The sequence below is a fragment of the Streptomyces sp. NPDC047002 genome (assembly GCF_040704505.1).
In the GTDB taxonomy this organism is placed as follows: domain Bacteria; phylum Actinomycetota; class Actinomycetes; order Streptomycetales; family Streptomycetaceae; genus Streptomyces.
Genome location: NZ_JBEYWC010000005.1, coordinates 1 through 115,343, shown reverse-complemented (window position 1 = coordinate 115,343; position 115,343 = coordinate 1). Strand labels below are relative to the sequence as shown.

The window sequence follows — 115,343 nt, the reverse complement described above, 5'->3', positions numbered from 1 at the left end:
GTCAAGGAGCTCTCCGAGTCCGACCCGCAGGACGTCGACACCTCCGTCGAGTCCGTCGGCGTCCACTCGCGCGACGAGATCGGCCAGGTGGCCGCGGCCTTCGACCACGTGCACCGCGAGGCGGTACGGCTCGCCGCCGAGCAGGCCCTCCTGCGGGGCAACGTCAACGCGATGTTCACCAACCTCTCGCGCCGCAGCCAGGGCCTCATCCAGCGCCAGCTCTCGCTCATCTCCGAGCTGGAGTCCCGCGAGGCCGACCCCGACCAGCTGTCCTCGCTGTTCAAGCTCGACCACCTCGCGACCCGTATGCGCCGCAACGGCGAGAACCTGCTGGTCCTCGCGGGCGAGGAGCCGGGCCGCCGGTGGACCCGCCCGGTGCCGCTCGTCGACGTGCTGCGCGCCGCCGCTTCCGAGGTGGAGCAGTACGAGCGCATCGAGCTGGCCGCCGTGCCCGCGACGGAGGTCGCGGGGCGCGTCGTCAACGACCTCGTCCACCTGCTCGCCGAGCTGCTGGAGAACGCCACGTCGTTCTCCTCCCCGCAGACCAAGGTCCGCGTCACCGGCCACGCGCTGCCGGACGGGCGCGTGCTGGTGGAGATCCACGACACCGGCATCGGCCTGTCCCCCGAGGACCTGGCGGCGATCAACGAGCGGCTGGCAGCGCCGCCGACCGTGGACGTCTCGGTCTCCCGCCGCATGGGCCTGTTCGTGGTCGGCCGCCTCTCGCTGCGGCACGGCATCCGCATCCAGCTGCGGCCCTCGGACTCCGGCGGCACGACGGCCCTCGTCATGCTGCCCGTCGACGTCGCGCACGGCGGCAAGAAGGCGCCGGGCAAGCCGGGCGGCCCGGGCGGCCAGGCGCCCGCCGCCCCGGCCGCCCGGCTGACCAGCGGCCCCGGCTCCGCGCCCGCCGGCGGCGGCGGCAAGCCCGGCCTCGGCGCGGGCCCCGGCGGCGGCCTCGCGGGCCTCAACACCGGCGGCAACCGGCTCCCCGCGGGAGCGGGCGCAGGCGCAGGCAGCTCACCGCCCCGCGCCGCGCTGCCTGCGCGGGACGCGAACCGGCAGGCCAGGCCCGACGGTGCGGCGCAGGGCGGCGGCCAGGGCCGCGGCGCCGACTCCCCCAGCCTCTTCGCCCAGAACGCGTTCGGCGCGGGCCCCGGGCCCGACGCCGCAGGCGGCCAGGAGCGGCCGGGCAGGGGCGGCGACCAGGGTCCCGCCACCGCGCAGATGCCCGCCGTCGGCGGCGGCGCGCCCCGCCCCGAGCCCGCCGGGTTCGACCGCGGCGCAGAGCGCGGGGGCGCGGGCGACCAGGGCCGCGGACTGCCCGTGCGCGACGACGTGTTCGGCGGCGCGCCCAGGGGCCCGCAGGCGGGCCCCGACGGGCGGGGAGCGGCACGCGGCGGCTTCAGCGGCCAGGCCCAGAACGCCTTCGCCCCGCAGGGCAACCGGCAGGGCCCCGGCGGCGAGCGCAGGCTGCCGCCGCCGGGCGCGCCGCGCGCCGAACTGCCCGGCGGCTCGCGCGACGGCAGCCGCCAGCCCGAGCGGATACCGCTCAACCCCTCCGTCGAGGCGCCGCGCGGCCACGAGGAGCCCGGGGCCGACCGGTTCGCCGGGCCGCGGTCCGCACAGGGGCCGCGCCGCGACGAGCGGCAGGACCCGGCGGCCACGGCCGAGTTCGCCAGGCCCGAGCTCGACGTGCGGCGGCCGGGCGCCGAGGTGCCGCGGCAGGGGCCGCAGGACCCGGCGGCCACCGGCCAGTTCGCCAGGCCCGAGCTGAACGGCCCGCGCCCCGAGTACGACAGCCGCGGCGGGTACGCCGCGCAGCAGGGCCCCGGCGACCGCACACCCGCGGCAGGCGGCTACCAGGGCGCCGGGTACTCCTCGTACGACACCGGGCAGCACCCGGTGCAGGGCCAGGGGGGCGGCGGCTACGGCCGGGGGCCCGCGCAGGGCCCCGGGTACGACACGGGGCAGCGCCCGGTGCAGAACAACTCCCCGTACGACACCGGCGGCCACCCCGTGCAGGGCCGTGGCGGCAACGCCCCGTACGGCGCGGGCAACGGCCAGGCCCAGGACACCGGGCAGTACCCGGTGTACGACCCCTCGGCGCAGTCGGGCTACGACGCGACGGGGCAGCTGCCCGCGTACGGCGGCGGCCAGGACCAGGGCCCCGGGCGGCAGTACGCCCCGCAGCAGGGCTACCCGCAGCAGCAGAACCGGCAGGGCGGCGTGCCGCCGCAGGACCGGCGCCCGCAGCAGGAGGCGCTGCCCCCGGCCACCGGGCCGGGCGACGGCAGGACCCCGCTGTACGACACGCTGGAGACGAACTGGTTCAGCGGCGGCGGCCAGGGCGCACGCGGCACCGCGGGGCAGCAGGCGGCGGGCGGCCAGGACTACTCGCAGCAGCCGGACGCGGGACGTCCCGCGATGCCGCGCCGCGACCCGGGCTCCGGCCTGCGCGGCGGCCAGGCACCCGCGGACGACCCGCTGTTCGGCCCGATCCCGACGTCGGGCGGCCAGGGCTCGCCCGCGCCCTCGCCCACCGGGCCCGCGCCGAACTCGGCGTGGCGCGCCTCGCCCAACGACGAACTGGTGCGACAGGCCGAGCGGGTGCGCAAGCCCGCGGCCGGCGGCATCACCACTTCGGGCCTGCCCCGCCGGGTCCCGCGCGCCAACCTGGTGCCGGGCACCGCGCAGGAGCAGGGCACACAGACCGGCCCGCAGGTGTCACGCGCACCGGCGGACGTCCGGGGCCGGCTGACCAACCTCCGCCGGGGAATCCAGCAGGGCCGCAGCGCCGGCGCCGGCGGCACCAACGGCGGCGGGTTCAACTTCGGCCCCTCTCACCAGCAGGAGCGTCCGTGAGTCCGATGAGTCAGGCTGCGCAGAACCTGAACTGGTTGATCACCAACTTCGTGGACAACACCCCCGGGGTGTCCCACACGGTCGTGGTCTCCGCCGACGGATTGCTGCTCGCCATGTCGGAAGGGTTCCCACGGGACCGGGCCGACCAACTGGCCGCCGTGGCGTCCGGTCTCACCTCGCTCACCGCGGGAGCGTCCCGGATCTTCGAGGGGGGCCCGGTCAACCAGACCGTGGTGGAGATGGAGCGCGGCTTCCTCTTCCTCATGTCCGTCTCCGACGGCTCCTCGCTCGCGGTGCTCGCGCACCCCGAGTGCGACATCGGCCTCGTGGGGTACGAGATGGCGCTCCTCGTCGACCGCGCGGGCACGGTCCTCACCCCGGACCTGCGGGCCGAGCTCCAAGGGAGCCTGCTGCACTGAGTCCCGCCCCGGAACCGCCCCAGCTCACCAACCGTCAGGCCGCCGAGCCCGCCCCCCACCGGCCACACAGACGGCACGCAGACATCTTGCTGTCACGCCCGGAGGATTCATGACCCCGCCCACCGCCTCTCACGATCCGTACGGCGCCTCGGTGGACGCCAGTTACGGACCTGAGGGTGACCAGCCGCTGGTTCGTCCGTACGCGATGACCGGCGGCCGCACCAGGCCCCGGTACCAACTCGCCATCGAGGCGCTGGTCAGCACGACGGCGGACCCCGCCCACCTCGCGACGCTGCTCCCCGAGCACCAGCGGATCTGCCACCTGTGCCGCGAGGTCAAGTCCGTGGCCGAGGTGTCGGCGCTGCTGACCATGCCGCTCGGCGTGGCGCGCATCCTCGTCGCCGACCTGGCGGAGGCGGGCATGGTCGCCATCCACCAGCCGGGCAACGGCGAAGCGGGCGGCGCCCCCGACGTGACACTGCTCGAAAGGGTGCTCAGTGGACTTCGCAAGCTCTAGCGGCGGCCCCTCCTCGGCGAGATCGACCACCAGCGCGAAGATCGTGGTGGCGGGCGGATTCGGCGTGGGCAAGACCACGTTCGTCGGCGCCGTCTCGGAGATCAACCCGCTGCGTACCGAAGCCGTCATGACCAGCGCCTCCGCAGGCATCGACGACCTCACCCACACCGGAGACAAGACCACCACCACCGTGGCCATGGACTTCGGACGCATCACCCTCGACCAGGACCTCATCCTCTACCTCTTCGGCACCCCAGGACAGGACCGCTTCTGGTTCATGTGGGACGACCTCGTACGCGGCGCCATCGGCGCCATCGTCCTCGTCGACACCCGCCGCCTCGCCGACTGCTTCCCCGCAGTCGACTACTTCGAAAACTCAGGACTCCCCTTCGTCATCGCCCTCAACGGCTTCGACGGACACCAGCCCTACACCCCAGAAGAAGTACGCGAAGCACTCCAGATCGGCCCCGACACCCCCATCATCACCACCGACGCCCGCCACCGCGCAGACGCCAAAAGCGGACTCATCACCCTCGTCGAACACGCCCTCATGGCACGGCTCAAATAGCGCTTCTCCTACGGCGTTCGCGGCAGGCGGAGCGCGCGGTGGGCTGTGTCGTCGGACACGGCCCACCGACGGTGTTCATAACGTTTCGACAGAGAATTCACCCTGGTCGGACACGCGTTGCGGTCGACCGGTCTCCCTGCGCTCACCACCCTCCCGCCTTTTGGCGGAACTCGTCCCTTACGCCCGCTTTATCGGGGGCTTGGATCACTCGGAATGGCTGATTCTCGCTGTTTGGAACACAGCCGTGACACATGCTGGAATTCGACGGCTCCCGAGTGGTTGCGTTACGGCCCCGAAACGAGACACGGCACAGCGCAGGTGCCGCCGCCGAGAGGTTGTTGGTCCAGTGAGGCGAAGCAGGACGAGCTCCGCTAAGGAGGCACGGGACGCCGCCCCGTCGCCGCGCGCGGCGGTGCAGGAGAGCTCCGCCCCCGCGGCCCCGCACGGCAGCCGCAGCCGTCTCGCCCCGCGCAACTGGCGGGTGCCCACCCGCCTCAACGCCATCCTCCTGCTGCCCGTCCTCGTCGGCCTCGTGATGGGCGGCTTCCAGGTCAAGGGGTCCGTGGACACCTGGCACGAGGCGCAGGACGCCGAGCGCACGGCGAAGGTCGTACGGGCCGCGTCCGACTACGGCCAGGCCCTGCTGAACGAGCGCGACCTGACCGCGCAGCCGCTGCTCACGGGCGACCGCGACGACCCGGTGATCGCGCGCACCAGGAACGCCACCGACCAGGCGCGGAAGAAGTTCGACGCGGCGGTGCGGCAGATGCCGCACGACGCGCGCCTCCAGCGGCGCCTGAGCCTGTTCAGGGCCGTGGAGCCGAAGCTCGCCCCGCTGCGCGAGGCGGCCTACACCAGCGGGATCGAGACACCCGACAAGACGGACGGCCACGGCGGCCCGGTGGCGACGCAGGAGGGCTACGTCCAGGTCCAGCACGCCCTGATGGAGTTCTCCAACGAACTGGGCCTCGGCACCGGCAACATCACCAGCTACGGCCGCACCCTGTACGCGATCCAGCTGGCCAAGGCCGCCGAGTCGCTCCAGCGCTCCATCGGCACCGAGCTGCTGGTGCGGCCCAATCCGAAGCCCGACATCCACGCCGGGCAGCTGGTGGCCCTCAACTCGTACGCCTACCTCGAAGGCATCTCCATCGAGGAGTACGAGTCGGGCGGCACGGCGGCCGACACGGCCCGCCTCACCGACGTGATGAAGAAGGCCGCGGCGCAGGCCACGGCGAAGGGCTCGGCGCCCGCAGACGTGACTCCCCCGGCCGGCGCGGGCAGCTCGGTGCTCGACGGCATGGTCGCGGCGATCGGCTCGGGGCAGAGCCCGAAGAAGCTGACGTCCGAGGGCATCACGCCACAGACCTGGTCGGCGGCGGCCACCGCCAAGTTCGACGGCTACACCACGATCGAGCGCGGCCTCGTCGACAAGGCCGTGACCGACGCGGGGGACATCGCCTCGCACGCCCGCAGGACCGCGATCGTCAACGGCGCGGGCGTCCTGCTGGCCCTGCTGCTCGCCTTCCTGCTGGCCGGCCTGATGGCGCGGCAGATGAGCCGCGCGATGCGCACCCTGCGCACCGCCGCGTTCGGCGTGGCGGAGCAGCGGCTGCCGATGATGGTCGACCAGCTCTCGCGCACCGAGCCGACCGCGCACCCCGACCTGCTCGCCACCCGGGTCCCGCCGATACCGATCGACTCGCGCGACGAGATAGGCGAGGTCGCCCGCGCCTTCGACCAGGTGCACAGGGAGGCCGTGCGGCTCGCGGCCGAGCAGGCCATGCTGCGGGGGAACGTCAACGCCATCTTCACCAATCTCTCCCGGCGCAACCAGTCGCTGATCGAGGGGCAGCTCACCCTCATCACCGAGCTGGAGAACCACGAGAGCGAGCCGGAGCAGCTGGAGAACCTCTTCAGGCTGGACCACCTCGCGACCCGGATGCGCCGCAACGGCGAGAACCTGCTGGTCCTGGCGGGCGAGGAGCCGGGACACCGGTGGAACCAGCCGGTGCCGCTCGTCGACGTGCTGCGCGCGGCCGCCTCCGAGGTCGAGTCGTACGAGCGGATCGAGCTCGCGGGCGTGCCGGAGACGGAGATCCACGGCCAGGCCGTCACCGACCTGGTGCACCTGCTGGCGGAGCTGCTGGAGAACGCGACGACGTTCTCCTCGCCGCAGACCAGGGTGCGAGTCACGGCGACCCGGCTGCCGGACACCCGGCTGATGGTCGAGATCCACGACAAGGGCATCGGCCTGACCGCCGAGGACTTCGCCGACATCAACCACAAGCTCGCCAACCCGCCGACCGTGGACGTCGCGGTCTCCCGGCGCATGGGACTTTTCGTGGTCGGCCGCCTGGCCGCGCGGCACGGCATACGGGTCCAGCTCAGGCCGTCGGGCGAGCAGGCGGGCACCACCTCGCTGGTGATGCTGCCCGACGCCATCACCCACGGCGGCGGGGGCGAGGCGCCCGCGGCCGAGGAGGGCTTCACCGTCTCAGGGATCATCCCCGAGCAGCCGGCCGCGCTCGCCCAGGGCCCGGCCGACGGCGGCGTCCCGATGCTCACGGCCGCCGAACTGGGCTTCGACGACTCGCGCTACGAGACGGGCGCCGCCACGGAGGCCCGCACCCTCGACCCGGTCAACCGCACGCTCATGCGCGACCAGCGGCGCGCCGCACTCGAACCCAGGCAGGAGAGCGCGGGCGCGCTCGCGCCGGGCGCCGGGGACGGCGGCGGCAACGGCCCGCAGACACCCGGCGCCCCGTTCCAGGAGGGCGCGGGCGCCTTCCAGGACCAGGGGCTCGGGGCGTACGGGCAGCAGCAGGGCTACCAGGACGCCTATCAGCAGCAGGGCTACGGACAGCAGCCCGTGCAGGACCCGTACGGCGACGGCAGGCCCTACCCGGGGGCGGACCGCCGGGACTACCCCGGACCCCAGCAGTTCCAGCAATCCCAGCAGTTCCAGCAGTTCCAGCAGGGCGCTGCGTACGGCGACTACACGCAGGGGGGCTACCCGCAGGAGGCCGGTGGTACCGCGGCCGGCAGCTACCCGGCGCCCTCGGCCTGTCCGACGCCCGACGCCTATCAGGCGCCCGAGGCCTTCGAGCCGACCGGGCAGGGCCTGCCGTACCCGGCGGCGGCCGCCGGGGACGGCCCCCGCGCCGACGCCGATCCGGAAGCGGGTTACGGGAGTCGGGAAGACGTCGGCCCCGGTCTCGACGGTGGCTTCGGCACCGCGCCCCAGCAGGGCGTGTGGGCGGAGGGCACCGGCTACCAACAGCCGCAGTGGGACCGGCCGGAAGCAGAATCGGAATCCGGGAACGACGCTGACGGGAGCGGGTCGCAGCCGATAGGCTTCGAGCGGTCGGGCCCAGGCCCCTCGCCGAGCACCAGCCACACGCTGACCGAGGCGGGCCTGCCGCGCCGCGGCAGCGCCGCGGCGCGGCAGAACCGGGCGATCCCCGCAGCAGGCCAGGAGACCGGCGGTGCAGGACAGCTCCCGCGGGCGACCTCCGATGGGCACAATGGGAGCGGCGGGGCGGACGGCCGGGCGGAGCCGCCTTCGGCCAACGACGAGCGCTTCCGCAGGGCGGGCAAGCTGCGCGAGCCGAAGGCCGGCGGGGTCACCGCCTCGGGGCTGCCGAGGCGGGTGCCGAAGGCCAATCTGGTCGAGGGCTCGGCCGAGCAGACCCCGAAGGAGGGCCCGCAGGTCTCCCGGGCGCCCGAGGACGTCCGCGGCAGGCTGAGCAACCTGCGCAGCGGCGTCCAGCGGGGCCGCAGCGCGGGAGCGGACACGAACAGACCGGGCCACGGCCCGGGCAGTACCTACAACCAGGAGCGTTAGTGTGAGCCCGATGAGCCAGGCGGCGCAGAATCTCAACTGGTTGATCACCAATTTCGTGGACAACACCCCCGGGGTGTCCCACACCGTGGTGGTCTCCGCCGACGGACTCCTGCTGGCCATGTCCGAGGGCTTCCCGCGGGACCGCGCGGACCAGCTGGCCGCCGTGGCGTCCGGTCTTACCTCGCTCACCGCGGGGGCGTCCCGGATCTTCGAGGGGGGTGCCGTCAACCAGACCGTCGTGGAGATGGAGCGCGGCTTCCTCTTCATCATGTCCATCTCCGACGGCTCCTCGCTCGCCGTGCTCGCCCACCCCGAGGCCGACATCGGCCTGGTCGGGTACGAGATGGCGCTCCTCGTCGACCGTGCAGGCACAGTACTTACACCGGACCTTCGCGCCGAACTCCAAGGAAGTCTTCTCAACTGACAGACAGTGCGCTTGACGCCGCCTCACCATTAAGGTGCGGTGGCGCGGCTCCGCAGCGATGCGGGGCCGGCAGCCGGCAGTCGGAGGAGGAAAAGTGGCGACACCCCCAGACGGGTACCCCTATGACGGGACCCGGCGGTACCCCGGTGGCCCAGGTCCGCGGCACTCAGGACCCGGCGCCGCGGCGGCGGGTGGCTCCCCCGACGGCATGCCGTACCGGGGAGTGCACCCGAGCGGTGCGCAGCCCGGCACCTCGCAGCACGGCGGGCCGCGGCAGGGCGGCGCGTACCCGGGGGTGCACCCGAGCGGCGCGCAGCCCGGCGGCACGTACCAGGGTGGCGGCTACCCCGGCGGCCCCTACCCGCAGGGCCCCTCCTACCCGGGCCCGGTGCGCCAGGGCGGCCAGCTGGGCCATCCGGGTGGTTCCCAGGACGCCTCGGGCGGCCCCTTCCAGGGCGGCCGCGCCGAGCAGGGCCCGTACGGGCCCCCGCGGATCCAGCCGGTCGCCCCGCGGCGCGCGCCCGAGCCCACCAGGGAGCCCACGGGCCCGCACAACCCCCTGGTGCGTCCGTACGCGATGACCGGTGGCCGCACCAGGCCCCGGTACCAGCTCGCGATGGAGGCACTGGTCAGTACCACGGCAGAACCGTCGTCGCTGCACGGGCAGTTGCCCGAGCACCAGCGGATCTGCCGGCTCTGCTTCGAGGTCAAGTCGGTCGCCGAGATCTCGGCGCTGCTCTCGATTCCCCTCGGCGTCACCCGGATCCTCGTCGCCGACCTGGCGGAGGCCGGACTCGTCGCCATCCATCAGCCCGGCGGTGACGAGTCCGCCGGCGGCCAACCAGATGTGACACTGCTCGAAAGGGTGCTCAGTGGACTTCGCAAGCTCTAGCGGCGCAGCGACCGCCCGCTCAACCACCAGCGCGAAGATCGTGGTGGCGGGCGGATTCGGCGTGGGCAAGACCACGTTCGTCGGCGCCGTCTCGGAGATCAACCCGCTGCGTACCGAAGCCGTCATGACCAGCGCCTCCGCAGGCATCGACGACCTCACCCACACCGGAGACAAGACCACCACCACCGTGGCCATGGACTTCGGACGCATCACCCTCGACCAGGACCTCATCCTCTACCTCTTCGGCACCCCAGGACAGGACCGCTTCTGGTTCATGTGGGACGACCTCGTACGCGGCGCCATCGGCGCCATCGTCCTCGTCGACACCCGCCGCCTCGCCGACTGCTTCCCCGCAGTCGACTACTTCGAAAACTCAGGACTCCCCTTCGTCATCGCCCTCAACGGCTTCGACGGACACCAGCCCTACACCCCAGAAGAAGTACGCGAAGCACTCCAGATCGGCCCCGACACCCCCATCATCACCACCGACGCCCGCCACCGCGCAGACGCCAAAAGCGGACTCATCACCCTCGTCGAACACGCCCTCATGGCACGGCTGCGCTGACAGCGGCGCCTTCGACGAGGCGAGCAACGCGAAAGGGCCCCGCACTCCGAGGAGTTCGGGGCCCTTCGCGCGGGCGGAGCCTGCGCGGCACCGCGCCGCCTCGTGCTCAGCCCTGCCAGCTGTGCGGGGCGCGGAAGCCGGGCGTGCGCTCCAGGCGGCGCCAGCCGGCGACGGAGCGGCCCCGCACGACGGGCGCGGCGGCGCCGGTGGCCGAGGCGCGGGCGAGCAGGACAGCCGTGATGGCGGCCAGTTCCTCTGCGTCGGCCCGGCCCTTCTCCACGCGGAGCAGGGAGGCGGCCGAGACAGCGGGGGCGGCTGTGGTGGTTTCGCTCATGGGTGGGTCTCTCCGTGGGTCGGTCGCCGGCGTCACTGCGGGGGGTTGCCGTGCTTGCGGCTCGGCAGGTCCGCGTGCTTGGTGCGCAGCATCGCGAGGGCGCTCACCAGGACCTCGCGGGTCTCCGCAGGGTCGATGACGTCGTCCACGAGGCCGCGCTCGGCCGCGTAGTAGGGGTGCATCAGCTCGGCCTTGTACTCCTTGACCATGCGGGAGCGCATGGCGTCGGGGTCCTCGGCGTCGGCGATCTGGCGGCGGAAGATGACGTTGGCCGCGCCCTCCGCGCCCATGACGGCGATCTCGTTGGTGGGCCAGGCGTAGGTCAGGTCTGCGCCGATGGACTGGGAGTCCATGACGATGTACGCGCCGCCGTACGCCTTGCGCAGGATCACGGAGATCCGCGGGACGGTGGCGTTGCAGTACGCGTACAGCAGCTTGGCGCCGTGCCGGATGATGCCGCCGTGCTCCTGGTCGACGCCGGGCAGGAAGCCGGGGACGTCGAGCAGGGTGATGATCGGGATGTTGAAGGCGTCGCACATCTGGACGAAGCGCGCGGCCTTCTCGGACGCCTCGATGTCCAGCACCCCGGCAAGGGACTGCGGCTGGTTGGCGACGATGCCGACGACCTGTCCGTCCATCCGGGTGAGCGCGCAGATGATGTTGGTCGCCCAGCGCTCGTGGACTTCGAGGAAGTCGCCGTCGTCGACGAGCTCCTCGATGACCTTGCGCATGTCGTACGGGCGGTTGCCGTCGACGGGCACCAGGTCGAGCAGCGACTCCGCGCGGCGGTCGGCCGGGTCGCCGGTCTCCGCCGCCGGGGGGTTCTCGCGGTTGTTCTGCGGCAGCAGCGACAGGAGGTAGCGCACCTCCGCGATGCACGTCTCCTCGTCGTCGTACGCGAAGTGGCAGACGCCGGAGGTCTCCGCGTGGACATCGGCGCCGCCGAGGCCGTTCTGGGTGATGTTCTCGCCGGTGACGGCCTTGACGACGTCGGGGCCCGTGATGAACATCTGCGAGGTGTCGCGGACCATGAAGACGAAGTCGGTGAGCGCGGGGCTGTAGGCGGCGCCGCCAGCGCACGGGCCGAGCATCACGCTGATCTGCGGGATGACGCCGGAGGCGCGGGTGTTGCGCTGGAAGATGCCGCCGTATCCGGCGAGGGCGGAGACGCCCTCCTGAATACGGGCGCCCGCGCCGTCGTTCAGGGACACCAGGGGCGCGCCCGCGCTGATGGCCATGTCCATGATCTTGTGGATCTTGGTGGCGTGGGCCTCGCCGAGCGCGCCGCCGAAGATGCGGAAGTCGTGCGCGTAGACGAAGACCGTGCGGCCCTCGACCGTGCCCCATCCGGTGACGACGCCGTCGGTGTACGGCTTCTTCTCCTCAAGGCCGAACCCGGTGGCCCGGTGCCTGCGCAGCTGCTCGACCTCCCGGAACGATCCCTCGTCGAGCAGCAGCGCGATGCGCTCGTGCGCCGTCAGCTTGCCCTTGGCGTGCTGCGCCTCGGTGGCCCGGTCGCTGGGGCCTCGGCGGGCGCGCTCGCGCAGCGCCCGCAGTTCCGCGACGCGCCCCCTGGCATCGACGGGCTCGCCAGGGATCTCCTCCACTACGGTCATGTACCAACCCTACGAACGGCGCCGCCCGAGCGCGCCGTGGGTTCCTCACAGTCTCGCCCGCCGTTTCCTGGTGGAGCCGGACAGAAGTGCGGCAGAGGCGTGGCGACCGGACAGCGACGCGCCCGCTCCGGTTGTGCACTCTCCATAGTCCCGGCCCCGGAGGCACCCCATTGCGCCATATGGTTGAACCTTGAACGAGATACGTCTACAGTGGGCCGTACGGACAGTTCCTTGAATGTTAAAAGGAAACGCCCGCTCCCACCACTGAAGGAGACAGTCATGGCACTCTTCGGCCGCAAGTCCTCCCCCGCCTCCGACGTCCAGGCCCCGGCCGCCACCGCGGTCGACCCGGAGCTCGCCGCGCTCAGCGGCACGTACGTGCTGGACCCCGCGCACACCGAGATCGGCTTCAGCGTCCGGCACGCCATGGTCACCAACGTGCGCGGCCACTTCGGCGAGCACGAGGGCACCCTCGTCATCGACGGCGCCGACCCGGCGAACTCCACCGCCCTCATCGAGGTCTCGATGGCCTCCGTCGACACCGGCGCGCCCGACCGCGACGGCCACCTGCGCACGGGCGACTTCTTCGACGTGGAGAACTTCCCCACGATGACGTTCCGCTCGACGCACGCGGAGGAGCGCGGCGGCGACGCGTACCGGATCACGGGCGACCTCACCATCAAGGGCGTGAGCAGGCCGCTCGCCATCGACCTGGAGTTCAACGGCTCCGCGACCGACCCGTTCGGCAACCAGCGCATCGGGTTCGAGGGCACCGCCGAGCTGCTGCGCTCCGACTGGGGCCTGACCTACAACGCCGCGCTGGAGACCGGCGGCGTGCTCGTCGGCGACAAGGTCAAGCTCGTCTTCGACATCTCCGCCATCCGCCAGGCCCCGGCCGCCTGAGCCCCGCGGTGGCCGAGAGGCGCGCGGGGCCGCCGCGGCCCCGCGCGCACAGCCGCACGGCCAGGTGCCGTCTCGGAAGCCACCGCCCCAAAGGACGCCGCCGGGTCAGAAGCCGCCGCCGAACCCGCCGTCGCCGCCACCGCCGAATCCCCCGCCGTCCCCGAAGCCGCCGCCCCCGAAGTCCCCCGGGTCGAAGTCGGCGCCCGTGACGTCGCCGCCGATGTCCCCTCCGTAGTCGCCGTAGCCGCCGTCCGCCGCGTAGGCGGGCCCGGTCAGCGCGGAGCCGAGCAGCGTGCCGAAGAGGAGCCCCGGCAGCAGGCCGCCGCCGAAGTAGCCGCCCGCCCAGGGGCCGTAGACGGGACCGGCCTCCCAGTAGGGGCGCCTGCCGTACACCGTGTCGACGGTGCGGCCCGCGGGCTGCTCGCCGTCGTCGATGCGCGCACCGTCGGCCGCGCAGACCGGCACCGAGCGTGGCACCCCGCCGGGCGGCGTCCACTCCTCGTCCCGTACGGACGGGCCGTGGCGCGGGTCGAAGAAGCACGGCGGCCGCCGCTTTGGCAGCGGCTCGCCGCCGCGGCGGGCCGCGAGCGAGGCGAGCGCGAACCTGCCGTCCTCCAGCGCCGAGGTCACCTTCCGCACGTCGTCGGGGTGGCGCGCGGCCGCCATGTCCGCCTTCGCGGCCTCGTACGCGTCGAGCCCGCGGGCGTAGTCCGCTCGCATCGCGTCGTCTGCGCCCGGCTCCGCGGGGTGGAAGTCGAGCCGGTCGAGCTCCTCGCCGAACGCCGTGATGTCCTCGTCCACCACGACGCGCAGCCGTTCGAGCGCCTCCCGCTCCTGGGAGATCCGCCGGGCGCGGGTGCGGCGCGAGACCGTGTAGACGCCGGCCGCGCCCGCGACGACCACGGCGCCGAGCACCACGAGCGCGGTGGCGGAGCCGGGCCCGCCGCCCGAGTCTCCGTGCCAGGAGGCGGGCGCGCTGCCGCGCAGCTGCGGCAGCGCCTGGTCGACGAAGGCGTCGAGCTGGGTGGCGGCGGAGGCGGGGCCGCCCGCCTTGGCCGCCGAGGTCAGGTTGGAGACCGCCTGGCGGGACAGGACGGAGGAGTCGGCGCCCGCGTTGAAGCCGGAGCCGAGGCGGATCGCGTACAGGCCGCTGATGCCGGTGTCGGTGCGCACGGTCCGCAGGACGCTGTCCTGCGGGAAGTCGGCGGAGTTGGGCAGTACGGCGACGAACAGCGGCTTGTCCGCCTTCTTGATCTTGTCGGCGAGGGCGGTGGCCTGCTTCCCCGAGAGCTGGTCCGAGGCCCGCGGGTCGACGTAGACGGGGCCGCCCTTGAAGGCGGCGGCCACGGTCCCCGGGCCAGTGGCGGCCTCCGCGGCAGGGGCGGCGACGAAGGCGGCCGCCGATCCGGCGAGCAGCACTCCGGCGATGGTGGTCGTACGCCCATGACGCATACCACCACTTTAACCCTTTTGTACCCATTCACGGCCTGCACGGGCGGCGGCCCCGCGGCCCCTGGCGGCCCTGCCGCGCCCCCGGCGGCTCAGGGCGCGGAGCGGCGCACCACGAGCTCGGTCGGCAGGACGACGGGGACGTCGGGCGCGGGGGCGCCCGCGAGGTGGTCGAGGAGCATCCGGGCCGCGGTCTCCCCGAGCAGCCGCGCGGGCTGGCGGACCGTGGTGAGCGGGGGCTCGGTGTGCCGGGCCATCGGCAGGTCGTCGAAGCCGATCACGGCGACGTCGTCCGGCACGGAGCGGCCCGCGGCGCGCAGGGCCCGCAGCGCGCCCGCCGCCGTGAGGTCGTTGTGGGCGAAGACCGCGTCGAACGCGGCGCCCTCCGCGAGGGCGCGCAGGACCGCCCTGCTGCCGGACTCCTCGCCGAAGTCGCCCGGCGCGACGCGGTGTTCCGGCAGAATCTCGGCGAAGCCGCGCAACCGGTCCCGTACGCAGGGGAAGTGGCCCGGCCCGGTGACGACGAGGGGGCGGGTGCGGCCCGCGGCCCGCAGGTGGCGCGCGGCGGAGGCCGCGCCCTCGTGGTTGGTCGTCACCACCGAGGGGAAGTCCGGGTGGCGGCCCCTGTCGTCGATGAGGACGACGGGCAGCCCTCCGCGGTGCAGAGCGGCGACGGTGTCGAGGGTGTTCTCCGGCTCGACCACCAGGAGCCCGTCGAAGGCACGGGCCGAGACCTGCTCCGTGAAGCGCCGGGTGGACTCGGCGCCGCGGTTGCAGGTGTAGAGGAGCAGCCCGTACCCGCGCGCCTCGACGGTGTCCACCACCCCCTGGAGGACCTCGGCGATCCAGGACCAGGTGAGCGAGGGGACCAGCATGCCGAGCGTGCGGCTCGTCCCCCTGGCCAGCCCGACGGCACCCGAGCTCGGCACGTAGCCGAGGCGGCCGATGACGGCACGCACGCGGGCGGCCGTCGCTTTGTCGACTTCACTTCTGGTATTGATGACGCGTGAGACGGTCGTCTTGCTCACGCCGGCCTCGCGTGCGACGTCCGCCATCGTCACCCGCACGCTGACCTCCCGCTTCCCGCGCCGCAGACGAGAGCTGCCGGTACCGCAACCGGTTCCGGAACCGGTACCGGCGCCGGCCCCGAAGTCAACCGCCGACCGGGCGCGCCGTCAACACTTCACGCGGAGATTGGTCCGCACCTTTGTTACACAGGGGCTGGGCCGCAGGTCAGAACGGCAGCCGGGGACACGGGCGTTCACGAGCTGAACGCGGAACCTCTTGACGGGAGTGCGGGGGCGCAGTTCACTCACGCCGCACCCTCCATCGGTCCCCCACCTCAGTGTCGAGAAGGGCAGCCCCACATGCAGAGAACGTCAGGCCCAGGCCGGCGTCTTGCGAGCGTCGCGCTCGCCGGCGCGCTGGCCACCGCGGGCCTCACCGGTCTCGCCGCCGCTCCGGCCCAGGCCGCGAACGAGCAGGTGAACATCACCCTCACCAGCACCGACGACTCCGGCGGCCGGCACGTCACCCGCGGCCTCCAGCAGCAGACCCCGGTCTCCTTCCAGTCGGGGACGGGCGGCAGCGGCACCAACATCACGGTCGACGAGAACACCAAGTACCAGAAGTTCACCGGCGCGGGCGCCTCCTTCACGGACACCGCCGCGTGGCTGATGAACTCCAGCGGCGCGCTCTCCCAGGCGACCCGCACCGACGTGATGAACAAGCTGTTCTCGCCCACGAGCGGCATCGGCGTCAGCTTCCTGCGCAACCCGATGGGCGCCTCCGACCTGGCCCGCAACAGCTACACGTACGACGACGGCGCGGCCGACCCGAGCCTGTCGCGGTTCTCGCTCGCGCACGACCAGGCCGACGTGATCCCGTTGACCAAGCAGGCCAAGCAGCTCGACCCGGCGCTGACCGTGATGGCCTCGCCGTGGACGGCCCCGCCGTGGATGAAGGACAACAACAGCTACAACCAGGGCTGGCTCCAGTCGCAGTACTACAGCGCCTACGCCCAGTACTTCGTGAAGTACATCCAGGGCTACCAGGCCGCCGGGATACCCGTCGACTACGTCTCCGAGCAGAACGAGCCGACGGTCGGCGCCGACTACCCGGGCATGAACTGGAACGGCTCGGGCCTCGCGTACTTCGCCAAGAACAACCTGCTGCCCGCGCTCCAGAACGCCGGACTCAAGACCAAGGTCCTTGCGCTCGACTGGAACCCCGACTCGTACCAGTCGTTCGCCGCGCCCAGTGTGGACGACGCCGCGATCCGCAACCACCCGAACTTCGGCGGCATCGCCTACCACGGCTACACGGGCCACATCGACGTGCAGACGACGGTGCACAACCAGTACCCGGACGTGCCCGCGTTCGACACCGAGCACTCCGGCGGCACCTGGATCGGCAACCAGCAGGACGAGGACATGAACAACCTCGTCGACTACTTCCGCAACTGGGGCCAGAGCTGGGTGAAGTGGTCGCTCGCCGTGGACCAGAACATGGGTCCGCACAACGGCGGCTGCGGCACCTGCACCGGCCTCGTCACCGTCCACAACGACGGCAGCGGCCAGGTCGACTACACCGTCGAGTACTACACGATGGGCCAGCTCACGAAGTTCGTGAAGCCGGGCGCCACCAGGATCGACTCGACCGCGTCCGGCTCACTGCCGAACGTGGCCTTCCAGAACCCCGACGGGTCCAAGGCGCTCGTCGCTTACAACGGCTCGGGCTCGGCCCAGCAGGTCCGCGTCAACTGGGGCGGGGAGAACTTCTCCTACTCCGTCCCCGCGCACACGTCCGCCACCTTCACGTGGTCGGGCACCCAGGCAGGTGGTCCGTCCGCGAAGACGGGCACCTTTCGCGGCCTCGCGGGAAAGTGCCTGGACGTCGCGGGAGCGAACAGCGCCAACGGGACGGCCGTAGACCTCTACGGCTGCAACGGCACCGCGGCCCAGCAGTGGTCGGTGGGCTCCGACGGCACGGTCAAGGCGCTCGGCAAGTGCCTCGACGTCAGCGCGGCGTCCACCGCGAACGGGGCCAGGGTGCAGCTCTACGACTGCAACGGCACCGGGGCCCAGCAGTGGCGGGTCGAGGCGGCGGGCGACGTGGTCAACACCGCGGCGAACAAGTGCCTCGACGTGACCAACCAGGCGTCGGCCGACTCCACTCCGGTGCAGCTGTGGTCGTGCACGGGCGCGGCCAACCAGAAGTGGACCTTCCAGTAGGACCGGGCGGGTGACCCCCGCGACGAAGGCCGCGGGCCGGGGCGTGCGCGCCCCGGCCCGCGCGGCCGCTCAGTCCGCGGCAGGCTCGACCCCGGCCCGCAGCAGCCCGTAGGTGTAGGCGTCGGCCAGTGCGTACCAGGACGCCGCGATCACGTTCTCGCCGACGCCGACGGTGGACCACTCGGCGCCGCCGTCCGAGGTGGTGATCAGCACGCGCGTGATGGACTCGGTGCCCTGCCTGCCCTCCAGGATGCGGACCTTGTAGTCGGCGAGCCGGAACTCCGCGAGCTGCGGGTAGATCCGTTCGAGGCCGAGGCGCAGGGCGAGGTCGAGGGCGTTGACGGGTCCGTTGCCCTCGGCGGTGGCGACGATCCGCTCGCCCTTGGCCCACAGCTTGACGGTGGCCTCGTTGGCGTGGCTGCCGTCGGGGCGGTCCTCGATGATCGCCCGCCAGGACTCCGTGCGGAAGTACGCCACCGGGCGCCCGCCGACCTCGGCGCGCAGCATCAGCTCGAAGGAGGCGTCGGCCGCCTCGTACGTGTAGCCCTTCAGCTCGCGCTCCTTGACCCGGGCGACCACCCGGCCGACCAGGTCGCGGTCGCCGCTGAGGTCGAAGCCCAGCTCCTTGCCCTTGAGCTCGACGGAGGCGCGGCCCGCCATGTCGGAGACGAGCATCCGCATGGTGTTGCCGACGACCTCGGGGTCGATGTGCTGGTAGAGGTCGGGGTCGACCTTGATCGCCGAGGCGTGCAGGCCGCCCTTGTGCGCGAAGGCCGAGACGCCGACGTACGGCTGGTGGGTGGAGGGGGCGAGGTTGACGACCTCGGCGATGGCGTGCGAGATCCGGGTCATCTCGGCGAGCGCGCCGTCCGGCAGGACCCGCCGGCCGTACTTGAGCTCAAGGGCGGCGACCACGGGGAAGAGGTTGCAGTTGCCGACCCGCTCGCCGTAGCCGTTGGCCGTGCACTGCACGTGGGTGGCGCCCGCGTCGACGGCGGCGAAGGTGTTGGCGACGGCGCACCCGGAGTCGTCCTGCGCGTGGATGCCGAGCCTGGCGCCGGTCGCGGCGAGCACCTCGGCCACCGCCGTGTGCACCTGCCCGGGCAGCATCCCGCCGTTGGTGTCGCACAGCACGACCACGTCGGCGCCCGCCTGTGCCGCGGTGCGGACCACGGAGAGCGCGTAGTCCGGGTTGGCGCGGTAGCCGTCGAAGAAGTGCTCGCAGTCCACGAACACGCGCCGGCCCTGTCCGCGCAGGTACGACACGGTGTCCCTGACCATCTCCAGGTTCTCCTCCAGAGTGGTGCGCAGCGCCAGCTCCACATGCCGGTCGTGTGCCTTGGCGACCAGCGTCACCACCGGGGCCCCGGAGTCGACGAGCCCCTTGACCTGCGGGTCCTCCGCGGCCGTGCCGCCCGCTTTGCGGGTCGAGCCGAAGGCGACGAGCTGGGCGTGCCGGAAGTCGATCTCCTCGCGGGCCCGCTGGAAGAACTCCGTGTCCCGCGGGTTGGCGCCCGGCCACCCGCCCTCGATGAACCCCACCCCGAACTCGTCCAGGTAGCGGGCGACAGCCAGCTTGTCCGCCACGGTGAGGTTGATGCCCTCGCGCTGCGCACCGTCGCGCAGCGTCGTGTCGAAGACGTGGAAACTGTCGTCGGGTGCGGTGGCGTGCGTGGTCATGCGGGTTGCTCCTGACTCAGTGGCGCGGAAGCCGCCGGAAAACGAAAAGACCCCTCGCGGATGCGAGAGGTCTGCGCGCGGGTCGTGGCACGGGTGCCGCCGCGTACGTCGGGGTACGGGACGGTCAGCGTGGACCGGCGCGCCTGCTGCCGATAATCATGGCGAACGAGAGCACGGTCCGATTCTGGCACGGCTCAGCGCCGCTGGACCGGGTGTCTCACGATGCGGGCGCCCGCAGGGTCTGGCCGAGGAATTCCCGCACGTGGGCGAGGGCGTCGGCGCGGCCGGTGCCGGGCAGCCCGACCACCACGTGGATGCTCAGGCCGTCGAGCATGGCGCGCAGCCTGGTGGCGTACCTGTCGGGGTCCACCGGGCGGAACTCGCCCCGCGAGACCCCCTCGGCGAGCAGCGCCACCAGGTCGCGGTGCCAGGCGCCCTCGATGGCGGCCTGCCGGTCGCGGGCGTCGTCCGGCGCGTTCTGGGAGCTGTTCCACACCTCGAGCCAGAGCGTCCAGTGCGGGTCGCGGTGGCCGTCGGGCAGGTAGAGGGCGACATAGCCGTCGAGCCGCTCGGCCGCGCTCTGCCGGCGCGAGAGCAGGGCGCTGCGCTCGGCGCCGAGCCGGCCCTCGCTCCACTCCAGGGTGCGCAGCAGCAGCTCGTCCTTGGTGCGGAAGTAGTAGAGCAGGTGGCCGCTGCTCATGCCGACCTCGCGGCCGAGCCCCGCCATGGTCAGCGCGTCGAGGCCGTGCTCGGCGATGGTGTCCATGGCGGCCGCGAGCACGTCCTCGCGCGGCGGGGCGGTGTGGCGGCGGCGCGGCGACACGGTCATCCGTACGTTGTACCCGATGCTCGGCGGCCCGCCCTGCTCAGGGCAGCGGTTGCTGCTGGGTGACGCAGTGGATGCCGCCGCCGGCCGCGAAGACCGTGCGGGCGTCGACCTGGACGACCTCGCGGCCGGGGAAGAGACGGCGGAAGACGGCGGCGGCCTCGGCGTCGCGCGGGTCGTCGAAGGCGCACAGCACCACTCCCCCGTTGCACAGGTAGTGGTTGATATACGAGTGGTCGACCCAGGCGCCGTCCTCGGTGAGCCGGGTCGGGGCGGGCACCTCGACCACGTCGAGCCTGCGGCCGCGCGCGTCGGTCGCGGCGCGCAGCAGCTCCACGATCCGCGCGCACGGCTCGTGGTCGGGGTGGGCGGGGTCGGGCTGGGTGTGCGCGACGACGACGCCGGGCGCGGCGAAGGCGGCGACGATGTCGACATGGCCGCGGGTGCCGTAGCGGCCGTAGTCCGCGGTCAGGCCGCGCGGCAGCCAGACGGCCTTGGTGGTGCCGAGCCTGGCGTGCACCTCCGCCTCGACGCGCTCCCTGGTCCAGCCGGGGTTGCGCTCGGCCCCGAGCTGCACGGTCTCGGTGAGCAGGACGGTGCCCTCGCCGTCGACGTGCACGCCGCCGCCCTCGTTGACCAGGGGCGAGGGGTGGACGGGGACGCCGGCGAGGTCGGCGACATGGGCGGCGATCTTCGCGTCGTGCTCCCAGCGCGCCCACTCCTGGGCGCCCCAGCCGTTGAACGTCCAGTCGACGGCGGCGAGCCGCCGCCCGTCGCTGACGAAGGTGGGGCCGATGTCGCGCATCCACGCGTCGTCGAGCTCCCGCTCGACCACGTCGATGTCCTGGCCGAGCAGCGCACGGGCCCGGGCCGCGGCGCCGGGGCGCGCGACGACGGTGACCGGCTCGAACCGGCGTACGGCGCGGGCCACTTCGGCCCAGGCGTCCTCGGCGGCCGCGAGCCGCTGCGGGGTGTCGAAGGTGGGGTTGGGGCCGGGCCAGGCCATCCAGGTGCGCTCGTGCGGGGCCCATTCGGGCGGCATGCGGAACACGGCTGTCCTCACAGAAGGCGGTGGTGGCGGGGAGCGGCCGCTCCCGCGGATGTCAGAGGAATCCGATGGGTCGGAGGGGCATGAGGAGTCGGAGGGGCCTGGGCCATCAGGGGAACCCGACGCATCGGAGGGACGTGAGGAATCACAGGAAGTAGAGGCGGTTGAGGGGCACGGACTCGACGGGCTCCGCGCGCACCGGGTCGCCGTCGAGGGTGACGCGGCCCGTCGACGCGTCGACCCGCACGTCGCCGGTGCGGGTGTTGCGCACCAGGTCGGCCGGGCCGATGCCGCGGGTGCCGCGCACGGCGACGCGACGGCGGCGCGTCGGCATCAGGTCGGTGCCGAGCGCGGCGGCCGCGCCGGAGACGAACGCGACGGACAGATCCGCGGGGGCGGCCCCGTGCGCGCCGAACTGCGGTCCGAGCACGAGCGGCTGGCAGTCGTCGGTGGCCGCGCCCGGGTCGCCGGTGACGCCGTACGCGGGGAAGCCCGACTTCAGTACGAGCTGCGGCTTGGCGCCGAAGGAGCCCGGCTGCCACAGCACGATGTCGGCGAGCTTGCCCGCTTCGAGCGAGCCGACCTCGTGAGCGAGGCCGTGCGCGATGGCCGGGTTGACGGTGAGCTTGGCGATGTAGCGCAGGACGCGGGCGTTGTCGTCGCCTTCCCCGTCGCCCTCCGCCGGTCCTCGGGCGGCCTTCATGGCGGCGGCCATCGCGAAGGTGCGCCGCACGGTCTCGCCTGCGCGGCCCATGCCCTGGGCGTCCGAGGAGGTGATGCCGATGGCGCCGGCGTCGTGCAGCACGTCCTCGGCGCCCATGGTGCCCGCCCTGATCCGGTCGCGGGCGAGCGCGGCGTCGCCCGGCAGGTCGGGCTTGAGGCCGTGGACGGAGACGATCATGCCGTAGTGCTCGGCGACCGCGTCGCGGCCGAACGGCAGGGTGGGGTTGGTGGAGGAGCCGATGACGTTCGGGACGCCCGCCATGCGCAGCACGTTGGGCACGTGGCCGCCGCCGCAGCCCTCGATGTGGAAGGCGTGAATGGTCCTGCCCTCCAGCACGGCGAGGGTGTCCTCTACGGTCAGGCACTCGTTCAGCCCGTCGCTGTGCAGGGCGACCTGGACGTCGTGCTCCTCGGCGACGCGCAGCGCGGTGTCGAGGGCGCGGGTGTGGGCGCCCATGTCCTCGTGGACCTTGAAGCCCGAGGCGCCGCCCTCGGCGAGCGCCTCCACGAGGGGCGACGGTTGTGAGGACGAACCGCGGGCCAGGAAGCCGATGTTGACGGGCCAGGCGTCGAAGGCGGCGAAGGCGTGGCGCAGCGCCCAGGGCGAGTTGACGCCGACGCCCCAGACCGGGCCGAACTCCTGGCCGACGACGGTGGTGACGCCGGAGGCGAGAGACGCCTCCATGACGCGCGGCGAGAGCAGGTGGACATGGGTGTCGACGGCGCCCGCGGTGGCGATCAGGCCCTCGCCCGGGACGATGGTGGTGCCGGTGCCGACGACCACGTCCACGCCGTCGAGGGTGTCGGGGTTGCCCGCCCTGCCGAGGGCCGCGATCCGGCCTTCTCGTATGCCGATGGACGTCTTCCTGATCCCGGCGACCGCGTCGATCACCAGCACGTTGCTGATGACGACGTCGCAGGTGTCGCGGACTGCCGCGGCCTTGAGGTGCAGGCCGTCGCGCGCGGTCTTGCCGAAGCCCGCGAGGAACTCGTCGCCTGGGCGCTGGGAGTCGGACTCCACGCGGACGACGAGCCCGCTGTCGCCGAGCCGTATCCGGTCGCCCGCGCGGGGGCCGTGCACCGCCGCGTACTCGTCGGGGTCCATGGGGCTCATCCGGCGTCCTCTCCCGTGGTGCCAGGGCTTTCCGCGCTGCCGCCGCGCCGCGGCGCGGGCCCGGGGGCGTGCGCGCCGAGGTAGCCGCAGGCCGCAGCTCTGCGCAGGGCCTCGTCCCGAGCACCCGGGGCGTCGAGCGGGCCGTCGACGAGGCCCGCGAAGCCGATCGCGATCCGGTCGCCGCCGATCGGCAGCAGGCCGACCTGCCCGGTGGCGCCCGGCGCGAAGCGCACGGAGGAGCCGGCGGGGACGGCGAGGCGCATCCCGTAGGCGGCCGAGCGGTCGAAGTCGAGGCGGGGGTTGGCCTCGAAGAAGTGGAAGTGGGAGGTGACGCTGACCGGGACGGCGGCCGTGTTGCGCACGGCCAGGGTGCGCGCGGGTGCGGGCTCGGGGTGCGGCGGCGCGGGCAGCAGCGCGCCCGGAGCGATGCGCGCCGGGTCGCCGTCGCCGCCGATCGGGTCGTGGACGACGGCGAGCCGCGAGCCGTCGTCGAAGACGGCCTCCACATGGATCTCGGTGACGAGTTCGGCGACGCCCGGCAGCACGTCGGCGGGGCCGAGCACGGCGCGGCCCGCCGCGACCGCCTCGGCGAGCCTGAGCCCGTCGCGAGCGGCCTCGCAGACGGTGTCGGCGATCAGCGCGGTGGCCTCGGGGACGTTGAGCCGCAGGCCGCGCGCCCTGCGGGCCCTGGCGAGGCAGGCGGCGTCGAACAGCAGCAGCCGGTCGCGCTCCGTCGGGGTGAGTCGCATCGAGCCACACCTCCCTTTCGAACAACACTCTAACCAGAGAAATCCATGAACGTCATGTGTCGGAAACATTGACGGGTGAGCCTGACTGAGTCAGATTGAGCACCACTCAAACATGGCGGCTCGCAGGGTCGCGGTGTCCCCCGCCCCCACGCCGCCGAACGCCCGCACCGCCCCACATCGCCGCACACGCAGTGCCAGGGAGAGCGCCCATGCCGACGGAACAGCGCGGAGTCGACACCATCCCGGACGGGGAACGCACCAGCGGGCCCCGCGACCTGATGAGCATCCTGCTGGGGTCCAACCTCTGCCTCGGGGTGGTCATCTTCGGCTGGCTCCCGGTCTCCTACGGCCTCGGCATGGCGGGGGCCGTCTCCTCGATCGTGGCCGGGACCGTCGCCGGGGTCGTGGTCACCGCGCCGCTCGCGCTGGTCTCGCTGCGCACCGGCACCAACCTGTCCACGTCGAGCGGCGCGGCCTTCGGGGTGCGCGGGCGCCTCGTGGGCTCGGTGGTCGGGCTGCTGCTCTCGCTCGGCTACACGGCGCTGACGCTGTGGATCGGCGGGGACGTGACGATCTCCACGCTCGCCCGGCTGACCGGGCTGCCGACGGGCGGCGCCGTGCACACCGCGGTGTACGCGGTGCTCGCCGCCCTCACCGTCGTCGGCGCGGTCTACGGCTACCAGCTGCTGCTGCGGATGAGCAAGGCGCTCGCCGTCGTCATGACGGCCCTGCTGGTCGCGGGCCTGTTCGCCTACGCGCCGCACCTGACGACGCAGGCGCCCCCGCACACCCCGTACCTGCTCGGCTCGTTCTGGCCGACCTGGCTGCTGTCCGCGGTGACGGCGGGGCTGAGCGGCCCGGTCGCCTTCATCACCCTGCTCGGCGACTACACCCGCTATGTCTCGCCGCGCCGCCACGGCAGGCGCGCGGTGTACGCGGCGACCTGCGCGGGCCTGTTCGCAGGGCTGCTGGTGCCGCAGCTGTTCGGCACGTACACGGCGTACGCGGCGCGCGCCGCGCTCGACTACGCGGGGCCGCTGGTCGCCGCCTCGCCCGGCTGGTACCTGGTGCCGCTGCTCGTGGTGGCGCTCGCGGGGTCCGTGGGCAACTCCGGCCTGATGCTCTACTCGATGGGCCTCGACCTCGACGCGATCCTGCCGCGCGCCACCCGGGTGCGGGCCACCCTGGTGGTCGCCGTCGTCGCCACCGTCTTCGTCTTCGTGGGCCACTTCGCGTGGGACGCGCAGAACGCGATGACCACCTTCGTGCTGCTGCTCACCGCGGTCGGCATGCCGTGGGCGGTGATCACCCTGATCGCCCACCGCAGGACGGGCGGGGTGTACGACGCCGACGCGCTCCAGGTCTTCAACCGGCGCAGCCGGGGCGGCATCTACTGGTACCGGGCCGGCTGGCACCCGCGCGCCACGCTCGCCTGGGCGGTCGGCGCCGCGGTCGGCCTGTGCGGGGTCTCGACGCCGTACGAGGGGCCGCTGCTGCGCCTGACCGGCGGCATCGACTGCTCGTTCGTGCTCTCGGGGCTCGCGGGCGGCGCGGTCTACCTGGTCCTGACGCGCACGGCGCCCGTCCCCGCGGCCGCCCTCGCCGGCGAGTCGGCCTGAGGACAACGGCCTCCCCCCGCCGCCCGCCGTGCGCGGCGGGCGGCGGCCTGGCGGGCGCTCAGGACGTCTGGTTCTCCCGGTGCTCCCGGCTGAAGAACTCGATGATGTCCTGGAGCGAGGAGTTGTTCGCCGCCTCCGCGGCCGCCCCCGCCTCGGCGCTGCGGGGAAAGAGCGCCTCCTCGTACGCGGCGAGCGCGGCCTCGGTCTCGCCGGGGTGCGCGGCGAGGGCGAGGGCGAGCTCGGCGCCGTCCTGGAGCGCGAGGTTGGCGCCCTCGCCGTCCGGGGGCGCGAGGTGGGCGGCGTCGCCGACGAGGGTGACCCCCGGGGTGCGCTGCCAGGAGTGCCCGGTGGGCAGCCCGTGGAGGGGGCGGAGCACGGGCGGGGTGTCGGCGTCCGTGATGAGCGCCGTCAGCTCGGGCGCCCAGCCGTCGAACTCCGCGGCGATCCGCGCGGCGGCCGCCGCCCCGTCGGTGAAGTCGACGGCGTCGAACCAGGCGAGCGGCCTGGCGAGCGCGACGTAGGCGTGCAGGGTCTCGCCGCTCTCGCGGTGCGCGCCCATCCACCGCTCGTTCGTGTCGAACGCGAACATCGAACCGCCGCCGACCGCCTTGGCGGTGGCGGGGTGCCGGCTCTCCGCGTCGAAGAGGTACGTCTCGACGAAGGAGGTGCCCGAGTAGGCGGGCACCGCGCCGGAGACCAGCGGCCGGACCTTCGACCAGGCGCCGTCGGCGCCCACCAGCAGCTCGGCGGTCGTGGTGGTGCCGTCGGCGAAGGCCACCTCGTGGCGCCCCTCGCCGAGGGACCGTACGCCGCTGACCTTGCGGCCCCAGCGGACGGTGCCCTCGGGCAGCGAGTCGAGCAGGATGCGCCGCAGGTCGCCGCGCTGGATCTCGGGGCGGCCGCCGGTGCCGTCGTCGGCCTTGTCGAACAGGACCGTGCCGTCGGGGGACAGCGCCCTGATGGCCTGGCGGCCTTCGAGGACCGCACCGCGGAACGCGTCGAGGAGTCCCGCCGCTTCCAGAGCCGGCTGGCCGTTGTCGTCGTGGATGTCGAGCATCCCGCCCTGGGCGCGGGAGGCCGGCGAGGGCTCACCCTCGTAGACGGTGGCGGGGATGCCGTGGAGGTGCAGGACGCGGGCGAGGACGAGGCCGCCGAGCCCGGCGCCGACGATCGTGACATGGGTCCGCATGGGGTTCCTTGCCTGTCGGGGTCCCGCGGGGCGGTCGCCCCGCGGTTCTGCCGCCAGGTTCGCCGCCCCCGTCGACAGGGTGCCGACATACTCCCGACAGCCCGCCGACACCCCGACAGCCCGCCGACACCGTGCGCGGCGCGGCGGCGGTGGCCCGGACACCGGCGCGGGGCCGGCCGGGGCGCCCCCGGCCGGCCCCGCGGGGTGGTTCAGGCGATGCGGTGGAGCCAGCCGTGGGTGTCCTCGGCCGCACCGGTCTGGATGTCGAGGAGCGTCCTGCGCAGCCGCATGGTGACCTCGCCGGGCGCGGGGACCGTCCAGTCCCCGCCCTTGGACTTGACCTGGCCGACGGGGGTGATGACGGCGGCCGTGCCGCAGCCGAAGACCTCGGTCAGCGAGCCGTCGGCCGAGGCCCTGCGCCAGTCCTCGACGGAGATCCGCTCCTCCACGACCTCGTAGCCGAGGTCGGCGGCGATGGTGAGGAGGGAGTCGCGGACGATGCCCGCGAGGAGGGAGCCGGAGAAGGCGGGCGTGGCGACCTTGTCGCCGTAGACGAAGAACAGGTTGTTGGTGCCCATCTCCTCGATCCACCGGCGCTCGACGCCGTCGAGCCAGACCACCTGGTCGCAGCCGTGGGCGGTGGCCTCGGCCTGCGCCAGCAGCGAGGATGCGTAGTTGCCGCCCGCCTTGGCCTCGCCGGTGCCGCCGGGGGCCGCGCGGACGTAGTCGTCGGAGATCCACACCGAGACCGGCTTCACACCGCCGCTGAAGTAGGCGCCCGCGGGCGAGGCGATGACGATGAACAGGAACTCGTTGGCCGGGTGCACGCCGACGCCGACCTCGGTGGCGAACATGAAGGGCCGCAGGTAGAGGCTCTCCTCGCCGCTGGCGGGGACCCAGTCGGCGTCCTGCTTGACCAGCGCGTCGCACGCGGCGACGAACAGCTCGTCGGGCAGCTCGGGCATGGCCATGCGGCGGGCGGAGCGCCGGAAGCGGCGGGCGTTGGCCTCGGGCCTGAAGGAGGCGACCGAGCCGTCGGCCTGCCGGTACGCCTTGAGCCCCTCGAAGATCGTCTGCGCGTAGTGCAGCGTCATGTTGGCGGGGTCGAGGGAGAGCGGGGCGTACGGCACCAGCTGGGCGTCGTGCCAGCCGCGGCCCTCGGTCCAGCTGATCGTCACCATGTGGTCGGTGAAGTGGCGGCCGAAGCCGGGGTCGGCCAGGATGCGCTCGCGGTCGGCCGCGGGAACCAGGTTCGACGAGGGCTTGAGCTCGATCGTGGGCGTGGTCATCAGTAATCGTCCTTCACCGGTTGTGTGTGGCGGACCGCGGCACACCCCCTGGCCGTCCCGGACTGCCCCGAACTACGAGGACGTCCGAGTATCCCCGGAAACAGCGGTCGCAGCACGATTATCACGCGCGCGGGCCGCGCCGGAGGGCGGGCGGAGGGTGAGTACGGCCACTGGGGGTGGTGCGCCCGGTGGCGGCATGCGGCAGCCGCCGGGCGCGGTGTGCACCCGGCGGCTGTGGTGTTTCCGTCGGGTCAGCCCGCTACGCGTACCGCGAGCGCGTCGCCGATCTCGTCGGTGGTGCGTGGGGTCCCGTCGCGCTCGGTGAGGTCGGCGGCCACGGCCTCCTCGACGGCGGTGGCCTCGGCGTCGAAGCCGAGGTGGCGCAGGAGCAGGACGACCGAGAGCACGGTCGCCGTGGGGTCGGCCTTGCCCTGGCCCGCGATGTCCGGCGCGGAGCCGTGGACCGGCTCGAACATGGACGGGAAGGTGCCGTCCGGGTTGATGTTCGCCGAGGCGGCGATGCCGATGCCGCCGGAGACCGCGGCGGCGAGGTCGGTCAGGATGTCGCCGAAGAGGTTGTCGGTGACGATCACGTCGAACCGCTCCGGCTGGGTGACCAGGAAGATCGTGGCGGCGTCGACGTGCAGGTAGTCCGTGGTGACCTCGGGGTACTCGCGGCCCACGCGGTCGAAGATGTTCTTCCACAGGTGTCCCGCGTAGACGAGGACGTTGTTCTTGTGGACGAGCGTCAGCTTCTTGCGGGGGCGGGCGTTCGCCCGCTCGTAGGCGTCGCGCACGACGCGCTCCACGCCGTACGCGGTGTTGAGGCTGACCTCGGTGGCCACCTCGGCGGGGGTGCCGGTGCGCAGCGAGCCGCCGTTTCCGGTGTACGGGCCCTCGGTGCCCTCGCGCACGACGACGAAGTCGATCGCCGGGTTCCCGGCGAGCGGCGACGCGGTGTTCGGGAAGAGGCGCGAGGGGCGCAGGTTCACGTAGTGGTCGAAGGCGAAGCGCAGCTTGAGCAGCAGCCCGCGCTCCAGTACGCCCGAGGGGACGGACGGGTCGCCGATCGCGCCGAGCAGGATGGCGTCGTGGGCCTTGAGGGCTTCGAGCTCCTCGTCGGGGAGGGTCTCCCCGGTGCGGTGCCAGCGGCCCGCACCGAGGTCGTAGTGCTTGGTCTCCAGCTTGACGTCCTGCGGCAGGACGGCTTCCAGGACCTTGAGGCCCTGGGCCACGACTTCCTTGCCGATGCCGTCACCGGGGATCACTGCGAGATCGATGCTGCGAGACATGGCGGCAGCCTAGCGCGCGTCCCAGGGAATGACATCGGGCGTCCACATGGCGGACGCGGGGCCCGTCTCCCGCGGGGGGCTCAGTGGCCGGTGGAGCCGCCGTTGTCCCTGCGGTCGAGGGCGCGCTGGAGGGCGGCCGCCGCGTTCCTGCGGTCGGACTCGCTCGTGCGGGGGGTGTGGCGGGTCCGGGTGCGGCGGACGATCGTCTCTGCCATGGGGATCGACTCCTTCTGCCAGCTGGAGCCGCGCGGCGGCGGGGCGCGCGCGGCGCACGGAGGGGTGACCGGAACCAGGGGCGGGGGACCCGCCCCGCAGGGGTGGCCTGCCTCGGGGGCTGTCCGCGTCCGCCGCCGCTCGATGGAGCGTCACGTCCGGCGTTCTCCACGCTAAGGGAGGCCGTGCGCGCTGTCTGCCTCATTACTCGGACTTCCTACTATCTGAGACGGACGGCGCCCGCACGGCACCCTCCAGGGGGACGGGCGCCCCGCGCGGCGGCCGTTTCCGCGGGGCCCGCGGGGGCAGCCGGAGGTGCGGGAGGGGTGGCCATGAGCGCATGGACGGCGGGGCTCAGACGGTGCGGGCGGCTCGGGCGGGCAGGCGGGCGGCTCGGCGGGGACGGGGCGCGGCGGGCGGCGGACAGCCCGGCCATGGAGGTGGCGGCCCGCTGGGGCTTCACCGCATGCGGGGTCATCTACGTGCTGATCGGCCTGCTCGCGCTGCGGATCGCGGGCGACGGCGGGCACGGCGGGCAGCAGGCGGACCGGGGCGGCGCGCTCGCGGAGCTCGCCGGCACCCCGGTCGGCGCCGTGCTGCTGTGGGCGGTGGGCGTCGGACTGGCCGGAATGGCGCTGTGGCGGCTGTCGGAGGCGATGGTCGGCGCGGCCACGGTGGACGGGCGCACGGTGCGGCTGCGGCTGCTCTCGGCCCTGCGCTGCGTGTTCTACGGCTTCGCCGCGTACTCCGTGCTGGCCTTCGCGCTCGGCGACCGCGGCAGCGGGAGCGGCGCGAGCGACGCGCAGTCCCGCGATGTGACGGCGCGGGTGCTCGGGGTGCCGGGCGGGCGCTGGATCGTGGGGGTGCTGGCCGCCGCCGTGGTGGTGACCGGCGTGTGGATGGGGGTGCTCGCGGTGCTGCGGCGCTTCCGCAGGCAGCTGCGGCCTGAGCGGATGTCCCGCGCGGCCCGTGTCTTCGTCGACGTGACCGGGGTGGCGGGCGGTGCGGCGCGCGGGCTGACCGTGGCGGCGGCCGGCGCGTTCGCGCTGGAGGCGGCCGCCGTCTACGACCCGGACCGCGCCAAGGGCTTCGACGACACGCTGCGCTCCTTCGCCGCCGCGCCCGCCGGGGTGTGGCTGCTCGGCCTCGTCGCCCTCGGGCTCGCCCTGTTCGGCCTGCACTGCTTCGGCATGGCGCGCTGGCACCGGGTGTCCTGACCCCGCTCCCCCGCCGCCGCGGACACGGCCCGGGGCCGCCCCGCCTCCCCTTCCGGGTGCGGGGCGGCCCCGGGCCGCTGTGCGGGTCAGCCCATGTGCGGGTAGCGGTAGTCGGTCGGCGGGACCAGCGCCTCCTTGATGGCGCGGGTCTGCGTCCAGCGCATCAGGTTCTGCGGGGCGCCCGCCTTGTCGTTGGTGCCCGAGGCCCGCGCGCCGCCGAACGGCTGCTGGCCGACGACCGCGCCGGTCGACTTGTCGTTGATGTAGAAGTTGCCCGCGGCGTAGCGCAGCTTCTCCATCGCGGCGGCGGTCGCCGCCCGGTCGCGGGAGATGAACGAGCCGGTGAGCGCGTAGTCCGCGACGGACTCCATCTGGTCGAGCACGGCGTCGTAGTCGGCGTCGTCGTAGACGTGCACGGCGAGGATCGGCCCGAAGTACTCGGTGGTGAAGACCTCGTTCTCCGGGTCGGTGCACTCGATCACGGTGGGCCGCACGAAGTAGCCGACCGAGTCGTCGTACGTGCCGCCGGCGACGATCGTGCAGGCCGGGTCGGCGGCGGCGCGGTCGATGGCGGCCTTGTTCTTGGCGAAGGCGCGCTCGTCGATCACGGCGCCGACGAAGTTCGACAGGTCGGTGACGTCGCCCATGGCGATGGCGTCGACCTCGGCCGCGAACTCCTCCTTGAAGCCGTCGTTCCAGAGGGAGGCGGGGAGGTAGGCGCGGGAGGTGGCCGAGCACTTCTGGCCCTGGTACTCGAAGGCGCCGCGGGTCAGCGCGGTCTTCAGCACGGCGCGGTCGGCGCTCGGGTGCGCGACGACGAAGTCCTTGCCGCCGGTCTCGCCGACGATGCGCGGGTAGGTGCGGTACTTCTCGATGTTCTCGCCGACCGTCCGCCACAGGTGCTGGAAGGTCTTCGTCGAGCCGGTGAAGTGGATGCCCGCCAGGTCGCGGTGGGTCAGGGCCACGTCGGAGACGGCGATGCCGTCGCCCGTCACCAGGTTGATGACGCCCTTCGGCAGGCCCGCCTCCTCAAGCAGCTCCATCAGGAGGACCGCGGCGAGCGTCTGCGTCGGCGACGGCTTCCACACCACGACGTTGCCCATCAGGGCAGGCGCGGTGGGCAGGTTGCCCGCGATCGCCGAGAAGTTGAACGGCGTGATCGCGTAGACGAAGCCCTCCAGCGGGCGGTGGTCGAGGCGGTTCCAGACGCCGGGCGAGTTGGCGGGCGGCTGCTCGGCGAGCAGGTCGCGGGCGTAGCTGACGTTGAAGCGCCAGAAGTCGATCAGTTCGCAGGGCGCGTCGATCTCGGCCTGCTGGGCGGTCTTGCCCTGGCCGAGCATGGTCGCGGCGGCGATCGTCTCGCGCCACGGGCCCGACAGCAGCTCGGCGGCGCGCAGGATGATCGCGGCGCGGTCGTCGAAGGACAGGGCGCGCCAGCCGGGCGCGGCGGCGAGCGCCGCGTCCACGGCGTCCTGCGCGTCCTCGCGGGTGGCGGCTGCGAAGGTGCCGAGCACGGCCTTGTGGCGGTGCGGCTGGACGACGTCGAAGCGCTCGCCTCCGCCCATCCGCCGGGTGCCGCCGATGGTCATGGGCAGGTCACGCGGGTGCCCGGCCAGCTCCTTGAGCTTCTCTTCGAGCCGCGCGCGCTCGGGGGAGCCGGGCGCGTAGCCGTGCACCGGCTCGTTCACCGGGGCGGGGACCTTGGTCACGGCGTCCATGTCAGCCGTCACTCCAATCGGATCGGGGGTGTCGTCCGTGGGCGGGGGTGCGGCGGTCAGCCGCGGCCGGCCAGCGAGCGGAGGAAGAACGCGAGGTTGGCGGGGCGCTCCGCGAGGCGCCGCATGAAGTAGCCGTACCAGTCGGTGCCGTAGGCCACGTACACGCGCATGCGGTGGCCCTCGGCGGCCAGCCGGTGCTGCTCGGCCGAGCGGATGCCGTAGAGCATCTGGAACTCGTAGTCGGTGAGCTTGCGGCCCGCGCGCTGCGCCAGCTCCTGCGCGATGGCGATGAGCCGCGGGTCGTGCGAGCCGACCATCGGGTACCCGTCGCCCTCCATGAGGATGCGCAGGCAGCGCACGTACGCCTTGTCGACCTCGGCCTTGTCCTGGTGGGCGACGGAGGCGGGCTCCCTGTAGGCGCCCTTCACCAGGCGCACCCGGCTGCCCGCGGCGGCGAGCGCCCGGCAGTCGTCCTCGGTGCGGAAGAGGTACGACTGGACGACGGCGCCCGTGCGGGGGAAGCGCTCGCGCAGCGCCGCGTGGATGGCGAGCGTCGAGTCGGCGGTGGTGTGGTCCTCGGCGTCCAGGGTGACCGTGGTGCCGATGGCCGCGGCCGCCTCGACGATGGTGGTGGCGTTCGCGAGCGCGATGTCGTGGCCGCCTGCGAGCGCCTGGCCCATGCAGGAGAGCTTCACGGACATCTCGGCGCGCTCGCCCAGCTGGAGCGGGCCGAGCACCTCGATCAGCCGCAGGTAGGCGTCGCGCGAGCGGGTCGCCTCCGCCGGGTCGGTGACGTCCTCGCCGAGCACGTCGAGGGTGACGTCGAGGCCCTGGCCCGCCATCTCCTCGACGGCCGGCGCGGTCGCCTCGACCGTCTCGCCCGCGATGAAGCGCTTGACGACGGGCTTGGTGAGGGGGGCGGCCGAGAGGGTGCGGCGCAGGGCGTCGCTCCGCGACGCGGCGAGGATCACGGGACCCAGCACGGGGCACCTCCATGAGAGATCGAGCGGGCCGTGGGACTCTCCGGCCACTTCGCACGCTATGGAGCGGTCCGATCCTCTGCCATCGACAGCTGTCACGCATCCGTGGCCCCGATCTCAGACAGTTGTCCGAACCGGTGCGAGAATGGCCGGTATGAGGGGCGTGCGGGCGTGAAGGGCGGCTACCAGGAGCTGGTGGACGAGATCTCCGCGCTGGCCGGCGTGCCCGCCACCCTGGAGAACCGCGACTTCGGCCTGATCGCCTTCGGCGCCCACGACAGCGAGGACGACCTGGCGATGGACCCGGTCAGGACCCGCTCGATCCTCACCAGGAAGTCGTCCCCCACGGTGCGCGCCTGGTTCGAGGCGTTCGGCATCACCCGGGCCGCGGGTCCCGTCCGCATCCCCGCCTCGCCGGACGCGGGCGTCTTCCGCGGCCGGATCTGCCTGCCGGTGCGCCACCGCGGGATGGTGCTCGGCTACGTGTGGCTGCTCGACGACTCGGCAGCGGGCCCGGCCCCCGCCCGGCTGGACGCGGCCATGGAGGTGACGGCGCGGATCGGCGACCTGCTCGCCGAGGACGTCAAGGCCGACGCGGACCTGGCGCGCGAGCTGCGCGCGGTGCTCACCGCGGCGCACGGCTGGGAGCGCGACATGGCGCTGGCCGCGCTGCGCACGGCCGTAGGACCGAGCGCGGACGGCCTGCACGTGGTGGCGGGCGTCGTGCCGTGGGGCGGCGAGGAGCCGCCGGTGCGCGCGGTGCCTGGCACCGCGGCCCTGTGCACGCTGGCCGCACCCGAGCCTGACGGCCGCCCCGCGGGGGTGCCTGCGCCCGAGGCGGAGCCGGTGCGCGCGGTGTCCGCGCTCGCCCTGCTCGTACGGCTCAGGTCGGCGGACGGGCTGCCCGCGGTGCGCACGGCGCTCGACCGGCTGCGCGCGGCGGCGCCCCCGGCGGGCGGCGCCGGGCCGACGGCGGGCGTGGCGGCGCCGCGGCGCGGCCTCGCCGAGCTGCCCGAGGCGTGGCACGAGGCGGTCGGTGCCGCGCGGGCCGCCGTGGCGCGGCCGGGGCTCGGGCCGGTCGCCGAGTGGACGGGCATCGGCGCCTACCGGCTGCTGACGCGGCTGCCGCAGGCCCCCGACCCGGCCGTCGCGCCGCTGCTCGGCCCTGCCCACAGGGACCTGGCCCGCACGGCGGAGTCGTTCCTCGACCACGCGGGCCGGGCGGGCCGCACGGCCGCCGCGCTCGGCATCCACCGGCAGACCCTGTACTACCGGCTCTCCCGGATCGAGCACCTCACCGGGCTCGACCTCGCGGACGGCGAGGACCGGCTGCTGCTGCACATGGCGCTGAAGTCGGCGCGGCTGCGGCCCGGCCCGGGCGGCGCGGCGTGACCGGCGGCCCGGGCCGCCCCGGAGCGGCCGCGGTGGTCCGCCTGGTCACCCATGCCGAGCGGGACGCCGCGGGCACCGGCGCGCGGCGGCTCTCGGTGTCGGCGCGGCTGGTGGCCGTGCTCGCCGACGGCCGCAGCGTGGCGCTGCTGGACGACCGCGGCTGGAGTGCGTCGGGTCCGGTGGGCACCGGGGCGCGGCCTGGGGCCGACGAGGTCGAGCGGGACGCCCGTACGGTGGTCGGGCCGGACGAGCCGTTCTGCGGCAGGACGCGCGCGCGGAGGGCGGCCGGCCACTGGGCCTTTCTCGGCGGGTCCCGGCGCGCGACGGCGTGGCGGTGGACGCCGCGGGGCCGGCGCGGCCGCCGCACGACGTGGTGCTGGGCGAGCGCCTGCGGGCGCGGGTCGGCTGAGACCGGCGCGGCGGGCCGCGCGGCAGGCGTCATACTCGGTCTGCGGCGCGGCGGCCACGGTGGCCGTGCGCAGGGGCTGCGGGGAGGGTGCGGTGGCGGCGGCAGGGGCGCGGCGTCGGAGGGTGACGATCCACGACGTCGCCCGGTCGGCGGGGGTGTCCCGGCAGACGGTGTCGCGGGCGCTCAACGACAAGGGCGAGATCCAGGGGGCGACCAAGCAGCGGGTCCTGGACGCGGCGCGTGAACTCGGCTACCAGCCGAGCCGGTTCGCGCGCGGACTGGTGCGGCAGGACACGGTGACGATCGGGCTCGTCATCCCCGACCTGCTCAACCCGTTCTTCACCGAGGTCGCCGCGGCGGCCCTGGAGGCGGCCGGCCTGCGGGGCTGGCACGTGGTGGTCCACGACACCTCGGACGACCCGGACAAGGAGCGCGCCACCCTGCGGGTGATCGGCTCCCAGGTCGACGCGGTGATCGGGTACTTCAGCAGCTCCGAGGAGGAGATCGACCGGGGCACGCGCGGGGTGCCGGTGGTGCTGGTGGGGCGGGAGCACAGGTCGCCCAGGTTCTCCTCGATCCGCATCGACGGCGCGGACGGCATCGGCGCGGCCGTGGGCCACCTGGTGGCGCGCGGCCACCGGCGTATCGGCATGCTCGACCACGCGGGGCGCCCCGAACCCTCCGACCGGCGCGCCTGGTTCGCCGCCGCGGCGGCCGCGCACGGGGTGGCGGCCGACGCGGTGGCGGGCGCGCGCCAGTCCGTGGAGGGCGGCGAGGCCGCGCTGCCCCGGCTGCTCGCGGCGCACCCGGACGTCACGGCGGTCCTGACCTTCAACGACGTGATCGCGGTGGGCGCTCTGCGGGCGGCCCGCCGCCTCGGCATGCGGGTGCCGGGCGACCTCGCGGTGGTCGGCTTCGACGGGCTGCGCCTCGGCGACCTGGTCGAACCCGCCCTGACCACGGTCGCGCTCGACATCGGCAGGCTCGGCGCCCTCGCCGTCGACGAGGCGGCCCGTCTCCTCTCGGCCCCCGAGCACCCGGTCCCCGGGGCCGCCCTGGAGGTCCACGGCACGCTCCTGCCCCGCGCCTCGGCCTGACCCTCCGGCCCCGCGCCCGTACGCCGCACCTCCGGGGTGCCGGACCCCGAACGGGCCCGCGCCGCGGCGTGGTTGTCGCCGCCGGACGCGCGGCGCGGGCCCGGGGGCCGGGGTTGTCCGTTCCCTTGACACCGCCGATACCCGCACGCACACTTCCGGACATTCCCGTGAACGTTCACGTGAGCGCTCATGAGGCTTCCGGAGGGCTCCGATGACGCTGACTCGACGCAGGCTGCTGACCGGCGCTGCGGCACTCGGCCCCCTCGCACAGACGCTGCAGGTGGCGCTCGCGCAGCTCAACGGCGCCTACGTGACGGACTACAGCGTCGTCATGGCGGGCACGCTGGTCGCGATCGTGCCGCTGGTCGTCGTCTTCCTCATCGGCGCCCGGCACTTCGTCGGCAACATCGCCGCCGGCGCGCTCAAGGGCTGAAAGGAAGCCATGCTCCCCTCCGTACCGTCCCGGCACGCCCCGTACCTGGAGGACCCGGCCCCCGGCAGCGGCGCGTTGCCGCCGCGCGCCGCCTTCGCCTCGGACGCGCCCCGGCTCAGCCTGGACGGGACGTGGCGCTTCCGCCTCTCCCCCTCGCCCGCTGCGGCGCCGGACGGCGTGGAGCGCGACGGCTTCGACGTGTCGCAAGCCGCGGGCTGGTCGGACCTGCCGGTCCCCGCGCACTGGCAGCTGCACGGCCACGGCGCGCCCGCCTACACCAACATCGACTACCCGTTCCCCGTCGACCCGCCGCGGGTGCCGTCGAAGAACCCGACGGGCGACTACCGGCTGGAGTTCGACCTGCCGCACGGGTGGCCTGAAGGCCCTGCCGTGCTGCGCTTCGACGGCGTCGACTCGTGCGGCCTCGTCCGGCTGAACGGCACGGAGCTCGGCGTGACGAAGGGCAGCAGGCTCCCCTCGGAGTTCGCGGTCGGCCCGCTGCTGCGGGCGCGCGGCAACGTGCTCGCCGTGCGGGTGCACCAGTGGTCGGCCGCCTCCTACCTGGAGGACCAGGACATGTGGTGGCTGTCTGGGATCTTCCGCTCCGTCGCCCTCCTCGCGCCCCGCCGACGGCGTGCGGGACGTCGAGGTGCGGGCCGGGTACGACCACACGACGGGCGCCGGCACGCTGTGCGTGCGCGCCGAGGGCGGGCGCGTCCTGGTCGACGTGCCGGAGCTCGGCGTCAGCGGCCTGCCCGCGGGCGAGGCCCTCGAACTGCCGGGCGTCGAGCCGTGGAGCGCGGAGCGCCCGAGGCTGTACGAGGGGACGGCGTACACCGGCGCCGAGCGGGTGCCGCTGCGGATCGGCTTCCGGACGGTGGCGATCGAGGACGGGGTGCTCAAGGCCAACGGGCGCCGGATCGTGTTCCGGGGCGTGAACCGGCACGAGTTCCACCCCGCGCACGGGCGCGCGCTGCCGTACGCGAGTGCCGTCGCCGACGTGGAGCTGATGAAGCGCCACAACGTCAACGCCGTGCGCACCAGCCACTACCCGCCCGACCCGGCCTTCCTCGACCTGTGCGACCGCTACGGCCTGTGGGTGGTCGACGAGTGCGACCTGGAGACCCACGGCTTCGAGCGGCTGGACTGGGCGGGCAACCCCGGCGGCGACGCGCGGTGGGCCGACGCCGTGCTCGACCGGATGCGCCGCACCGTCGAGCGGGACAAGAACCACCCCTCGGTGGTGCTGTGGTCGCTCGGCAACGAGGCGCACACCGGCCCCAACCTGGCGGCCGCCGCCGACTGGACGCACCGGCGCGACCCGTCGCGACCCGTGCACTACGAGGGCGACCGCGCGTGCGCGTACGTCGACGTCCACAGCAGGATGTACGCCTCACACGAGGAGGTCGACCGCATCGGGCGCGGCGACCCGGCCGAGCTCGACCACCCGCGCCAGCGCGAACTGCCCTTCATTCTCTGCGAGTTCGCGCACGCCATGGGCAACGGCGCGGGCGGGCTGCTGGAGTACCGGGAGCTGTTCGAGCGCCACCCGCGCTGCCAGGGCGGCTTCCTGTGGGAGTGGATCGACCACGGCATCGCCCGCAGGGACACCGCGGGACGCCCGTACTTCGCCTACGGCGGCGACTTCGGCGAGGACATCCACGACGGCAACTTCGTGATCGACGGCGCCGTCTTCCCCGACCGCACCCCCTCCCCCGCGCTGAGAGAGTTCGCGAAGGTCTTCGAGCCGGTGCGGATCGGCGCCGCCGCCGACGGGACGCTCACGGTGGCCAATCTGTACGACACGGTCGCGCTGGACCATCTCGCCTTCACCTGGACGCTGGAGGAGGAGGGCGTGCCGGTCGCCTCGGGCCCCCTCGACGTGGGGCACGTACCGCCGGGCGGCACCGCGCGGGTGGCGCGGCCCGCGCTGCCGCCCCTCGCCGGCGAGAGCTGGCTGACGGTACGCGCCGCGCTCGCGGCGGACGCGCCCTGGGCGCCCGCGGGCCACGAGGTGGCCTGGGGGCAGGTGCGCGTGCGCCCGCGCGCGGCCCGGGCGCCGCTGCCGCCTGCCGCGGCGCCCGTGGCCCGCGCCGGGGGGCTGATCGCGCTCGGACCCGGGCGCTTCGACGCGGCGACCGGGCTGCTCGTGGAGTTGGGCGGCCACCCCGTCGAGGGGCCGCTGCTCGACCTGTGGCGCGCGCCCACGGACAACGACAGGGGCTCGCAGGACCCGGAGGCGGCGCGGTGGCGCGGTGCCGGTCTGCACCGGCTGCACCACAGACTGGACGCGGTCGAGCAGGCCGCGGGGGCCGAGGGGCCCGCGCTGCTGGTGCGCACGCGGGTGGCGCCCCCGGCGCGCGGCTTCGGCATGCGCGCCCTGTACCGGTGGAGCGCACACGCCGGGGCGCTGCGGCTGCGGGTGGACCTGGCGCCCGAGGGCACCTGGCCGTGCACCGTGCCGAGGCTCGGCCTGCGGATGGCGCTGCCCGGCGCGTTCGACACGGCCGAGTGGTTCGGCGGCGGCCCCGGCGAGGCGTACGCGGACAGCAGGCAGGCGGCGCGCACCGGCCGCCACGCCGCGGGCGTCGACGCGCTCCAGACCCCGTACGTGCGGCCGCAGGAGAACGGCAACCGGGTGGACGCCCGGTGGCTCACGCTGACCGCGCGGGACGGCACGGGGGTGCGGATCGAGGGCGACCCGGTCTTCGACTTCACCGCGCGCCGCTGGCGCACCGAGGACCTGGAGGCGGCGGCCCACACCACGGACCTGGCGCCAGGGCCCCTGATCCACCTCAACCTGGACCTGGCGCAGCACGGCCTCGGCTCCGCGGCCTGCGGCCCCGGCGTGCTTCCCGCGCACCGCCTGTACGCGCGCCCCGCAGCCCTCACCCTGACGTTCGCACCGCTCTGCGCGTGACGGGCGGGCCGGGACCGCACAGGCGGGACTTCTGGGCCGGCGGGGGCGTGGCCTAACCTCCCGACCATGGACAATGACGCAGCAGAGGTGTGGATCCCGTACAGGGCGGACGAGATCGCGGGGCTGCCCGGCGGCCTCACCTACCGGTTCTGGGACGGCGGCGAGGAGTACCCCGGCGACCCGGCGCGGTGCGCCTTCTACACGGTGCCCTATCTGAAGGGGCCCGAGGTCGCGCGGCGGCCGCTGGCCGCGATGAGCTCGCTCCGGGTCGTGCAGACGCTCTCCGCGGGCGTCGACCACGTGCTGCCGGGGCTCGCCGCGGTGCCCCGCGGGGTGGCGCTGTGCAACGCCAAGGGGGTGCACGAGGCGAGCACCGCCGAGCTCGCGCTGACGCTGACCCTCGCCTCGCTGCGGAACATACCGGGATTCGTGCGGGCGCAGGAGCGCGAGGAGTGGCTCTCCGGGTTCTTCCCCGCGCTCGCCGACCGGTCGGTGCTCATCGTCGGCTACGGGTCGATCGGCTCCGCCATCGAGGACCGGCTCGCGGCGTTCGAGTGCGCGCGGGTCGCGCGCGTCGCGCGCTCCGCGCGCACCACCGCGCGCGGGCCCATTCATACGCTTTCCGATCTGCCGGATCTGCTCCCCGACGCCGATGTGGTGATCCTCTCCACGCCGTTGACGGACGCGACCCGGGGGCTCGTCGGCACCGACTTCCTCGCGCGCATGAAGGACGGCGCGCTGCTCGTCAACGTCGCGCGCGGCGCAGTCGTCGACACGAAGGCCCTGCTCGCCGAGGTGACGGCGGGCCGGCTCACCGCGGCGCTCGACGTCACGGACCCGGAGCCGCTGCCCGCGGGACACCCCCTCTGGCACGCGCCGGGCGTCCTCGTGAGCCCCCATGTCGGAGGCTCCACCTCCGCGTTCGAACCCCGGGCCAAAAGGCTCCTCTCGGCACAACTGACCCGGCTCGCCGGGGGTGAAGCACTCCATAACGTGGTAATGACCACAGAGTGAGCCCGTCACGGAGCGCCCCTCCGTGACCACGCTGCGCAGCCGCCCCGGACGCGGTGCCACGTCACCCGAGACCGTCACGGAGAGTAGAGATACTATGTCGCTGAGTGACGGCTCTGGTGTATCGTCCCGATCTGGGGGCTGCGTCGCGTGTGGGGCGGCGTCGGGAGCGACCAGAATCCGAGGGGGGCGACGGGCGATGCACGGCCGATGGACCGACAGGACCGACCAACCGAAAGCGACATGTCCCGGAGCGGGCCGATGAGCGCCGAGGGAGCCCTCGTCGGCCGCCGCCGGGCCGGCGGCAGCGGCGGGCTGCTCGCGCAGCTCGCGCTCGCGCTGGTCTGCGCCGGCTATGCGGCGGGCGCTGCGACGGGCTGGGGCTCGCAGGAAGTCTCGGTCTTCATGGGCGACTTCGGGCTCAGTCTGGCCGCGCTGATCGCGGCGGTCTCCTGCTTCGTGTACGCGCGCGGCAAGGGCCGCAGCTTCCGTTCCGCCTGGCTGCTGTTCTCGCTGTCGTCGTTCATGGCGGCGGGCGGCAACGCCATATGGGGGTGGTACGAGGTGGTGCTGCGCGAGCCCGTGCCCGCGCCCTCCCTCGCCGACCTGTTCTTCCTCTGCTTCGCGCCCCCGGCCATCGTCGGCCTCCTCGTCCTCGCCAAGCGCCCCGCGACCAAGGCCGGCTGGGTCTGCCTCGGCCTCGACGCCTGGCTGATCGGCGGCTCGCTGCTGACGCTCTCCTGGAGCCTGGCGCTCGCCCACACGGCGCGGGTCGACGGCCCGAGCGTCCCGCAGGCCGCCCTCGCGCTGGCCTACCCGCTGCTGGACATCGTGCTGGTGAGCATGGTGCTCGCGCTGCATTTCCGGCACACGGCGAGTCGTACCGCGGTCAACACCGCGATCAGCGCACTCGCGTTGACGGTCCTGTGCGACGGCCTGTTCACCTCGCCGCTGCTGCGCGCCGAGTACCGCTCGGGCCAGTTGCTCGACGCGGGCTGGTTCGCGGGATCCCTGCTTCTCGCGTACGCGCCCTGGGGCGTGCGGCACCTGCCGGAGGTCAGGCAGCGCCCCGCGGCGCGCCGGCGCAGCGGCGTCGCGGGCGTGCTCGCCGCCCTCACGCCGTATCTGTCGGCGGCGGTCTGCACGCTCGGCATCCTGTACACGGCCGTGGAGGGCCACCAGGTCGACCGGGTGGTGATCCTCACCGGCTGCACGGTGGTGCTCGCGCTCGTGGTGCGGCAGGGCATCATGCTCGTCGACCATGTGGCGCTCACCCAGGAACTGGCCCAGAAGGAGAACCACTTCCGCTCCCTGGTCCAGGGGTCGAGCGACGTCATCATGATCGCCGCGCCGTCCGGCGTGCTGCGGTACGTGAGCCCCGCGGCCTCCGGCGTGTACGGCCGCGGCGCCGAGGAGCTCGAAGGCGTGGAGCTCGCCTCCCTGATCCACCCCGCCGACCTCGGCAAGGTCGTCCACGAGGTGCGCCGCTTCCTCGCCTCCCCGCCCGCGCGGGAGCCCAGCGCCCGCGTCGAGTACCGCTTCAGGTCGGGCACCGGCGGCTGGCTCAACGTGGAGTCGACGGTCAACCGCCACGAGGACGGGCTGATCTTCAACAGCCGCGATGTCACCGAACGCGTGCGCCTGCAGGCCCAGTTGCAGCACAACGCGGAGCACGACCCGCTGACGGACCTGCCCAACAGAGCGCTGTTCACCCGCCGGGTGGGCCAGGCGCTCGCCGGGCGGCGCGCCGGGGACGCGGGCACGGCGGTCCTCTTCATCGACCTCGACGGCTTCAAGGGCGTCAACGACCGCCTCGGCCACCAGGTCGGCGACGAGCTGCTGATCCACGCGGCCCGGCGCCTCCAGGCCTCGGTGCGCGCGGGCGACACGGCGGCGCGCCTCGGCGGCGACGAGTTCGCCGCCCTCGTGCTGACCGGCGAGGGCGGGGGCGCGGACGGCGCATCGCGGGCCGACCGGGAGCGCACGGTCGGGGAGATCGCGGACCGGCTGCGGCTGACCCTGTCGGAGCCGTACCGCATCGAGGGGCACGACGTGCGGGTGGCCGCCTCGATCGGGATCGCCTTCGCCGAGCCCGGCGCGGACCCGGCCGACCTGATGCGCAACGCCGACCTCGCCATGTACCGCGCGAAGGCCGCGGGCAAGAACCGTGTCGAGCTGTACGCGCCCCAGCTGCGCTCCGACGCGGTGCGCAGCGCGGAGCTGACCGGCCGGGTGCGCACCGCGCTGCACGAGGGCCAGTTCGCCCTGCTGCACCAGCCCGTGGTGGACCTCGCGACGGGCCGCATCTGCGGGGTGACCGCGCAGCCGCGCTGGCGGGCGCCGCAGGGCCTGCTGTTCACGCCGGCCGAGTTCCTGCGCATCGCCGACGACCACGACCACGGCAGGGCCGCCGAGTTCGGGCATCGGCTGCTCGACGACGCGGTGCGGCGGGCCGCCGAGCGCCTCAGGGCGACGGGGCACGAAGCACCCGTCGTCGTACGGCTACCCGCGCGGCGCCTGCTGGACCGGCCGCCGCGGCTCGACTCGGTCGAGGCGCTGCTGACCCGGCACGGCCTGCCCTCCGGGTCGCTGACGATCGAGCTGGCGGACGCCGACCACGGCGTGGACCCCGAGGAGCTCGAGCGGCGGCTGCGGGCGCTGCGCCGCCTCGGCGTGCGGATCGCGCTCGACGGCTTCGGCAGCGGCTTCTCCGCCATCCACGCCTTACGCAGCCTGCCGCTCGACGCGCTCAAGCTCGACCGGGGCCTGGTCGAGGGCATCGCGGAGTCGCCGCGGCTCCACCGCATCACCGCGGGGCTGCTGCGGATCGCCGGCGACCTCGGCATGCAGTCCGTCGCGGACGGCGTGGACCGGCCCGACCAGATACTGGCGCTGCGGGCCCTCGGCTGCACGCACGGCCAGGGCGCCGCGTTCTCCGGGCCGCTGGACGAGCACCGGCTGCGCCGGGCCCTCGGCCGCGGCGCGTATCCGCTGCCCTCCTCCGAGGAGGCGGACGGCGCGGTCCTGGTGCCTGGCGGTGCCGGACGGCCGGTCGCGCGGGCCGCGGGAAGCGGGCCGCACGGCGCGGGCGGCGCCCAGGGCGGCCAGGGGCTGCCGGCGTCCGCGGGAGAGCCGGTGCAGGGCCGCAGGAGCGCCGGCGGCCCGCCCGCGGTCCTCGGGCCCGCGGGCGCGGTCGCGCTGCCGTCGGGCGTCGGCGGCGCCCCCGCGGGGCCCGGCCCCTCCGGGGTGCCGGGGGCCGTCGGGGTGTGCGGGCCAAGTGCCCCCGAGGGGGCGGTCCGTGGACTGTTCGGCGCGTCGCTCTCGGCGCTCGGCGCGGGGCCGCTCCGCGGTGACCGCCCCGGCTTCCCGTCCGCCCGCTCGAATGGTGAGACGTCCGTCCCACCCACTTGACAGGCAGGGCGCGCCGGGAGGATGGTCAGAGCCATGCGCACCCGAATTCTCGTACTTGGACAGCGCGTCGGCTGAAGCAGAGCCCGTACACCGGCTCCGCGGACCCTCACCGACGCGCTCCCCTCGCTTGCCCTACGGCACGGGGGGTTTTTTGTTGCACCGGCACCCTCAACGACCCTCGCGAAGTCCCGCGAAACCCCAGCCCTGAGAAGAGAAGCCGATGACCGAGCAGGCCACCGGGGCCCACCATCCGCAGCCGCGGCCCCGCAGCGGCGCAGCGCCGTCCGCCCCCGTCGAACACGTCACGGGCGCCCAGTCCCTGATCCGCTCGCTTGAGGAGGTGGGGGCCGACACGGTGTTCGGCATCCCCGGTGGTGCGATCCTCCCGGCGTACGACCCGATGATGGACTCGACTCGCGTGCGCCACGTGCTCGTCCGCCACGAGCAGGGCGCGGGCCACGCCGCGGTGGGCTACGCGCAGGCCACGGGCAAGGTCGGGGTGTGCATGGCGACGTCGGGGCCCGGTGCGACCAACCTGGTCACGCCGATCGCCGACGCACACATGGACTCGGTGCCGATCGTCGCCATCACCGGCCAGGTCGCCTCGAAGGCGATCGGCACGGACGCCTTCCAGGAGGCGGACATCGTCGGCATCACGATGCCGGTCACCAAGCACAACTTCCTGGTGAAGGACGCGAAGGACATCCCGCGCACCATCGCGGAGGCCTTCCACATCGCGGGCACCGGCCGTCCAGGACCTGTCCTCGTGGACATCGCCAAGGACGCGCTCCAGTCGCAGACGGCCTTCTCCTGGCCGCCGGTGCTCGACCTGCCGGGCTACCGCCCGGTGACCAAGCCGCACGCGAAGCAGATCAGGGAGGCGGCGAAGCTGATCGTCCGGGCGAAGCGCCCGGTGCTGTACGTGGGCGGCGGCGTCGTCAAGTCCGGGGCCACGGCGGAGCTGAGGGTGCTCGCCGAGCTGACGAAGGCGCCCGTCACCACGACGCTGATGGCGCTGGGCGCCTTCCCCGACAGCCACCCGCAGCACGTGGGCATGCCGGGCATGCACGGGGCCGTCACGGCGGTGACCGCGCTGCAGAAGGCCGACCTGATCGTGGCGCTGGGGGCCAGGTTCGACGACCGGGTCACCGGCAAGCTGGACAGCTTCGCGCCGCACGCGAAGATCGTGCACGCCGACATCGACCCGGCGGAGATCGGCAAGAACCGCGAGGCCGACGTGCCGATCGTGGGGGACGCCCGCGAGGTGCTCGCCGACCTGGTGCAGGCGGTGCAGGCGGAGCACGCGGCGGGCACGCTGGGCGAGGCGGCGAGCACCGGCTACCAGGCATGGTGGAAGGACCTGGACCGCTGGCAGCAGACGTACCCGCTCGGCTACGACCAGCCGGAGGACGGCTCGCTCTCCCCGCAGCAGGTCATCCAGCGCATCGGGCAGCTGGCCCCCGAGGGCACGGTGTACGCGGCGGGCGTCGGCCAGCACCAGATGTGGGCGGCGCACTTCATCGACTACGAGAAGCCCGCGACCTGGCTGAACTCGGGCGGCGCCGGGACGATGGGGTACGCGGTGCCGGCCGCGATGGGCGCGAAGGCCGGGCGGCCGGACCGCACGGTCTGGGCGATCGACGGCGACGGCTGCTTCCAGATGACCAACCAGGAGCTCACCACCTGCGCGCTCAACAACATCCCGATCAAGGTCGCCATCATCAACAACGGCGTCCTCGGGATGGTGCACCAGTGGCAGAACCTCTTCTACAACCAGCGCTACTCGCACACCACCCTGCGCGACGACAGCGACGGCGCGAGCCGGCCGAGCAGCGGCACGCGCGTGCCGGACTTCGTGAAGCTGTCCGAGGCCATGGGGTGCGTGGGGATCCGCTGCGAGTCGCCCGACGAGCTGGACGCGGTGATCGCGAAGGCCAACGCCATCAACGACCGCCCCGTGGTGGTCGACTTCATCGTCCACGAGGACGCGATGGTGTGGCCGATGGTCGCCGCCGGGACGTCGAACGACGAGATCATGGCCGCCCTCGGCGTCCGCCCCGACTTCGGTGACGTGTCCGACGACTGAACCGACCGACCCGACAGCCGCGACCGAGAGACCCAGAGAGACTCCCATGTCCACGAAGCACACGCTCTCCGTCCTGGTCGAGAACACGCCCGGCATCCTCGCGAGGATCGCCGCGCTGTTCTCCCGCCGGGGCTTCAACATCGACTCGCTCGCGGTCGGTGTCACCGAACACCCCGACATCTCCCGCATCACGATCGTGGTGAATGTCGAGGACCTGCCCCTGGAGCAGGTGACGAAGCAGCTCAACAAGCTGGTGAACGTCCTGAAGATCGTCGAACTCGAGCCGGGCGCTGCGATCCAGCGCGAGCTCGTGCTGGTGAAGGTCCGCGCCGACAACGAGACCCGCAGCCAGATCGTCGAGATCGTCCAGCTGTTCCGCGCCAAGACCGTGGACGTCTCCCCCGAGGCCGTCACCATCGAGGCGACCGGCTCCAGCGAGAAGCTGGGCGCCATGCTCAAGATGCTGGAGCAGTACGGGATCAAGGAGCTCGTGCAGTCCGGCACGATCGCCATAGGGCGCGGCGCGCGGTCCATCACGGACCGCAGCCTGCGCGCCCTCGAGCGCAGCGCCTGAGCCCCCTGGCTCTCGCGCGCTCACCCCTGCCGGACCGCATCGCGAGACCGGCAGTCCGCCTCCGGCGCCCCCGCCGTACGGTGGGACGCACCACCAGCACCACTGTCAACAAGGAGAAGAATCCGTGGCCGAGCTGTTCTACGACGACGACGCCGACCTGTCCATCATCCAGAACCGCAAGGTCGCGGTCATCGGCTACGGCAGCCAGGGCCACGCCCACGCGCTGTCGCTGCGCGACTCCGGTGTGGATGTCCGGGTCGGCCTGCACGAGGGCTCCAAGTCCAGGGCGAAGGCCGAGGAGCAGGGGCTGCGCGTGGTCACGCCCGCCGAGGCCGCGGCCGAGGCCGACGTCATCATGATCCTGGTGCCCGACCCGATCCAGGCGCAGGTCTACGAGGAGTCCGTCAAGGACAACCTCAAGGACGGCGACGCCCTGTTCTTCGGCCACGGCCTGAACATCCGCTACGACTTCATCAAGCCGCCGGCCAACGTCGACGTGTGCATGGTCGCGCCGAAGGGCCCCGGCCACCTGGTCCGCCGCCAGTACGAGGAGGGCCGCGGCGTCCCGTGCATCGTGGCGGTCGAGCAGGACCCCACGGGCAAGGGCCTCGAACTGGCGCTGGCCTACGCGAAGGGCATCGGCGGCACCCGCGCGGGCGTCATCAAGACGACCTTCACCGAGGAGACGGAGACCGACCTCTTCGGCGAGCAGGCCGTGCTGTGCGGCGGCACCTCGGCGCTGGTGAAGGCGGGCTTCGAGACGCTGGTCGAGGCCGGCTACCAGCCGGAGATCGCGTACTTCGAGTGCCTGCACGAGCTGAAGCTGATCGTGGACCTCATGTACGAGGGCGGCCTGGAGAAGATGCGCTGGTCGGTCTCCGAGACCGCCGAGTGGGGCGACTACGTCTCGGGCCCGCGGATCATCAACGACCAGACCAAGGCCGAGATGAAGAAGATCCTGGGCGAGATCCAGGACGGCTCGTTCGCCAAGACCTGGATGGACGAGTACCACGGCGGTCTGAAGAAGTACAACGCGTACAAGAAGGCCGACGCCGACAGCCTCCTCGCGACCACGGGCGCCGAGCTGCGCAAGCTGATGAGCTGGGTCGACGACTCCGAGGGCTGAGCCGGAGCAGGGGCCCCGCGGCGCGCAGCGCTGCGGGGCCCCGCAGCCGCGCCCGGCGGCCGGGCGCGGCCCCCGGTACGTGAAACATGTGAAGCATGCACGTATGAGTGATCCTGCCGCTCGGGTGGGACCAGCCGCCGGCAACGGCACTAGACTCTGCACCACACGCGTCGGGCCCACAGCGTCGTGCGTCTTTCACGCGGACGAGGGTGTGTCGTCATGATCCGGCAAGGTCATGCTGAGCCTGCACACCCCCATGACACCTCCACCGCATGCGGCCGCTGGGACGGCCGTCCGCAATGGGACTTGTGAGGACACACGTGAGCGATAAACCTGTCGTACTCATCGCTGAAGAGTTGTCACCCGCCACCGTCGACGCACTCGGTCCGGACTTCGAGATCCGGCACTGCAACGGCGCCGACCGCGCGGAGCTGCTGCCCGCGATCGCCGACGTCGACGCGATCCTGATCCGCTCGGCCACCAAGGTCGACGCGGAGGCCGTGGCCGCCGCGAACAGGCTGAAGGTCGTCGCCAGGGCCGGCGTCGGTCTGGACAACGTGGACGTGCCCGCCGCCACCAAGGCCGGCGTCATGGTCGTCAACGCGCCGACGTCGAACATCGTGACCGCAGCCGAGCTCGCCTGCGGCCTGCTGATCTCCAGCGCGCGCAACATCCCGCAGGCCAACGGCGCGCTGAAGAACGGCGAGTGGAAGCGCTCCAAGTACACGGGTGTCGAGCTGAGCGAGAAGGTGCTCGGCGTGGTCGGCCTCGGCCGCATCGGTGTGCTCGTGGCGCAGCGGATGGCCGCGTTCGGCATGAAGATCGTGGCGTACGACCCGTATGTGCAGGCCGCGCGGGCCGCGCAGATGGGCGTGAAGCTGGTGACGCTCGACGAGCTGCTCGAAGCGGCCGACTTCATCACGGTGCACCTGCCGAAGACCCCGGAGACGCTGGGCCTGATCGGCGACGAGGCGCTGCACAAGGTGAAGCCGACGGTGCGGATCGTCAACGCCGCGCGCGGCGGGATCGTGGACGAGGAGGCGCTGGCGTCCGCCCTCAAGGAGGGCAGGGTCGCGGGCGCGGGCCTCGACGTGTACACGAAGGAGCCCTGCACGGACTCGCCGCTGTTCGAGTTCGACCAGGTCGTGGCGACGCCGCACCTGGGCGCCTCGACGGACGAGGCGCAGGAGAAGGCGGGCATCTCGGTCGCCAAGTCGGTGCGCCTCGCGCTCGCGGGCGAGCTGGTGCCCGACGCGGTCAACGTGCAGGGCGGTGTGATCGCCGAGGACGTGCGCCCGGGGCTGCCGCTCGCGGAGAAGCTGGGCCGGATCTTCACCGCGCTCGCCGGCGAGGTCGCGGTGCGCCTCGATGTCGAGGTGTGCGGCGAGATCACCCAGCACGATGTGAAGGTGCTCGAACTCTCCGCGCTCAAGGGCGTGTTCGAGGATGTCGTGGCGGAGACGGTGAGCTATGTCAACGCGCCGCTGTTCGCGCAGGAGCGCGGCGTCGAGGTGCGTCTCACCACGTCGAGCGAGTCGCCCAACCACCGCAATGTGGTGACGGTGCGCGGCACCCTGTCGGGCGGCGAGGAGGTCTCGGTCTCCGGCACGCTGGCCGGTCCGAAGCACCTGCTGAAGGTCGTCGCGATCGGCGAGTACGACGTGGACGTGGCGCTCGCCGACCACATGGTGGTGCTGCGCTACGAGGACCGCCCCGGTGTGGTCGGCACGGTCGGCCGGATCCTCGGCGAGGCGGGGCTGAACATCGCGGGCATGCAGGTGTCGCGGGCGGAGGAGGGCGGCGAGGCGCTGGTCGTCCTCACCGTGGACGACACCGTGCCGCAGCCGGTGCTCACGGAGATCTCGGCGGAGATCGGCGCCACGTCGGCGCGCTCGGTGAACCTGGAGGACTGACCTCCCGGCCCCTTGCGGGCGGGAGGGAGCACGACGCGTGTGCGAAGCGAGGGGCCCGGCCGTGTGCCGGGCCCCTCGGCGTTCCCCGGCCGCCTGCGGGCCCGCGCCGCTCCCCTGTGCCCCCGCCGGTGTACGCCGCGGGCCGGGGGTGATCATGGTAGGGGTCGACTGGGAGCCTCCCGCGCGCGGGGAGGTGAGAGGGGTTCTCGCAGGTGGAGCGCAGGAGGATCGGCGCCGGTGTGCTCGGGGTGGGCGCGGTAGGGCTCGGCTGCGCGCCGATGAGCTGGGCGTACAGCCGCTCGCAGCGGCGGGGCGAGGTGTCGGAGCGCACGGTGCACGCGGCGCTCGACGCGGGCGTGGAGCTGCTGGACACCGCCGACATGTACGGGCCGTTCACCAACGAGCTGCTGCTCGGCCGGGTGCTCGCGACGCGGCGGGCCGACGCGTTCGTGTCGACCAAGTGCGGGCTGCTCGTCGGGGACCAGCACCTGGTGACCGACGGGCGTCCCGAGTATGTGCGACGGGCCTGCGACGCGTCGCTGCGGCGGCTGCGCACGGACGTCATCGACCTGTACCAGCTGCACCGCGCCGACCCGGAGATACCGGTCGAGGAGACCTGGGGCGCGCTGGCCGAGCTGGTCACGGCGGGCAAGGTGCGGGCGCTCGGGATGTGCGCTGTGGGGCTGCGCGACGGTCCGGGGCGCGCCGGGCGCGTGCGGGAGGCGCCGTACGCGGCGGCGGTGCGGCAGCTGGCGCGGATGCAGCAGGTGTTCCCGGTCTCCGCGGTGCAGGCGGAGCTCTCGGTGTGGGCGCCCGAGGCGCTCGAACTGCTGCTGCCGTGGTGCGCGGAGCGCGGTGTGGGGTTTCTGGCGGCGATGCCGCTCGGCCGGGGCTTTCTGACGGGGACGCTCACGCCGGGGCAGGGCTTCGAGGAGGACGACGTACGGGCGCGGCACCCGCGTTTCACCGCCGAGATGATGGCGGCGAACCAGCCGTTGGTCGCGGGGCTGCGGCGGGTCGCCGAGCGACACGGGGCGACCCCGGCGCAGGCGGCGCTCGCCTGGGTGCTCGGGCGCGGCAGGCAGGTGGTGGCCGTGCCGGGCACGAAGCGCCCGGACTGGGCGGTGGAGAACGCGGCGGCGGCGCGGCTGCGCCTCACGCCGCGTGACCTGGCGGACATCGCGGCGCTGCCGCCGGCCAGGTCGTCCTGGGACTGACCGGGGCGGGCGTGGTGAGGGGGCGCGGCCGGAATCCGGTGCGCGCCGGGTGCGCGGGGGCGGGGTCGTGGGCGACAGTGGTGGAGGGTGTGCGACACCTCGGGTCGCCGCCGTACGCCGTCGAAGGGATGGGCCGAGCCGTGCGACGTACCGCAGTGCAGTCGGCGGCGGCAGCCGCCGCGCTCCTCCTGGCCGCGGGGTGCACCGGGTCGGCGGCGGACTCCGGTGCAGGCGCGTCCTCGCCGTCGGCCGCCGCGTCCGCGCCCCCGGCGTCGCCGGGCTCCGCGTCGCCGGGTTCCGCCTCGCCCGCTGTGCCGGCCGAGCGGGGTTCCGTACGGGTGGTCCGCACGCTCGCCGAGAACCTCAAGTCGCCGTGGGGCCTGGCCGCGCTGCCCGGCGGCGGTGGCCTGCTGGTGTCGTCCCGCGACGAGGCGGTGATCACCAGGGTGGACGCGCGCAGCGGCCGGAAGACGGAGCTCGGCCGGGTCCCCGGGGTGTCGCCCGCGGGCGAGGGCGGGCTGCTCGGGATCGCGCTGCCGCCGTCGTTCTCCTCCGACCACCTCGTCTACGCGTACCTGACCACCCGCTCGGACAACCGGATCGTGCGCATGGCGTACGACTCTTCGAAGCCCGCGGGGCGGCAGCTCGGGGCTGCGCACACCGTGCTGACGGGCATCCCGAAGGGGTTCGTGCACAACGGCGGGCGGATCGCCTTCGGGCCCGACGGAATGCTGTACGCGGGCACCGGCGAGTCGGGCGACACCGGGAAGTCGCAGGACAAGGGGTCGCTCGGCGGCAAGATCCTGCGGATGACGCCGGACGGGGCGCCCGCGCCCGGCAACCCGTACAAGGGCTCCGTCGTCCACGACCTCGGCCACCGCAATGTGCAGGGCCTCGCATGGGACCCGGCGGGGCGGCTGTGGGCCTCGGAGTTCGGGCAGGACACCTGGGACGAGCTCAACCTGATCAGGCCGGGCCGCGACTACGGCTGGCCCGCGGTCGAGGGCAAGGGCCACCGTGCCGGGTTCACCGACCCGCTGGAGCAGTGGCACACCGACGACGCGTCCCCCAGCGGTATCGCGTACGCGGCGGGCTCCGTCTGGATGGCGTCGCTGCGCGGCGAGCGGCTGTGGCGCATCCCGCTCGACGGCGGGGAATCCGCGGGTCCTGTCCAGGCGTTCCTGAAGGGGAAGTACGGCCGCCTGCGTACGGTGCTCTCGGCCGGGGACGACAAGCTGTGGCTGGTCACGAGCAACACCGACACGCGCGGCACGCCCGAGCGGGGCGACGACAGGATCCTCCTGCTCCAGGTGCGCTGAGCTCAGGAGCAGGAGGCGGGCCGTGTTCAACATGATCGAGGATCTCTTCGCGCCGGGCAGGAAGCACACGGCGGAGGAGCAGAAGCGGCTCGAACTGAGCCGGGTCGACGTGGACGGCTCCGACCCCGGGCGCGGCCCGATAGACCTGGCCTCGGGGAAGGTCACGATCCGCCGCCCGGATGCGGATCGGGCGCCGGAGGCGCAGGACGCCCGCCCCGCCGAGGCGCCGTCCCCCGAGCCCGGCGCGTCCGCCGGGCCCCTGGCGTAGGCCCGGGGCCGCCGGGGCGCTCCTCCTGGCGAACCGCCCGGCGCCCCGGAGGCCCCCGCCTGAGGCGGGTGGCCGCGGGGCGCCTGGGGCACGGCCTCGCCCCGGGCTCAGGAGGCGGGGGCGGGGGCCGTGGGGGTGGCGGGCGCGCTGGGCAGCGAGGCGAACAGGTCGACGTACATGCCGAGCGAGACCACCACTCCGACAGCGCCGAGCACGAGTGCCGCGATCGCGACGGGCTTCGCCCAGGAGGCGCTCGCGGCCGCGGCCGCGGGCCGCAGGGCGACGAGTGCGATCACCGCGAGGATCGCGGCGACCAGCGCGACCGCGCCGTTGATCGCGGCGGTGGTGTGCCAGCCGTCGCCGTACAGCTCGGCGATCTGCCGGCTCGCGGAAGCGGACTGGCTGGTGTGCAGCTGGCCGACGAGCGTCTCGCGCTCCGCCCCGACGCGGCCGGTCCAGGTCCCGGTGAGGGAGACGACGCCGAGCGCCGCAGCGACCACAGCGGTGGTTGCAGCGCCGACCCCGCGCGAGGTGCGGGGCGGTACGGCGTCGTCGGCGCCCTCGTCGGGGGACGCGTCGTCCGCGACCGCGCCGCCTTCGGCCCCGTCTGCGGTGCCGCTCTCCGTCGCCGTGGCCTCCGCTGCCGCCGTGCGCTCCTTCTCGTCGTGCTCGTTCCCGGTGGCGGCTTCCGGTTCTGTCGTCGTGGTGCTGGGGGTGGGGTTCATACGGCGCACGCTAGGGGCGCCTCCTGAGAGCTTTCTTAATCCCGTCGGTGTGATCCCGCCGCGTGGCGGCTCCCGGCCCGGCGCTCCGGCTCGGCGCGGGGGCGGCGGAGCCACCGCTGCACCTGCCGCTCGGCACCGACGGCCACGCGTGTGTGACGGCGCACGGAAAGGGCCCGCGGGCCCCGGGGGATCGGCGTCCCCCGGGGCCCGCGGGCCCGGTCGCGCGGTCCGCGCCCCGCGGGTGCGGTCACCGCGGCGCGGCAGGCGTCAGGCCGGCAGGTGCCACTGCTGGTTCGAGCCGCCGAAGCACTGCCAGATCTGGAGCCTGGTCAGGTTGGCGGAGCTGTTGTCCGTGGCGTCCAGGCACTTGCCCGAGCCCTGGTTGACCAGGGTGCTGCCGCTGCCCTTGGACCACTTCTGGGCCGCGGTGCCGTTGCAGTCGTAGAGCTGGACCTTGGTGCCGTCGGCGGTGCCGGCGGCTGCCACGTCCATGCACTTGCCGAGGGCGCGCAGGGTGCCGTCGGAACCGACCGTCCACGACTGGGCGCCTGAGCCGTTGCAGTCGTAGAGCTGCACCGCGGTGCCGTTGGCGCTGCTGGCCGCGTTGACGTCCACGCACTTGCCGCCGATGCCGGTGATCTGGCCCGCGCCGCCGCCGGGGGGCGGGGTGGTGGTGCCGCCGCCGTTGATGCCGTTGAAGATGGTGCTGAACTGGTAGGTGCTCTGGGACGTGCCGCTGCAGTTGTTCGACGGGTCGTTGGTGCTGCCGCCGCACTGCCGGTCGCGGCCGAGCGCCCAGAAGGAGAGCTCCTGGATGCCGTTGGCCTTGGCGAAGTTGAGCACCGCGGTGGCGTTGGCGGTGGTGAACGTCTCTGACGGGGTGTCGTTGGCGCCCAGCATCGGGGTGTTGCCCTCCATGGCCCACAGCTGGGCGGCGGACTTGTCGGTCCAGATCGAACCGAGCTGGCCGTGCAGCGCGTTGGCCGCGTCGATGGCCGCCTGGCCCATGTCGGAGACGGGGCGCCCGTAGTCCATCGTCATCGGGTTGACGAGCGAGACGTTGACGCCCTGCGCCTTGGCGTCGCGGAGCAGGTTGAGCTGCGCGCCCGGCAGGCCCGAGGTGTCCGTGCCGAGGGTGTACTGCACCTGGAGGTTCTTGCCCGCCGCCGCGTACTCCTGCTGGAGCTGCGCGAGGGCCTGGTCGCGGCGGGTGTTGGCCGCGGTGTTCGACTCCTGGCCCGACTCGATGTCGAAGTCGACGCGGGTCAGGTTGAGCGCGTCGATGACCTTCTTGTACTGGGCCTTGACGGCGGAGACCGAGGAGCAGGCGACGGCCTCCTCGGTGCCCGAGGCGCCGCCGAAGGAGACCATCACGTCGCCGCCCGCGGCGCGCACCGCGTTGACGGCCGAGGTCCAGGATCCGTCCGTGACGTCGGTCGAGCCGTTGAACTTGGCGTTGCAGCCGCCCGCGTCGATGACGAAGGCGAGCGTGAAATACTTGGTCCCGCTGGAGTTGAGGGCGTTGGTCATCGCCGAGGGCGAGTTCCAGGTCTCGACGTACGGGGCGGAGAAGTGCGCGGGGAAGCCGGGGCCCGGGTTGGCGGCGGCGTTCGCCGCAGCGCCCGACACCATCACGGCGGTGCCTGCCATGGCGAGCACGGCGGGGCCCACGGCCAGGGATCTCTTGAGGGTACGCAGCACGGTGACACTCCTGTCATGCACGCATCAAGCGTGCGTGGGGGCGGACACAGGCGAGTGCGGAGCAGTCGAACCAGACGAACCAGATGAAGCAGCCAGAACAGTCGGAGCAAGGGGAGGCAGGCAGTCATGTGGCGGAACGGTGCTCGACCACATGAACGCGCTGTTGCTGAGAGCAGTAAAGGACTAGACCTTGACCGTGGTCAATCCCCCGGATTCAGAAGGCGAAGGAAAAACCCCGTCCCCGGGTGACGCGCCGTCACTTCCCGATGACGGCGAGCGCGCCCCAGAGCGCGACGGTCGCGGTCACCAGCGTGGCGGGCACGGTGACGAGGCCGAGGCGGGTGAAGTGGCCGAGCGTCGGCTCCGTACCGTGCTCGTGCAGGATCCGCCGCCACAGCAAAGTCGCGAGCGAGCCCACATAGGTCAGGTTGGGGCCGAGGTTGACCCCGATCAGCGCGGCGAGCACGGGGCCAGGACCCGCGGGGCCGACGACGGGCAGCAGCGCGAGGATCGCGGGCAGGTTGTTGATCACGTTGGCGAGGACCGCGGCGGCGACGGCGACCGCGAGCAGCGCCCCGAGCGACGAGCCGCCGGGCAGGACCGCCCCGATCCCGTCGCCGAGGCCGTTGTCGACCACCGCCTTCACGACGACGCCGAGCGCGAGGACGAAGAGGCAGAACAGCGGCGACGCCGAGCGCACGAGCCCGAGCAGCGTCACGCCCGCCCCGGGCGCCGCCGCCTCCGGGCCTGAGGGCCCGGGCCCCGGTATCCGTGGCCCGGTCTCTGCCGCGGGGGCGGGCGTACGGGCACGGGCCTGCGGGGCTCTTGGTGCCGTACGGCGGCCGCGCAGGAGCGCCCGTGCGGCGAGGACGGCGGCGCCGCCGAGGGCCGCCCACACCGGCTCGGTCCCGAGCAGCGAGGTGGCGGCGAATCCGGCGAGCGTCAGGCAGAGCACGACCGTCGTGAAGACGGGCAGCGGGCGGCGCCCGGCGCCGCGCGGCGGATGGCCGCCCGCCGCCAGGTCGGCGGCGAACCAGCGGCGGAAGACCCCGTACTCGACGGCGACCGCGACCAGCCAGGGCAGGGCCATCAGGGTCGCGAAGCGGAGGAAGGAGAGGCCGCTCGCGGAGAGCGCGAGCAGGTTGGTCAGATTGGAGACGGGCAGCAGCAGCGACGCGGTGTTCGCCAGGTGCGCGGAGGCGTACACATGCGGCCGCGCCCGCGCCCCCACCCGCGCGGTCGTGGCGAACACGACGGGCGTCAGCAGGACGACCGTGGCGTCCAGGCTGAGCACCGCCGTCGTCAGCGCGGCCACGGCGAACACCCCGGCGAGCAGCCGCCCCGGGCGGCCCCCGCACAACCGCGCCACCAGATCGCCGGCCGCCTCGAACAGGCCGTCAGCAGCGCACAGTTCCGCGAGGACGAGCACGGCAGCGAGGAACGCGACCACCGGCAGCAGCTCGCGGGTCTGCTGCCACGCCTCCCCCGGCGACACCGCGCCGAGCCCGATCACCAGCCCCGCGGCGGGCACCGCGGCCACCGCCTCGGGCAGCTTCCGCGGCCCGGCCACGGCGAACGCCAGCACCCCGAGCAGCAGCGCTGCGGAGACGACCTCGGCGGTGACGGTGTTCAGCGGAAGCTCCAGGGAGAGCGCGACAAAGGGGACGCTACGGCACGGTACGCGCGCGGACGCCCCGCACGGCGCCCGGGCTCGCCGCCCGGGCGCCGGCCCGGCGCGCGCCGGAGGCACCTGCGCGGGAGGGGGCGCCCACGCGGGGCCGAGCGGCGCGGAGGGCGGCGCGCCCCGGGGTGCGCCGCCCTCCGTGCCGCCGGCGATCAGCCCTCGACGCCGAGCCTCTCCAGGATCAGCTCACGGGCGCGGGCCGCGTCGGCCTGGCCGCGCGTGGCCTTCATGACGGCGCCGACGAGCGCGCCGACCGCGGCCGTCTTGCCGCCCTTGATCTTCTCGACGACGCCCGCGTTGCCCGCGATGGCCTCGTCCACGGCGGCGCCGAGCGCGCCGTCGTCGGAGACGACCTTGAGGCCGCGCTTCTCGACCACCGTGTCCGGGTCGCCCTCGCCCGCCAGCACGCCCTCGATGACCTGGCGGGCCAGCTTGTCGTTGAGGTCGCCCGCGGCGACGAGCGCGGTGACCCGCGCGACCTGCCGCGGCGTGATCGGCAGCTCGTCGAGCGCGCGGCCGGTCTCGTTGGCGTTGCGCGCCAGCTCGCCCATCCACCACTTGCGCGCCTGGTCCGCGGGGGCGCCCGCGTCGATCGTCGCGACGATCGGGTCGATGGCGCCCGCGTTGAGGATGGACTGCATGTCGTGCTCGGACACCCCCCACTCCTCGCGGAGCCTGTTGCGCCGCACCCGGGGCAGCTCGGGAAGCGAGGCCCTGATCTCCTCGACCCACTCGCGGGACGGGGCGACCGGCACCAGGTCGGGCTCGGGGAAGTACCGGTAGTCCTCGGCCTCCTCCTTCACCCGCCCCGAGGTGGTGGAGCCGTCCTCCTCGTGGAAGTGGCGGGTCTCCTGGAGGATCGTGCCGCCGGACGAGAGCACGGCGGCGTGCCGCTGGATCTCGAACCGTGCGGCGCGCTCGACGCTGCGCAGCGAGTTGACGTTCTTCGTCTCGGAGCGCGTGCCGAACGTCTCGGTGCCGTGGGGGCGCAGCGACAGGTTCACGTCGCAGCGCATCTGCCCCATCTCCATGCGGGCGTCGGAGACGCCCAGCGCCTTGATCAGCTCGCGCAGCTCGGCGACATAGGCGCGCGCGACCTCGGGGGCCCGCTCCCCCGCGCCCTCGATCGGCTTGGTGACGATCTCGATGAGCGGGATGCCGGCCCGGTTGTAGTCGAGCAGGGAGTGCGAGGCGCCGTGGATGCGGCCGGTCGCGCCGCCGATGTGCGTCGACTTGCCGGTGTCCTCCTCCATGTGGGCCCGCTCGATCTCCACCCGGAAGGTCTCCCCGTCCTCCAGCTGCACGTCGAGATAGCCGTTGAAGGCGATCGGCTCGTCGTACTGGGAGGTCTGGAAGTTCTTCGGCATGTCCGGATAGAAGTAGTTCTTCCGGGCGAAGCGGCACCACTCGGCGATCTCGCAGTTCAGCGCGAGGCCGATACGGATCGCGGACTCCACGCCCACCGCGTTGACGACGGGCAGCGCCCCCGGCAGGCCGAGGCACGTCGGGCACGTCTGCGCGTTCGCGGGCGCGCCGAGCTCGGTGGAGCAGCCGCAGAACATCTTGGTCCTGGTGCCGAGCTCGACATGGACCTCAAGGCCCATGACGGGGTCGTACGAGGCCAGGGCGTCCTCGTACGACAGCAGGTCAATGACGGTCACAGGTACTTCTTCCTCTTCAGTGCTTCATCGGTGTCGGCCAGCCAACGCTGGTAGGACGGCAGTTTGGCGAGTACCGCGAGATCCACCGCGTCGGCCAAGCGCTCGAAGTAATCGGCGGGCTCTCGCCTGCGAGCCCTGCTGAGAACTGCTTCGAGTACCTTCTTCGGGTGACCGGGATGGGCCGGTGAGGGGTTGGCGCTCTCCACGTCCGCAGGTTGAGAGTACGGGTAGGCGTCCAGGTCCGCGGTGGGCTGAACGCGTCTGAGTGCCTCACGGTCCGCAAGCACCCACGACTCCGTCATGAGTCTGGGTACGAGCACGACCGCCATCGCGGCGGAGGCAGGCAGTCCGGAGAGCTCGTCGACAAGCCTGTCCGCCTCGGCCCCCTCCTTGTGGTCCCTGTGCACGAAGAGGAGATCGCAGCGGTCAGCGAGTCTGCGCGCCTCGGCTAGGAGGACCGGGAACTGCGCCGTGCTGCGCACAGGGGAGATCTCGCAGGGAGTCACGAACGTGGCACGCAGCGCACGGTCCGCAACCGTCTCTTCCAGCTGCCGTTGGATCAACTGGCGGAGGAACGGCTCATCGCTCGGGCCCTCGACGATGAGGGCCGGGATGAGCGGCCGGTACCTGCCGGTCATGCGACCACCTGCCCCAGCGACTCCAGCAGGTTCTGGACCTGTCCAGGCGGAACGGTGTCGCCCGGTTCCTCTTCCGCTGACCTCTCCCGCACGGGGCGCGCCCGCGTCACCGTCGAGACGATGCGCGTCTCCGGATCGACCAGGGTGCCCTGTTCCAGAAACACCAGCGTCCCCGGCGCCTCGTCACGCAGCGCGGACAGCAGCACGGGGGAATGTGTACTGACGAGGAGCTGTCGGAAACCGCCGAGGTCCGACCGCACTGTCTGCACGCCGTTCGCCGCCATGACGGGGAAGTCGTCCACATCGCGGCGCAGTCGTCGCACGAGCTCGGCGATACGGGTCGGGTGGAGGCCGTTCTCCACCTCGTCCACCGCGAGCAGACCCTTGCGTGAGTCGTCGTACCAGGCGGCAAGCAGCGCGAGGACACGGAGCGTTCCGTCGGACAGCATCGGAGGCGCGGTCCACCCCGTGTGCCGGAAACGGACATCGAAGTCGTACTCGCCCCGTCGCTCGTCGTAGAGCGTTCTGACACCGGACGCCTCGGGAATGAGCGCGGCGAGATCGGCTTCCATGTCGCGCAGTCCGTTTTCCCCGAGGCGGTGCAGGACTGTGGCCAGATTCGCCCCGTCGGGGCGAAGCGGTAGATACGGGGTACCGCCGTACGGGGCGCGCATCGCCGATGCTTCGAGGGCGAACCGCTCCCAGGTACGCGTTTCGCGCATGAGCAGCGCACGCAGTCTGCCGCTCCGTCCGACGGACGCCACTGTGCCGGTCGAGTCGTCGGCCTCCCCGGTGGAGCCGAAGGAGTCCGGCTCACCCCCGAGGGGGTACCAGCCCTGTCCCTCTCCCACGGCCTGATCCCTGGCCGAGGCGAGTGCCCGGCGCAGATCTGCGGGAAGCCCGAGGCGCTCCATCCACTCCCGGTGTCCGAGGCTGCTCACCCACAGCGCGCTGCGCTCCTGGTTCAGCCGGACGTGGGTGCCCTCCCCACCACGTACGACGACGCGGGCCACGACGGGAAGCGGACCGTAGTCGCTGGGCACGATCATGCCGACCTTGATCGTGAACTCCCGTGCCGTGCGCGGCCCCTCAGGCGTCTCGCCCCGGTGGAAAAGGCCCCGGACCGCGAGGCGGGGGTTGTCGCCGCCCAGCGCCCTCTGGAGGCCCCCGTCGAGGACCCGTCGGACAAGATCCAGCGCGTCCAGGAGGTTCGACTTCCCGGCTCCGTTCGTCCCCATCAGCACCGTGCAAGGGCGCACGTCGAGGCCGAACTGGACGAACGACTTGAAGCCGTCGATCTCAATACGGGTGATCACGTGTCACTCCTTGAAGAACCAGGGGGAAGGACGCCCCGGCCCGGAAAGGTACTCCGGGCCGGGGCGGCGAGTGCTCCAGTCGAGCCGGAGTCAGCCGAACAGGACGTCGTCGTCGCCCAGGCGCTTCAGCTCGCGGTACAGGATCGCGAGGCCGGTGACGATGGTCACCGCGGTGACCGCGGCGTCCACCAGGCGGAGCGTGTCGTTCTCGGCACGGGCGCGCTTGATCTGCTTGGCCACGCTGACCGCGCCGAACGCGGTCGTGGCCATCGACAGGTACGTCCCCTGCTTGGACTTCTTGAAGCCCTTGGCCTTGCTGATTGCGTTGCTCATAGCGACGGTGCCTCCTCGATCAGCTGATGACCCCACTTTTCCACGAAGGCGGCTTCGACAGCGGCACCGACCTGGTACAGCCGGTCGTCCTTCAGCGCCGGGGCGATGATCTGGAGGCCGACGGGCAGGCCGTCCTCGGGGGCGAGGCCGCACGGCAGGGACATCGCCGCGTTGCCCGCCAGGTTGGCGGGGATGGTGCACAGGTCGGCCAGGTACATCGCCATGGGGTCGTCGGCGCGCTCCCCGATCGGGAAGGCCGTGGTCGGCGTGGTGGGCGAGACCAGCACGTCGACCTCGCCGAAGACCCGCTCGAAGTCGCGGGTGATCAGCGTGCGGACCTTCTGCGCCGAGCCGTAGTACGCGTCGTAGTAGCCGGAGCTGAGCGCGTACGTGCCGAGCATGATGCGGCGCTTGACCTCGTCGCCGAAGCCGGCCTCGCGGCTGAGCGCCGTGACGTCCTCCGCGGAGTGCGTGCCGTCGTCCCCGACGCGCAGGCCGTAGCGCATGGCGTCGAAGCGCGCCAGGTTCGACGAGCACTCGGAGGGCGCGATCAGGTAGTACGCGGAGAGCGCCAGGTCGAAGGAGGGGCAGTCGACCTCGACGACCTCGGCGCCGAGGCCCCGCAGCACCTCGACGGCCTCGTCGAAGCGCTGGAGCACGCCCGCCTGGTAGCCCTCGCCGCGGAACTGCTTGACGACGCCGACGCGCATCCCGGCGACCGAGCCGTTGCGCGCGGCCTCCACGACCGGCGGGACCGGCGCGTCGACCGACGTCGAGTCGAGCGGGTCGTGGCCCGCCATGACCTCGTGCAGCAGGGCGGCGTCGAGGACCGTACGGGCGCAGGGGCCGCCCTGGTCGAGGGAGGAGGAGAAGGCGACCATGCCGTAGCGGGAGACCCCGCCGTAGGTCGGCTTCACGCCGACCGTGCCGGTGACGGCGGCGGGCTGGCGGATCGAGCCGCCGGTGTCGGTGCCGATGGCGAGCGGCGCCTGGAAGGAGGCGAGCGCCGCGGAGGAGCCGCCGCCCGAGCCGCCGGGGATGCGGGTCAGGTCCCAGGGGTTGCCGGTCGGGCCGTAGGCGCTGTTCTCGGTGGACGACCCCATGGCGAACTCGTCCATGTTGGTCTTGCCGAGGATGACGATGTCGGCGGCCTTCAGGCGCTTGGTGACCGTCGCGTCGTACGGCGGGAGCCAGCCCTCGAGGATCTTCGAGCCGACCGTGGTGGGCACGCCCTCGGTGGTGAAGATGTCCTTGAGCGCGAGGGGCACGCCGGCGAGCGGGCCGAGCGGCTCGCCCGCGGCGCGCTTGGCGTCGACGGCGCGGGCCTGCGCGAGCGCGCCCTCGCGGTCGACGTGCAGGAAGGCGTGGACCTTCTCGTCGACGGCCTCGATGCGAGCGAGGTGGGCCTCGGTGACCTCGACGGCGGTCAGCTCGCCCGAGGCGATCCTCGCGGCGGTCTCGGCGGCGGTCAGCCGGGTGATCGCGGTGGCGTCGGTCATGATTCCTCCCCGAGGATCTGCGGCACCTTGAAACGCTGCTGCTCCTGGGCCGGGGCGCCGGACAGCGCCTGCTCGGGCGTGAGCGAGGGGCGGACCTCGTCCGCCCGCATGACGTTCGTCAGCGGCAGCGGGTGCGACGTCGGCGGTACGTCCTGGTTCGCGACCTCCGAGACGCGGGCGACCGCGCCGATGATGTCGTCGAGCTGTCCGGCGAAGTGATCGAGTTCTTCGCCCTTCAGCTCCAGGCGCGCCAGCCGGGCGAGGTGGGCGACCTCCTCGCGCGTGATGCCAGGCATGCAACGGTCCTCAGGGTGAGTGGTGGGTTTGCTTGGGTGGTGCGTGTGCAGACCCGGCCAATCCTATGGCGCGGGCCGCCGTGCCCGCGAAGCCGTTCTCCCCTTCGCGGCCCCGGGTCAGGACGCGGGGCCGTCCTGACGGTGCGTACGGGGCTCCCGAGCGGCGTCTACGAGGCTCCCCCTGCGGTCCGCGCGGGCGTGCGGGGCGTACGCCGCGGGGCGCGGGCGCGGGGCGCGCGGTGGCGGGCGCGGGCGCGCTCCGCGCCGGGCGCGGGGGTCCGCGCCGGCCGGCGGTGCGGCGGGGTCCGGGCGTCCGGCGTGCGCGGGCGTGCGCCCCCCGTCGCGGCCCCGGTACGGACGGCGGGCGCGCTCGCCGCGCCCCGCCCGCGCGCGACGCTCCGCTGCAAAACGGTTACTTCACGGCGTGACCAGGCTCGTCCGCGTGCGCGGGAGCGGCCAGTTCCGCTTCTGTGGGGTGGTGCGCGCTGCCCTCGCCGCGCGCCAGCAGCCACGCCGTCGTCTCGTGCGGCGGCATCGCAGCGGCGACCAGCCAGCCCTGGACGGCGTCGCAGCCGAGGTCCCGCAGGTGCTCCCAGGTCTCGTCGTCCTCGACGCCCTCGGCGACGACCACCAGGCCGAGCGAGTGCGCGAGGTCGACCGTGCAGCGGACGATCTCGCCGTCCTCCGCGTCCACGGCGAGCTTCGCCACGAACGAGCGGTCGATCTTCAGCTCGCTGACCGGGAGGCGCCGCAGGTGCACCAGCGAGGAGTAGCCCGTGCCGAAGTCGTCCAGGGACATCTTCACGCCGTGTCCCGTCAGGCCCGCCAGGGTGTCGGCGGCCCGCTGCGGGTCTTCGAGCAGCACGTGCTCGGTGATCTCCAGCTGGAGCGCGCCCGGCGGGACACCGTGCCGGGCCAGCCGCGCGGCGACCGCGCCGGCGAACCCGGGGGTGTGCACGTCGCGCGGCGAGACGTTGACGGCGACGGGGACCATCAGGCCCTGCGCCCGCCACCTGGCGACCTGGGCGAGCGCCGTCTCCAGCACGTACTCGGTGAGGTGGGGCATGAGTCCCGAGGACTCGGCGATGGCGATGAACTCGTCGGGCGGGACCTTCCCGCGCTCCGGGTGCGTCCAGCGCACCAGGGCCTCGAGACCCGCGACATGGCCGTCGAAGCGGACCTTGGGCTGGTAGTGCAGCTCGACGTCGCCCGCGTCCAGCGCGCGCCGCAGATCCCCGAGGAGGCCGAGCCTGTCGGGGGTGTTGGAGTCGCGCTTCGACTCGTAGACCTCGACGCCGGTGCGGTCCCGCTTCGCCTGGTACATCGCCACGTCGGCGCGGCGCAGCAGCCCCTCGGCGTCGAGCGCGTGCTCGGGGAAGACCGCGACGCCCGCGCTGGCCTCCAGCACGAGCGTCAGGCCGTCGAGGTTGAGCGGCGAGGAGAGTTCGGCCACGAGGTGGCGGGCGACGCGCTGCGCGCTCGTCGTGGAGTCGCACGTCGGCAGCAGCACGGCGAACTCGTCGCCGCCGAGGCGCGCCGCCTCGGCCCCGCGCGGCAGCGCCACCCGGAGCCTGTCGGCTATCTGGAGCAGCAGGCGGTCCCCCGCCAGGTGCCCGAGGGTGTCGTTGACGGAGCGGAAGCGGTCGAGGTCGATGAGGAGCAGCGCCGAGCGCGCGTTGAGCGAACCGGCGTGTTCGAGCGCGGTCCACGCCCGGTCGAGCAGCCACTGACGGTTCGGCAGTCCCGTGAGCGGGTCCTGCAACTGCTCCTCCGCGCGGGCCCTGGCGATCCACAGGGTGGAGTCGAGGGCGATCAGCGGGATGGCGAACAGCGGCAGCAGGACGGGCAGGGTCGCCGCGACCACGCAGATCAGCGGCGCGATGCCGAGCAGCGCGACGGCGACGAGGCCCTGGCGGACGAGGGCCGTGCGGTCCAGCGACGGCAGCGCGCCGCCGTGCGGCGAGAACACGGCCCACAGCAGCAGACGGGCGACCGCGAGGTGGACCACGGCCGCCAGGACGATGGACGGGACGCCGGCGAGCCCCCACTCCAGGGGCCGCCAGGGGTGTGCGACGGAGGGGACGTTCCCGAAGGCGGCCAGGACGAGGGCGGCCGCGCCGATGCCGAGGACGTCGGAGGCGCCGTGCAGGACGCTGTCGCGCCAGCGGTGTCTGCGGGCGACGCCGACGACGACCACCACGGCCAGGCTGACGAGTCCCGCGGGCACCCAGCCGTACAGCAGCAGGGCGGCGAGGGTGAGCGCGGCGCCCGAGCCCGTGCCGCCGAACCAGCGGTCCCTGCCGAGCGCGACGAGGTGCCCGACGATGACACCGGTGAGGGCGGCGAGCGACCAGCCGGCCGCGCCGCCGGGGAAGAGGGCGTGCCCGTCCCGCAGGGCGGCGAGGACGCCCGCAAGCAGCACGACGGCCGCGGCGGCCACCACAAGTCCCGGCAGTCTCGCCACCATGCCGACGACGCCCGCAACCCCCGCGAATCCGCGCGGGGGTGGGGCGAGGGCGGCGCTCTCGGTCGGTTTCATTCCCGTCCCTCTCACAGCCGGCTGAGCCGATGCCACGCGATGGCACGTTGTCATGCCATCACGACTGGTCTCACTCCACGCAGCCGTGCACGACAGGCGCACCCCCCAACAGTAGGCCGCCGAACGCCCCAACGGGCAGCGCTCGGAGGCTGTTGCCCGAATGCGACCCCCCAGTCCGTATCACGCGGGTATGCGCCGAACGGGTGAGCTTTGCCCCGCAGTCGCCCGGGGCTCCGGTGAACTCCCGGTGGCCCAGGGGCGCACTCCGCGTGCCGCGCGCCCCACCCCCTCGGGGATCCGCGCCCGGCCGGCGGACGCGGCCCCCGGCCCACCGGCCCGCGCCCGCGAGGCGCCCCGGGGCGGGCCGGGCCTGCGGCGGTCCCGCTCCTGCTCCTTACTGCTCCTTGTCGCCCGCCGCAACGGACGCGCCGTCCTCCTCGGACGCCGCCTCAGCGGACGCCGCGTCGGCCGCGTCGGCTGAGGCGGTCGCGTCGGTCGCGTCGGCGCCCGCAGGATCGCCCGCGGGCTCCCCGGTGGCGAGCGCGGCCTCGCGGGCCGCGTCCTGGCCCTGTTCCAGGAGGACCGTCAGCCCCGCCTCGTCCAGGACGGGGACCTTCGCCTGGACGGCCTTGTCGTACTTGGAGCCGGGGTTCTCGCCGACGACGACGAAGGCCGTCTTCTTCGAGACGGAGCCCGTGACCTTGGCGCCGCGCGCCTGGAGTGCCTCCTTCGCCGCGTCGCGGGTGAAGTTCTCCAGGGTGCCCGTGACGACGACCGTGAGCCCGTCGAGCGGCCTCGGGCCCTCGTCCTCGCCGGAGGACTCCTCCTCCATGCGGACGCCCGCGTCGCGCCATTTGCGCAGGATCTCGCGGTGCCAGTCCTCCGCGAACCAGTCCTTGAGCGACGCGGCGATCGTCGGCCCGACGCCCTCGACGGCCGCCAGCTCCTCCTCGCTCGCCTGCTCGATCCGCTCGACGGACCGGAACTCGCGCGCCAGCGCCTCAGCTGCGACGGGCCCGACATGGCGGATCGAAAGGCCCGCGATGATCCGCGCGAGCGGGCGCTGCTTGGCCTCGGCGATGTGCTCCAGCATGGCCACCGCATTCTTGCGGGGCCCGCCCTCCTGGTTGGCGAAGACCGTGGCGATCTTCTCCTCGCCGCTCTCCGGGTCGCGCTTCGGCAGCCCGCTGTCCTGGTCGAGCACGTACGCCCGGATCGGGAGCAGCTGGTCCATCGTCAGGTCGAACAGGTCGCCCTCGTCGCGCAGCGGCGGCTCGGCGGGCTCCAGCGGCCTGGTGAGCGCCGCGGCCGCCACATAGCCGAAGTTCTCGATGTCGAGGCACTTGCGGCCCGCGAGGTAGAACAGCCGCTCCCGCAACTGCGCAGGGCACGCGCGGGCGTTGGGGCAGCGCAGGTCGACGTCGCCCTCCTTCATCGGCTTGAGCGGCGTGCCGCACTCGGGGCACTCGGCCGGCATCACGAACTCCCGCGCGTCCGCGGGCCGCAGGTCCGCGACGGGACCGAGGATCTCCGGGATCACATCGCCCGCCTTGCGCAGCACGACCGTGTCGCCGATGAGGACGCCCTTGGCCTTCACCACGTCCTGGTTGTGCAGGGTCGCGAACTCGACCTCGGACCCGGCGACCGTGACCGGCTCGACCACCGCGTACGGCGTGACGCGGCCCGTGCGCCCGACGCCGACGCGGATGTCCACCAGCGTGGTGTTGACCTCCTCCGGCGCGTACTTCCAGGCGATCGCCCAGCGCGGTGCGCGCGAGGTGGAGCCGAGCCTGCCCTGGAGCGGGATCTCGTCGAGCTTGACGACGACGCCGTCGATCTCGTGCGCCACGGAGTGCCGGTGCTCGCCGTAGTACGCGATGAACTCCCGCACGCCGTCGAGCGAGTCGACCACGCGGTTGTGCTCGCCTGTCGGCAGGCCCCACTCGCGCAGCAGGTCGTACGCCTCGGAGAGCCGGGAGATCTCCAGGCCCTCGCGGGCGCCGATGCCGTGGACCACCATGTGCAGCGGGAGGGTCGCCGTGACCCTCGGGTCCTTCTGGCGCAGCGAGCCGGACGCCGAGTTGCGCGGATTGGCGTACGGCTTCTCGCCGGCCTCCACGCGCCGCGCGTTGAGCTCCTGGAAGGCCTCCATCGGGAAGTAGACCTCGCCCCTGATCTCCACAAGGGCGGGGACGCGCCCGCCCTGAAGGCGGCGCGGGATCTCCCCGATCGTGCGGATGTTGGGCGTGATGTCCTCGCCGGTGCGGCCGGTGCCCCGGGTGGCGGCGCGGGTCAGCACCCCCTGCTCGTACGTCAGGTTGACGGCGAGGCCGTCGACCTTCAGTTCGCACAGGAAGTGGTAGTCGGTGGTGCCGACCTCCTTGGCGACCCGGTCGGCCCAGGCCGCCAGCTCCTCGTCGTCGAAGGCGTTGTCCAGCGAGAGCATGCGCTCGCGGTGGGTGACCTCCGCGAGGTCCGTCTCGTACGCCCCCGAGACCTTCTGCGTCGGCGAGTCCGGCGTGCGCAGCTCCCCGTACTCGTCCTCCAGCGCCTCCAGGGCGCGCATCAGCTCGTCGAACTCGCGGTCCGTGATGACCGGCTGGTCCTTCACGTAGTACCGGAAGCGGTGCTCGTCGACCTCCTCCGCGAGCCGCTTGTGCCGCTCCCGCGCCTCCGCGGGCACCGAGGCGGCCTGTCCGCTCCCCGCCGGCCGTGCGTTCTCGCCTGCCACCGTCTTGTCCTCCCGTGCCGTCACTCAGGGTTGTCCGCGAGCGATCTCGCCGCCCGGACGACATGGGCGAGCGCCGCGCGGGCATATGCGGGCGAAGCGCCCGCGAGCCCGCACGCCGGGGTGCACACCACGGACTCGGCGAGGAGTCCAGGATCCAGCCCCAGCCTGCGCCACAGCGTCCTGACACCCATGACGCTACCGGCAGGGTCGGACAATGGTCCTTCGACGCCTGGCACGACACCGGCGAGCAGCCGCATGCCACCCTCCACGGCCTCTCCGATCGCCTCGTCGTCACGCTCGGTGAGCAGCGCGGCGTCGAACGAGACGGCGTCGGCGCCCGCCCTGCGCAGCAGCGCGAACGGCACGTCGGGGGCGCACGAGTGGACCGCGGTGCCCGCGGCGCCCGCGGCCCGCGCCCGCTCGACGACCTGGGCCAGCGCGTCCCGCACGACCTGCCGGTCCACTGCGGGGTACGTGCGGTAGCCGCTCGCCGTGCGGAGCCTGCCGCGCAACACAGCCGTCAGCGACGGCTCGTCGAGCTGGAGCACCACGGCCGCGCCGGGGACGCGGCGCCGCACCTCGGCGAGGTGCGCGGTGAGCCCCTCGGCCAGCGACTCGGCGAGGTGGCGGCAGGCGCCCGCGTCGCCGAGGAACGCTTCGCCGCCGCGCAGTTCGAGTCCCGCCGCGAGGGTCCAGGGGCCGACGGCCTGGATCTTCAGCGGCCCCTCGTAGCCCTGGGTGAACTCCTCCAGGGCGTCGAGGTCCTCGCCGAGCAGGGACCGCGCCCTGCGGGTGTCGCGGCCCGGCCGGTCGCTGACCCGCCAGCCGCTCGGCTCCAGGTGGGCGTAGGTCTCGGCGAGCAGCCCGATCGTCCGTCCCGTCATGTCGGCGCCCGGGCCGCGCGCCGGCAGCTCGGCGAGGAACGGGAAGTCCTCCACGGTGGCCGCCACGCCCTTGGCGGTGTCCCGCGCATCGCCGCCCGGCATGGAGCCGACGCCGGTGGCCGCGCCCCAGCGCACCGGCGCGGGCGCCGGTGCGGCCGCCGCGTCCGCGGGGCCCGTCCCCCGGTCCCGTGCGCCGCTCACCGGCCGGGCCGTACGGTCAGGTCCTCGATCGCCGCGTCGCGCGGCAGGTCCAGGACGGTGAGGATCGCGGTGGCGACGGACTCGGGGTCGATCATCCGCGAGGCGTCGTACGCGCTGCCCTCCTGCCGGTGCACCTTCTCCTGCATCGGGCTCGCCGTGCGGCCCGGGTAGACGGTGGAGACGCGGACGCCGTTCGTCTTCTCCTCGGCGCGCAGCGCGTCGGCGAGCGCCTTGAGGCCGTGCTTGGCGGCCGCGTACGCGCTCCACTCGGGGTTGGCGCTCAGACCCGCGCCCGAGTTGACGAAGACCACCTGCCCCTGGGCGACCCGCAGCTGCGGCAGCAGCAGCCGGGTCAGCTCGGCGGGCGCCACGAGGTTCACGTCGAGCTGGGCGCGCCAGGTCTTCACCGACAGCTCCCCCACGGGACCGAGGTCGACGATCCCCGCGACGTGCAGGAGGGAGTCGAGCCGGTCGGGCAGGGTCTGGTGGGAGAGCGCCCAGGACAGGCGGTCCGGATTGGCGAGGTCGCCGACGAGGGTGCGGGCCCCGGGGACCGCGGCCGCGATCTCCTTGGCGCGGCCGGCGTCCCGGGCGAGGAGCAGCAGGTCGTCGCCGCGCTCGTGCAGGCGGCGTGCAACGGCGGCGCCGATGCCGGAGCCGGCGCCGGTGATCAGGTGTGTTGCCATGCGGTCATGGTCGCACCCGCGCGCCGCTCCCTCCGCACGCGCCCGCGCACCCGCGGGGGCGACCCGTGCGGTGGGCGCCTTTGCGCGCCCCCGCCGCAGGACCGTGCCGCACGCGCGCGGGCCCTGGGCTCACCCGAGGCCCATGGACTCCTCGAGGAAGGCCATCGCGCCCACGCCGTCCTCGGCGAAGAAGACCAGGTCGGAGAGGGGCAGCGGGAGGAAGCCCTCGTCCTCCATCCGCTGGAACTGCTGCCTGAGGCCGTCGTAGAACCCGGCCGTGTTCAGCAGCACCACGGGCTTCGTGTGGTGGCCGTGCTTCTTGAGCTCCAGGATCTCGGTGGCCTCGTCCAGCGTGCCGGTGCCGCCGACCATCACGACGACCGCGTCCGACTTGGCGAGGAGCAGCGCCTTGCGCTCGGAGAGGTCGCCCGCGACGACCATCTCGTCGGCCTCGGCGCGCGCGGCGTCCGAGAGGAACTCGACGGAGACGCCGACGAGCCGGCCGCCGCTCGCCGCCACGCCGTCCGCGACGACCTTCATCAGGCCGCGGTCGGAGCCGCCCCAGACCAGGGTGTGCCCGCCGCGCCCGATCAGTTCCGCGAACTCGCGGGCGGGTCGGGTGTAGCGCTCGTCGAGGTCGGCCGCGGAGAGGAAGACGCAGATGTTCATGGGGACACCGTAGGCAGTCGTGGGCCCGGCGCGGCGGGCCGGGGGAAGAACCGCCGTCCGCGCGACGCTGTAGGAGAGAGGTACGCGTATCCCGGAGGGAACTCACCGCCATGACCGCTGGACACACCATCACCGTCGAACCGAGCACACAGCACGTGCGGGTGGAGCGGGACGGCCAGGTACTCGCCGACAGCCACAGCCCGCTGGCGCTGCACGAGACGGGCTGCCCGGTCCGCTACTACCTGGCGCCCGAGGACGTACGGCTGGACCTGCTGACGCCGTCGGACACCACCACGCACTGCCCCTTCAAGGGCGACGCCAGCTACTGGTCGCTGCCCGACGCGCCGGACCTGGTCTGGGCGTACGAGGAGCCGAAGGCGGAGGTCGAGGCCATCAGGGGCCACTTCTGCTTCTACGACACGGAGGTCATCAGCAGCTGACCCCGCAGCGCCCCCGCCCCGGGCCCCGCGCCTACGCCCTCGTCGCGAGCCAGTCGTCGAGGGCGGCGAGGCCGGCCCGCGGGTCGGCGCGGCCGATGCCGACGCGGAAGCGGTCGGTGGGTGCGGGGGTGAGGTCGGAGCGGAAGACGGAGGCGGGCAGCAGCAGGACGCCCGCCTCCTCGACCAGCCGGGTGCAGAACTCCTCGACGCCGTCGGGGCCGAGGTAGCGGGGGTAGGCGACGCAGCCGCCCACCGGAGGCGACCAGGCGAAGAGGTCGCGGTGGCGGGCGAAGAAGGCGTCGAAGACGGGCAGGTTGCGGGCGATCAGGGCGCGGTTGCGGGCCAGGATCGTCTCCCGCGCCTTCAGCGCGATCCGGGCGAGCACCTCGCTGGGGGCCGCGTTGCAGATGGTGGTGTAGTGCTTGGCACGCTCAAGGCGGCCGAGCAGCTCGCGGTCGCGGCAGGCGATCCAGCCGATGCGCAGCCCCGGGAGGCCGAGCGACTTCGAGGTGACGTTGAGCGAGAGGGCGCGCGGGGAGAGGTCGGCCGCCTGCGGCAGGGTGCGCGCCGGGTCGCGTTCGAGGCCCCGGTAGACCTCGTCGCTGAAGAGGCGGATGCCGCGCTCGTCGCAGAGGGCCGCGAGGGCGGCGAAGTCGGCGCGGCCGAGGACGGCGCCCGTGGGGTTGTTGGGGAAGTTGACGGAGAGGACGCGGGTGTTGGGGCGCAGCGCGGCGCGTACGGCGTCGAGGTCGAGCGCCCAGTCCCGGTCGGGGTCGAGGGCGACCCCGGTCACCTCGCACAGCGCGAGCGGCACGGTCTCGGCCGCCTGGTAGTCGGGGGTGATCACCACGGCGTGGTCGCCGGGGCCGAGGAGGACGTGCATGGCGAGGTAGAGGGCCTCCTCGGCGCCCGCGAAGCAGAGCACGTCCGCCGCGTCCGCGTGCTCGTAGGTCGCGGCGACGGCCTCGCGCAGCGCGGGGTCGCCGTAGGTCTCGGTGTAGCCGAGCGGGAGGCGCTCGAAGGCAGCGCGGTCCCCGTCGTCGGCGAGGGCGAGGAGCTCTCCGAGGGTCATGGTCTGGGCGTCGGAGGCCGTCAGGTGGTGGCGGGCGGTGAACTCCCAGCGGGAGAAGTACGTTTCGAGCCGGAAGTCGGGCAGTCGCGTCATGCGGGCGGGTCCTCGGATGCGTCGGGTACGGGGGCGGAGCCTGCGGCGGCACGGGCCTCGGCGAGCAGGCCGTAGACGGTGGAGCGGGAGACTCCGAGGGCCGAGGTGACGAAGGGGACGGCCCGGCGCACGGCGAACACCCTGTCCCCGTCGAGTGCGGCGACGAGGGCGAGCCGGTCGGCGCGTGTCATCCGCTCGACGGGGCGGCCGCACCCGCGGACATGGGCGCCGACGGTGTCGCGCACGCGCTGTTCCCAGTCGCCGTCGAAGAGGGGCGCCGGGCGCGGCGCGGTCGGGGCGGCGAAGGCCGAGAGCACGGCGGCGGCCCTCTCGAACGGCGTCCGGTCCAGGTTGACGCAGAGCACGGCCTCGGGTCCGCCGTCGGCGTCGCGCAGCACGGCGCTGACGGAGGAGAGCCTGCGGCCGTCGGCGAGGAGCTTCTCGTAGGGCCCGAAGACGTCCCGGGCCGCGGGGTCGAGTGCGTCGAGCTCCCCGAGCAGGGACGGGTCGCCGGGGCCCCTGGGGGTCATGGGGTTCCAGACCGCGAGCACCCGGTCGGTCGCCGGGTCGTGCAGCACGACCTCGGCGTGCGGTCCGAGCAGCAGCGCGACCGCCTCGCACACCGGGGTCAGGGCGCGGACGCGGGGGTCGGTCTCCTCGGCGCTCACGGCCCGAACGATACGTCCAGCCTGGACGAACTGTCCAGGCCGGGCCGCACGGACGGCCCGGAAAAGCCGTGCCGGGAGCTGGTGCACGACTCTTCCCGACCGAAAGGTCCAATGGTAATACTGTCGGCACACAGCGTGGTGCGGGCGACCGAAAGGACCCCCTGGTGCGGACCCGGCTCATGTGCGCCGCTGGCGCCTTCTCCCTTCTCCTGGTGGCCGGCTGCGGTGCGGGCGCCGCCGACGACGGACAGATCCGCACGGCGGCGGTGGTCTCCTCGCGGGCCCAGGAGGTGTACGACGAGATCCAGGCGCTGCCGCCGGCCGAGCAGCGCGCGAAGGCGGTCCAACTCGCCTCCGAGGAGGGCGAACTGACCGTCTACACCTCGCTCACCGACAATGTGGCCGACGCGGTGAGCAAGGCCTTCGAGAAGCAGTTCCCGCACATCAAGGTCTCGATGTTCCGGGGCAACTCGGAGACGATCCTCCAGCGCATCCTCCAGGAGTCCCAGGCCCGCAAACTCGGCGCCGACGCCGTCGAGTCGGACTTCCTCGAAATGTCCTCACTGGACAGCCAGAAGGCGCTCGCCCGCTACACGGGCCCGGGGCAGGCGCTCGTCGCGCCGTCCAGCCGCTTCCCCGACTGGACGGCCGACCGCTTCAACGTGTTCCTGCCCGCGTGGAACACCGACCTGGTCAAAACGGCCGACGTGCCCCGCAGTTGGGAGGCGCTCGCGGACGCCAGGTACAAGGGGAGAATCACCCTCGAACCCACCGACAGCGACTGGTACGCCAACGTCACCCACTACTGGCTGACCCACGGCAAGACGCGGGCCCAGGTGGACGACCTGTGGCGGCGCATCGTCGCCAACTCCCACGTCACCAAGGGCCACACCACGATCATGGCGCTGCTCGGCGCGGGCCAGACGCCGCTCGACTCGATGAACTACACGTACATCACCGAGCAGGCCCGGCTGAAGGGCGCGCCGGTCGCCTACCGGCTGCCGGACGGCACCAATCCGCTGCCCGCCTTCCCCCGCCCCAACGGGGTCGGCATGCTGCGCGGCGCCCAGCACCCGGCCGCCGCCTGGCTGTTCTACGACTGGATGCTGCACGAGGGCCAGAAGGTGCTGGTGGGCCTGCACATGACCCCCTCGACGAAGGTGCCGGGCGACACCAGCCTCCAGGGCATCCACCTCGTGCCCTTCGACGTGAAGGAGCTCACCGACCCCACAACCGACTGGGACAAGAAGTACGACCAGCAGCTCCGCGGCGTCGCTTCCGCGCAGGGCGGCAACTGACCCCCGCCCGCCGACCACGTGAGGTGAACCCCCGTGACCACCACGACCCGACCACCCGCCCCGCCGCTCTCGCCCGTCACCCGTGCGCGCCCGGCGTCCCGGCTGCGGGGCGTGTTCAACCCGCAGATCCTGATCGTCGGCGGCGCGATGGTGCTCGTCGGCTATCTCGCCGTCGTACCGCTGGGCTTCCTGCTGCACGACACGTTCATCGGCAGCCGCGGCGAACTGTCCTTCCGGGCCTTCGGCCGCGCCTACGGCGAGGGCTCGCAGGCCGGCACGATGATGTTCAACTCCCTTGCTTTCGCCGTGGGTTCGGCCGCCTTCGCACTGGTGGTCGGCGCCGTGCTCGCCTATCTCCAAGTGCGCACGGACATCCCGTTCAAGGGGTTGCTGTTCGCCGCCTCGCTGGTGCCGCTGATCGTGCCGGGCATCCTGTACGCGGCGGCCTGGATATTCCTGGGCGACCCGTCCATCGGCCTCGTCAACACCCTGTTCTTCAAGCCCGTGCTGGGCACGAGCCCGGTCAACGTCTACTCGCTGTGGGGCATGATCTGGGTGCAGGGCCTCCATCTGGCGCCGGTGGCCTTCCTGTTGATGGTCTCCGCCTTCCGCGGCATGGACCCGTCCCTTGAGGAGTCCGCGGCCATGTCGGGCGCCTCGCGGTGGACGGTGCTGCGCCGGGTCACGCTGCCCCTGCTGCGGCCCGCGCTGGTCTCCGCCGCGCTGCTGATGTTCGTGCAGTCGCTGGAGTCGTTCGAGGTGCCGGGCCTGCTCGGGCTGCAGAACGGCATCTACGTCTTCACCTCCCGTATCTACTTCGTGCTGCGGGCCTTCCCCGTCGACTACGGCAGCGCCGGCGCGTACGCGGTCGGCCTGCTGGTCGTCGCGGCAGCGGGCGTGCTGCTCTCCTCCTGGCTCCAGCGCAGGGGCGGCTACGCGACGGTGACCGGCAAGGCGTTCCGCCCGCAGCCGGTGGAGCTGGGCCGGGCGCGGCCGTGGGTCGGCGCCGGCGTGGTGGTGTACTTCGTGGTCACCGTCGTCCTGCCGGTCGGCGTGCTGGTGTACGCGTCGCTGCTGCCGTCGTACGCGCAGCCGTCGCTGAAGGCGCTGCGCGGGATGTCCCTGCACAACTACACGGAGGTGCTGCGGCTGCCGATCGCGGTGACGGCGCTGAAGAACTCGGTGCTGCTCGGGGTGGGCGCGGCGACCGTGGTGATGCTGCTGACGGCGATCGTGTCCTGGGCCGTGGTGCGCACCCGCATCCCCGGCAGGCGCCTGCTCGACCTGCTGGCGTTCACCCCGATCGTCATCCCCGGCCTGGTGCTGGGCCTCGCGCTGTCGTTCGTGTACCTGCGGGTGCCGCTGCCGATCTACGGCACGCTCGGCATCCTGCTGATCTCGTACTGCACCCGCTACCTGCCGTACGGGATGCGGTACTCGTCCTCCGCGATGACGCAGATGTCGAAGGAGCTCGAGGAGTCGGCGACGGTGTTCGGCGCCTCCTGGTGGCAGACGTTCCGCCGGGTGCTCGTGCCGCTGGCGAGCAGCGGCCTCGTCGCGGGGTGGATCTACATCCTGGTGGTGTCGTTCCGCGAGCTGTCCAGCACGATCCTGCTCTACAGCCCGGGCACGGAGGTGCTCTCCGTGCTGATCTGGGAGCAGTTCGAGAACGGGCAGCTCACCACGCTCGCGGCGATCGGTGTGCTGATGGTGGCGCTGCTCGTCGTCCTCGTCCTGGTCGCCCACCGCTTCGGTGCGCGCTTCGGCCCGCAGTCGGAGTCCTCCCGAGGGCCCCGAGGGGGCCGCACCCGACCCGGCACACCTGCCTGAAGGACCTGACATGCTGACTGTGGACAACCTGGTGAAGAGTTACGGCGGGGCGGCGCGCGGGCGGCGGGGCGACAGCCCGTCGACACCCGCGCCCGACACGGAGGCGGTGGCGCCCGACGGCAGCCGTGTCTTCGCCGTCGGCGGGGTCAGCTTCACCGTCGAGGACGGCGAACTCTTCACCCTGCTGGGCCCTTCGGGGTGCGGCAAGACCACCACCCTGCGCTCGGTCGCGGGCCTCGAACGGCCCGACGGCGGCACCATCGCCCTGTCCGAGCGCGTGCTGTTCGACTCGGCGCGGGGCATCAACGTCCCCGCGAACCGGCGCGAGTTGGGAATGGTCTTCCAGTCGTACGCGATCTGGCCGCACATGACCGTCGCGAAGAACGTCTCCTTCCCGCTCGACATCCTCCCCTCGTCGCGGCGGCCGCCGCGCGACGAGATCGACCGCAGGGTGCGCCGGATGCTGGAGGTCACCGAGCTCGGCGCGTACACCGACCGCAGCGCGACCAAGCTCTCAGGCGGGCAGCAGCAGCGGCTCGCGCTCGCCCGGGCGCTGGTGATCCAGCCCGAGGTGATGCTGCTCGACGAGCCGCTGTCCAACCTCGACGCCAAGCTGCGCGAGTCCATGCGCTTCGAACTCAAGCGCCTGCAGACGGAGTTGGGGCTCACCGCGATCTATGTGACGCACGACCAGTCCGAGGCGCTGGTGATGTCGAGCCGGATCGCGGTGATGAACGAGGGCCGGGTCGAGCAGATCGGCACGCCCGACGAGATCTACGGCAGGCCCGCGACCCGGTTCGTCGCCGAGTTCATCGGCACGTCCAACTTCGTGCGGGGCACGGTCGCCTCGGTCGACGGGGACGCCGTCGCCGTCGACACCCCCGAAGGACGGCTGCTGTGCAGCGGCGCTGCGGCGGCCCCCGCGGTCGGCGCCGAGGTGCTGCTCTCGATCAGGCCCGAGGCGGTCTCGCTCGCCCGCGACCCGCACCCCGGCGCGGTCAACCAGTGGGCGGGCGAGGTGCTGAACCGGGCCTTCATGGGCGACGCCGTCGACCATGTGGTGCGCGTCGGCGCCCAGGAGATCAGGATCCGCTCGCACCCGACCCAGTCCGTCGAGCCCGGCACCCGGGTCCACCTGGCGGCCGATCCCGCGCGGGTGACGCTCGTACCGGCCTGAGGAGCCCGGGGCCCGCGGCGGCGCGGCTCAGCCGGCCGACGCCGCCGCCAGGTCCCTGCGCCGCGTGGTGGCGATCGTCGCAGAGCCGACCACCCGCGTGCCGTCGTAGAGCACGATGGCCTGTCCTGGCGCCACCCCGCGCACCGGCTCGGGGAAGGTCACCCGCAGGGTGCCGTCGACCAGTTCCGCGGTCGCCGCGGCCTCCCCGCCGTGCGCCCGCAGCTGCGCCGTGTACGCGCCGGGGCCCGCGGGGGCCGCGCCGCACCAGCGGGGCCTGATGGCGGTCAGGGCCGTGATGTCGAGGGCCTCGGCGGGGCCGACGGTGACGGTGTTGTCGACCGGGGAGATGTCCAGCACGTAGCGCGGCTTGCCGTCCGGGGCCGGGTGGCCGATCCGCAGGCCCTTGCGCTGGCCGACGGTGAAGCCGTACGCGCCGTCGTGGCTGCCCACGGTGGCGCCCGACTCGTCGACGATGTCGCCGGGCGCCGCGCCGAGCCGCTGGGCGAGGAAGCCCTGGGTGTCGCCGTCGGCGATGAAGCAGATGTCGTGGCTGTCGGGCTTCCTCGCCACGGCGAGGCCCCGCCGCTCCGCCTCCGCGCGGATCTCGTCCTTGGTGGTGAGGGTGTCGCCGAGCGGGAACATCGCGTGCGCGAGCTGCCGCTCGTCGAGCACGCCGAGCACGTACGACTGGTCCTTCGCCGCGTCGCTCGCGCGGTGCAGCTCGCGGGTGCCGTCCGCGCGGGTGGCGATCGTCGCGTAGTGGCCCGTGCACACCGCGTCGAAGCCGAGCGCGAGCGCCTTGTCGAGGAGCGCGGCGAACTTGATCTTCTCGTTGCACCGCAGGCACGGGTTGGGCGTGCGGCCCGCCTCGTACTCGGCGACGAAGTCGTCCACCACGTCCTCGCGGAAGCGCTCCGCGAGGTCCCACACGTAGAAGGGGATGCCGATGACGTCGGCGGCGCGCCGGGCGTCGCGTGAGTCCTCCAGGGTGCAGCAGCCGCGCGCGCCCGTGCGGAACGACTGCGGGTTGGCGGAGAGCGCCAGGTGCACACCGGTGACGTCGTGCCCCGCGGCCGCGGCGCGCGCGGCGGCGACGGCGGAGTCGACGCCGCCGGACATGGCGGCAAGGACACGGAGGGGGCGGCGCTGCGGGTTCTCAGTCATAGCGCTCCCAGGGTACGTGCCCCGGGGAACACGGATCGCGGGGAGAGGCGTTTTCCCTGGCATGGGAGAGGGATCGGCCGCCCGGGGCGGCAAGGGCGCGACACCCGGCCGCAGGGCCGTCGTGGTGGGCGGCGGGCTGGCGCTGCTCGGCGGCGCGATCGCGCTGGGCGAGAGCCTCTCCGGCTCCCCGGCGCGGCAGCCGCGCACCCCCGGTGACCTGGACTACGCGGGGGCGCGCTGGGTCGCGGCGTCGGAGGCGAACTACCGGATCGCCGACCGGCCGGCCGACTACCCGGTGGAGCTGGTGGTCGTCCATGTGACGCAGGCCGACTACGCGACGACGGTGCGGCTGTTCGAGGACCCGCGCCACGCGGCCGCCTCGCACTACGTGGTCCGGCAGAGCGGGCAGGTCACGCAGATGATCCGGGAGCTCGACGTGGCGTTCCACGCGGGCAACCGCTGGTACAACGAGCACAGCGTCGGCATCGAGCACGAGGGGTTCGTGACCCGGCCGCAGGACTTCACCGACGCGATGTACGCCGCTTCGGCCCGGCTGACGGCCGACGTCTGCCACCGGTACGGCATCCCGGTGGACAGGCGGCACATCGTCGGGCACGCGGAGGTGCCGGGCACGGACCACACCGACCCGGGCCGCCACTGGGACTGGCCGCGCTATCTGGAGCTGGTGCGCGCGGCACGCGAGGCCGCGTGCAGCAGGAAGGTCTGAGCGCGGGGCCGGGCGCGTCAGCTCAGGCCCGCGCCCCTGGCGCGCTCCACGGCGGGCCCGATCGCCTCGGCGAGGGCCGCCACGTCGGCCCGGGTGGAGGTGTGGCCGAGGGAGAAGCGCAGGGTGCCGCGGGCCAGGTCCGGATCGTGGCCGGTGGCGAGCACGACATGGCTCGGCTGGGCGATGCCCGCGGTGCACGCCGAGCCGGTGGAGCACTCGATGCCCTGCGCGTCGAGCAGCAGGAGCAGCGAGTCGCCCTCGCAGCCGGGAAAGGAGAAATGCGCGTTGGCGGGCAGCCGGTTCTCCGGGTCGCCGCCGAGGACCGCGTCGGGGACGGCCTTGCGCACGGCGTCGACGAGCTCGTCGCGCAGGGCACCGACCTCGCGGGCGAAGTCGGCCCGCCGCTCGGCCGCGAGGCGGGCGGCGACGGCGAAGGAGGCGACGGCGGGCACGTCGAGGGTGCCCGAGCGCACCTGGCGCTCCTGGCCGCCGCCGTGCAGCACCGGCACCGGTGCGCGGTCGCGGCCGAGGAGCAGCGCGCCGATGCCGTAGGGGCCGCCGATCTTGTGTGCGGACACGGTCATCGCGGCACAGCCCGAGGCGGCGAAGTCGAGGGGGGTCTGGCCGAAGGCCTGGACGGCGTCGGTGTGCAGCGGGATGCCGTACTCCGCGGCGACGGAGGCCAGTTCGGGCACCGGCTGGAGGGTGCCGATCTCGTTGTTGGCCCACATGACGGTGACCAGGGCCACGTCGTCCGGGTCGCGCTCGACGGCCTCGCGCAGCGCCTCGGGGGCGACCCTGCCGTACGGGTCGACGGGCAGGTACTCGACGGTGGCGCCCTCGTGGGTGCCGAGCCAGTCCACGCTGTCGAGGACGGCGTGGTGCTCGACGGGGCTGGCCAGCACGCGGGTCCTCGCGGGGTTCTCGGCGTGCCGTGACCAGTACAGGCCCTTGACGGCGAGGTTGTCGGCCTCGGTGCCGCCCGCGGTGAGGACGACTTCGCTGGGGCGGGCGCCGAGCGCGGCGGCCAGCATCTCCCTGGCCTCCTCGACCGTGCGCCTGGCCCTGCGGCCCGACGCGTGGAGCGAGGAGGCGTTGCCCGTGAGGCGCAGCTGGGCGGTCATCGCCTCGATCGCCTCCGGCAGCATCGGAGTGGTCGCGGCGTGGTCGAGGTATGCCATGGTGGGCCTGATTCTACGAGCCGGGGGACGCTCCACACGCACCGGTACCCGCTCAAGCGGCGGCACACTCCGGTTTCGCCCGCCCGATGCCCACCCCGGGCCGCGTCCCCCTCCCCGGCCCCCGCAGGGCCCCTCAGGAGGGGCGCGCCGCTGCGGCCAGGTCCTTCGGGCGCGGGGCGCGGGCCAGCTGACGCGACTGGGCGACCAGCCGGTCGGCGCTGTCCCAGACCTCCGCGTCCTCTTCGAGGAAGCCGCCCGCGAGGTTGCGTGTGGCGATGCTCACGCGCAGCGGCCCCGGCGCGGGTCGGGCGCGCACGTGGACCGTCAGCTCGACGGTCGGCGTCCAGCCGGTGACGCCGAGTTCGAAGGCGGCGGGCGGCAGCGCGTCCACGGCGAGCAGCAGGGAGAGCGGGTCGGGGTCCCGGCCGTCCGCGAGCCCGAACCAGCCGCGCATCTCGCCGGTCCCCGACGGCTTGCCGACGGCCCAGCCGCAGGTGGCGGGGTCCATGCGGACGTCGAGCCGCTGGAGCAGGGAGGAGTCGGCGAAGGTGTCGCCCGGCGCGTCCGAGCTCCTGAAGCACTCCTCGCGCGGGGCGATGGCGGGCGGCTTTGCGCCGGTGCGCACGTCGTCGCTGAGGCCGTCCAGGTCGCCGTAGGTGGCGAGCACGCGCAGCCGCTCGACCTCGGTGCCGTCCTGCGCGTACTGGACGAGCGCGGCGGTGCCGGTCGACACGGTCCTGCCGGTGCGTACGGTCCCGGTGCGGATCTCGGCGGGCCCGGGGGCGGCCGGCGTCAGGTAGTGGGCGGTGATGGAGAAGGGGTCGGGGTGCGGCAGCGCGCGGGAGAGCGCGCGGCCCGCGGTCGCCAGCGTGTAGCCGCCGTTGAGGGCCCGGATGATGGACCAGCCCGGGGACAGGACCGCCGCGTAGGTGCCGGGCGTGCGCTGGGTGACGGCGGTGTCGCGGTCGAACTCGCTGTCGCCGAGGGATGCCTGTGCCATGGCCCTTACCGTACCGCCCCTTACTGACCAGTCGCTTAGGACCGGATGAACCCTGGGCCCGGCCACCCGGTCCCTGCCCCGCGGGGCTACGGCTCCTCCACCGCCTCCGACCTGCGACGCCAGGCGCGGGGGGCCCGCCAGTGGTAGTGCATGGCGAGCAGCCTGACGAGAAAGGCCACCAGGGCGGCCAGGGTGCCGGTGAGGGCGCCGAAGACGCCGAGGCGTACGCAGACGGCGGTCAGTGCGGCGCCGACGACGGCGGGCACGGCGTACAGGTCGCGGTCCCAGCGCAGCAGCGAGGGCACCTCGTTGGCGAGGACGTCGCGCAGGACGCCGCCGCCGACGGCCGTCGCGGTGCCGAGCGCCGCGGACGCGGTCGGGCCGAGACCGTACTCGTACGCCTTGGTGGTGCCGGTCACGCAGAACAGGCCGAGGCCGGCCGCGTCGAAGACGTACACCCCGGCCTGGATGCGCTCGACCTGCGGGTGCAGGAAGAACACCAGCGCCGTGGCGACGAACGGCGTGACGAAGTAGCCGAGGTCGGTGAAGGCGGCGGGCGGCACAGCGCCGATCATCAGGTCGCGGAAGAGGCCGCCGCCGAGCGCGGTGACCTCGGCGAGCACCGCCATGCCGAAGACGTCGAAGTTCTTGCGGACGGCGAGCAGGGCGCCGGAGATCGCGAAGACGAAGATCCCGACGAGGTCGAGCACGTGCTGGACGGAGGGCCTGAACAGTTCGACTACCACCCGGCAATTGTGCCGGTGGCGGGCCCGCCGGTCCGCCGCCGCACGAGGGCGGCGGAGGACCGGCCGCCGATCACTGCGAACCGGGCTCCGCGCCCTGGGACTTCTGCCCGGGCGCCGCGGCCGGGGCGAGCAGCTTCGCCGCGTCCTGCGGCTGCTGGTCCGCCGCGTTCTCCGGGTGGTGGCAGGCCGTGCGGTGGCCGGGCGCCAGCTCGACGAGCTGCGGTTCGGTGGTGCGGCACACCTCCGTCGCCTTCCAGCACCTGGTGTGGAAGCGGCAGCCGCTCGGCGGCGAGATCGGCGAGGGCACGTCGCCCTTGAGCAGGATGCGGTCGCTCTTGCCGCCGCGCCGCTTGGGGTCGGGCACCGGCACCGCGGACAGCAGCGCCTTGGTGTACGGGTGCATCGGCGAGGAGTAGAGCGCGTCGCGGTCGGCGAGCTCCACGATCTTGCCGAGGTACATCACGGCGATGCGGTCCGAGACGTGCCGGATGACCGACAGGTCGTGCGCGATGATCACATAGGTGAGCCCCAGCTCGTCCTGGAGGTCGTCGAGGAGGTTCACCACCTGCGCCTGGATCGACACGTCGAGCGCGGACACCGGCTCGTCCGCGACGACCAGCTTCGGCTTGAGCGCGAGCGCGCGTGCGATGCCGATGCGCTGGCGCTGGCCGCCGGAGAACTCGTGCGGATAGCGGTTGTAGTGCTCGGGGTTGAGCCCCACCAGCTCAAGCAGCCGCTGGACCTCCTTCTTCACACCGCCCTCTGGCGTGACGCCCTGGAGCCTGAAGGGGGTGGCGACGATGCCGCCGATGGTGTGGCGCGGATTCAGCGAGCCGTACGGGTCCTGAAAGATCATCTGCACGTCGCGGCGCATCGGCCGCAGCCGGCCTGCGGACAGGTGCGTGATGTCGCGGCCCTCGAACTCGACCGTGCCGCCGGTCGGTTCGAGCAGCCGGGTGACCAGCCTGCCCATCGTCGACTTGCCACAGCCGGACTCGCCGACCACGCCGAGCGTCTCGCCGGGCCGCACGTCGAAGGAGAGCCCGTCGACCGCCTGGACCGCGCCGACCTTCCGCTTCAGCAGCCCCTTGGTGATGGGGAAGTGCTTGGCCAGGTCGGTGACCCGCAGCAGCGGCTCGGGCGCGGCGGGGGCGGCCGCGGCGGCCGGTCCCGTGTTCGTCGCCTGTTTCGTCGGTTCACTCACAGCTTCGGCGCAATCTCTTCGGTCCAGATCTTCTCGCGCTGCTCGCGTGTCATGTGGCACGCGGAGAAGTGGTCGCCGGTGACCGCGAGCAGCTCGGGCCGCTCGGTGCGGGTGACATTGTCGGCGGGGACGTCCGCGTACGGGCAGCGCGGGTGGAAGGCGCAGCCGGACGGCACGTTGATGAGGCTCGGCGGGGAGCCCTTGACCGGCACGAGGCGGTCGGTCTGCTCCCGGTCGATGCGCGGCATCGAGCCCAGCAGCCCCCAGGTGTAGGGGTGCTGGGGCTGCTCGAAGACCTGGTCGGAGGGGCCGCGCTCGATGCACCGGCCCGCGTACATGACGAGCAGCCGGTCCGCGATCTCCGCGACCACGCCGAGGTCGTGGGTGATGATGACGACCGCGGAGCCGAACTCCTTCTGGAGGTCGCGGATGAGGTCGAGGATCTGCGCCTGGACGGTCACGTCGAGGGCGGTCGTCGGCTCGTCGGCTATCAGCAGCTGCGGATTGTTGACCAGCGCCATCGCGATCATCGCGCGCTGGCGCATACCGCCGGAGAACTGGTGCGGGTAGTCGTTGAAGCGGCGGGCCGGCTCGGGGATGCCGACCCGGTCGAGCATCTCGACGGCCCGCTTCTTCGCGGTCTTCTTGTCCACCTTGTTGTGGACGCGGTACGCCTCCACGATCTGCGCGCCGACCGTGTAGTACGGGTGCAGCGCGGAGAGCGGGTCCTGGAAGATCATGGCCATCTTCTGGCCGCGCAGCGCCCGCACGCGCTCCCGGTCGGCGGCGATGAGCTCCTCGCCGTCGAGCCAGATCTCACCGGAGATCCTGGCCCGGTCGGAGGTGTGCAGGCCCATGATGCCGAGCGAGGTCACGGACTTGCCCGAGCCCGACTCGCCGACGATGCCGAGGGTCTCGCCCGCCTTGAGGTCGAAGCTGACGCCGTCGACCGACCTGACGAGCCCGTCGTCGGTGTCGAAGTGGATCCGCAGGTCGCGCACGGAGAGGAACTCGCGCTCCGCGGCGGCAGCCCCGGACGCGGCCTGCGGGGCTGCGTCCTGTGCGGCGTCCTTGTGCGTGTCGCTCATGAGAGCCTCACCCGGGGGTCGATCGCGGCGTACACGAGGTCCACCAGCAGATTGCAGACGACGATGAAGAAGGCGGTCAGCAGCGTCACGCCCATGACGATCGGCAGGTCGTTGCCGGTGACGCCCTGGATGGCGTACGCGCCGAGGCCCTGGAAGGAGAACACCGACTCGGTGATGACGGCGCCGCCGAGCAGCAGCGCGAAGTCCATGCCGAAGATGGTGATGAGCGGGGTCAGCGCGGAGCGCAGGCCGTGCTTGACGACGACCCGCCGCTCGACGAGGCCCTTGGCCCTGGCCGTTCTGATGTAGTCCTCCCCCATGGTCTCCAGCATCCCCGCGCGGGTGAGCCGCGCGTAGAGGGCGGAGTAGAGGAAGGCGAGGGAGACCCACGGAAGGATCAGGTTCCACGCCCACTGGCCGGGGTTCTCGGCGAACGGCACGTAGTGCACGTTCCATATCTGGAGCCAGTTGAAGCTGAACAGTGCGAGCAGCGCGAGGCCGGTGAAGAACATCGGCAGCGAGACGCCCATGAGCGAGATGCCCATGGCGAGGCGGTCCCAGATCGAGCCGCGCTTGAGCGCGGAGAGGATGCCGGTGGCGATGCCGGTGACGAGCCAGATCACCGCGGCGCCGATGGCGAGCGAGAAGGTGATCGGGGCCCGCTGCTGGATCTGCGGCCAGACAGCGCTGTGGGTCTTGAAGGAGTAGCCGAAGCAGGGCGCGGAGCAGTGGGCAGGATCGGGGCCGAACTTGTAGTCGGCGCCGGCGACGATGCCCTTGACGAAGTGCCAGTACTGCTCGTAGATCGGCTGGTCGAGCCCCAGGTTCTTGATGACGGCCTTGATGACCGTGGGGTCGGGGCTCTTGCCGACGTACTGGGCGGCCATCGACTCGATGGTCTGCCCTGCGGCACGCGGAAGGAGATAGAAGATCGCGAAGGTGACTGCGCTGACCACCAGCAGCAGCAATACCGCGGCGAAGACGCGTCGGATGATGTACGCAGCCACAGCCGTGCGGCGTCGGGCCGGCCGAACCGGGTGGGACCCGGCGGGCCCGACGCCTTCACCTGCCTTTCAGGGGGGAATGCTTTCGGAGTCTCCGGGGAGCGCGGGGCTCCCCGGAGGGGCTCCTACTTGGTCGAGGTCAGGGTCGTGTAGTCGTACATGCCGAGGTAGGCGGCAGTGACCTCCACGTTCGCGGCGGACGCCGGCCGGTAGAGGAGGTTCTTCTTGTAGTAGAGCGGGACGATCGAGCCCTGCTTCATGATCATCTGGTCGATCGTGGCCCACTGGGCGTTGCGCTGGCCGTTGTCGACGGTGGCGATGGCCTTGTCGAACGCGTCGTTGATCGCCTTGTCGTTCAGCTCGGAGAGGTTCGTGCCGCCGGAGGACTTGATGGCACGGCCGTCCGCGATCTGGTCGAGGGAGGCGTAGCCGGTCGGCCAGTCGGCGCCCCACGCCATCATCATCATGCCGGCGTTGTTCTTGTGGACCCAGTCCGGGACACCGGCGAAGTCGGTGAAGTACTTGCTGCCGGGGAAGGTCTTGATGCTGGCGTTGACGCCGATCTTCTTCAGCGTCTCCTGGAGCTGGGTGGCGGCGAGGACCTCGTCAGGACGGTCGGAGCGGGCGGTCAGCGTGGTGGAGAAGCCGCCCGGCTTGCCGCACTTGGCCAGGTACTGCTTGGCCTTGGCGAGGTCGCCCTTGCTGCCCGGCGTCGGGTACGTGTCGGACTTCTCGTAGCCGGCGACCGTGGGCGGGATGACCGTGGACGCGGGCGTGCCCTTCACCGAGCCGCCGACCGCGTCGACCATGCCGGCCTTGTCGACCGCGTACTGCACGGCGGTGCGGCAGTCGGCGTTGTCGAACGGCTTCACCTTGTTGTCCAGCGCGAGGTACTGCAGGACACCGGCGTACGGGTTGTCCGTCTGCGCCTTCTCCTTGGGGTTGACCAGGAGCTTCGGCTGGGTCTTGGAGGCGACGCCGGTGCCCTGGATGTCCACGGTGGAGGTGTCGTTGATCAGGTGCTCGTCGATCGTCGTCTGGTTGACGTTGTACTTCAGGACGATCCGGTCGGGGAGCGCCTTGCGGATCGGGTCCGTCTTGGCGTCCCACTGCGGGTTGCGCACGAGCGTCGCGCCGGTGCTCTCGTTGAACGACGCGAACTTGTACGGGCCAGAGGACTGGATGCTCTGCTGGTACGAGGCGCCCTTGTCCAGCTTCTGCTCCACCGGCGCGGTCTGCGAGAACGTCGCCAGGTAGTTCATCTCGGCGAACGGCTTGCTCAGGTGGAAGACGATCGTGTACGGGTCCGGCGTCTCGATCGACTTGAGGCCGTCGGCCGACTTGTCCTTGTAGGGACCCTTGTAGGCGGAGTCGTCCGCGAGGTACGTCTTGAAGTACGTGGCGCCGTTGGAGAGGGCCTCGGGCGCGAAGTTGCTGCGCTCGATCGCGTACTTGACGTCCTTCGACGTGATCTCGCTGCCGTCCTGGAACTTCACGCCCTTGCGGATGTGGTACGTCCAGGTCTTGGCGTCGGCGCTGCTTGTGCCGGGGGCCGTCGCGAGGTCGGGCACGACCTGGAGGTTGGCCTTGCCGGGCGCAGGCTTGAACGACATGAGTGAACGCGCGTAGAGCCGGGAGAAGTTCTGCACCCAGCCGTAGTACGTGTTGCCCGGGTCGAGCGAGTCGGCGCCGCTGGAGATCTCCGCGGTGACCGTCCCGCCCTTCTTGGTGGTCTTGTTGGCGACGCCGCTGACCGCGGCGTTCGCCTTCGCCGAGCCGCCGCTGCTGTCGCTGGAGCCGCCGCCCCCGCAGGCCGAGGCGCCGAGTCCCAGCGCCAGCAGCGCGGAGATCGCCGCGGCCGTCCTTCTGTTCTTCATCGTGAGGATGTCCCCCTCGGTAGTCCGGTGCGGCACGGCCGCTGTTACTTGCCACGGGGGTCGAGTGCGTCGCGCAGCCCGTCCCCCAGCAGATTGAAGGCCAGAACGGTGACGAAGATCGCTACACCGGGGATGACCATGAACATCGGGTCGACCTGGTAGAGGTCGGTGGCCTGGTTGAGCATGCCGCCCCAGGAGGACTGCGGCGGTTCGATGCCGACGCCCAGATAGCTGAGGGACGCCTCGAACAGGATGTTGGTCGGGATGAGCAGCGTCGCGTAGACGAGGATCGGCGCGACCAGGTTGGGCAGCAGCTCCCTGAAGAGGATGAACGCGCCCCGCGCACCCAGGGACCTGGACGCCTCGACGAACTCGCGCTCGCGCAGCGACAGGGTCTGCGCGCGGACGATGCGTCCCATGTAGGGCCAGTTGAAGAAGCCGATCACGAAGATCAGCACGGCGATGCGGAGGGTGAGGCCGCTGAGCCCGAACGCCTTGCCCTGGAGCGTCGCGGAGATGGAGATCGCGAACAGCAGCAGCGGGAAGGCGAGAAAGGTGTCCATCACGCGGCTGATGGTGCTGTCCACCCAGCCGCCGTAGAAGCCCGCGACGACGCCCATGACGACGCCGATCACCACGGAGAGGAGCGTCGCACCGCCCGCGACGAGCAGCGAGACCCAGGAACCGTCCAGGATGCGGGCGAGGATGTCACGTCCCGTCTGCGGTTCGACACCGAGCGGATGGTGCCAACTGATGCCGCCGAAACCGCCCTTGGGGGCGAGCAGCACCGGGTCGACGAGGCTCTGGTGGAAGGCGTCCGGGTCGAGCCCGAACACCGACTGGATGGGCTTCGACAGGATCGCGACAAGGATCAGGAGCACCACGACGACGCCACCGGTCATCGCGACCTTGTCCCGCTTGAGGCGGGTCCAGGCGATCCTGCCGAGCGAACGGCCCTCGATCTGCTTGCTCCCGGCGCCCGCGAGGACCGCCTCCGGCTGCGCGGTCGCAGCAGACTTGGTGGTCTCTATTGGTGCCGTCATTGCGCTGGAGACCCCTCTTCTCGGCCGATGGTGACCGGCCCATGACCGCCGCCATGGCGGAACTGCGCCGCTGTGGCGGCCGATTCACTGATCAGCTTCTGATCAACATGATGCACGCTGCCCGTTCCGGTTACGGCGCGGGGGACCGGTCCGTGCGGCGCGCGGGCCGCTTCCCTTCGGTACGAAGGCGACCTCGGCCCTGGACCGTGTGCTGGTGGGAGTCTTCTGCGAGTGCTCGATCACGCACCAGCCCCCACGGGGAATGGTTGCCCAACCGTGATGCATCGCTCAGGGTCCCGGTATGCGGACGCTGGGTACTGCTCAGCGGACCTTTCCGGACATCCCCGCCCAGGTCAACTGGGGTGTCCGGGAGGTTGTGCGCGCGGGCGTGCGGTGCGGTCCCAGAGGGCGCTGCGCGCGGGCGCGCGGTGCGGTGGGAGCGCCGGCGAGGGCCGCCGCCGGCGGGTCAGAGGCGGTGTGCGGGCGGCGGGTACCCGTAGCCGCCGGCGGGCGCGGCGGCGCGGTGTGCGTCGCGGTCGTAGAACGGGCGCGTGTTGGCGCGCAGCCACATCGCGACCGGGTCGCGGTCGTCGGCCATCGCGACCGTCGACACCGGGAGCCCCTCGGGCACCGCGGTCACCGACTGGCGCATCATCGCGCGCACCGACTCGACCGCCGCCGCACCGCTCTCGTACAGGTCGAGCCCGACGGCGAGGTACGGGGTGCCGAGCGCGGGCTGGACCCAGGCGCGGCACAGCGACCTGACGGCGGGCGTGCGGTGTGCGTTCTGCGTGAGCAGGGCGTAGAACTGCGGGATCTGCACGGCGGGTTCACTGATCCGCAGCGGTCCCGCCGGCATCCGGTCGAGGCCGGTGGCGATGCGGCGCAGGTCGGGCCACGGGATGCCGAGGCCGCCGCCCGGGGCATGCGGATTGAGCCAGATGCCCCAGCCGTCGGGGTAGAGGGCGCCGGCGATGTCGCGCCCCGTGACGACCTCGTGGGCCCTGGTCCAGCCGCTGGCGGCGAGCTCCTGGGCCGAGGTGACGCACGGGGCGTAGCCGTACCCCTCGACCTGCATGTTCCCGTACTGCGCGGTGGGGGATCCCGGGGCGCCCTGCCACAGCAGCATCCAGACCCGGCCCGCGGTGTCGTCGGCGAGCGCGCGCAGCAGCGCCTCGTAGGCGTCGTAACGCCCCGGTGCCACCTGGCGCAGCATCTGCTCGATGTGCCCGGCCTCCGCGGTGCCTGGCGCGCTCACTCCGCTTCCCCGCCCCTCTTGTCCTCGCCGTCGGACCCCTGTCCCCGGATCCGTCCCCCCGGGCACGCGGTCCCGGCGCCCCCGACATCAAACCAGCTTAGGCGGCGGCACTGACACAGGCTTGACGCCGGGGCGTGGCGCCGCCACCCGCCGTCAGGCGTGCTCGCGCCGGTAGAAGGGGCGGACACGGCCGAGCATCCACTCGGCGACCAGGTCCTCCTGGGCCATGTCGAGCAGCAGCAGGTTCACCTGCCACGGCACGTGCACGCGGCCCAGCGCGCGGCCCAGCGCGTCGAGTGCGGCATGGCCGTCCGCGGGCCCCCACGGCACGAGTTGCACACCGACGAACAGCTGGTGCGGGCCGCCCTCGACGGAGGCGAGCGCGCGGCGCGCGTCGGCGACCACACCGGAGCCCTCGAACTCCTCGGACGCCGCGCGCAGGAAGTCCATCGGCTCGTCCTGCCAGTCGGGCTCGAACAGCCGGACCCGGCCGCCGCTCTCGGGCCCGTCGAGCGCGGTGCGCCCGGTGCGGCACAGCTCGGCGACGGCGGGCGGCGGCAGTGGCACACCGACCGCACCGCCCGGGTTCACGGCGATGCCGAGCTGCGGCGGCAGGCCGCGCGCGAAGTCGCGGGCGGGCGCGACGGTGAAGGACATATGGGTGCCGACGCACCGCAGGAACTGCTCCTGGGAGCTGAAGACCGGGACGTAGGCCCCGCCCGCTATCTCCACGGTGGGCACGTCGAGGCCGGTGCTCTCCGGGCCGCCGCCCTCGGGCAGCGGGACCCAGATGTCGCTGCGCCCCAGCACTTCGACGAGCCTGGCGCCCGCCGACTCGCTGCCGAGCGAGGCGGCGAGCGCCTCTTCGAGTTCGTTGCCCGGCCATGCCGTGTCCACTGCTGCCTCGCCCTCCGCCCTGCCCAACGGTTTCGCAAAGGCACCTTAATGCTCCGGGTCCGCCCCGGTGGAGCGGACGGTGAAAGCGATCGCGCCGAGCGAGCGCGCCGCGTCCCGGTCGAGCAGGACGGCCGAGTGGCAGCCTGCCGGCAGGCGCGCCGACTCGACCGCGGCGAGCAGGGCGCGCACCGCCCTGCGGTGCCGGGCGAACGCGTAGCGGGAGACTGCGCGGCCCCGGGCCCGCTGTCCCGCGCGCGCCACCTCGGGCGAGACGTCGAGGACGACGAGATGCAGGGCCCTGCCGCGGCCGCGCGCCTCGCGGGCGAGCCAGCGGCGCACCCAGCGCTGGGTGCCGCAGTCGTGGACGACGGCGCTGCGCCCGGTGCGCAGCAGCCGCCACAGGCCCGCGTAGTGGGCGAGGCGCACGGCGGGCCGGTACAGCGCGTAGGGCAGCCGCGGCAGCCGCCCGGCCCAGCGCTCCCGCGCGTCCTGCGAGTCGACGCCTGCCCCGGCCACTCTGCGGATGAGGGTGGACTTGCCGCTGCCCGGCAGCCCGGACACGACGACGAGGTCGCCGTCGGCGAAGACCAGGCCGCCCGGCGGTGCGCAGGCGCCGCCCCGTAAGTCCCGCACCCGCGCACCGCCACCCGCGCCCGTACGGGTGCCGGTGACGGCTCCGGTACTGACGCTGGTTCCGGCTCCGGTTCCGGTACCGGTGCTGGTGCTGGTGCTCCGTGTGCCGCGCACCGCCATGGCCGCCCCCTGTCACGGTCGTCCGCCGCCTCCCGGGCGCGGGGGCGCCGCGCCGCGCCCCGGCAAGCCTGGGTAAAGAGATGGTAATGGCGACCGAGGTTCCCGCGGGAGGGCGCGCATGCGATGATGGCGGCGCCAACTGCATACCGGCCGTTTGAATCCGCGCGGGAGAGTCCCGGCCACCTCGGTGGCGGGCGCCGAAGGAGCAAGTTCCTCCCTTGAATCTCTCAGGCACCGTTACCGCGCGGGCGAGGCAGATCTGAAAAGCGGGCCGCCGAGCGTGCCCCACCCAAGGTGCAAGCCGTGACCCTGACCGGGCGGTCATGGCGAACCTCTCAGGTTCCGATGACAGATGGGGAGGACAGTCCTCGCCCTTCATCCCTGGGAGCCACCGATGAGCCCGTCACCCCGCCGCACCGCGCTCGACGCCGTGCACCGCGCGCTGGGCGCCACCATGACCGACTTCGCGGGCTGGGACATGCCGCTGCGCTACGGCAGCGAACGCGAGGAGCACCACGCGGTCCGCACCACCGCCGGCCTCTTCGACCTCTCCCACATGGGTGAGATCACCCTGACGGGCCCGGGCGCCGCGGCTGCGCTCGACTACGCGCTCGTCGGCAACCTCGGCGCACTCGCCGTGGGCCGCGCCCGCTACACGATGATCTGCCGGGAGGACGGCGGCATCCTCGACGACCTGATCGTCTACCGCCTCGGCGGCGAGCACTTCATGGTCGTGGCCAACGCCTCCAACGCGCAGGTCGTGCTGGACGAGCTGACGGCGCGCGCCGCGGGCTTCGACGCCGAGGTGCGCGACGACCGCGAGGCGTACGCGCTGCTCGCCGTGCAGGGCCCGGCGTCGCCCGGGATCCTGGCGTCGCTCACCGAGGCGGACCTCGAAGACCTCAAGTACTACGCGGGCCTGCCCGGCACGGTCGCCGGGGTCGACGCGCTGATCGCGCGCACCGGCTACACCGGCGAGGACGGCTTCGAGCTGTTCGTGGCGCCCGCGGACGCGGAGCGGCTGTGGCAGGCGCTGACCGAGGCGGGCGCGGGCGCCGGCCTGGTGCCGTGCGGCCTGTCCTGCCGCGACACCCTGCGCCTCGAAGCCGGGATGCCGCTGTACGGGAACGAGCTGTCGACGGCGCTGACCCCGTACGACGCGGGGCTCGGCCGGGTCGTGAAGTTCGAGAAGGAGGGCGACTTCGTGGGCCGCACGGCGCTCGCGACGGCGTCCGAGCTGGCCGCGGTGAAGGCGCCGCGCAAGCTGGTCGGCCTGGTCTCCGAGGGCCGCAGGGTGCCGCGGGCCGGCTACCACGTGGTCGCGGGGGACGCCGTCGTGGGGCAGGTCACCTCGGGCGCCCCCTCCCCCACACTGGGCAGGCCGATCGCGATGGCGTACGTCGACGCCGCGCACGCCGCCCCCGGCGCCGAGGGGATCGGCGTCGACATCCGCGGCAACCACGAGCCGTTCGAGGTCGTGGCCCTGCCGTTCTACAAGCGCCAGAAGTGATAGGCCCTCTTCCACGGCTTCGGCAGGCCCTGCCTGCGTGCACCGCCTTCCCCCTTCCGACCCGGCCGTTTCCGGCCGCCCACCCGCGTACAGGAGAATCCAGGTCATGAGCAACCCGCAGCAGCTGCGCTACAGCAAGGAGCACGAGTGGCTGACGGCCGCCGAGGACGGCGTGTCGACGGTCGGCATCACCGAGTTCGCGGCGAACGCCCTGGGCGACGTCGTGTACGTGCAGCTCCCGGAGGTGGGGGACACGGTGGCCGCGGGCGAGACCTGCGGCGAGCTGGAGTCCACCAAGTCGGTCAGCGACCTGTACGCGCCGGTCTCCGGCGAGGTCACCGCGGTCAACCAGGACGTGGCGGACGACCCGTCGCTGGTCAACACGGCGCCCTTCGAGGGCGGCTGGCTGTTCAAGGTCCGGGTCTCCGACGAGCCGGGCGACCTGCTCTCGGCGGACGAGTACACCGAGTTCGCCGGCAACTGACGCCACTGACGGCAATCGACACCAGGGACTGATCCGCTTTGACTTCGCTCCTGAACACCCCGCTGCACGAGCTCGATCCGGACGTGGCCGCCGCGGTCGACGCCGAGCTGCACCGCCAGCAGTCGACGCTGGAGATGATCGCCTCGGAGAACTTCGCCCCGGTCGCCGTGATGGAGGCGCAGGGCTCGGTCCTCACCAACAAGTACGCCGAGGGCTACCCCGGCCGCCGCTACTACGGCGGCTGCGAGCACGTCGACGTGATCGAGCAGATCGCCATCGACCGGGTGAAGGCGCTGTTCGGCGCCGAGCACGCCAACGTGCAGCCGCACTCGGGGGCGCAGGCCAACGCGGCGGCGATGTTCGCGCTGCTCAAGCCAGGCGACACGATCATGGGGCTGAACCTCGCGCACGGCGGGCACCTCACCCACGGCATGAAGATCAACTTCTCCGGCAAGCTGTACAACGTGGTGCCCTACCACGTCGACGGCGAGAGCGGCCAGGTCGACATGGCCGAGGTGGAGCGCCTCGCCAAGGAGGCCAGGCCGCAGCTGATCGTGGCGGGCTGGTCCGCCTATCCGCGGCAGCTGGACTTCGCCGCGTTCCGGCGGATCGCCGACGAGGTCGGCGCGTACCTGATGGTCGACATGGCGCACTTCGCGGGCCTGGTCGCCGCCGGGCTGCACCCCAACCCGGTGCCGCACGCCCATGTGGTGACGACGACCACGCACAAGACGCTCGGCGGCCCGCGCGGCGGCGTGATCCTCTCGACGGCCAAGCTGGCCAAGAAGATCAACTCGGCGGTCTTCCCCGGCCAGCAGGGCGGCCCGCTCGAACACGTCGTCGCGGGCAAGGCGGTCGCGTTCAAGGTGGCCGCCTCCGAGGACTTCAAGGAGCGCCAGCGGCGCACCCTGGAGGGGGCGCGCATCCTCGCGGACCGCCTCGGCCGCGACGACGTGGCCCAGGCCGGGGTCTCCGTGCTCTCCGGCGGCACGGACGTCCACCTGGTCCTCGTCGACCTGCGCGACTCCGAGCTCGACGGGCAGCAGGCCGAGGACCGGCTGCACGAGGTCGGCATCACGGTGAACCGCAACGCGGTGCCGAACGACCCGCGCCCCCCGATGGTCACCTCGGGCCTGCGGATCGGCACCCCCGCGCTCGCCACCCGCGGCTTCACCGCGGAGGACTTCGCCGAAGTGGCGGATGTCATCGCGCAGGCGCTGAAGCCGGCCTTCGACCGCGAGGAGCTGGGCGTACGGGTGGCGGCGCTCGCCGCGAAGCACCCGCTGTACCCGACGCTGTAGTCGCCCGCGCGCACTGCGTCAGGACACTCGCGGGGCGCCGCGTCACACTGGAGTGTGGTGCGCGGTGCCCCGCCGTGCGCCACCGTCACGCCTTCCGGCCGCCCGGCGACCCCGCGGCGGCGCAGGCCCCCGCTACCGGCGGACAACGGCGTCCGCCGACCACCAAGGAGTCCTTCCGTGGCCATCTCGGTCTTCGACCTGTTCTCGATCGGCATCGGCCCTTCCAGCTCGCACACGGTGGGCCCGATGCGGGCCGCCCGCATGTTCGCGGGCCGGCTGAAGAACGAGGGCCTGCTGGTGCACACCGCCTCGCTCCACGCGGAGCTTTACGGGTCGCTCGGCGCGACGGGCCACGGCCACGGCACGCCGAAGGCGGTCCTGCTCGGCCTGGAGGGCAATGCGCCCCGCACGGTCGACGTGGAGCGCGCCGACGAGGAGGCGGAACGTATCTCCACCTCCGGCAGGCTCCGCCTGCTCGGCGCGCACGAGATCGCCTTCGACGCGTCGAAGGACCTGGTCCTGCACCGCCGCAAGCGGCTGCCGTACCACGCCAACGGCATGAGGATCACCGCGTACGGCGCGGCGGGCGAGACGCTGCTCGAGAAGACGTACTACTCGGTGGGCGGCGGCTTCGTGGTGGACGAGGAGGCCGTGGGCGAGGACCGCATCAAGCTGGACGACACGGTGCTCAAGCACCCCTTCCGCACCGGTGACGAGCTGCTGCGGCGCTCCCGCGAGGCCGGCCTCTCGATCTCCGCGCTGATGCTGGAGAACGAGCGCGCCTGGCGCAGCGAGGACGAGGTGCGGGCCGGGCTGCTGGAGATCTGGCAGGTCATGCAGGCGTGCGTGAGCCGCGGCATGTCCCGCGAGGGCAATCTGCCGGGTGGCCTCAAGGTGCGGCGGCGGGCCGCGAACCTTGCACGGCAGCTGCGGGCCGAGGGCGATCCGCACACCCACGCCATGGAGTGGATCACCCTCTACGCCATGGCGGTCAACGAGGAGAACGCGGCGGGCGGCCGGGTCGTCACCGCGCCCACCAACGGCGCGGCGGGCATCATCCCCGCGGTCCTGCACTACTACATGAACTTCTGCGCCCACGGCGCCACGCCCCAGGAGCGCGACGACGACGTGGTCCGCTTCCTGCTGGCCGCGGGCGCCATCGGCCTGCTGTTCAAGGAGAACGCCTCCATCTCGGGCGCCGAGGTCGGCTGCCAGGGCGAGGTGGGCTCCGCCTGCTCCATGGCGGCAGGCGCCCTCGCCGAGGTGCTGGGCGGCAGCGCCGAGCAGGTGGAGAACGCCGCGGAGATCGGCATGGAGCACAACCTCGGACTGACCTGCGACCCGGTCGGCGGCCTCGTCCAGATCCCGTGCATCGAGCGCAACGGCATGGCCGCGGTCAAGGCGGTGACGGCCGCGAAGATGGCCCTGCGCGGCGACGGCAGCCACATGGTCTCGCTCGACAAGGTCATCAAGACAATGCGGGACACCGGCAGGGACATGTCGGTCAAGTACAAGGAGACGGCCCGAGGCGGGCTCGCGGTGAACATCATCGAGTGCTGACCCCTCCCCCTGCGCTGCCGTCGAGGCGGGCCGCGGTCCCACGGGGCCGCCGAGCGAATAGCAGACCGAGTTCAATTATGGTCCGGGTACGGTTATCCTGGCCGGATGACCGGGCTGCGCGAGCGCAAGAAGGAACAGACCAGGCAGCGGATCGCCGCGGTGGCGCTGCGGATGTTCGCCGAGCGCGGCTTCGACGCCGTGCCGGTCGGCGAGATCGCCGCGGCCGCCGAGGTGGCCAAGGCGACGCTCTTCGCGTACTTCCCGACCAAGGAGTCGCTCGCCCTGCACGGGGTCGGCGGCGACGACCTGGCGGGGATCGTCGCCGCGCGTCCCGCGGGCCTGACGTTCCTCGACGCCCTGCGGGCGCACTACCGCGCGTTCACCGCCGAGAGGGTGCCGGAGGCCGACCTCGGCGCGCTGCTCGTCCGGATACGCGTGATCCAGGGCAGCCCGGCCCTGCAGAACGCCGCGAGCGCCCTGCTCTACCGGCAGCGCCTGGCGTTGGCCGAGGTCCTGGCGGAGGCGTACGGCCCGACGGCTGCCGCGCTGCTGGCAGCCCAGGTCGCCGCCTCGCTGGTCACCCTCCAAGAGGTGTACTTCCGGCGCCTGCTGGACGGCGTCCGCGCCGAGGACGCGGGCCGCGCCCTGGCCGAGGACGCCGAACTCGCCTTCGGCCTGCTGGAACACGGCGTCGCGCACGCGAAGGGGCACTGACGTGCGCGCACGCGGCATCAACTACGACACCGGGACCTTCCCCGGCCGCCTGCTCACCCGGAAGGCCTTCGACCCCGGGCAGGTCGGGCACGAGATGGCGGTGATCGCCTCCGACCTGCACTGCGACGCGGTGCGCGTCTCGGGCGGCGACGCAGGGCGGCTGGCCACCGCGGCCCGGCTCGCGGCCGGGGCGGGCCTTGAGGTGTGGTTCTCCCCGCTCCCCGTCGACCTCCCTCCTGAGCGCGTCCTGCCCTTCCTCGCCGACTGCGCGCGGCGCGCCGAGGACCTGCGCGCGGGCGGCGCGCAGGTGGTGTTCGTCGCCGGGTGCGAGCTCAGCGCCTTCGCCCACGGCTTCCTTCCCGGGCACGACCACCGCGAGCGCCTCCGCGCCATGGCCAACCCCGATCCGCGGTGGTGGGCCTCGCTCGGGCCGGTCCCCGAGCGCCTCAACGTGTTCCTCGCCCGGGCGGCCGAGACGGTGCGCGCCCACTTCCACGGGAGGGTCACCTACGCGTCCGGGGCCTGGGAGCCCGTCGACTGGGCCCCGTTCGACCTGGTGGGCGTCGACGCCTACCGCACCGGGCGGGACGCGGACGGCTTCCGCGCGCACCTGCGCGAGCTGGTCCGCCTCGGCAAGCCGGTCGCGGTCACCGAGTACGGGACGTGCGCCTACCGCGGAGCGGGCGACCTGGGCGGCATGGCGTGGCAGCCGCCGCCAGGGGCGGTGAGGGACGAGGACGAACAGGTGCGCCACCTGGGCGAACTGCTCGACGTCTTCGAGGACGAGGGCGTGGACACGGCGCTGTGGTTCTCCTTCGCCAACTACGACAAGCCCCTCGAACGCGACATCGCCTCCTACGGCGTCGTGCGCATGCTCGACGAGACCCGCTGGGAGCCGAAGAAGGTCTTCCACGCCATGGGTGCCAGGCACCGGCGGCGGGACGGCCGGCACGGCTGAGCGCACGCCGCGGGGCGGTGTCCCCGCGGGCGGGCGCATCATGGACGTATGAACTCCGTGACGCGCGCGCTGGGCACCGGGCGGCTGGGGCGGCAGGCGGCCGAGACGTCGTTCGAGAACCCTGCGGTCCTCGGGACCCTGCTGCTCGCCGGGCTGACCGTGCTCTGGGCGGTGCTCGGCAATGTCTACGGCATCGTGAGCTCGCTGGTGGCGATGGGCGTCACCACGGGGCTCGCGGTCCGCTACGCCCGCCGCTGACCCGCGGCGGTGCGGGGCCGCGTACGCCCCGGCGCGGCGCCCGCCCGCGGACCTCTCGGACCGCGGCCGCGCGGTCCGAGGCGTTACGGTGAGGAACGGTACGTCCCGCGATGCCCGTCGCGGCGACCACCGCCGCCGGAGGGCCGCGCGCCCCGCGGCCCGAGCGAAGGAGGCGCACCGTGCCGCTGGCGGACGCGCCGCCGCACCTGCCCGGTGTCCTCGGCGACATCGCGCCCGTCCTCGACCACTGGGGCTATCTGGCGGTCGGCGGGCTGCTGTTCCTGGAGGACTTCGGCATCCCCGTGCCGGGCGAGACGATCCTGATCGCGTCGGCGGTGTACGCGGGGGCGGGCCGCCTCGACATGGTCGCGGTCGTCGCGATCGCCGTGGTCGCGGCCGTGCTCGGCGACAACGTCGGCTACGCGATCGGCCGCTTCGGCGGCCACCGGCTCGTGGACCGCTACGGCAAGTACGTGCTGCTGACCCCCGAGCGGGTGAAGAAGGCCGAGGACTTCTTCCAGCGGCACGGCGGCAAGATCGTCACCGTCGCGCGCTTCGTGGACGGCCTGCGCCAGGCCAACGGGATCATCGCCGGCATGACCCTGATGCCCTGGCGGCGCTTCCTGGTGTTCAACGCGCTGGGCGCGGCCCTGTGGGTGGGCGCCTGGTCGGGCGTGGGTTATGTGGCGGGGCAGCACCTGGACACGATCTACCCGCAGATCCAGCGGTACGAGCTGGTCCTCGCCGCCGTGGTGGCCGCGGCACTCGTCCTGCTGGTCCTGCGCCATGTGCGCCGCCGCCGCAGGGAACGCGCGGACGCGGACGCCCGCCCCGCGGAGCGGGCGTCCGCGTCCGACGACGACCCGGGCGAGGGCCCGCGCGCCCGCGAGCGCAGCCGCTGAGTGCGGCGGCGGGGCCGCAGGTCAGGCGGTGGCCGTGGTGACGGTGCCCGAGGCGCTCGACTTGAGCCAGTCGCTCCAGGAGAGGTTGTAGTCCGCGTAGCCGTTGTCGCCCGGCGCCTTGCCGCGCGGGGAGCCGGTGATGGTGACGGGGTCGCCCGGCTTGACGTAGTTGTAGAACCACTTGGCGTCGGCCATCGACAGGTGGACGCAGCCGTGCGAACCGTAGCTGTGGCCGGGGTACGGGTCGCCGTCCGAGTAGTGGATGTAGGTGCCGGACGTCGTCAGGTGGACGTCCCACGGCAGCGTCTCGTCGTAGTAGTCGGGGGCGCCCTTGGTGCAGCTGATGCCGACGCTGCAGGAGGTCATGTGGACCTCCTTGGCCTTGTCGATGACGGCCATCGTGCCGTCCCAGGAGGGCCACTGGGGGCTGCCCGCGTCGATGGACAGGGTGCGGACCTTCGCGCCGTTCTTGGTGACGGTCATGGTGTGGTCGGGCACGGAGACCTTCGCCTCCACGTCGTCGCCGACGGTGAAGGAGTGCCGGTAGTCGTGCACGCCCACCCGGCCGTTGCCGTTCTTGACGCCCGTCATCTGCGCGTCGACGCCGACCTTGGTGCCGCTCGGCCAGTAGTCCTGCGGGCGGAAGTCGACCCGGGTGTCGCTGAACCAGTGCCAGGCGCCGGTGACCGGCTGCGACGTCGTCACCTTGAGGTGCTTCTCGACGTCGGCGCGCGCCGACTGCGCCACCGGGTTGCTGAAGACCACGGAGACGGGCTGGGCGACGCCGACCGTGCCGCCGCGCGGGGTGATGGTGTCGAGCAGCATGGCGGGCGCGGCCGGCTTCGACGGGCTCGGCTTCGCCGAGGCACTGTCCGCCGGCTTCCCCTTGCCGTCGGACGCCCCCGAGGCGTCCGCGGCCGAGTTCCCCCCGCACGCGGTCGCCCCGACCAGCAGCGCACCGGCAAGCAGTACCGCCCCGATGCCCCTTTTGCCCTGGCCTATGCCCACGCCCATTACCTCAGCTCCCGCTCGCACCGCACGCCTTGTCACAAGTCCGACATCTACAGGGACGTGGGCCCGGACCCGGCAGTTCCCCCGCCCTGGCAAAGCGCGGACAAAGCCCTGCCCCGCCTGCGGACCGTGTGCCCGGCGCCCGGCGCCGCACGCCGGGTCGGGCCGTCATCGCGCGGGTTTTTGGAGCGCGCCGGCGTCGGCGCGGGTACGGGCCCGCGGTCAGCGGTCCTGGAGGCGCATCTCGAACCAGGTGCTCTTGCCGCGCGGCAGCAGGTCCACGCCCCAGCGGTCGGCGAGCTTGTCGACGAGGAACAGGCCGCGCCCGCTGACGTCCGTGGCCTGTACGGGCATCAGGCAGGGCAGGCCCCTCGACGGGTCGCGCACCTCGATCCTGATCCATCCCCTGCGGCGCAGCATCCGCAGGCCGAAGACGCGGGCGCCGGTGTGGCGCACGGCGTTGCCGACGAGTTCCGAGACGAGCAGGACGGCGTGCTCCGCGAGATCCGGGGAGAGCGACCACTGCCGCAGGACGACGCCGTGGGTGATGCGGCGGGCGACCGCCGCCGACTCCGGGAGGGACGCGAGGCGCACCTCCGCCTCGGTCGGGTCGCCGTACAACTCCAGCGCTTGGAGCGCCTGGTCGTCCTCGACGGCCGGCGTGCGCCGCACGGTGACCGCACCGCCAAGCCGCCGCGGCTGCTCTACGTTCTCCAGGCCCGCCATGCCCCCCATCATGGCCGTCCGGAGGGCGCCGCGTGGCCGTTCCAGAGGATTCCACCCCCGGAACGCGAGATTCCGCGCAATTGCATCGGCATATGCCAAAGGCAGAACGGCCCCTCTGACACCCCGTCCGACCTGCTTATACGCCTGGATTTCGGGTGATGAGCGGTCCGCATAACGGCTCGCCGTTAAGTTCCGCTTAAGGCGTCGCCGGGGTCCGTACGTACGGAAGCTGAACCGGCGCGCGCGGCCGCGCAGAGGCGGCTCCGGGGTCACAGGGGGTTCGCGCCGGAGCATGCGCCCGGCGCACGCCGGGGGCCCGCGCGGCGCCCTGCCGGGGCGCCCGCCGCGGGCCCGCACGCGGCCGTCAGAGGAACTGCGCCTTGCCGGGCCCTTCCTCCACGAACGAGCGCATGCCGCGCTCGCGGTCCTCCGTGGCGAACAGGCCGGCGAACCACGTACGTTCGAGTGCGAGGCCGGAGCCGAGGTCCGTCTCCAGGCCCGCGTCCACGACCTCCTTCGCCGCGCGCAGCGCGATCGCCGGGCCCTTCGCCAGCCGCTCGGCCCACTGCTGCGCCTCGGGGTAGACGCTGCCCGCCGGCACCACCCGGTCGACGAGGCCGAGGGCGAGCGCCTCGTCGGCCCTGACCTGACGGCCCGTGAAGATCAGGTCCTTGGCCCGCGAGGGCCCGATCAGCCGGGCGAGGCGCTGGGTGCCGCCCGCGCCGGGGATCAGCCCGAGCAGGATCTCCGGCTGGCCGAGCTTCGCGTTGTCGGCGGCGATGCGGTAGTCGGCGCAGAGCGCGAGCTCGCAGCCGCCGCCGAGCGCGTAGCCGGTGACCGCCGCCACCACCGGCTTGGGGATCTTCGCCACCGCGGTGAAGGACTCCTGCAGCGCGCGGGAGCGCACGACCATCGCCGCGTGGTCCATGGCGCGCATCTCCTTGATGTCGGCGCCGGCCGCGAAGACCTTGTCGCCGCCGTAGAGGATCACCGCGCGCACGTCCGCGCGCTCCCCCGCCTCGTGGGCGAGGTCGCGGATGCGGTCCTGCACGTCCGTGTCGAGCGCGTTCATCGGGGGGCGGTCGAGCCGGATCGTGCCGACGCCGCCGGACACTTCGAGAGTTACCGTTGCCATACGAGGCAGGTTAACGCCCGCTAACGACAGCGGACCCGGCGCGCCCGCCCGCTGCGCCCGGGTCCGTGCCGGGGCCGCCCGCGCGGGCGGCCCCCTGCCTCACTTCTTCCAGTCGGCCCAGGACATGTTCCAGCCGTTGAGGCCGTTGTCCGGAGCGACGGTCTTGTCGTGCGAGTTCTTCACGACGACCACGTCGCCGATGAGCGAGTTGCCGTAGAACCACGCCGCCGGGGTGCCGTTGTCGCCGCCGCCGCGCCTGTCGTGCAGGCCGACGCAGCCGTGGCTGGTGTTCTGCGACCCGAAGACGCTCGTCGCGGCCCAGTAGTTGCCGTGGATGAACGTCCCCGACTGGGTGAGCCGCATGGCGTGCGGCACGTCCGGGATGTCGTACTCGCCGCCGAGGCCCACGGTCTGACTGTCCATCCTGGTCACCGGGTCCTTCTCGCTGATGACCAGCTGGCCCTGCCAGGTGGTGTGCCCGGGTCCGCCCGCGCTGACGGGGATCTGCCGGATCTGCTTGCCGTCCCGCACGACCTTCATCGTGTGCTTGGCCGCGTCGACCGTGGAGATCTGGCTGCGGCCGACGGTGAAGCCGACCGTCTTGGCCTGCGTCCCGTACACGCCGGGCCTGCCCTGCACGCCGTCCAGGTCGAGCTTGACGGTGACCTTGGTGCCGGGCGCCCAGTAGTGCTCGGGGCGGAAGTCGAGGCGGTCGTTGCCGAACCAGTGCCCCTCGACCGGGACCGCGGGATCCGTGGTGACCGTGACGGCCTTCTCCACGGCCGCCGGGTCGGTGATGCCGCGGTTGAAGCTGAGCGAGACCGGCATGCCGACGCCCACGGTCGACTTGTCCTCGGGCGTGTAGGAACCGACGAAGGTGTTCTTCGGGGTGAGCGTGGTGAACTTGGTGTCCTTCGCCGACACCCGGCCCTTGGCGTCCTTCGCCGTGGCGTGCACGGCGTACGTGGTGGACGCGGCGAGGTGCCCGCTCGGCCGCCAGCTCGTGCCGTCGGCGGACAGCTCCCCCGCCACCCGCGCGCCCTTCGTGTCCTCCACGGTGACCGCGGTCAGCGTGCCGCGCTCGACGCCGACCCGCAGCGCGCCGGTCGTCGCGACGGACGTGGCGCCGTCGGACGGCGCGACCTCGACCGCGGCCTGCGGGGCGTCGTCCTTGACCGTCGACGCGCCGGCCGGCGCCTTGCCGTCGTCGTCCTTGCCCGTGCCCCCGCCCCCGCAGGCGGTGGCGGCGAACAGCAGCGCGCCGACGACGAGGGCGAGCGGCCCTGTGCCCCGCCGCGCGCGCCGCAGCGCCCGGGTCCCCGCCGCTTCGCCGGGCCGCCGCCCCGGCCGTACAGGTGGCTGCTTCACGTCGGTCGTCTCCCCTCGCACGGCCTGGCCCCCGCCACGGCCCGCACTCCCCGCACGTGTCGAACGCACGCGCCTGGCGATAGATAATCACACCGAATACGGCGCCGCGTTCACCTGATTGTCACCGTTCGGTCCCAACCCGGAGCAGCCCGGCGCGTCACCGACGCTCCGTGGCGACCCCCTGACGACGAGGACGTATTCCCCCTCTCAGACGGCCGAACCCTGCTTCCAGGAAGGCCAGTCCAGGTTCCAGCCGCCGAGTCCGTTGTCCGGCGCGACAATGCGGTCGTCGGAGTTCACGACCTCCACCACGTCGCCGATCAGTGTGCGGTCGAAGAACCAGCCTGCGGGGGTGGAGGAGCTGCCGCCCTTGACGTCCCGCAGGCCGACGCAGCCGTGGCTGGTGTTGCGGGACCCGAACGTCTCCGCGGGGGCCCAGTAGTTGCCGTGCAGGAAGGTGCCCGAGGTGGTCAGGCGGAGCGCGTGCGGCACGTCCTTGATGTCGTACTCGCCGCCGAAGCCGACCGTGGAGCCGTTCATCCGGGTCACGTCGTACATCTCGGAGACGACCATCTTGCCGTTGTACGTGGTGCGGTCGGGGGCGCCTGCGGTGACCGGGAGGGTGGCCAGCAGCCGGCCGCCGTCGCCGCGCACGCGCATCGTGTGCGCCGCGGCGTCCACGGTGGAGACCTGGGAGCGGCCCACGGTGAAGCCGACCGTCTTGTGCTGGATGCCGTACACGCCGGGCGCCGCCTGGACGTCCCTGAGGCCCATCGCGACGGTGACCTTGGTGCCGGGCCGCCAGTAGTGCTCGGGGCGGAAGTCGAGCCGCCGGTCGCCGAACCAGTGGCCCGCCACCTCGACGGCGGGCCGCGCGGTGACGGCGATGGCGCGCTGCACGGCCGCGCGGTCCCTGACGGGCCGGTTGAAGTCGATGGAGACGATCATGCCCGTGCCGACGGTGGCGCGGTTCTCCGGGGTGAAGTAGCCGATGAAGCGGTGCGCGGGGACCTCGGTGGTGAAGGTGGTGTGCCGGGCGGCCCGGCGGCCCTCGTCGTCGACGGTGACCGCGTCGACGCCGTACTTGGCGGCGAGCGCGGGGTGGGCGCCGGGCAGCGGCGTCCAGGTGCGCCCGTCGCCCGAGACGCGGCCCGGCAGGTCGACGGGGTCGGCGGCCTCGATCTGCCGGACGGCGACGCGTTCGAGCCGGCCCTCGGGGACGGTGACGCTGATGCGGTCGCCCCGGTGGACGCCCTTGGCGCCGTCGCGCGGTGTGACGCGGAGGGAGTCGGCGGAGGCCGCGAGGGGCGCCCCGTCCTTGCCCGCCGTGTCGGCGGGGCCGCCGACGCAGCCCGCGGTGCCCGCGAGGAGCGCGGCGGCGGCGAGGGCGAGGGCGGCGGCGCGGGCTGCGGCCCGCTGCGATAGCTGTCTCACGTCCCGCCCAACGACGGCCGGGTCCCGGGGAAACGTCGGCCGGCGCAAGGCCACCCGGCCGCACGTGAGGGCGGGGCCGCTGAGGGGAAGAACACGGGGGACGACGAGCACGACAGGGGGCGGCCCGCGCGGGGTGGGCGCGGCGGGGCCGCCGTGCCGGCCCGCTGGGGCCGACGAGCCGCGGGAGGCCGGCAGGTGGCGAGCGCAGCCGAGCAGGACGAGTGGACCCGGACGGCCGGGCGTACCGGCGCGCACTCCGCGGCGGCCGAGCGCCGCCCGCACCGGTACGGCGACCCGAGGTCGGTGCTGCCCTGCGGCCCCGAGCCGCTGGGTGCCCGGGTGGGCACGGGCCCCGGCGGCGCGGCGGGCACCGGCTTCGCCCTGTGGGCGGGCGGCGCCGAGGCGGTGGAGGTCTGCCTGTTCGAAGGCGAGGGGCCCGGCGCGCAGGAGACGCGGTACGCGCTGGCCGAGCGCACGGACGGCGTCTGGCACGGCTTCCTGCCGGGGGTCGGTGCGGGGGCGCGCTACGGCTTCCGGGTGCACGGCAGGTGGGACCCGTGGACGGGCGCCAGGTGGAACCCGGCGAAGCTGCTGCTCGACCCGTATGCGCGCGCCGTCGACGGCGAGTTCCGGCTGCCGCCCGAGGTGTACGGGCACGTGCGGGACTGGCCGCAGCGGCAGGTCGCCGACACGGTGCGCGACGAGCGGGACTCGGCGCCGTTCGTGCCGAAGGGCGTGGTGGTCGCCGAGGGCGTGCCGGAGGCGGCGGACGGCTGGCTGCGGCCCGGGACGCCGTGGGCCGACACCGTGCTGTACGAGCTGCACGTGAAGGGCTTCACCAGGCGCCACCCCGGGGTGCCCGAGGAGCTGCGCGGCACCTATGCGGGCCTCGCGCACCCGGCGGCTGTCGGGTACCTGCGGGAGCTCGGGGTGACGGCGGTGGAGCTGCTGCCGGTGCAGCAGTTCGCGCACGAGGAACACCTGCTGCGGCGCGGCCTGAGAAACCACTGGGGCTACAACCCGATCGGCTGGTTCGCCCCGCACGCGGGGTACGCGGCGTGCGGGACCCGGGGAGAGCAGGTCGGCGAGTTCCGGCGGATGGTGCGCGCCCTGCACGCCGCGGGCATCGAGGTGATCCTCGACGTGGTCTACAACCACACGGCTGAGGGCGGCGAGCTGGGGCCGACGCTGTCGCTGCGCGGCGTCGACAACCGCGCCCACTACCGGCTCCAGCAGGACGCCAGGCGCTACACCGACGTCACGGGCTGCGGCAACACCCTGGATGCGGCACGGCCTGCGGCGCTGCGGCTGATCGCCGACTCGCTGCGGTACTGGGTGACCGAGATGGGCGTGGACGGCTTCCGCTTCGACCTCGCCGCCACCCTCGCCAGGTCGGCGGGCGGTGGGGTGGACATGGCGGGGCCGTTCCTCGCGGTGCTCGCGCAGGACCCGGTGCTGCGGCGCGTGAAGCTGATCGCCGAGCCGTGGGACATGGGGCCCGGCGGCTACCAGGTGGGTGCCTTCCCGCCGCCGTGGTCGGAGTGGAACGACCGCTACCGCGACGCGGTGCGGGACTTCTGGCGGGGCGCGGCGCCCGACGTGCGGGAGCTCGGCACCCGGGTCTCCGGTTCGAGCGACCTGTACGAGCAGGGCGGGCGGGCCCCGTACGCCTCGGTCAACTTCGTGACAGCGCACGACGGCTTCACCCTGCGCGACCTCGTCTCGTACGAGCGCAAGCACAACGAGGCCAACGGCGAGGGCAACAGGGACGGCACGGACGACAACAGGTCCTGGAACTGCGGCGCCGAGGGCGAGAGCGGCGACCCGCGGGTGGCGGCGCTGCGCCGCCGCCAGCTGCGCAACCTGCTGGGCACGCTGCTGCTCTCCGCGGGCGTGCCGATGCTGGTCGCGGGCGACGAGATGGGGCGCACGCAGGGCGGCAACAACAACGCGTACTGCCAGGACAACGAGACCGGCTGGGTGGACTGGTCGCTGCTCGGCGACCCCGGATGGGCCGCGCTGCGCGCGCTGGCCGCGCGGCTGCTGCGGCTGCGCGCGGCCCATCCTGCGCTGCGGCGCCGGGCGTTCTTCTCGGGGCGGCCCCGCGTCCCCGGCGGCCTGCCCGACCTTGCGTGGTTCAGGACGGACGGCGCGGAGAAGGCGCAGGACGACTGGCACGAGCCCGCGTGCACGCTGGTGTTCCACCTCTCCGCGGACGGCGCACCCGGCGGGGACGGGCCGGACGACGGCTTCCTCGCCGTCCTGCACGCGGGCCACGAGCCCGCCGACGTCCTGCTGCCCGGGCCGCCGTGGGCCGAGGAGTACGAGCTGGTGGTCGACACCTCCCGGGAGGACCAGGAGGACGAGCCGGGCACCCGGCACCCGGGCGGCACGCCCCTCGCGGTGCCGCCGCGCTCCCTCCTGCTGCTGCGGTCCAAGGGCCCGGGTGCGGTTCCGCTCAACGGCACCGGCCCACACGCGGGTTGAACGGCGCGGCCCGGCGCGGCTCAGGGGCCGAGGGCGCGCCGTCGACCACGCCCTGCCGCCGTTCGCCGTGCGCGGCTCGCGCACGGCGATGACCGCCGTGCCCCGAGCGATCCGGCGCGGGGTGCGCCTGGGGTGCCCGCCGACCCGCTCGCCGCGGCGTCAGCCGATCGGCTGACGCGGGCGCCGGTCGGTGGATCCGCACCGGCCGGGCGGGATCCGGCGGGCCGCCGCGCGAGGCCGCCCGGATCCGGCGGAAAACCGCGTGAGCGATGCCGGTGCCGCCCCGTAGGGTCGGCCGGATGTCCGAGAATCTGTCAGCCGCCGGTGAACGGTCGGCCGTGAGAGCGCTGCTGCGGCTGTGGCCGTACGTCCGACCGGTGCGGGTGCGGCTCGTCGGGGCCGCCGCGGTGGCCATAGCGGCGTCCTGCATCGGCCTGGTCTTCCCGCTGGTGCTCAAGTGGATGGTCGACGGCCCGGTCGGCGACCGGGACACAGCGGGGATCTGGCGCGGGGCGCTGTACCTGCTGCTGCTCGGGGTGGCGGAGGCGGGCCTCTTCGGCCTGCGGCGCCGGCTGGTGGCGCGCCCGCTGGCCGGGGTGGAGGCGGCGATGCGGGCCGATCTGTACCGGCACCTCCAGCGGCTGCCGGTCGCCTTCCACGACCGGTGGCCCTCGGGGCAGCTGCTGTCGCGGGGGACGACCGATCTGATGCTGGTGCGTCAGTTCCTGGCGTTCCCGCTGACGTTCCTGCTGGTCAACGGCACTACGATCCTGGTCGGTTGTGTGATCCTGCTGGTGCAGGACTGGTCGCTCGGCCTGGTGCTGCTGATCCCCGTGGTGCCGCTGATGATCGTGTGCTCGCTGTTCGAGACGCGGTACGCGCTGGTGGCGCGGCGCGCCCAGGACCAGGTGGGCGACGTGACCACGGCGGTCGAGGAGGGCGTGCTCGGCATCCGGATCGTCAAGGGCTTCGGCCGCCACCGCAGCCAGGCCCTGGCGTTCCGTGAGCTCGCCGCGAAGGTCCGGGTCACGGAGCTGGCGAAGGGCCGGCTGCTCGCGCGGCTGTGGGCCGTGATCACGGTCGTCCCCGAACTGGCCATCGCGGCGGCGCTCGTGCTCGGCACCGTGCAGGTCGCCGACGGCGGCCTCTCCGCAGGCACCCTGGTCGCCTTCCTGTCGACGGCGCTCGCGCTGCGCTGGCCGGTGGAGTCGATCGGCTTCATGCTCGCGATGAGCCAGGAGGCCGCCACCGCGACGGAGCGCTTCTTCGAGCCGATGGACGCGGCGGAGGAGGCGGACGCGCCCGCCCGCGGGCCCGCCACCGCCGTCGTCGACGCCGCGGGGGGCCCGGGCGCCGGGACCGGCGGGCTGCGCTTCGAAGGCGTGGCCTTCCGCTATCCCGACGCCCCCGCGGACGCCGCGCCCGTGCTCGACGGGGTCGATCTGGAGGTGCGCGGCGGCGAGACCATGGCGCTCGTCGGCGCGACGGGCTCGGGCAAGTCGACGCTGACCGCGCTCGTGCCGCGCCTGCACGAGGTCACCGCAGGCCGCATCACGCTGGAAGGCGAGGACATCGCGCTGATGCCGCGCGAACGGCTGCGGCGGCTGGTGTCCGTGGCGTTCGAGGAGCCCACCCTCTTCTCGGCGAGCGCCGCGGAGAACGTGCTGATGGGCATGGCCGACGACGGTACGGCAGAGGCGGCGGATACGGCAGGACCACCGGAGCCGGAAGGCGCTCTGGACCGGGCGCTCGACATCGCACAGGCCGGGTTCGTCCGCGCCCTGCCGCTGGGTGCGGACACCCAGGTCGGTGAGCAGGGCCTGAGCCTGTCGGGCGGCCAGCGCCAGCGCCTCGCGCTGGCAAGGGCGGTGGTCGGCAGGCCGCGCTACCTGGTGCTCGACGATCCGCTCTCGGCGCTCGACGTGCACACCGAGGCGCTGGTGGAGGCCGCGCTGCGGCGGGTGCTGAGCGGCACGACCGCGCTGGTGGTGGCGCACCGCCCCTCGACGGTCCTGCTCGCCGACCGGGTGGCCCTGCTGTCGGGCGGCCGGATCGCCGCCGTCGGCACCCACCAGCAACTCCTGCGCGAGAGCGCCGAGTACGCCTGGCTGATGTCGGGCGCACAGGATCCGGCGCCGCACGATCAGACCGCGGGCGCCGCGCCCGCGATGCCGGCCCAGCAGGCGGAAGCGGCGGCCGGGTCCGTGGCGGACGCGGCCGCCGACGAGCGGGTCCTTTCGGACCAGGAGGGGGCACGATGAGCACGCCGACCACAGAGGTGTCGGGCGGCGGCAGGCCCAAGGGCGCGGGGCCCGCGCCCGAAGCGGCGGCGGCCGGGGCGGAGGGGCCGGTCGACCCGTTCGACCAGGACGCGCTGCCCGCGCCGCCCGGCGCGACCCGCGCCCTGCTCGGCTCGCTGCTGCGCCCGCTGCGCCGCGGGGTCGCGCTCAACGTCGTCCTGCTGCTGTTCCAGCAGGCCGCCGCGCAGGCGGGCCCGCTGCTCGTCGCGTACGCCATCGACCACGCGGTGCCCGCGCTGCGGCACGGGCGGCACGGGCCGCTCGTCGCGGTCGGCGTCGGGTACGCGCTGAGCGCGGTGCTCTCCGGCTGGTTCCAGCACGGGTTCGTCCAGTCGTCGACGCGGGTGAGCCAGGCGGGCCTGTTCGACCTGCGGGGCAGGATCTTCCGGCACGCGCAGGCGCTGAGCGTGGACTTCCACGAGCGCTACACGTCGGGGCGGCTGATCTCGCGCTCGACCACGGACGTCGAGTCGCTGCGCGAGCTGCTGGGCGACGGCCTCCAGGAACTGGTCGCCGTCGTCCTGTCGTTCGTGTACATCGCGGGCACGCTGCTCTGGCTGGACCCGGGCATCGGCGCGCTCGCCGTGCTGTCCTTCGTGCCGCTCTCCTTCATGGTGCGGCTCTACCGGCGGCGCGTGGGGCGGGTGTTCGGCCGCAGGTCCACCGCGATCGCCGCGGTGATCGTGAAGTTCGCGGAGACGCTGAACGGCATCAGGCCCGTGCGTGCCTTCCGCCGCGAGTCCGTCAACGACAGGGAGTTCGCCGCTCTCAACCGGCGCCACGAGCGCAGCAACGGCGACGCGCTGCTGGAGATGGCGCGGTACGTGATCGGTTCGCGGCTGATCGCCAACACCGCGATCGCGGGCATGGTGCTGTGGGGTGCGTACCGGGTGGCGGGCGGCACGCTCGAACTCGGTGTGCTCGCCGCCGCCGTGCTCTATCTGCGGCGGCTGTACGACCCGATCGACCGGCTCGGCATGTTCCTCAACTCGTACCAGTCTGCGGTGGCTTCGCTGGAGAAGATCGCGGGGCTGCTCGCGCAGGTGCCCGGGGTCCCCGAGGCGGCCGCGCCGCGCCCGCTGCCGCCGCGCGGCACCGGTGTGCCGGGCCGCGAGGTCGTCTTCGAGGAGGTGGGCTTCGGCTACCGGACGGGCGGCGAGGTGCTGCCCCCGTTCTCGCTGCGGATCCCCCCGGGCCAGACCGTCGCCGTCGTGGGCTCGACGGGCGCGGGCAAGTCGACGCTGGCGAAGCTGCTCGCCCGGTTCTACGACCCGACGTCGGGCCGTGTCCTGCTCGACGGTGTGGACCTGCGCGAGCTGGACACGCCCGAGCTGCGGCGCGGTGTGGTGATGGTGACCCAGGAGGCGTTCCTCTTCTCGGGGACGATCGCGGAGAACATCGCGATCGGCCGCCCCGACGCGTCGCGGGCCGAGATCGAGGAGGCCGCCAGGGCGATCGGGGCGCACGACTTCGTCGCGGGCCTGCCCGACGGCTACGACACGGACGTGCGCAAGCGCGGCGGCCGGATCTCGGCGGGGCAGCGGCAGTTGGTGGCGTTCGCGCGGGCCCTGCTCGCCGACCCCGCGGTGCTGATCCTGGACGAGGCGACGAGTTCGCTCGACATCCCCGGCGAGCGCGCCGTGCAGCGCGCGATGGACACGGTGCTGCGCGGCAGGACCGCGGTGGTGATCGCGCACCGGCTCTCCACGGTGGAGATCGCCGACCGGGTGCTCGTGATGGAGCACGGCCGCATCGTGGAGGACGGCTCCCCCGCCGAACTGACCGCCGGTACCGGCCGGTTCGCGGGCCTGCACCGGGCGTGGCGGGAGAGCCTGGCCTGATCCCGGGCGCGGCCCCGCGCGGGCCGCGCCCCGGCCGTCGGGGCGGGTCCTCCGGGCGTCCGGCGCGGCCGGAATCTTTCGGTCGCACAGGAAGGTGTGCGGGAGCGGTGCCGGGGTGTGCGGGGGCCGTGGGGGCGCGCCGCTGTGTCCGGGTTGCGCACCGTTTCCCCCTGCGGCGCGCGGGGCCCGTAACAGCGCCGCAACACCCCGCTTCCGGCCCGGCGTTCGCACACGACCGGCGCTTTCCGGTCAACAAATTGACGCGCTCCTGACAACAACATCACTCCCCTGCGAGTCTTCCTGCGTTCGGCAAAAGTTCTCCATGTCCACGCCAAGAACCCCGCCGGACGGCGGGCGCCGACCCCGCGCCCGTACCCCCCTCGCACTAGGAGACAGCGTGAGATCCACGCCCAAACGCCGCGCCGTGACCACCGGTGCCGCCGTCGCCGCCGCCGCACTCCTCGCCGCCGCACTCCAGACCGGTACCGCGTCCGCCGGCGCTTCGAGCGTCCAGGGCGCCGCGCCCTCCGCGCTGGTCGCGGCCGGCTCGGACGCCAGGCCCGGCGCCCTGCCCCGCGAGCTCACCCCCTCGCTGCGCGCCCGGCTGATAGCCGGGGCCGAGAGCGGCACCGCGGCGCAGGCGCGGCGGCTCGGCCTCGGCCCGCAGGAGAAGCTGGTGGTCAAGGACGTCGTCCAGGACGCCGACGGCACCACGCACACCCGCTACGAGCGCACCTACCAGGGGCTGCCCGTCCTCGGCGGCGACATGGTCGTGGCGACCTCGTCAACCGGCGCCACGAAGTCCGTCGACCGGGCGTCCAAGGCGTCCCTCACGGGCGTCTCCACCACGGCGGACATCGCGCCCGCCGCCGCGACCAGGCAGGCGCTGAGCGCCGCCGCCTCCGCCGGCTCAGCGAAGACCGCGCCGGACGCCGCGCCCCGCAAGGTCGTGTGGATGGCCCAGGGCACGCCGCGCCTCGCGTACGAGACCGTCGTCGGCGGCTTCCAGGAGGACGGCACGCCCAACCAGCTGCATGTCGTCACCGACGCGGCCACCGGCGCGAAGATCTTCCAGTGGCAGGGCATCGAGACCGGCGTGGGCAACACCGAGTACAGCGGCCAGGTCACAGTCAACTCCGTCAAGTCCGGGTCCACTTACCAGCTGACGGACACCCCGCGCGGCGGACACAACACGTACAACCTCAACCGTGCGACCAGTGGCAGGGGCACCCTCTTCTCGGGCCCCGACGACGTGTGGGGCAACGGCGTCGGCACCAACACCGAGACGCCCGCCGCGGACGCCGCCTACGGCGCCGGGCTGACCTGGGACTACTACAAGAACGTGCACGGCCGCACCGGCATCAAGGGCAACGGTGTCGCCGCGTACTCCCGCGTCCACTACAGCAGCGGCTACGTCAACGCCTTCTGGGACGACTCCTGCTTCTGCATGACCTACGGCGACGGCGCGGGCAACAAGGCGCCGCTGACCGCGATCGACGTGGCCGGGCACGAGATGTCCCACGGCGTCACCGCGGCCACCGCGGGCCTGGTCTACTCGGGCGAGTCCGGCGGCCTCAACGAGGCCACCTCGGACATCTTCGGCACCGCCGTCGAGTGGTACGCGAAGAACACCACGGACCCGGGCGACTACCTGATCGGCGAGAAGATCGACATCAACGGCGACGGCTCGCCGCTGCGCTACATGGACCAGCCGAGCAAGGACGGCGCCTCCGCCGACTCCTGGTCATCGAGCACCGGCAGGCTCGACGTGCACTACTCGTCCGGTGTCGCCAACCACTTCTTCTACCTGCTGTCCGAGGGCAGCGGCGCGAAGACCGTGGGCGGCGTGAAGTACAACTCGCCGACCTCGGACGGCAAGCCGGTGACCGGCATCGGCCGCGACAAGGCCGAGCAGATCTGGTTCCGCGCGCTGAGCACCAAGTTCACCAGCAACACCAACTACGCGGCGGCCCGTACGGGCACCCTCGCCGCGGCCGCCGACCTGTACGGCAACGGGTCGGCCGAGTACACCGCGGTGGCCAACGCCTGGGCCGCCGTGAATGTGGGCGCCCGCCCGTAGACCCGCGGGGAGCGCGCAAACGGAGCCGACCGGGTCCACCCGACCCGGTCGGCTCCGCCGTGCGCGGCCGCGCCGCACGCGCTGGTTACCCTGGACGCAGTCCGTGGCCCGCGACCGGGCCAGACCCCCTCACCCCCTGGAGTCGGTCCGTGCGTTCGTGGCGTCGCTGTCTGGATCTCGCGGGGGTGCGGTCCGCCGGGCTGCGCGCCGACTACACCGCCGCCGCGCGCTATCTGCGGCGGCGGGAGCCCGCGCTGTACGGCGTGGTGCGCCTCCAGGCCCCGGCCGGCTTCCTGCCGCACGCGCTGACCGGCGCCTCCATGCTCGGCTTCACCGACGACGTCTGCGACAACGGCTCCCCCGCCGACCGCGTGCGGCAGCTGGACGCCTGGACGGGCCATGTGGCCAGGGCCCTGGACACGGGCGACTCGCACCATCCGCTGCTGCGGGCGTTCGTGCACTCGGCGGGCGGGGCGGGGCTGCCGAGGCACTGGTTCGACACCTATCTGGAGGGGACCAGGATCGACCTGGAGTTCCCCGGCTTCGCCGACGAGGCCGCGTACCAGCACTACATCGACACACTGACCTGGCCCGGGATCATGCTGAGCACCGGGCTGACCCCGCACCTGGTGCCGGACGACGACTTCGCCGCGTCCTGCCGCCTCGTCGCGGACGCCTGCCAGCGCACGGACCTGCTGACCGACCTGACCTCGGACGTCGCAGAGGGCCGCTTCGCGCTGCCGCGCACCGACCTGGAGCGCCACGGCGTCAGCTGCGCCGACCTGGAGCAGGGCCGCGCGACGCCCGCCGTGCGGGAGCTGGTGCTCGCCACCGCCGACAAGGCCCGCGTGACGCTGCTCGCGGCGGGCCGGGTCGTCGCCGAGGTCCCGGCCGAGTACCGCCCGCTGGTGCGCGTCCTGCTCGGCCTCTACCACCACCGCCTCGACGTCGTCGGCGCGATGGGCGCCGACGTCGTGCGCCGCCCGGTGCGCGACAACCCCGCCGACTGCCTCCGCCTGGTGGCCGAGGCCCGCAGGGAGCCCCTGGCGCTCTCCGCCTGAACACCGCGCGGCCCGCCGCCCGCCCCGTACGCGGGGTACGGGCGGACGGCGGGCCACGGTGCGTGCGGCGCCCGCTAGTTGGGGTTCTCGGCGTTGGTCAGGGTCTCCCAGGCGACGAACAGGTCGTTCGAGCCTGCGGGGCGCCTGCTCTCCGTGAGGGCCTGGGTGTTGGTCATCGCGACACCCTTGCGGGTGTGCAGCGCGTTGAAGCCGACCTCGGTGATCGGGCCCAGGCCGAGCGTGAGGCTCTTGCCGGGGCACAGGTCGGACGGCTTGGACGCGGCCTTCGTCTCGAACTTCGCCTGGAAGCCGAGCGCCTGCCGCAGCCGCTCCCCGACCTGCGGGTAGAGGTCCTGGCCCTGGATACGGGCCGTCTCGTAGACATGGCCGATGTTGGAGATGCCGTAGCCGGTGTGCGTGAAGTCGCGGCAGGTCTCCTGGGTGACGCCGGCCATCGACGCGTTGAACGTCGACTGGCCCTGCCAGTAGGAGACGATCTTGTCGCGGGTATTGAGGTTCTGGCTCGGCACCGTCTTCGGCAGGTCGCCGTCCGACGGCAGGTAGACGTAGGCGGCGGTCCTGGTCAGGTACTTGGAGATCGCGGTGTCGTAGTCCGTCTTGTCGTCGAGGTAGACGGAGATGCTCACCGCGGCCTCCATCATCGTCAGCTCCCAGTTCCCGTTGGAGTTGGAGCCCTTGATGAGGTTCGGCAGGTAGACGGTGCGCAGCATGGTGTCGAACCGGCCCTCGCCCGGCCAGTTGCCGTACACGTGCTTGATGATCTCGGCGGCCTTGGGCCAGGAGGCGCCCGCCCAGCCGGTCTGGAGCGGTGCGTTGGAGTTGGTGTGCTCCTTGATCGTGGCCGACCAGGCGTCCATCAGCTGGATCGCCTTCTGCGCGTAGCGGTCGTCGCGGGTGATGTACCAGGTGAGCGCGTCGGTGTAGGCGGCGATCGCGTCCTGGCGCTCGTCCGTGCAGCCGTTGTTGGGGTTGGAGTACGAGCCGCACTCCACGTTCGCGCGCGGTTTCGGCGTGCGGTTGAGGTTGGCGTACGCGCTCGCCGTCATCTGGTCGTAGGCGGACTTCCAGGGCTGGGCCCCCGCCTGCACCTTGCTCCGCACGAAGTCCAGTTGTGCGGTGTCCAGGTTGACGCCGGGGTGGACGAAGGCCGCGGGAGCCGCTGCCACGGCAGGCGCCGTCGCGGGGCGGGCCGCGCCCGTGGTGGTGGCCGAGGCGGGCGCCATGCAGAGGGCCGCGGTGACACCGGCGAGCGCGGTGCCGAGGCCGATGAGGCGCGAGGTCTTTCCGGTGCGCATGTGGGGATGCCTTCCGGTGCGGGGATGCCGCAACTCCGCCCGGCAGGCGGCCAGTTGTTCATCCACATGAACGCCGGGTGAAGTTGTGAACGTGTTGACAGGGAAGGTAGAGCCGCCGCACAGCGCGCGTCAAGGTCCGTACCATTACCGGTCCTTGGGCCCCAGGGCCGCCCTCGGGCCCCGCGCTCCGGCCCGCACGGCGGGCATCCCCGCCGCGGTGCCGCAGACAGCGGCGCGCCCCGGGGGCCCGTGCCCTTGATCCCGCCCTGGATCGCCAGCGCGAGCGTCAGGGCGGGATTGAGCGAAGCGGCGGACTTGGGCGCCGAGAGATAGGCGCCGACCATGACGG

89 protein-coding genes, 3 pseudogenes and 1 riboswitch (1 of these 93 running past the window's edge) are annotated in these 115,343 nt (G+C 73.2%); of the genes and pseudogenes, 43 read left to right on the top strand and 49 right to left on the bottom strand.

Annotation, left to right across the window (positions count from 1 at the left end; translation table 11 throughout):
• The 8 genes from AB0910_RS07435 to AB0910_RS07400 all read left to right on the top strand — a co-directional run.
• Positions 1-2,865, top strand: the 3' portion of a protein-coding gene (locus AB0910_RS07435) for a nitrate- and nitrite sensing domain-containing protein (protein WP_366743568.1). The gene continues 1,326 nt to the left of window position 1, outside the view; only the last 2,865 of its 4,191 coding nucleotides appear in the window; the start codon falls outside the window, past its left edge; its stop codon occupies positions 2,863-2,865.
• Positions 2,866-2,870: 5 nt separating this feature from the next.
• The gene (locus AB0910_RS07430; RefSeq protein WP_030351794.1) at positions 2,871-3,284 is read left to right on the top strand and encodes a roadblock/LC7 domain-containing protein; all 414 of its coding nucleotides are present in this window, start codon (positions 2,871-2,873) and stop codon (positions 3,282-3,284) included.
• A 109-nt stretch (positions 3,285-3,393) separates the two neighbouring features.
• A complete protein-coding gene (locus AB0910_RS07425) occupies positions 3,394-3,801 on the top strand; it encodes a DUF742 domain-containing protein (RefSeq protein WP_030910606.1) in 408 nt (135 codons plus the stop codon).
• Positions 3,782-4,369 (top strand): ATP/GTP-binding protein, encoded by a 588-nt coding sequence (locus AB0910_RS07420; protein ID WP_366743567.1) that lies wholly within the window; start codon positions 3,782-3,784, stop codon positions 4,367-4,369. Before AB0910_RS07425 ends, AB0910_RS07420 begins: the two co-directional genes overlap by 20 nt.
• Positions 4,370-4,715: 346 nt before the next feature.
• Complete coding sequence (locus tag AB0910_RS07415; protein ID WP_366743566.1) at positions 4,716-8,216, top strand: nitrate- and nitrite sensing domain-containing protein; 3,501 nt, start codon at positions 4,716-4,718, stop codon at positions 8,214-8,216.
• Between the two features lie 10 nt (positions 8,217-8,226).
• Positions 8,227-8,640: a roadblock/LC7 domain-containing protein gene (locus tag AB0910_RS07410; RefSeq protein WP_026057603.1), complete on the top strand. Its 414-nt coding sequence runs from the start codon at positions 8,227-8,229 to the stop codon at positions 8,638-8,640.
• A gap of 208 nt (positions 8,641-8,848) precedes the next feature.
• A complete protein-coding gene (locus tag AB0910_RS07405) occupies positions 8,849-9,532 on the top strand; it encodes a DUF742 domain-containing protein (protein WP_366743565.1) in 684 nt (227 codons plus the stop codon).
• Positions 9,513-10,097: an ATP/GTP-binding protein gene (locus tag AB0910_RS07400; protein WP_225012907.1), complete on the top strand. Its 585-nt coding sequence runs from the start codon at positions 9,513-9,515 to the stop codon at positions 10,095-10,097. The genes AB0910_RS07405 and AB0910_RS07400 overlap by 20 nt, the downstream gene beginning before the upstream one ends.
• A 106-nt stretch (positions 10,098-10,203) precedes the next feature.
• Here AB0910_RS07400 and AB0910_RS07395 read toward each other — a convergent pair whose 3' ends face one another.
• Together AB0910_RS07395 and AB0910_RS07390 are read right to left on the bottom strand one after the other, a co-directional pair.
• Entirely contained in the window at positions 10,204-10,431 is a 228-nt protein-coding gene (locus AB0910_RS07395; protein ID WP_366743564.1) for an acyl-CoA carboxylase subunit epsilon, read from the bottom strand.
• A gap of 32 nt (positions 10,432-10,463) precedes the next feature.
• Positions 10,464-12,047, bottom strand: coding sequence for an acyl-CoA carboxylase subunit beta (locus AB0910_RS07390; RefSeq protein ID WP_366743563.1), 1,584 nt, complete (start codon positions 12,045-12,047; stop codon positions 10,464-10,466).
• 279 nt (positions 12,048-12,326) lie between these two features.
• Between AB0910_RS07390 and AB0910_RS07385 the strand changes: the two genes are divergently transcribed.
• Positions 12,327-12,950: a YceI family protein gene (locus AB0910_RS07385; protein ID WP_366743562.1), complete on the top strand. Its 624-nt coding sequence runs from the start codon at positions 12,327-12,329 to the stop codon at positions 12,948-12,950.
• 105 nt (positions 12,951-13,055) lie between these two features.
• On the opposite strand, the gene AB0910_RS07380 is transcribed toward AB0910_RS07385, so the two are convergent.
• Positions 13,056-14,402 (bottom strand): hypothetical protein, encoded by a 1,347-nt coding sequence (locus AB0910_RS07380; RefSeq protein ID WP_366743561.1) that lies wholly within the window; start codon positions 14,400-14,402, stop codon positions 13,056-13,058.
• 89 nt (positions 14,403-14,491) lie between these two features.
• The gene (locus tag AB0910_RS07375) at positions 14,492-15,466 is read right to left on the bottom strand and encodes a LacI family DNA-binding transcriptional regulator (protein ID WP_366743560.1); all 975 of its coding nucleotides are present in this window, start codon (positions 15,464-15,466) and stop codon (positions 14,492-14,494) included.
• A 300-nt stretch (positions 15,467-15,766) separates the two neighbouring features.
• Between AB0910_RS07375 and AB0910_RS07370 the strand changes: the two genes are divergently transcribed.
• Positions 15,767-17,632: a ricin-type beta-trefoil lectin domain protein gene (locus AB0910_RS07370; protein WP_366743559.1), complete on the top strand. Its 1,866-nt coding sequence runs from the start codon at positions 15,767-15,769 to the stop codon at positions 17,630-17,632.
• Between the two features lie 69 nt (positions 17,633-17,701).
• Here the strand turns inward: AB0910_RS07370 and cimA are convergent, their stop codons facing one another.
• The 5 genes from cimA to ureA all read right to left on the bottom strand — a co-directional run bounded on the left by cimA (position 17,702) and on the right by ureA (position 23,772).
• Positions 17,702-19,312 carry a citramalate synthase gene (cimA, locus tag AB0910_RS07365; RefSeq protein WP_366743558.1) on the bottom strand — a complete coding sequence of 537 codons (1,611 nt, stop codon included), beginning with the start codon at positions 19,310-19,312 and terminating at the stop codon, positions 17,702-17,704.
• Between the two features lie 217 nt (positions 19,313-19,529).
• Positions 19,530-20,141 carry a TetR/AcrR family transcriptional regulator gene (locus AB0910_RS07360; protein ID WP_366743557.1) on the bottom strand — a complete coding sequence of 204 codons (612 nt, stop codon included), beginning with the start codon at positions 20,139-20,141 and terminating at the stop codon, positions 19,530-19,532.
• Between the two features lie 37 nt (positions 20,142-20,178).
• The gene (locus AB0910_RS07355) at positions 20,179-21,180 is read right to left on the bottom strand and encodes an agmatine deiminase family protein (protein ID WP_366743556.1); all 1,002 of its coding nucleotides are present in this window, start codon (positions 21,178-21,180) and stop codon (positions 20,179-20,181) included.
• Between the two features lie 151 nt (positions 21,181-21,331).
• Positions 21,332-23,014, bottom strand: a complete 1,683-nt coding sequence (locus AB0910_RS07350; protein ID WP_366743697.1) for an urease subunit alpha — start codon at positions 23,012-23,014, stop codon at positions 21,332-21,334.
• A 5-nt stretch (positions 23,015-23,019) separates the two neighbouring features.
• The gene (ureA, locus tag AB0910_RS07345; RefSeq protein ID WP_366743555.1) at positions 23,020-23,772 is read right to left on the bottom strand and encodes an urease subunit gamma; all 753 of its coding nucleotides are present in this window, start codon (positions 23,770-23,772) and stop codon (positions 23,020-23,022) included.
• Between the two features lie 209 nt (positions 23,773-23,981).
• Here ureA and AB0910_RS07340 point away from each other — a divergent pair, with 209 nt between their 5' ends.
• Positions 23,982-25,391 (top strand): cytosine permease, encoded by a 1,410-nt coding sequence (locus AB0910_RS07340; protein ID WP_366743554.1) that lies wholly within the window; start codon positions 23,982-23,984, stop codon positions 25,389-25,391.
• 58 nt (positions 25,392-25,449) lie between these two features.
• Here AB0910_RS07340 and AB0910_RS07335 read toward each other — a convergent pair whose 3' ends face one another.
• The 4 genes from AB0910_RS07335 to AB0910_RS07320 all read right to left on the bottom strand — a co-directional run bounded on the left by AB0910_RS07335 (position 25,450) and on the right by AB0910_RS07320 (position 29,376).
• Positions 25,450-26,580, bottom strand: coding sequence for an NAD(P)/FAD-dependent oxidoreductase (locus AB0910_RS07335; protein WP_366743553.1), 1,131 nt, complete (start codon positions 26,578-26,580; stop codon positions 25,450-25,452).
• Between the two features lie 209 nt (positions 26,581-26,789).
• Positions 26,790-27,869 (bottom strand): branched-chain amino acid aminotransferase, encoded by a 1,080-nt coding sequence (locus tag AB0910_RS07330; RefSeq protein WP_366743552.1) that lies wholly within the window; start codon positions 27,867-27,869, stop codon positions 26,790-26,792.
• Positions 27,870-28,120: 251 nt separating this feature from the next.
• Entirely contained in the window at positions 28,121-29,161 is a 1,041-nt protein-coding gene (locus AB0910_RS07325; RefSeq protein ID WP_366743551.1) for a 3-isopropylmalate dehydrogenase, read from the bottom strand.
• 80 nt (positions 29,162-29,241) lie between these two features.
• Positions 29,242-29,376 (bottom strand): hypothetical protein, encoded by a 135-nt coding sequence (locus tag AB0910_RS07320; RefSeq protein WP_366743550.1) that lies wholly within the window; start codon positions 29,374-29,376, stop codon positions 29,242-29,244.
• Between the two features lie 432 nt (positions 29,377-29,808).
• On the opposite strand from AB0910_RS07320, the gene AB0910_RS07315 reads away from it, so the two are divergent.
• Positions 29,809-30,591 carry a DUF1206 domain-containing protein gene (locus AB0910_RS07315; RefSeq protein ID WP_366743696.1) on the top strand — a complete coding sequence of 261 codons (783 nt, stop codon included), beginning with the start codon at positions 29,809-29,811 and terminating at the stop codon, positions 30,589-30,591.
• Positions 30,592-30,677: 86 nt separating this feature from the next.
• On the opposite strand, the gene pruA is transcribed toward AB0910_RS07315, so the two are convergent.
• Both pruA and AB0910_RS07305 read right to left on the bottom strand, forming a co-directional pair.
• The gene (gene pruA, locus AB0910_RS07310) at positions 30,678-32,309 is read right to left on the bottom strand and encodes an L-glutamate gamma-semialdehyde dehydrogenase (RefSeq protein ID WP_366743549.1); all 1,632 of its coding nucleotides are present in this window, start codon (positions 32,307-32,309) and stop codon (positions 30,678-30,680) included.
• Positions 32,310-32,365: 56 nt separating this feature from the next.
• The gene (locus AB0910_RS07305; RefSeq protein ID WP_366743548.1) at positions 32,366-33,292 is read right to left on the bottom strand and encodes a proline dehydrogenase family protein; all 927 of its coding nucleotides are present in this window, start codon (positions 33,290-33,292) and stop codon (positions 32,366-32,368) included.
• Positions 33,293-33,460: 168 nt separating this feature from the next.
• Here AB0910_RS07305 and AB0910_RS07300 point away from each other — a divergent pair, with 168 nt between their 5' ends.
• From AB0910_RS07300 to AB0910_RS07240, 13 genes and pseudogenes are all read left to right on the top strand, one after another.
• On the top strand, positions 33,461-34,681 hold the full coding sequence (locus AB0910_RS07300) for a helix-turn-helix domain-containing protein (RefSeq protein ID WP_366743547.1): 1,221 nt from the start codon (positions 33,461-33,463) through the stop codon (positions 34,679-34,681).
• A gap of 531 nt (positions 34,682-35,212) precedes the next feature.
• Entirely contained in the window at positions 35,213-36,187 is a 975-nt protein-coding gene (locus AB0910_RS07295; protein ID WP_366743546.1) for a LacI family DNA-binding transcriptional regulator, read from the top strand.
• Between the two features lie 211 nt (positions 36,188-36,398).
• Positions 36,399-36,620: a hypothetical protein gene (locus AB0910_RS07290; protein WP_366743545.1), complete on the top strand. Its 222-nt coding sequence runs from the start codon at positions 36,399-36,401 to the stop codon at positions 36,618-36,620.
• A 9-nt stretch (positions 36,621-36,629) separates the two neighbouring features.
• A pseudogene (locus AB0910_RS07285) lies at positions 36,630-39,540 on the top strand (glycoside hydrolase family 2 TIM barrel-domain containing protein).
• A 66-nt stretch (positions 39,541-39,606) separates the two neighbouring features.
• On the top strand, positions 39,607-40,554 hold the full coding sequence (locus AB0910_RS07280) for a 2-hydroxyacid dehydrogenase (protein WP_366743544.1): 948 nt from the start codon (positions 39,607-39,609) through the stop codon (positions 40,552-40,554).
• 258 nt (positions 40,555-40,812) lie between these two features.
• Positions 40,813-43,962 carry an EAL domain-containing protein gene (locus AB0910_RS07275; RefSeq protein ID WP_366743543.1) on the top strand — a complete coding sequence of 1,050 codons (3,150 nt, stop codon included), beginning with the start codon at positions 40,813-40,815 and terminating at the stop codon, positions 43,960-43,962.
• Positions 43,963-44,182: 220 nt separating this feature from the next.
• Complete coding sequence (locus tag AB0910_RS07270) at positions 44,183-46,048, top strand: acetolactate synthase large subunit (RefSeq protein WP_366743542.1); 1,866 nt, start codon at positions 44,183-44,185, stop codon at positions 46,046-46,048.
• 46 nt (positions 46,049-46,094) lie between these two features.
• Entirely contained in the window at positions 46,095-46,622 is a 528-nt protein-coding gene (ilvN, locus tag AB0910_RS07265; protein ID WP_345643155.1) for an acetolactate synthase small subunit, read from the top strand.
• A 121-nt stretch (positions 46,623-46,743) separates the two neighbouring features.
• Positions 46,744-47,748 (top strand): annotated as a pseudogene (gene ilvC, locus AB0910_RS07260) (ketol-acid reductoisomerase); the annotation flags it as partial.
• Positions 47,749-48,068: 320 nt separating this feature from the next.
• Positions 48,069-49,661, top strand: coding sequence for a phosphoglycerate dehydrogenase (serA, locus tag AB0910_RS07255; protein ID WP_366743541.1), 1,593 nt, complete (start codon positions 48,069-48,071; stop codon positions 49,659-49,661).
• A gap of 212 nt (positions 49,662-49,873) precedes the next feature.
• Complete coding sequence (locus AB0910_RS07250) at positions 49,874-50,878, top strand: aldo/keto reductase (protein ID WP_366743540.1); 1,005 nt, start codon at positions 49,874-49,876, stop codon at positions 50,876-50,878.
• Between the two features lie 128 nt (positions 50,879-51,006).
• A complete protein-coding gene (locus AB0910_RS07245; RefSeq protein ID WP_366743695.1) occupies positions 51,007-52,197 on the top strand; it encodes a PQQ-dependent sugar dehydrogenase in 1,191 nt (396 codons plus the stop codon).
• Between the two features lie 31 nt (positions 52,198-52,228).
• Positions 52,229-52,465, top strand: a complete 237-nt coding sequence (locus AB0910_RS07240; protein ID WP_366743694.1) for a DUF6191 domain-containing protein — start codon at positions 52,229-52,231, stop codon at positions 52,463-52,465.
• A 107-nt stretch (positions 52,466-52,572) separates the two neighbouring features.
• Here the strand turns inward: AB0910_RS07240 and AB0910_RS07235 are convergent, their stop codons facing one another.
• The 14 genes from AB0910_RS07235 to AB0910_RS07170 all read right to left on the bottom strand — a co-directional run bounded on the left by AB0910_RS07235 (position 52,573) and on the right by AB0910_RS07170 (position 70,028).
• On the bottom strand, positions 52,573-53,190 hold the full coding sequence (locus tag AB0910_RS07235; RefSeq protein ID WP_366743539.1) for a hypothetical protein: 618 nt from the start codon (positions 53,188-53,190) through the stop codon (positions 52,573-52,575).
• Between the two features lie 267 nt (positions 53,191-53,457).
• The gene (locus AB0910_RS07230; RefSeq protein ID WP_366743538.1) at positions 53,458-54,912 is read right to left on the bottom strand and encodes a ricin-type beta-trefoil lectin domain protein; all 1,455 of its coding nucleotides are present in this window, start codon (positions 54,910-54,912) and stop codon (positions 53,458-53,460) included.
• A gap of 235 nt (positions 54,913-55,147) precedes the next feature.
• Positions 55,148-56,524 (bottom strand): SLC13 family permease, encoded by a 1,377-nt coding sequence (locus AB0910_RS07225; RefSeq protein WP_366743693.1) that lies wholly within the window; start codon positions 56,522-56,524, stop codon positions 55,148-55,150.
• 203 nt (positions 56,525-56,727) lie between these two features.
• On the bottom strand, positions 56,728-58,236 hold the full coding sequence (gatB, locus tag AB0910_RS07220) for an Asp-tRNA(Asn)/Glu-tRNA(Gln) amidotransferase subunit GatB (protein WP_366743537.1): 1,509 nt from the start codon (positions 58,234-58,236) through the stop codon (positions 56,728-56,730).
• On the bottom strand, positions 58,233-58,874 hold the full coding sequence (locus tag AB0910_RS07215; protein WP_366743536.1) for a DUF4276 family protein: 642 nt from the start codon (positions 58,872-58,874) through the stop codon (positions 58,233-58,235). The genes gatB and AB0910_RS07215 overlap by 4 nt, the downstream gene beginning before the upstream one ends.
• Positions 58,871-60,190 (bottom strand): AAA family ATPase, encoded by a 1,320-nt coding sequence (locus AB0910_RS07210; protein ID WP_366743535.1) that lies wholly within the window; start codon positions 60,188-60,190, stop codon positions 58,871-58,873. Before AB0910_RS07210 ends, AB0910_RS07215 begins: the two co-directional genes overlap by 4 nt.
• Before the next feature lie 90 nt (positions 60,191-60,280).
• Entirely contained in the window at positions 60,281-60,523 is a 243-nt protein-coding gene (locus AB0910_RS07205) for a hypothetical protein (RefSeq protein WP_345643178.1), read from the bottom strand.
• Entirely contained in the window at positions 60,520-62,022 is a 1,503-nt protein-coding gene (gene gatA / locus AB0910_RS07200) for an Asp-tRNA(Asn)/Glu-tRNA(Gln) amidotransferase subunit GatA (protein WP_366743534.1), read from the bottom strand. Before gatA ends, AB0910_RS07205 begins: the two co-directional genes overlap by 4 nt.
• Positions 62,019-62,318 carry an Asp-tRNA(Asn)/Glu-tRNA(Gln) amidotransferase subunit GatC gene (gene gatC / locus AB0910_RS07195; RefSeq protein WP_345643183.1) on the bottom strand — a complete coding sequence of 100 codons (300 nt, stop codon included), beginning with the start codon at positions 62,316-62,318 and terminating at the stop codon, positions 62,019-62,021. The genes gatA and gatC overlap by 4 nt, the downstream gene beginning before the upstream one ends.
• A gap of 412 nt (positions 62,319-62,730) precedes the next feature.
• Positions 62,731-64,857: an EAL domain-containing protein gene (locus AB0910_RS07190; protein WP_366743533.1), complete on the bottom strand. Its 2,127-nt coding sequence runs from the start codon at positions 64,855-64,857 to the stop codon at positions 62,731-62,733.
• Positions 64,858-65,251: 394 nt separating this feature from the next.
• A complete protein-coding gene (gene ligA, locus AB0910_RS07185; RefSeq protein WP_366743532.1) occupies positions 65,252-67,588 on the bottom strand; it encodes an NAD-dependent DNA ligase LigA in 2,337 nt (778 codons plus the stop codon).
• 20 nt (positions 67,589-67,608) lie between these two features.
• Positions 67,609-68,574, bottom strand: a complete 966-nt coding sequence (locus AB0910_RS07180) for a methionine synthase (RefSeq protein ID WP_366743692.1) — start codon at positions 68,572-68,574, stop codon at positions 67,609-67,611.
• A gap of 95 nt (positions 68,575-68,669) precedes the next feature.
• Positions 68,670-69,359 carry an SDR family oxidoreductase gene (locus AB0910_RS07175; RefSeq protein ID WP_366743531.1) on the bottom strand — a complete coding sequence of 230 codons (690 nt, stop codon included), beginning with the start codon at positions 69,357-69,359 and terminating at the stop codon, positions 68,670-68,672.
• 129 nt (positions 69,360-69,488) lie between these two features.
• Positions 69,489-70,028: a TIGR00730 family Rossman fold protein gene (locus AB0910_RS07170; RefSeq protein ID WP_366743530.1), complete on the bottom strand. Its 540-nt coding sequence runs from the start codon at positions 70,026-70,028 to the stop codon at positions 69,489-69,491.
• Between the two features lie 110 nt (positions 70,029-70,138).
• Between AB0910_RS07170 and AB0910_RS07165 the strand changes: the two genes are divergently transcribed.
• Positions 70,139-70,468: a DUF427 domain-containing protein gene (locus AB0910_RS07165; RefSeq protein WP_366743529.1), complete on the top strand. Its 330-nt coding sequence runs from the start codon at positions 70,139-70,141 to the stop codon at positions 70,466-70,468.
• 31 nt (positions 70,469-70,499) lie between these two features.
• On the opposite strand, the gene AB0910_RS07160 is transcribed toward AB0910_RS07165, so the two are convergent.
• Together AB0910_RS07160 and AB0910_RS07155 are read right to left on the bottom strand one after the other, a co-directional pair.
• Positions 70,500-71,633 carry an aminotransferase class I/II-fold pyridoxal phosphate-dependent enzyme gene (locus AB0910_RS07160; RefSeq protein ID WP_366743528.1) on the bottom strand — a complete coding sequence of 378 codons (1,134 nt, stop codon included), beginning with the start codon at positions 71,631-71,633 and terminating at the stop codon, positions 70,500-70,502.
• Entirely contained in the window at positions 71,630-72,301 is a 672-nt protein-coding gene (locus AB0910_RS07155) for a PAS domain-containing protein (protein ID WP_366743527.1), read from the bottom strand. Before AB0910_RS07155 ends, AB0910_RS07160 begins: the two co-directional genes overlap by 4 nt.
• Before the next feature lie 164 nt (positions 72,302-72,465).
• Here AB0910_RS07155 and AB0910_RS07150 point away from each other — a divergent pair, with 164 nt between their 5' ends.
• The 3 genes from AB0910_RS07150 to AB0910_RS07140 are packed head-to-tail and all read left to right on the top strand — an operon-like array spanning position 72,466 to position 76,606.
• Positions 72,466-73,599 (top strand): extracellular solute-binding protein, encoded by a 1,134-nt coding sequence (locus AB0910_RS07150; RefSeq protein ID WP_366743526.1) that lies wholly within the window; start codon positions 72,466-72,468, stop codon positions 73,597-73,599.
• Between the two features lie 33 nt (positions 73,600-73,632).
• Positions 73,633-75,429, top strand: a complete 1,797-nt coding sequence (locus AB0910_RS07145) for an iron ABC transporter permease (RefSeq protein WP_366743525.1) — start codon at positions 73,633-73,635, stop codon at positions 75,427-75,429.
• A 10-nt stretch (positions 75,430-75,439) separates the two neighbouring features.
• The gene (locus tag AB0910_RS07140) at positions 75,440-76,606 is read left to right on the top strand and encodes an ABC transporter ATP-binding protein (RefSeq protein ID WP_366743524.1); all 1,167 of its coding nucleotides are present in this window, start codon (positions 75,440-75,442) and stop codon (positions 76,604-76,606) included.
• 27 nt (positions 76,607-76,633) lie between these two features.
• Here AB0910_RS07140 and mnmA read toward each other — a convergent pair whose 3' ends face one another.
• Entirely contained in the window at positions 76,634-77,770 is a 1,137-nt protein-coding gene (gene mnmA / locus AB0910_RS07135) for a tRNA 2-thiouridine(34) synthase MnmA (protein WP_366743523.1), read from the bottom strand.
• A 61-nt stretch (positions 77,771-77,831) separates the two neighbouring features.
• Here mnmA and AB0910_RS07130 point away from each other — a divergent pair, with 61 nt between their 5' ends.
• Entirely contained in the window at positions 77,832-78,497 is a 666-nt protein-coding gene (locus AB0910_RS07130) for an N-acetylmuramoyl-L-alanine amidase (RefSeq protein ID WP_366743522.1), read from the top strand.
• Positions 78,498-78,514: 17 nt separating this feature from the next.
• Here AB0910_RS07130 and AB0910_RS07125 read toward each other — a convergent pair whose 3' ends face one another.
• The 11 genes from AB0910_RS07125 to AB0910_RS07075 form a co-directional block, all read right to left on the bottom strand.
• Complete coding sequence (locus AB0910_RS07125; RefSeq protein ID WP_366743521.1) at positions 78,515-79,678, bottom strand: cysteine desulfurase family protein; 1,164 nt, start codon at positions 79,676-79,678, stop codon at positions 78,515-78,517.
• Positions 79,679-79,811: 133 nt separating this feature from the next.
• Complete coding sequence (locus AB0910_RS07120) at positions 79,812-80,678, bottom strand: thioesterase family protein (protein ID WP_366743520.1); 867 nt, start codon at positions 80,676-80,678, stop codon at positions 79,812-79,814.
• 86 nt (positions 80,679-80,764) lie between these two features.
• Positions 80,765-81,424 carry a trimeric intracellular cation channel family protein gene (locus tag AB0910_RS07115; RefSeq protein WP_366743519.1) on the bottom strand — a complete coding sequence of 220 codons (660 nt, stop codon included), beginning with the start codon at positions 81,422-81,424 and terminating at the stop codon, positions 80,765-80,767.
• A gap of 70 nt (positions 81,425-81,494) precedes the next feature.
• On the bottom strand, positions 81,495-82,628 hold the full coding sequence (locus AB0910_RS07110; RefSeq protein WP_366743518.1) for a dipeptide ABC transporter ATP-binding protein: 1,134 nt from the start codon (positions 82,626-82,628) through the stop codon (positions 81,495-81,497).
• Complete coding sequence (locus AB0910_RS07105; protein ID WP_366743517.1) at positions 82,625-83,716, bottom strand: ABC transporter ATP-binding protein; 1,092 nt, start codon at positions 83,714-83,716, stop codon at positions 82,625-82,627. Before AB0910_RS07105 ends, AB0910_RS07110 begins: the two co-directional genes overlap by 4 nt.
• Positions 83,713-84,723 carry an ABC transporter permease gene (locus AB0910_RS07100; RefSeq protein ID WP_366743516.1) on the bottom strand — a complete coding sequence of 337 codons (1,011 nt, stop codon included), beginning with the start codon at positions 84,721-84,723 and terminating at the stop codon, positions 83,713-83,715. Before AB0910_RS07100 ends, AB0910_RS07105 begins: the two co-directional genes overlap by 4 nt.
• 122 nt (positions 84,724-84,845) lie before the next feature.
• Positions 84,846-86,597, bottom strand: coding sequence for an ABC transporter substrate-binding protein (locus AB0910_RS07095; RefSeq protein WP_366743691.1), 1,752 nt, complete (start codon positions 86,595-86,597; stop codon positions 84,846-84,848).
• Positions 86,598-86,641: 44 nt separating this feature from the next.
• Positions 86,642-87,640: an ABC transporter permease gene (locus tag AB0910_RS07090; protein WP_366743515.1), complete on the bottom strand. Its 999-nt coding sequence runs from the start codon at positions 87,638-87,640 to the stop codon at positions 86,642-86,644.
• Between the two features lie 466 nt (positions 87,641-88,106).
• Entirely contained in the window at positions 88,107-88,898 is a 792-nt protein-coding gene (locus AB0910_RS07085) for an enhanced serine sensitivity protein SseB C-terminal domain-containing protein (RefSeq protein ID WP_366743514.1), read from the bottom strand.
• Between the two features lie 153 nt (positions 88,899-89,051).
• The gene (locus tag AB0910_RS07080) at positions 89,052-89,795 is read right to left on the bottom strand and encodes an enhanced serine sensitivity protein SseB (protein WP_366743513.1); all 744 of its coding nucleotides are present in this window, start codon (positions 89,793-89,795) and stop codon (positions 89,052-89,054) included.
• Positions 89,796-89,840: 45 nt separating this feature from the next.
• Complete coding sequence (locus AB0910_RS07075) at positions 89,841-90,548, bottom strand: AAA family ATPase (protein ID WP_366743512.1); 708 nt, start codon at positions 90,546-90,548, stop codon at positions 89,841-89,843.
• 155 nt (positions 90,549-90,703) lie between these two features.
• Positions 90,704-90,801, top strand: a riboswitch (glycine riboswitch).
• Positions 90,802-90,942: 141 nt separating this feature from the next.
• Here AB0910_RS07075 and gcvT point away from each other — a divergent pair.
• The 8 genes from gcvT (at position 90,943) to AB0910_RS07035 (ending at position 98,235) form a co-directional block, all read left to right on the top strand.
• On the top strand, positions 90,943-92,058 hold the full coding sequence (gene gcvT, locus AB0910_RS07070) for a glycine cleavage system aminomethyltransferase GcvT (protein WP_366743511.1): 1,116 nt from the start codon (positions 90,943-90,945) through the stop codon (positions 92,056-92,058).
• 106 nt (positions 92,059-92,164) lie between these two features.
• Complete coding sequence (gcvH, locus tag AB0910_RS07065; RefSeq protein ID WP_366743510.1) at positions 92,165-92,542, top strand: glycine cleavage system protein GcvH; 378 nt, start codon at positions 92,165-92,167, stop codon at positions 92,540-92,542.
• 38 nt (positions 92,543-92,580) lie between these two features.
• Positions 92,581-93,843, top strand: a complete 1,263-nt coding sequence (gene glyA, locus AB0910_RS07060; protein ID WP_366743509.1) for a serine hydroxymethyltransferase — start codon at positions 92,581-92,583, stop codon at positions 93,841-93,843.
• A gap of 177 nt (positions 93,844-94,020) precedes the next feature.
• A complete protein-coding gene (locus AB0910_RS07055; protein WP_366743508.1) occupies positions 94,021-95,403 on the top strand; it encodes an L-serine ammonia-lyase in 1,383 nt (460 codons plus the stop codon).
• 105 nt (positions 95,404-95,508) lie between these two features.
• Positions 95,509-96,117, top strand: a complete 609-nt coding sequence (locus AB0910_RS07050) for a TetR family transcriptional regulator (RefSeq protein ID WP_366743507.1) — start codon at positions 95,509-95,511, stop codon at positions 96,115-96,117.
• Position 96,118: 1 nt separating this feature from the next.
• Positions 96,119-97,075 (top strand): hypothetical protein, encoded by a 957-nt coding sequence (locus AB0910_RS07045; protein ID WP_366743506.1) that lies wholly within the window; start codon positions 96,119-96,121, stop codon positions 97,073-97,075.
• A gap of 48 nt (positions 97,076-97,123) precedes the next feature.
• On the top strand, positions 97,124-97,333 hold the full coding sequence (locus tag AB0910_RS07040) for a hypothetical protein (RefSeq protein WP_366743505.1): 210 nt from the start codon (positions 97,124-97,126) through the stop codon (positions 97,331-97,333).
• Positions 97,334-97,512: 179 nt separating this feature from the next.
• A complete protein-coding gene (locus AB0910_RS07035; RefSeq protein ID WP_366743504.1) occupies positions 97,513-98,235 on the top strand; it encodes a DedA family protein in 723 nt (240 codons plus the stop codon).
• A 21-nt stretch (positions 98,236-98,256) separates the two neighbouring features.
• On the opposite strand, the gene AB0910_RS07030 is transcribed toward AB0910_RS07035, so the two are convergent.
• The 5 genes from AB0910_RS07030 to AB0910_RS07010 all read right to left on the bottom strand — a co-directional run bounded on the left by AB0910_RS07030 (position 98,257) and on the right by AB0910_RS07010 (position 103,909).
• Positions 98,257-99,249 (bottom strand): L,D-transpeptidase, encoded by a 993-nt coding sequence (locus AB0910_RS07030; protein WP_366743503.1) that lies wholly within the window; start codon positions 99,247-99,249, stop codon positions 98,257-98,259.
• Between the two features lie 219 nt (positions 99,250-99,468).
• Positions 99,469-99,984, bottom strand: a complete 516-nt coding sequence (locus AB0910_RS07025) for an ATP-binding protein (protein ID WP_366743502.1) — start codon at positions 99,982-99,984, stop codon at positions 99,469-99,471.
• A 352-nt stretch (positions 99,985-100,336) separates the two neighbouring features.
• Positions 100,337-101,107 carry an enoyl-CoA hydratase-related protein gene (locus AB0910_RS07020; protein ID WP_366743501.1) on the bottom strand — a complete coding sequence of 257 codons (771 nt, stop codon included), beginning with the start codon at positions 101,105-101,107 and terminating at the stop codon, positions 100,337-100,339.
• 99 nt (positions 101,108-101,206) lie between these two features.
• A complete protein-coding gene (locus tag AB0910_RS07015) occupies positions 101,207-102,415 on the bottom strand; it encodes an Ig-like domain-containing protein (protein ID WP_366743690.1) in 1,209 nt (402 codons plus the stop codon).
• 267 nt (positions 102,416-102,682) lie between these two features.
• A complete protein-coding gene (locus tag AB0910_RS07010) occupies positions 102,683-103,909 on the bottom strand; it encodes an Ig-like domain-containing protein (protein WP_366743500.1) in 1,227 nt (408 codons plus the stop codon).
• A 195-nt stretch (positions 103,910-104,104) separates the two neighbouring features.
• Here AB0910_RS07010 and glgX point away from each other — a divergent pair, with 195 nt between their 5' ends.
• The 5 genes and pseudogenes from glgX (at position 104,105) to AB0910_RS06985 (ending at position 113,678) form a co-directional block, all read left to right on the top strand.
• Entirely contained in the window at positions 104,105-106,396 is a 2,292-nt protein-coding gene (glgX, locus tag AB0910_RS07005) for a glycogen debranching protein GlgX (RefSeq protein ID WP_366743499.1), read from the top strand.
• 299 nt (positions 106,397-106,695) lie between these two features.
• Positions 106,696-108,657 (top strand): ABC transporter ATP-binding protein, encoded by a 1,962-nt coding sequence (locus tag AB0910_RS07000; protein WP_366743498.1) that lies wholly within the window; start codon positions 106,696-106,698, stop codon positions 108,655-108,657.
• Positions 108,654-110,537: an ABC transporter ATP-binding protein gene (locus tag AB0910_RS06995; protein WP_366743497.1), complete on the top strand. Its 1,884-nt coding sequence runs from the start codon at positions 108,654-108,656 to the stop codon at positions 110,535-110,537. Before AB0910_RS07000 ends, AB0910_RS06995 begins: the two co-directional genes overlap by 4 nt.
• A gap of 397 nt (positions 110,538-110,934) precedes the next feature.
• Positions 110,935-112,614: pseudogene (locus AB0910_RS06990) on the top strand (M4 family metallopeptidase); the annotation flags it as partial.
• 152 nt (positions 112,615-112,766) lie between these two features.
• Positions 112,767-113,678: a squalene/phytoene synthase family protein gene (locus AB0910_RS06985; protein ID WP_366743496.1), complete on the top strand. Its 912-nt coding sequence runs from the start codon at positions 112,767-112,769 to the stop codon at positions 113,676-113,678.
• Positions 113,679-113,752: 74 nt separating this feature from the next.
• On the opposite strand, the gene AB0910_RS06980 is transcribed toward AB0910_RS06985, so the two are convergent.
• A complete protein-coding gene (locus AB0910_RS06980; RefSeq protein ID WP_366743495.1) occupies positions 113,753-114,994 on the bottom strand; it encodes an alginate lyase family protein in 1,242 nt (413 codons plus the stop codon).
• Between the last annotated feature and the right edge of the window lie 349 nt (positions 114,995-115,343).

What these genes read in the sequence shown, in the direction of transcription:
- AB0910_RS07180 (WP_366743692.1), bottom strand. Translation starts at nt 68,574, where the DNA reads ATGCCGGGCGGCGATGCGCGGGACACCGCCAAGGGCGTGGCGGCCACC.
- AB0910_RS07370 (WP_366743559.1), top strand. Translation starts at nt 15,767, where the DNA reads ATGCAGAGAACGTCAGGCCCAGGCCGGCGTCTTGCGAGCGTCGCGCTC.
- AB0910_RS07430 (WP_030351794.1), top strand. Translation starts at nt 2,871, where the DNA reads ATGAGTCAGGCTGCGCAGAACCTGAACTGGTTGATCACCAACTTCGTG.
- AB0910_RS07235 (WP_366743539.1), bottom strand. Translation starts at nt 53,190, where the DNA reads ATGAACCCCACCCCCAGCACCACGACGACAGAACCGGAAGCCGCCACC.
- AB0910_RS07360 (WP_366743557.1), bottom strand. Translation starts at nt 20,141, where the DNA reads ATGACCGTGTCGCCGCGCCGCCGCCACACCGCCCCGCCGCGCGAGGAC.
- mnmA (WP_366743523.1), bottom strand. Translation starts at nt 77,770, where the DNA reads ATGACTGAGAACCCGCAGCGCCGCCCCCTCCGTGTCCTTGCCGCCATG.
- AB0910_RS07350 (WP_366743697.1), bottom strand. Translation starts at nt 23,014, where the DNA reads ATGGACCCCGACGAGTACGCGGCGGTGCACGGCCCCCGCGCGGGCGAC.
- gcvH (WP_366743510.1), top strand. Translation starts at nt 92,165, where the DNA reads ATGAGCAACCCGCAGCAGCTGCGCTACAGCAAGGAGCACGAGTGGCTG.
- AB0910_RS07390 (WP_366743563.1), bottom strand. Translation starts at nt 12,047, where the DNA reads ATGACCGTAGTGGAGGAGATCCCTGGCGAGCCCGTCGATGCCAGGGGG.
- pruA (WP_366743549.1), bottom strand. Translation starts at nt 32,309, where the DNA reads ATGGACGCCGTGACCAAGGTCCCCGCCCCGGTGAACGAGCCGGTGCAC.
- AB0910_RS07275 (WP_366743543.1), top strand. Translation starts at nt 40,813, where the DNA reads ATGAGCGCCGAGGGAGCCCTCGTCGGCCGCCGCCGGGCCGGCGGCAGC.
- AB0910_RS07175 (WP_366743531.1), bottom strand. Translation starts at nt 69,359, where the DNA reads ATGGCAACACACCTGATCACCGGCGCCGGCTCCGGCATCGGCGCCGCC.
- gatC (WP_345643183.1), bottom strand. Translation starts at nt 62,318, where the DNA reads ATGCCTGGCATCACGCGCGAGGAGGTCGCCCACCTCGCCCGGCTGGCG.
- AB0910_RS07000 (WP_366743498.1), top strand. Translation starts at nt 106,696, where the DNA reads ATGTCCGAGAATCTGTCAGCCGCCGGTGAACGGTCGGCCGTGAGAGCG.
- AB0910_RS07130 (WP_366743522.1), top strand. Translation starts at nt 77,832, where the DNA reads ATGGGAGAGGGATCGGCCGCCCGGGGCGGCAAGGGCGCGACACCCGGC.
- AB0910_RS07290 (WP_366743545.1), top strand. Translation starts at nt 36,399, where the DNA reads ATGACGCTGACTCGACGCAGGCTGCTGACCGGCGCTGCGGCACTCGGC.
- AB0910_RS07030 (WP_366743503.1), bottom strand. Translation starts at nt 99,249, where the DNA reads ATGGGCGTGGGCATAGGCCAGGGCAAAAGGGGCATCGGGGCGGTACTG.
- AB0910_RS07170 (WP_366743530.1), bottom strand. Translation starts at nt 70,028, where the DNA reads ATGAACATCTGCGTCTTCCTCTCCGCGGCCGACCTCGACGAGCGCTAC.
- AB0910_RS07165 (WP_366743529.1), top strand. Translation starts at nt 70,139, where the DNA reads ATGACCGCTGGACACACCATCACCGTCGAACCGAGCACACAGCACGTG.
- AB0910_RS07040 (WP_366743505.1), top strand. Translation starts at nt 97,124, where the DNA reads ATGAACTCCGTGACGCGCGCGCTGGGCACCGGGCGGCTGGGGCGGCAG.
- gatA (WP_366743534.1), bottom strand. Translation starts at nt 62,022, where the DNA reads ATGACCGACGCCACCGCGATCACCCGGCTGACCGCCGCCGAGACCGCC.
- AB0910_RS07025 (WP_366743502.1), bottom strand. Translation starts at nt 99,984, where the DNA reads ATGATGGGGGGCATGGCGGGCCTGGAGAACGTAGAGCAGCCGCGGCGG.
- AB0910_RS07320 (WP_366743550.1), bottom strand. Translation starts at nt 29,376, where the DNA reads ATGGCAGAGACGATCGTCCGCCGCACCCGGACCCGCCACACCCCCCGC.
- AB0910_RS07270 (WP_366743542.1), top strand. Translation starts at nt 44,183, where the DNA reads ATGACCGAGCAGGCCACCGGGGCCCACCATCCGCAGCCGCGGCCCCGC.
- AB0910_RS07075 (WP_366743512.1), bottom strand. Translation starts at nt 90,548, where the DNA reads ATGGCGGTGCGCGGCACACGGAGCACCAGCACCAGCACCGGTACCGGA.
- AB0910_RS07325 (WP_366743551.1), bottom strand. Translation starts at nt 29,161, where the DNA reads ATGTCTCGCAGCATCGATCTCGCAGTGATCCCCGGTGACGGCATCGGC.
- AB0910_RS07380 (WP_366743561.1), bottom strand. Translation starts at nt 14,402, where the DNA reads ATGCGTCATGGGCGTACGACCACCATCGCCGGAGTGCTGCTCGCCGGA.
- AB0910_RS07335 (WP_366743553.1), bottom strand. Translation starts at nt 26,580, where the DNA reads ATGCGGACCCATGTCACGATCGTCGGCGCCGGGCTCGGCGGCCTCGTC.
- AB0910_RS07395 (WP_366743564.1), bottom strand. Translation starts at nt 10,431, where the DNA reads ATGAGCGAAACCACCACAGCCGCCCCCGCTGTCTCGGCCGCCTCCCTG.
- cimA (WP_366743558.1), bottom strand. Translation starts at nt 19,312, where the DNA reads ATGACCACGCACGCCACCGCACCCGACGACAGTTTCCACGTCTTCGAC.
- AB0910_RS07355 (WP_366743556.1), bottom strand. Translation starts at nt 21,180, where the DNA reads ATGCCGCCCGAATGGGCCCCGCACGAGCGCACCTGGATGGCCTGGCCC.
- AB0910_RS07090 (WP_366743515.1), bottom strand. Translation starts at nt 87,640, where the DNA reads ATGACGGCACCAATAGAGACCACCAAGTCTGCTGCGACCGCGCAGCCG.
- AB0910_RS07095 (WP_366743691.1), bottom strand. Translation starts at nt 86,597, where the DNA reads ATGAAGAACAGAAGGACGGCCGCGGCGATCTCCGCGCTGCTGGCGCTG.
- AB0910_RS07315 (WP_366743696.1), top strand. Translation starts at nt 29,809, where the DNA reads ATGGAGGTGGCGGCCCGCTGGGGCTTCACCGCATGCGGGGTCATCTAC.
- ureA (WP_366743555.1), bottom strand. Translation starts at nt 23,772, where the DNA reads ATGCGACTCACCCCGACGGAGCGCGACCGGCTGCTGCTGTTCGACGCC.
- AB0910_RS07330 (WP_366743552.1), bottom strand. Translation starts at nt 27,869, where the DNA reads ATGACCACGCCCACGATCGAGCTCAAGCCCTCGTCGAACCTGGTTCCC.
- AB0910_RS07120 (WP_366743520.1), bottom strand. Translation starts at nt 80,678, where the DNA reads ATGGCACAGGCATCCCTCGGCGACAGCGAGTTCGACCGCGACACCGCC.
- AB0910_RS07020 (WP_366743501.1), bottom strand. Translation starts at nt 101,107, where the DNA reads ATGGCAACGGTAACTCTCGAAGTGTCCGGCGGCGTCGGCACGATCCGG.
- AB0910_RS07105 (WP_366743517.1), bottom strand. Translation starts at nt 83,716, where the DNA reads ATGAGCGACACGCACAAGGACGCCGCACAGGACGCAGCCCCGCAGGCC.
- AB0910_RS07140 (WP_366743524.1), top strand. Translation starts at nt 75,440, where the DNA reads ATGCTGACTGTGGACAACCTGGTGAAGAGTTACGGCGGGGCGGCGCGC.
- AB0910_RS06980 (WP_366743495.1), bottom strand. Translation starts at nt 114,994, where the DNA reads ATGCGCACCGGAAAGACCTCGCGCCTCATCGGCCTCGGCACCGCGCTC.
- gcvT (WP_366743511.1), top strand. Translation starts at nt 90,943, where the DNA reads ATGAGCCCGTCACCCCGCCGCACCGCGCTCGACGCCGTGCACCGCGCG.
- AB0910_RS07405 (WP_366743565.1), top strand. Translation starts at nt 8,849, where the DNA reads ATGCCGTACCGGGGAGTGCACCCGAGCGGTGCGCAGCCCGGCACCTCG.
- AB0910_RS07410 (WP_026057603.1), top strand. Translation starts at nt 8,227, where the DNA reads ATGAGCCAGGCGGCGCAGAATCTCAACTGGTTGATCACCAATTTCGTG.
- AB0910_RS07340 (WP_366743554.1), top strand. Translation starts at nt 23,982, where the DNA reads ATGCCGACGGAACAGCGCGGAGTCGACACCATCCCGGACGGGGAACGC.
- AB0910_RS07050 (WP_366743507.1), top strand. Translation starts at nt 95,509, where the DNA reads ATGACCGGGCTGCGCGAGCGCAAGAAGGAACAGACCAGGCAGCGGATC.
- AB0910_RS07190 (WP_366743533.1), bottom strand. Translation starts at nt 64,857, where the DNA reads ATGAAACCGACCGAGAGCGCCGCCCTCGCCCCACCCCCGCGCGGATTC.
- AB0910_RS07205 (WP_345643178.1), bottom strand. Translation starts at nt 60,523, where the DNA reads ATGAGCAACGCAATCAGCAAGGCCAAGGGCTTCAAGAAGTCCAAGCAG.
- AB0910_RS07245 (WP_366743695.1), top strand. Translation starts at nt 51,007, where the DNA reads ATGGGCCGAGCCGTGCGACGTACCGCAGTGCAGTCGGCGGCGGCAGCC.
- AB0910_RS07425 (WP_030910606.1), top strand. Translation starts at nt 3,394, where the DNA reads ATGACCCCGCCCACCGCCTCTCACGATCCGTACGGCGCCTCGGTGGAC.
- AB0910_RS07385 (WP_366743562.1), top strand. Translation starts at nt 12,327, where the DNA reads ATGGCACTCTTCGGCCGCAAGTCCTCCCCCGCCTCCGACGTCCAGGCC.
- AB0910_RS07215 (WP_366743536.1), bottom strand. Translation starts at nt 58,874, where the DNA reads ATGACCGGCAGGTACCGGCCGCTCATCCCGGCCCTCATCGTCGAGGGC.
- AB0910_RS07240 (WP_366743694.1), top strand. Translation starts at nt 52,229, where the DNA reads ATGATCGAGGATCTCTTCGCGCCGGGCAGGAAGCACACGGCGGAGGAG.
- AB0910_RS07160 (WP_366743528.1), bottom strand. Translation starts at nt 71,633, where the DNA reads ATGACGCGACTGCCCGACTTCCGGCTCGAAACGTACTTCTCCCGCTGG.
- AB0910_RS06995 (WP_366743497.1), top strand. Translation starts at nt 108,654, where the DNA reads ATGAGCACGCCGACCACAGAGGTGTCGGGCGGCGGCAGGCCCAAGGGC.
- AB0910_RS07280 (WP_366743544.1), top strand. Translation starts at nt 39,607, where the DNA reads ATGGACAATGACGCAGCAGAGGTGTGGATCCCGTACAGGGCGGACGAG.
- ilvN (WP_345643155.1), top strand. Translation starts at nt 46,095, where the DNA reads ATGTCCACGAAGCACACGCTCTCCGTCCTGGTCGAGAACACGCCCGGC.
- AB0910_RS07125 (WP_366743521.1), bottom strand. Translation starts at nt 79,678, where the DNA reads ATGGCATACCTCGACCACGCCGCGACCACTCCGATGCTGCCGGAGGCG.